Consider the following 107,363-nt stretch of genomic DNA (forward strand, 5'->3'; position numbering starts at 1 on the left):
GGAGTGGTTTATGTCCGCACGCGCGGGCTGAACCAGGGCGACGAGACCGTGATGGAATATGTCCGCTGGGTGATGGTGCGCAAACGCGACCTGGATGCGCCTGCGCCCGAAACAGTGGTGCCCGAGCTGAAGAAGGTGCTGGCGCCCGCCGATCTGGTGGTGCCCGAGGGGCTGGATTTCTCGTCCTACGACTTTGCACTGGCGGGCGAGCCGCATCGTTGGGATGATTATGCCGTTGGCGAAACCATCGACCATGTGGATGGTGTCACTGTGGAAGAGGCCGAGCATATGCTGGCCACCCGCCTGTGGCAGAACACGGCCAAGGTGCATTTTGACCTGACCTTCCGCCCCGATGGGCGGCTGATCTACGGCGGGCACGTGATCTCGATGGCGCGCGCGCTGAGTTTCAACGGGCTGGCAAATGCGCAGATGATCGTCGGGCTGAACGGCGGGGCGCATGCCAATCCCTGCTTTGCCGGCGACACGATCAAGGCCTGGACCGAGGTGCTGGACAAGGCCGATACCGGCGCGCCCGGCGTCGGTGCGTTGCGCCTGCGGCTGGTGGCCACCAAGGGCGGTGCACCCTTTGCGCTGCGGGGTGAGGATGGCAAGTATCTGCCCGACGTGCTGCTTGATCTGGATTATTGGGTGCTCATGCCGAAATAGTCTGTGAGCCGGGACAGGAGTGCGCTGTGCTGTCAGACATGACGCGCAAGTGATCGCATTTGTAATCAACTGTGATAGCCTATGGTCATGTCTTTCTGGCGAGCATTTGTTTTTAGCCTTTTCTTGACCCAGCCAGCTGGGGCTTGCGATCTCGCCCTGGCGCTGGCGGTGGATGTGTCCGGCTCTGTCGATGAAGGCGAATACCGCACCCAGATGGATGGATTGGCCCATGCGCTCCGCGATCCGGTCGTGTCCGAGGCGCTGGTGCGGGCGCAGGCGCAGTTGATGCTGGTGCAATGGACCGGCGCCGCGCGCCAGCGGGTAACCATTCCCTGGACCCAAGCGAGCAGTTTCGAGGCGTTGGACAGCTTCGCCGACCGGGTTGCAGCCGATCCGCGCGTCTGGCGCAATTATTCCACCGCAATTGGCGAGGCGCTGGAAGTTACCATGGCGGCTTTTACCCAGGTGCCAGACTGTGCCCGCCATTTGATTGACGTCTCAGGCGATGGCCCTTCGAACGAGGGGGTCGAGCCGCTGGCGGTGCATCGCGACCTGCGTGCGCTGGGGATTACGGTGAACGCGATTGCCATCGAGCAGAGTGAGCCGGACCTGACCGCCTACTTCTACGAAAACGTCATCGTGGGCGAGGGTGCTTTTGTCGAGACCGCCAATGGCTTTGCCGATTATCCTGCGCGCATCCGCAAAAAGCTGCTGCGCGAGGTCACGCAGCAGACAGCGGCATTGGACTGAGGTACCGGTGAGAGATTCGTGATCACATCCAACCTGACCTGCTAACGCTCACATGCTGAGAATATGGAAGATATTGTGATCACGCGCCAGATCACCGTGATCACAAAGGCGCAAATCTTGCCGGGCGTGCCAAAAAACCGCGCCCTTTTGCAGTTGCGGCGCGTGACAGGACGCAAAAAAGAGGTAAAACCAAGCGCAGCCAACGGAAAGGAGCCATCATGGCCGATGTCAATCGGGGTAACCGCCCGCTTTCGCCGCATCTTTCGATCTATCGACCGCAGCTGACCTCGATCACCTCGATCCTGACGCGGATTACGGGCAATGCCTTGCTGCTTGCGGCGTTGCTGATCGTCTGGTGGTTCCTGGCCGCCGCGACCTCGCCCGAGTATTTCGCTGTCGCCGATGCAGTGGTCACCTCGCTGATCGGCGATCTGGTTATGGCGCTGTCGCTTTGGGGTCTATGGTATCACACGCTGGCCGGTATCCGGCACCTGATCTGGGACAACGCGCTGGGTCTTGACCTGCCGACAGCCGAGAAACTGGGTTGGACCGTTGTGATCGGGTCTGTCGTTCTCACCATCCTGACCCTTCTGGTTATCGCGTAACGGAGGCCAAAGATGCGCTATCTCACAGACCGCAAACGCGCCGTTGGCATGGGTTCGGCCAAGACGGGCACTGCTCATTTCTGGGCGATGAAGGTCAGCTCGGTGGCCCTGCTGATCCTGATTCCGCTGTTCGTGTTCACCTTTGGCCCGATGCTGGGCGAGCCGCATCAGGCGGTGCTCGACTATTTCTCGCGCCCCTTCCCGGCCATCATTGCCGCGCTGACGCTGATCGTTGGCTTCAAACATTTCGCCGACGGCGCCCAGGTGCTGATCGAGGATTACGTGCACGGCCTGATGCAGAAAATCCTGATCATCCTGGTGATCTGCCTTTCCTATGCCGCTGCTGCGACCGGCCTTTTCGCCATCGCCCGCATCGCCCTCTAAGACCGGAGCTTTATCAATGGCTGCTTACGAATACGAAACGCATGAATACGATGTGGTCGTGGTCGGCGCCGGCGGTGCCGGTCTGCGGGCCACGCTGGGCATGGCCGAACAAGGGCTGCGCACCGCTTGTGTGACCAAGGTGTTCCCGACCCGCTCGCACACTGTCGCCGCGCAGGGCGGAATTGCCGCGTCGTTGTCGAACATGGGGCCTGATCACTGGCAGTGGCACATGTACGACACCGTCAAGGGGTCGGACTGGCTGGGCGATACCGACGCAATGGAATACCTCGCGCGCGAGGCCCCCAAGGCAGTGTACGAGCTGGAGCATTACGGCGTTCCCTTCTCGCGCACCGAAGAAGGCAAGATTTATCAGCGCCCGTTCGGTGGCCACACCACCGAGTTTGGCGAAGGCCCGCCCGTGCAGCGCACCTGTGCAGCGGCGGACCGGACCGGCCACGCGATCCTGCATACGCTCTATGGCCAGAGCCTCAAGAACAACGCGGAATTCTATATCGAGTATTTCGCCATCGATCTGATCATGTCCGAAGACGGGCAGTGTCAGGGCGTGGTCTGCTGGAAGCTGGATGACGGCACCTTCCACGTCTTCAATGCCAAGATGGTGGTGCTGGCAACCGGCGGTTATGGCCGTGCCTACTTCAGCGCAACCTCAGCCCATACCTGCACCGGCGACGGTGGCGGCATGGTTGCTCGCGCGGGTCTGGCTCTGCAGGATATGGAGTTTGTCCAGTTCCACCCGACCGGCATCTACGGCTCGGGCTGCCTGATCACCGAAGGCGCGCGCGGTGAGGGCGGGTACCTGACCAACTCCGAAGGGGAACGGTTCATGGAGCGCTATGCGCCTCAGTACAAGGACCTGGCGCCGCGCGACTATGTCAGTCGCTCGATGACCATGGAAATTCGCGAAGGCCGCGGCGTGGGCAAGGACGGCGATCATATCCACCTGAACCTGAGTCACCTGCCGGCCGAGGCGCTGGCCGAACGGCTGCCTGGCATCTCGGAAAGCGCCAAGATCTTTGCGGGCGTCGATGTGACCAAGGAACCGATCCCGGTTCTGCCCACTGTTCACTACAACATGGGCGGTATCCCGACCAACTATTGGGGCGAGGTGCTGAACCCCACCGCCGACAACCCGACCGCCATCGTGCCCGGCCTGATGGCCGTGGGTGAGGCCGGTTGCGCCTCGGTGCATGGGGCCAATCGCCTCGGCTCGAACTCGCTCATCGACCTCGTGGTGTTTGGCCGCGCCTCGGCCATTCGCGCTGGCAAGGTTGTGGACCCCGAGGCGCCGAACCCGGTGCTGAACCTCGCCTCGGTCGAAAAGGCGTTTGACCGTTTCGACGGGCTGCGCAACGCCAAGGGCAATGTCGCCACCGCCGAACTGCGGCTGGAGATGCAGAAGACCATGCAGGCCGATGCTGCCGTGTTCCGTACCGCCAAGACCATGGCCGAGGGTGTCGAGAAGATGACCGCGATCGCCGCCAAGATGGACGATCTGAGCGTCACCGACCGCAGCCTGGTCTGGAACAGCGACCTGATGGAAACGCTGGAGCTGACCAACCTGATGCCCAGCGCGCTGGCCACCATTGTCGGTGCCGAAGCGCGCAAGGAAAGCCGTGGCGCCCATGCGCACGAGGATTTCCCAACCCGCGACGATGAAAACTGGCGGGTGCACACCGTCAGCCGTGTCGAAGGCAACACGGTCGAGCTCAGCTATCGTCCGGTGATCACCGACCCGCTCACCACTGAAGAGCAGGGCGGCATCAGCCTGAAGAAAATCGCGCCCAAGGCGCGGACCTTCTAAGGAGAGGAAACCATGGTACAACTGACCCTCCCGAAGAATTCCCGCATCACCACGGGCAAGACCTGGCCCAAGCCGGAAGGCGCGACCAATCTGCGCAAGTTCCAGATCTATCGCTGGAATCCGGACGATGGGCAGAACCCGCGCGTCGATACCTATTTCGTCGATATGGACGATTGCGGGCCGATGGTTCTGGACGCACTTATCTATATCAAGAACAAGGTCGATGCGACGCTGACCTTCCGCCGCTCTTGCCGCGAGGGGATCTGTGGGTCCTGTGCGATGAATATCGACGGGATCAACACGCTGGCCTGCATTTACGGCATGGATGAGATCAAGGGCGATGTGAAAATCTATCCGTTGCCGCATATGCCGGTGGTCAAGGATCTGATCCCGGATCTCACCCATTTCTATGCTCAGCACGCCTCGATCATGCCCTGGCTGGAAACCAAGACCAACCGCCCGGCCAAGGAGTGGAAGCAATCCATCGAGGATCGCAAGAAGCTGGATGGCCTTTATGAATGTGTGATGTGCGCCAGCTGCTCGACCTCGTGCCCCAGCTATTGGTGGAACGGCGACCGCTATCTGGGGCCTGCCGCGCTGCTGCATGCTTATCGCTGGATCATCGACAGCCGGGATGAGGCCACGGGCGAACGCCTCGACAACCTGGAAGATCCGTTCAAGCTGTATCGCTGCCATACCATCATGAACTGTGCCAAGACCTGCCCAAAGGGGCTGAACCCGGCCAAGGCGATTGCCGAGATCAAGAAGATGATGGTGGAACGCACGGTTTGAACCGTTCAGCGACCACGGTTGCAGCGGGTCCGCCCCTGGCGGGCCCGTTCTCTTTCCGGGATGGGGTGCAGCCTTGTTTTTTCTGCATGTCCAGTCTGCGCAACTGTGCGATGAATTCCCTGTGTCGCGCGCTTAGGTTCTTGCGAAGGGAGGGGCCAAATCTGATGCAAAGGATGACGCCCATGAAAGCCGCAAACAAACCCGCCAGACCCCAAATCCCCGTGCAAGAGGCGCTGGACCTGCTTAACCAGGCTTGGGCTTACTACGAACCCGAACCAGTCATGGTTGCAAAGGAAGAGCAACCCGACCTCTTCCAATATGCCAATGCCGCCTGAGGGCAGATTGCCTAAGCGGTACTGACAAGATAGGACGAGGTCATGCCCGTCCTTCTTCTTTTTCTGGCGTTGGTTGTCTTCGCTTATCTCTTCTGGCGCGCCCGCAGCACAACCCTGACCCGAAACTGTCGTTGGCGGTTTGACCGAGATCGCGAAATGTGGACTTGCGTCTACTGCGGCGGTCAGGTTTCAGGCTCTGTGGATAAGCCGCCAACCTGTTGCGTTGAAACAGCAAATTTGGTCGACTAGAAAGAAATTTCCGCGCTACGAAATTTCCGCTTGAAACGACTCATCATTAGACCGATATCGCGATTCAAGACGCCAACGCACGCGCCTCTGTCGTAAGGGACGCACCCTATGGTTACGCAGCGACGGTAACGTCTCCACTTTTGCCGCACGGCTTTGCCGCGTCTGTTGGAGATGACCTTGAACGCAGTTGTAACCGGGCCCCTGGCCTGTGAAAGCGCGACTCTGTCCCGCGCCGAAACCTTTATCCTGTCCAACCGTTTCGATCGCCCGACGCTGGTGATCGACACCCAGGCCGTTGCCCGCCAGTTCGCCGCGCTGGCCCAAGGGCTTGGCCGCGCGCGTATCCACTACGCGGTCAAGGCGAACCCGCTGCCGGAAATCCTGTCGACGCTGGCCCGCCTGGGCAGCAATTTCGACGCCGCCTCCCGGGCCGAGATCGAGCTGTGCCTGGCCGCCGGGGCCTTGGCTGACCGCATTTCCTTTGGCAACACGGTCAAGAAACCGGCTGATATCGTCTGGGCGCATGCGGCGGGGATCACTCTGTTTGCCGCGGATGCCGAAGGCGAGTTGGACAAGATCGCAGCCCATGCGCCGGGCGCGCAGGTCTATGTCCGTATGATCGTCGAGGCTTGTGAGGCCGACTGGCCGCTCAGCCGCAAATTCGGCTGTGCGCCGGACAAAGCCATCGCTGTCCTCGACTACGCGCGCTCTGTCGGCCTCGACCCGGTTGGCCTGTCCTTCCACGTCGGCTCGCAAACCCGGCGCGCCGAGATGTGGGTGCCGGTGCTGGATCAGGTGGCCGGTGTCTGGCATGCCGCCCGCGCCGCAGGGCATGAACTGAGCCTGCTCAATATTGGCGGTGGTTTCCCGGCTTTCTACGGTCAGGAAGTGGATGCGCCCGAACTCTACGCTGCCGAGGTGATCCGCCTGATCAGCCAACGGTTTGGCGAGGTACCGCAGGTCATGGCAGAACCGGGCCGCGGCATGGTAGCCGAAGCCGGTGCGATTGCCGCCGAGGTGCTGCTGGTTTCGCGCAAATCCACCAATGACCTGCACCGCTGGGTTTATCTGGATATCGGCAAGTTCTCGGGCCTGGCCGAAACCATGGACGAGGCAATCCGCTATCAGTTCCTCACCGAACGCGAGCATGAGCCGACCGGTCCCTGCATTCTCGCCGGCCCCTCCTGTGACAGTGCTGATGTGCTTTATGAAAAGAAGATGGTGCATCTGCCGCTGGGCCTGCGCGATGGCGACCGGATCGTGATCCGCAACTGCGGAGCCTATACCTCGACCTATGCCAGCGTCGGTTTTAACGGTTTCCCACCGCTTGACGTTGTCGCGATCTGAGACACTGCTGTCGGAGACGGTCTTGCGCCGTCTCCGTTCCGACGGCTTTATGGGGTGGCAAACAGACAGGTGACCGCCCGATGACCGATGCCCCCGCCGATGCCGATGCTCGCCGCGCCGTAAAGCCGGTGATCTGTTATCCCAACGACAGTCTTCCTCGCCCCGACATGGATCTCTATCGCGCCGGGCGCGCTTCTGCCCGCAAGACGGGCGAGGTACTTGTCCCGCCGCGCGAGGGACGGTGCTTCGAGGTCAAGGCGGGCCAGGTCTTTCGCATCAGCTCCGTCGAGGGACCGCAGGTGGGGGACTTGAACCTGCATAACCTGCATGACCTGAGCGAGCGGTTCTTCTCGGGCAAGACACGCGCCCTGCACGGTACCCACGTCACCACGGGTGAACGGTTGTGGTCGAACCTGCCCTACCTCCGTCCAATGGCGACGATCATCGAGGATACCCTAGGCTGGTACGGGATCGACCAATATGGCGGTTCCGTCCATGATGTGATCGGCACCCGCTGCGATCCCTATACCGGCAATTTGCTGGCGGGTGGTCATTACCACCATTGTTGCCATTCGAACCTGACGCGCGCCCTGGCCGACCATACCGGGCTACCGCTGCACGATGCCGAGATGCTGGTACATGACGTTCTGAACGTGTTCATGTGTACCGGCTTCACCCGTGATACCGGGCAATACTTCATGAAGGCCTCGCCGGTGCGACCGGGGGACTATCTTGAGTTCTTTGCCGAGATCGACCTATTGGGCAATCTAAGTGCCTGCCCTGGCGGCGATTGCTCGTCCGAGCATTCCTCGGATATGGCCGCTTGTCATCCGCTGCTGGTGGAGATCTTCGAGCCGCAGGCCGACACCTTGAGCACTTGGTCCAGCCCGCCGATCAACGGCTATGATCGTAGCCACGGGCGGTGAGCGTACGAAAAACGCGGCCAAAAAGGGCCGCGTATTCCTTTTGTGATGGACTCAGGCTTCGGGAAAGGCTGCGTGCAGAGCAATCTCGACCATGTCGCCAAAGCTCGTCTCGCGCTCTGCGCTGGGTAGAGCAGCCCCGGTCAGCAAATGGTCGGAGACCGTCAGCACCGCCAGCGCCCGGCATTTGTGCCGCGCGGCCAGGATGTAAAGCTCTGCCGCCTCCATCTCGACCCCCAGCACCCCATGGCGCACCATCTGTTCGTTCAGATCGGGCCGTTCGTCGTAGAAAACGTCCGACGAATAGATGCCGCCCACATGGGTCCGCACACCCTTGGTTTCAGCGGCGCGTGCCGCGGCGTGCAACAGGGACCAATCGGCGCAGGGGGCAAAGTTCAACTCGCGAAAGATGCCGCGTGACGGCGTGCCAAGCGTCGAGGCTGTCATCGCCAGGATCACGTCTCGCACCTCGACACTGTCTTGCATCCCCCCGCAGGAGCCAATCCGGATCAGCGTTTTTGCCCCATAATCGCGGATCAACTCGTTGGCATAGATCGACAGTGACGGCATGCCCATCCCGGACCCATGAATGGTTACCCGATTACCGCGCCACATGCCGGTAAACCCCAACATGCCCCGAACCTCATTTGCCAGAACCGGATTATCCAGGAACGTTTCGGCCGCCCATTTCGCGCGATAGGGATCGCCGGGTAACAGAACAGTTTCCGCGATTTCGCCAGCCTTGGCGCCAATATGGATCGTCATTTCCCCAAAATCCGCTCAGATTTCCAGATCGGAGATATCTGCGCCGCTCTGAATGGCATCATGCACCCATTGCGGTTTGCGTCCGCGACCCGACCAGGTCTGTTCCGGATTGGCGGGATTACGGTATTTGGGCTGGGCCTTGGTCCCTTTGGTCGACTTGCGTGTTTCGCCGGACAATTCGGCCAATGAAAAACCGAATTCCGCTGCCGCCTTTTCCGCCGCTTTCAGGGCTTCCTGACGTTCGCGTTGTTCGGCGGTTTTGATGGCTGCGTCAACCTTGTCCCTTAGGTTGATCAGTTCCTTACGCGTCATGCCGCTAAGATCGTGTCCCATCCTGTGTTCCTTTTTGAGTTCTATTGAGCGCAAAAAAGTGGCGCCAATCGCGCCACGTTAAACACAGACAAAGACGCGTTTCAGCATCATTTTATTAGGGTGGCGAATTTATTCCGCAGCTATTTCGGTGTCTCTGACAAGCGTCACAATATCGCCCATTATTCCATTCAATTCGAAATCCTTGGGGGTGTAGACTTTTGCAACACCCATTGCGCGCAATTTTTGGGCGTCCTCGTCAGGGATAATGCCGCCAACGATCACCGGGATATGTGACAGACCGGCAAGGCGCATGCGATCCATCACCTCTTCGACCAGCGGCAGATGGCTGCCCGACAGGATCGACAGGCCGACTACATGGGCCTGTTGCTCGAGCGCCGAGGTGACCAGTTCCTCGGGCGTGAGGCGGATACCGTCATAGCTGATGTCCATGCCACAGTCGCGGGCGCGAAAGGCAATCTGCTCGGCGCCGTTGGAATGACCGTCCAGCCCCGGCTTGCCCACAAGGAATTTCAGGCGCCGACCCAGCTTGTCGCTGACCGCATCAACCGCCGCGCGCAGGTCTTCCAAGCCTTCGGTCTTGTTCGAGACCGACCCGGATACACCGGTGGGGCCGCGATAGGTGCCATAGGCCTTGCGCATCTCTTCGGCCCATTCGCCGGTGGTGACCCCGGCCCGGGCTGCCGCAATCGACGGTTCCATTACATTCGCTCCGGTCCGGGCCGCGGCGCGCAACGCCTCCAGCGCCGCCGCCACCGCCGCATCGTCGCGTTCTGCGCGCCAGCTATCCAGCCGCGCGATCTGTTCCTGCTCGACTTGGGGATCGACGACCATGATGCCGCCATCCTCGGTTTGCAGGGGCGAGGGTTCGCCCTCGGTCCAGCGGTTGACGCCGACCACTACGGTCTCGTTACGCTCGATCCGGTTCAGCCGTTCGGCATTGGAATCCACCAACCGCGATTTCATGTATTCGATCGAGGCAACGGCGCCGCCCATCGAGGCGAGATTGGCAAGCTCTGCGCGCGCGCCCGCCTTCAGCTCTTCGACCTTGGCATCCACCACCGGGTTGCCATCGAAGAGGTCGCCAAACTCCAGCAGGTCGGTTTCATAGGCCAGGATTTGTTGCATCCGCATCGACCATTGCTGGTCCCAGGGGCGCGGCAGGCCTAGTGCTTCGTTCCAGGCGGGCAGCTGCACAGCGCGGGCGCGGGCCTTTTTCGACAGGGTCACGGCCAGCATCTCGATCAGGATGCGATAGACGTTGTTTTCGGGCTGCTGCTCGGTCAGGCCCAGCGAGTTCACCTGCACCCCATAGCGGAAGCGGCGGAATTTCGGGTCATTGACGCCATAGCGGCTTTCCAGAATCTCGTCCCACAGATCGACAAAGGCGCGCATCTTGCACATTTCGGTAACAAAGCGGATGCCGGCATTCACAAAGAAAGAGATGCGGCCGCACAACGCCGGGAAGTCTTCGGCCGGGACACGCGGTTTCAACTCGTCCAGGACGGCGATGGCAGTGGCCAGCGCATAGGCCAGTTCCTGTTCCGGTGTCGCGCCCGCCTCTTGCAGGTGATAGGAACACACGTTCATCGGGTTCCATTTCGGCACGTTGGTGTAGCAGTATTCGGCCACATCCGCGATCATCTTCAGGGACGGTTTCGGCGGGCAGACATAGGTGCCGCGCGACAGATACTCTTTGATCAGGTCGTTCTGAACCGTGCCTTGCAGCCTCGAGACATCCGCGCCCTGTTCCTCGGCCACCGCGATATAAAGCGCCAGCAGCCAGGGGGCGGTGGCGTTGATCGTCATCGAGGTGTTCATCTGCTCCAGCGGGATCTGGTCGAACAGCACCCGCATGTCGCCCAGATGGCAGATCGGCACACCGACCTTGCCCACCTCGCCCCGCGCCAGCACGTGGTCGCTGTCATAGCCGGTCTGCGTCGGTAGGTCGAAGGCCACCGAAAGGCCGGTCTGCCCTTTGGACAGGTTGTTGCGATAGAGCGTGTTCGAGGCCTTGGCGGTCGAATGGCCGGCATAGGTGCGGATCAGCCAGGGACGGTCCGCCTTGCGGTCGGAGTTTGCAGTCTGACGGTCTTTTTGCATCTGCGACATGGACGGCCTCTCGATTCTGCTTCGGTAACAAAGTTTCACTAAGGGGTTCTAAATCGCAATTTTCGGGACATGTCAATTCGCTGCATTGCGGCGAAGCCATCTCGCATCATTCGATTGTGAGGGGCCGCGATTGGTGGCAGTGTGCCGGAATGACGCAGACCGTGGAACTCCCGCTTTGGCTATTCGTGCTGATCGTGCTGTTTGCCGCGGTCACCTTCGCCTCGCACTTTCTTTTCCCATCAGTCCGCTGGTTTTTCCGCCGCAGGCTGGAACGCGCGGTTGCCCGGTTGAACACGCGGTTGGCCCGACCGATCCAACCCTTCAAGCTGGCCCGCCGTCACGACATGATCCAGCGGCTGATCTACGATCCAGAGGTGGCGCGGGCCGTGCGCGACCAAGCCCAGGCCGAGGGTATCCCCGAGGCGGTCGCCTTCGAGCAGGCGCGACGTTATGCGCGCGAGATCGTTCCGGGCTTTTCGGCCTTTACCTATTTCAGTTTTGCAATCCGGTTGGCACGCTTTCTCTCGAACGCGCTCTACCGTGTCCGGCTGGGCCATGTTGACGCCGAGGCGCTGCGGGGCATCGACCCCGAGGCGACGGTGGTCTTTGTCATGAATCACCGAAGCAACATGGATTACGTTCTGGTCACCTATCTGGCTGCCGAGCAATCCGCGCTCAGTTATGCGGTGGGCGAATGGGCGCGGGTCTGGCCTCTCAGCCGGCTGATCCGGGCGATGGGCGCTTATTTCATCCGCCGTAGATCGCGCAGCGATCTCTACCGCAAGGTGCTGGCCGCCTATGTCCGCCACGCGACCGAAGCTGGCGTGACACAGGCAATGTTTCCCGAAGGTGGGTTGAGCCTGTCGGGCGGGTTGGGGCGACCCAAGCTGGGTCTGCTGAAATATATCGTCGATGGCGCCGACCCGGCCGGGCGCGATGTGGTCTTTGTTCCCGTGTCGATCAACTATGACCGGGTGCTCGAGGACACGATCCTGACAGCGGCCGCCAGCCGCGGAGAGCGCCGTTTTCGCGCGCGGATTGGCGTGATCACGATCTGGTTTCTCAAGCAGTTCTGGTGGCGGATCACCGGACGGTTTCACCGCTTTGGCTATGCGGCCGTCAGTTTCGGCAGGCCTCTGTCTTTGTCCGGATTTCGAACCAAGGCCAAGGGAGACCCGACAGTACCGCTGGCACGCGAACTGATGGCGCGGATCGGGGCGGTGGTGCCGGTGCTGCCGGTGCCGCTGGTGGCCTGGCTGATCCAGCAAAACGGGCCGATGACCCGCAGTGCTTTGGCCGCAGGGTTCGATCATGCCCTTGCTGCGTTGCCGCATGCACATATCCACATGCCGCGCGAAGACCGCCACTATGCGATCGAAGTCGGGTTGCGGCAGTTGATCGAGCGGCGCATCCTGGTTGAAAGCGATGGCCGCTTTGGTCCGGGTACCGAGCGGCAGGACCTGTTGGCCTATTACGCGGCCTCGATTGCACATCTTATGGATGGTGGCGCTGCATATGCAGCAGAACTTTCTGCAATTGCAGGGTCATAAAATTTCAAAACATTGGTCAATTGCTATTGCAATGTTGCGCGACCGTTTGTAGGTCATGCTGAGGGTCGCGATTCTGCGTTGCGGCAAAAAGATCGAAAAAGGAGGCCACCATGGCTTTGGACACCGACAGCGGTATCGCGTCCTACGCGGCGCCCGAGAAAGACCTCTATGAGATGGGTGAAATCCCCCCGATGGGATTCGTGCCGAAGAAGATGTACGCATGGGCGATCCGCAAAGAGCGCCACGGTGATCCCGATACCGCAATGCAGGTCGAAGTGGTTGACGTGCCGACGCTCGACAGTCACGAGGTGCTGGTTCTGGTGATGGCCGCCGGCGTCAACTATAATGGAGTCTGGGCCTCCAAAGGTGTTCCGATATCGCCCTTCGATGGCCATGGACAGCCCTATCACATCGCCGGTTCCGATGCTTCGGGTATCGTCTGGGCCGTTGGGGATAAGGTCAAGCGCTGGAAGGTCGGCGACGAGGTCGTGATCCACTGCAATCAGGATGATGGTGACGACGAGCATTGCAATGGCGGTGACCCGATGTATTCGCCAAGCCAGCGGATTTGGGGTTATGAGACGCCGGACGGCTCCTTTGCCCAGTTCACCAATGTACAGGCGCAACAGCTTATGCCGCGGCCCAAGCACCTGACTTGGGAAGAAGCTGCATGTTACACGCTGACGCTGGCGACCGCTTACCGGATGCTGTTCGGCCATGAGCCGCATGATCTCAAGCCCGGTCAGAACGTTCTGGTCTGGGGGGCGTCCGGTGGTCTAGGGTCCTATGCGATCCAGCTTATCAATACAGCGGGTGCGAACGCGATTGGCGTCATCTCGGATGAAAGCAAGCGCCAGTTTGTCATGGACCTTGGCGCAAAGGGTGTCATCAACCGCAAGGATTTTAACTGCTGGGGTCAACTGCCCACGGTGAACACCCCCGAATATGCCGAGTGGTTCAAGGAAGCCCGCAAGTTCGGCAAGGCGATCTGGGATATTACCGGCAAGGGCGTGAACGTGGACATGGTCTTCGAGCACCCCGGCGAGAGCACGTTCCCGGTCTCGACCTTCGTGGTAAAGAAGGGCGGTATGGTTGTGATCTGCGCGGGCACCAGCGGCTACAACCTGACCTTTGACGTGCGCTATATGTGGATGCACCAGAAGCGCCTTCAGGGCAGCCACTTTGCCCATCTCAAGCAGGCAATGGCCGCGAACCAGCTGATGGTCGAGCGTCGTCTCGACCCGTGCATGTCCGAGGTGTTCACCTGGGCCGATCTGCCTGAGGCGCATATGAAGATGATGCGCAACGAGCACAAGCCGGGCAACATGTCGGTGCTCGTGCAATCGCCCCGCACCGGTCTGCGCACCCTCGAAGAGGTTCTGGACGCCCGCGGTTAACCCAACCGCCAGACCTGACCGACATGATGGCCTGCGAATCACGACCATGGTTCGCGGGCCATTTTTATTTTTTGGGCACGTTCTCGGGGTTTCAGGAGGTTAGAAATTTCGACCTCGCTACTTTTGGGGAGTGGAAAGCAGTGAATTTTCGCCCGCAAGCCGCACATGCTATAGTTGTGTTAACCTTTCGTTAACCGTTTCGGAGAGACTCTGATGCCGCAAACTGAGTGGATACTGGACGTCCTGTCGGACCTCAAAACCTTCGCCAGCGCGAACGGGCTGAGTGCTCTGGCCGAGCAGCTCGACGACACCAAGATCGTTGCCGCGGCAGAAATCGCGTCCAAGAGAGAAGAGGCGCTGTTACCGACCCATGGGCAGAAAGGTCAACCTGAACCCGATTTTGGAGGACTTGGACGCCACCAGCGCGCTTGAAGATCTCGAAAGGGTTACCGTCAAACTGCGCGATACGCTCGAAATTGACCATATCGTCTATCATTGGGTTGACAGCGCAGGCGATCAATATGGATGTGCAACCTATCCTCAGGCCTGGCAGGAACGGTATCTGGAAAAGAACTATCATCGGATAGATCCGGTGATTCTGGGATGTTTTCAAAGGTTTCACCCGGTCGATTGGAAGCGACTCGACTGGTCCGGCAAGGTCGCCAAGGCGTTCTTGCAGGATGCGCTGGAACACGGGGTCGGCAATCAGGGATATTCGATTCCGATCCGAGGCCCGAACGGACAGTTCGCGCTCTTCACGCTGAACCATGTCTGCGATGACGCGGAATGGTCCGAATTCACCGAAACCTATGGGCGCGATCTGATTCTGATCGCACATTTTTTTAACCGCAAGGCGCTGGAATTCGAACGCTCGCGCCAACCGGAGCAACCTCGCAATCTGTCGCCGCGCGAGGTTGACGCGATGACGTTGCTGGCTCTTGGTTACAGTCGGGCACAGGTGGCGCATTCGCTGTCGATCTCGGAACACACCCTGCGGGTCTATATCGAAAGTGCCCGTTTCAAACTGGGCGCGCTCAACACAACTCATGCGATAGCGACTGCCATGAGTCGTGGGCTTATCGTGGTTTAAGCAGCGTCCGCACTGCTGACCAGATGTTAACCATTCGTATGTACCCCTTTTGTTCCATAACGGACGGCAAGGGAACGAACGAATGCTGCGCTATTTGTATGCAGATGAACTGCATCGGTATCCGAAACTCGCGAAATCCATGTTTGTGGATCGTGCGGACCAGTTCAAGACACGCCTGGGATGGAATGTATACGTCAATGAGCACGGGGAAGAGCGCGATCAATACGACGATCTGAACCCGCTTTATGTCATCTGGGAAGAACCCGATGGCAGACATGGCGGCTCGATGCGATTTCTGCCCACGACCGGGCCGGTCATGATCAACGATGTGTTTGGGCACCTGACCGGCGGCAGCCCGATTTGCAGCCCGCTGATCTGGGAGGTGACGCGGTTCTGCCTCTCGCGGCGGGCCAGCTCGCGAGTGGCGGGGGCGATCATGCTCAGCGGTGGCGAAGTCATGGAGGGTTTCGGCCTGACCCATATCGCCGGGGTCTTTGACGAGCGGATGATCCGGATCTATCGGCTTATCGGTTCCTCTCCCGAAGTCTTGGGGAGCGAGGGGGAAGGCCGCGACAAGATTTATGTCGGGCTCTGGCCTTTCTCACCCGCCGATTGCACCCGGGTCGCCGAACGGGCGGGCATCCCGCGCGAGTTGTCACGGCTCTGGTTCAACCGCGCCTTTGGCAGGGCGGGCCGCCATCGGATCGTGCGTACGGGATAATTTCCGAACCGGTCCGGTCCTCTCTGGCACGGCGCGACCACCGACTGTAGGGTCGCGCCATGACCACAAATGCTGTTACCTATTCCGATGATCAGGCCAATGCCTTTGACGCCATTGCCGAGCTTCTGCGTGCGGCCGGGGTCGATCTGGACGATGATGCGCTGCTGCGCCCGCCCGGCGGGGGCAAGACCGGGGTGATGGCAGTGATTGGTAAGGCGGGGTCGGGCAAGACCCTGTTGCTGGCCGAACTCTGCAAGGCTTTGACTGAGGCCGGGGTGCAGGTTGTTTCGGGTGACTACGAAGGCCGCAAGAGCAAGGACCGGCGCACGTTGGCGGTACTTGCCCCCACCAACAAGGCCGCCAGCGTACTGCGTCTGCGCGGGGTCCCCGCAACCACGATCCATCGTATCCTCTATACTCCGGTCTATGATCCCGATTACGAGCGTATCGCCGAATGGCTGGCCGGCAATGGCGAAAGGCCCGAGATCGAGGGGCTGAGCGATGCGGCGCTCGACCGTGCGGCGGCGTTTTATGCGCGCAACACATCAATTCCCGGCGCGTTAGCGGCGGCGGGGCTCCGCGGGTCGGATTTCATCACCGGCTGGAAACGCCGCGAGGAACCTCTGGATATCGGTTTCATCGACGAGGCCTCGATGCTGGATGACCGTCAGTTCGAGGATCTGAAAGAGATCTTTCCCACCCTGATCCTGTTTGGCGATCCAGCGCAGCTGGCACCGGTCAACCAATCCGGCTCGATGGTGTTCGATGGGTTGCCTGCGCCGCATAAACTGACGCTCAGCCGTATTCATCGGCAAGAGGCCGACAGCCCGATTCTGGATTTGGCCCATGCTCTGGCTGATCCAACGCTCGATTTCGAAGCGTTCGAGCGCATGGTCGAAGACAAGGCTAGACAGGATGATCGTGTCGTCTGGGGCGGCAGGGTCGAGGTCGACCTGATGGCCCGCAGCCCGGTCCTGGTCTGGCGCAACGCCACCCGGATTCGCCTGATTAACGCCTTTCGCTCGGTCCACGGGGCGCCTGAGACCGAACTTCTGGAGGGTGAACCGCTGATTTGCGACGGGATCGAGCTGCCGCTCAAACACCGCAAGAAACGGCTCGACCTCGAAGCGCGAGGCCTGATCAAGGGCGCGCAGGTGATCTATCTGGGCCCCGGCCGCAAACCGGGATTCTCGCGCCTGCATGTGATGGGCGCCGAGGATCCGCAAGTCAGCGCTGCCTCGATCGTCAAGATCGAGAAGCCTGATGAAGAGGAGCCGTTCATCCCTTTCGCTGCTCGTATGGGCGCGACGTTCCTGCACGGGGCGGCTGTGACCATCCACAAGGCGCAGGGGTCGCAATGGGAGACGGTGCAGGTCTTTGCCCCTGACATCTATGCCGCCGCCCGCGCCGGACGCGTCGAGGCGGGGCAACCCCTCTGGAAACGACTGGCCTATGTGGCAATCACCCGCGCGCAGGAGAGGCTGATCTGGGTGGTGCGCAATCGCCTGTCGAAACCGACCTATCCGCTGCGGGTCGATGATCTGCGGCAGGCCGCCGCGCCGGTGCTGACGCTGGAAGAGGAGCAAGAGGCATGAGAACCATCCTGATCACAGGTGCCAGTTCCGGCATCGGGCGCGCCACCGCCGAACTGTTCCTTGGGGAAGGCTGGACCGTGGGTTTGCTGGCTCGGCGTGGAGAGATGCTGGAGGAAATCGCGGCAGGTCACGACCGCGCGGTCTCGCTGGTCGCGGATGTGACCGATCCACAGTCGGTCGAGCGGGCTGTTACCCGGTTTCAGGGCAGGGTTGGGCGGCTGGATGTGCTGTTCAACAATGCGGGTATCTTTGCTCCGGGCGGCACCATTGACGAAATCGCTCTCGATGACTGGTTCACAACCGTCAATGTGAACCTGAACGGTATGTTCCTTTGCGCCCGAGCCGCTTTTGCCTGGATGCGAGGGCAGGCGCCACAGGGTGGGCGGATCATCAATAACGGGTCGATTGCCGCCCATGCGCCCCGGCCGAACTCGATCCACTACACCACGACAAAGCATGCGATCACCGGTCTGACCCGCAGCTTGTCACTGGATGGCCGCGCCTTTGGCATCGCGGCGGGACAGATCGACATCGGCAATGCTCAGACCGATATGGTGCGGGGCCTGAACGAAAGGGCGCTGGCCGAAGGCCGCACGCCTGATCCGTCGATGGCGGTCATGGATGCGGCGCGCTCGGTTCTGCATATGGCGACCCTGCCGCCCGAGGCGAATGTCCTCTTCATGACGGTGATGGCGACCACGATGCCCTATGTCGGGCGCGGCTGAGCTCTAGTTTCCGCGCAGCGCCCGGAATGCGGCAGAGGCGCCCCATCCGGCTGCGATGGCAATGGCCAGAGACATCAGCCCGTACAGAACCGGTTGTTGATGCGCCAGATTGAACAGGAACCTTTCCAGCCCCACCTTTCGCACGTCGATCGTGGTTTGGAAATTCGAAACCACCTTGCCTCCGCGGGTCAGGAAGATACGCGCGACATACTCGCCCTCGGTCAGGTTGGCGGGCATGTCGATCTCGGTCCGGAACAGGGTCTGCTCATCCACAGCAACGGTGTTCTCGCGGATGGAATACAGCCCTTCGTTCTGGCGAATGCGAACAACGGCTCGGGTAAACTCTTGCGCGTCGGCTATGTTCATGTCGGCGCCTACCGAGCGGATTGCCCGCTTGATGGAAACCTTGTGGCGCAGGTCCTCGGTATCGCTCAGGGCCTGGCTGAACGGCGCACTGGTCGCGGCGGCATAGAAACTGGGGGCTGAATCCACCAGAACGCTGTCGGTGTTGACCCAGATTCCCAGCTTCTTTTCCTTGCGGCGAACCAGCACCGGGGTCGAAGGACCCGACACCGCCACGATCACCTGAAGCGGATCGCCCTGCGGGATCGGTGTTTCGCGCTTCACCGCGCCAAAGATCAGGATGTCTGAACCGTCAAAGTCGGCGGTGATCGCAACACGATCACGGCTCAGGCCAAGTACCACTTGTTCTTCGGTGGCCGTGGCCATCAGCGGCGTCACCAGCGCCAGCAGAGTGGCAAGAACGACGCGGCGCATCTCAGTGCCCCCCCGAGGCGCCAAGCGAGAAAAGCTCGCTGGGCATCAGCAGAAGGTCGAGTGCCAGTTTGGCGCAGACCGCCAAAACCAGCCCAGCCAGCAGGATACGCAGTTGCTCGGCCTTCATCCGGGCGCCGATTACCGTTCCGATTTGTGCACCGACCACTCCTCCGATCAGCAGCAGCACCGCAAGCACCACGTCAACCGTGTAGTTGGTGGTGGCATGCAGCATGGTGGTAAAAGCGGTGACAAAGATGATCTGGAACAGCGAGGTGCCCACCACGACCTTGGTCGGCATGCCCAGCAGATAGATCATCGCGGGCACCATGATAAAGCCGCCGCCAACCCCCATGATTGCTGACAGCACGCCGACCAGCAGACCAACCACCACAGGCGGGATGACCGAGATATAAAGGCCCGAGGTGCGGAATCGCATCTTGAACGGCATCGCATGGATCCAGCCACGCTGGCGCCGTTTTGGGACCGCGCCACCTGTCTTGCGCGATTTACGGATCGCATTCAGGCTTTCGATGAACATCAGACCGCCGATGATGCCCAGAAAGACGACATAACAGAGCTTTACCAGCAGATCGACCTGGCCCAGGCTCTTGAGATAGTTGAACAGGACCACCCCCAGCGCCGCGCCGGTCAGGCCGCCGATCAGCAGGATGGTTCCCATCCTGAAATCGACCGTACGCCTTCGGAAATGCGCCAGAACCCCCGAAAAGGACGAGGCGACGATCTGGTTCGCTTCGGTCGCCACCGCCACGGCGGGCGGGATGCCGATGAAGAACAGCAAGGGCGTCATCAGAAAGCCGCCACCAACCCCGAACATGCCCGACAGGATGCCGACCATGCCGCCGAGGCCCAGCAGCAGGAACGCGTTGACCGAAACCTCGGCAATGGGAAGGTATATCTGCATGTTTTTTGTTAAACCGGCATGCCCCGTCAAATCAACGGGGAATGCCGCTTTGCAGCGAACAGGACCGAAATTCCCAGGGGAACTGGCCCTATCACCGCTCTTTCACATAGGGTTCGCCACCCGCGCGCGGGGGAATCGCCTTGCCGACGAATCCCGCCAGGATCACCACGGTCAGGATGTAGGGCAGGGCGTCCATCACCTGGACGGGGATTACGACACCGCCAAGGTCGATATTCTGGAACCTGAGCGCAATGGCTTGCAGCAGCCCGAACAGCAGGCAGGCCCACATCGCATGCAACGGGCGCCATTTGGCAAAGATCAACGCCGCCAGCGCGATAAAGCCGCGTCCGGCGGTCATGTCCTTGACGAACCCGGCCTGAAGCGCAGTGGCCAGGTAGGCGCCGGCTATACCGCAGAGCACGCCGCAGATCATCACCGCCGCATAGCGCAAACCAACGACCGAGACACCGGCAGTATCGACAGCGGCCGGATTCTCGCCCACCGCGCGCAGGCGCAGGCCGAATCGGGTGCGATAAAGCAGCCACCAGGTGCCGGGCACTGCAAGAAACGCCAGATAGACCAGCACCGAATGGCCCGACAGCAACTCGGCATAGATCGGCCCCAGAACGGGGATGCCGCTCAACGTCTCGGCCAGCGGCCAGTCGATCGGTTCGAACCGGGCGCCCCCGAACAGCGACGGCGTGCGCCCGCCCTGCTTGAACCAGTCCTGCGCCACCAGAACAGTCATGCCTGCGGCAAGGAAGTTGATCGCAACCCCGGAAATCAGCTGGTTGCCGCGAAAGGTGATCGAGGCCAGCCCATGCAACCCCGCCAGCACCAGAGACGAGGCAATTCCCGCCAACAGGCCCAGAAGGACCGAGCCGCTGACCGCCGCGACGGCGGCGGAAAAGAACGCGGCCATCAGCATCTTGCCCTCAAGACCGATGTCGAAAATACCCGCCCGCTCGGAATAGAGCCCGGCCAGACAGGCCAGCAATAGCGGCGTCGACAGGCGGATCGTCGAGTCGAGCACCTGGATGATCGTCAGGAAATCCATCACGCTTTGCCTTTCCGCAGGGCCAGGAAGATCTTCTCCAGCGGCATCCGCACCATGTTGTCCAGCGCCCCGGTGAACAGGATCACCAGCGCCTGGATCACCACGATCAACTCGCGCGGGATGTTGGTCCACAGCGCCAGCTCGGCGCCCCCCTGATAGAGAAAGCCGAACAGGATCGCGGCCAGAAACACCCCGAACGGGTGGCTGCGCCCCATCAAGGCCACGGCGATCCCGATAAAGCCCGCGCCTTCGGTCGAGTTCAGGACCAGCCGCTCGGCCTCGCCCATCACGTTGTTGGTGGCCATCAGCCCGGCCAGCGCGCCCGAGATCAGCATGGCGACCATGGTGATCTTGAAGGGTGAGATCCCGGCATAAAGCGCGCCGCTCTCGGAATGGCCATAGGCGCGGATTTCATATCCCAGCCGGGTGCGCCAGATCAGCGCCCAGACCACGACACAGGCCAGCACCGCGACCAGCAACGACACGTTTGCCGGCGCCGCCTTGGAAAAGCTGATGCCGATCGGGGCCAGCAGCTCATGCAGGGTGGGCAGATGCACGGCGGCCGGAAAGCGTTCGCTGGCCGGGTCCATCGAGCCGTCGGGCCGCATCACATTGACCAGCATATAGTTCAGCAAGGCCGCAGCGATGAAGTTGAACATGATCGTGGTGATCACGATATGGCTGCCCCGGCGCGCTTGCAGATAGGCCGGGATCGCGGCCCAGACGGCCCCGAACAGCATCGAGGCCGCGCAGGCGGCCAACAGCGCCATCGTCCAGTGCGGCCAAGGGATGTAGAGGCAAATCATCGCCACGCCAAGCCCGCCCAGCATCGCCTGCCCCTCGCCGCCGATATTGAACAGGCGGGCATGAAAGGCGACGGCCACGGCCAGGCCGGTGAACATGAAATTGGTGGCGTAATAGAGCGTATAGCCCCAGCCATAGGTCGACCCCAGCGCCCCCGATACCATCATGTTGACGGCGGCCACCGGATCCTCACCGATACCAAGGATCACCAGTGCCGACAGGATCGCGGCCAGGATCAGGCTGATCAGCGGGATCAGCACCACATCGGCCCATTTGGGCATCTTGTCCATCAGGCGGCCTCCCCGTTGACACCGGCCATCAAGAGGCCAAGTTCCTTTTCATCCGTCTCGTCGGGCAGGCGTTCGCCCATGATATGGCCGTCGAACATCACCGCGATACGGTCGGCGAGGCCAAAGATCTCCTCCAGCTCGACCGAGACGAGCAACACCGCCTTGCCCTGATCGCGCAGGGCGACGATCTGTTTGTGAATGAACTCGATGGCGCCGATATCGACGCCACGCGTGGGCTGACCGACCAGCAACAGGTCGGGATTGCGCTCGATCTCGCGCGCCACGACGATCTTTTGCTGGTTTCCGCCCGAGAAGTTCTTGGCCGCCAGCCAACCGTCGGCAGGGCGGACATCGAACTTCTCGATCTTGCGGTCGGTATCGGCGCGCAGGGCGGCGTTGTTCATGAATATGCCGGATTGATAGGCCGGATCGTGGTGATAGCCAAAGGCGACGTTTTCCCAGGCGTGGAAGTCCATGATCAGACCTTCACGCTGGCGATCCTCGGGCACATGGGCCACATGGGCGGCGCGGCGGGCGCGGGCGTCGGATCCCGGGCCGCTCAGCGGCAGCGGGGCGCCGTTCAGCCGGATCGCGCCGCTGCCTGGGCGCATGCCGCCCAGAACCTCAAGCAGTTCCGACTGGCCATTCCCGGCAACGCCGGCAATGCCCAGGATCTCGCCCGCGCGCACGGTCAGGTCGATGCCCTTGACCCGTTCGACTCCCTTTTCGTCGGTTACGCGCAGGTTTTCGATTTCCAGGATCGGTTGGCCGGGTTTTGCGGGCACCTTGTCGACGCGCAGCAGCACCTTGCGGCCCACCATCAACTCGGCCAGATGTTCGGGACTGGTTTCGGCCGTCTTGACGGTGGCCGTCATCTCGCCGCGCCGCATGACGCTGACCGTGTCAGTCGCCTCCATGATCTCTCGCAGCTTGTGGGTGATCAGGATGATCGTCTTACCTTCGTCCTTGAGCCGGTGAAGGATGCGGAACAGCTGATCGGCTTCGGCCGGGGTCAGCACACCAGTCGGCTCGTCCAGGATCAGGATTTCGGCCTGACGATACAGCGCCTTGAGGATCTCGACCCTCTGCTGCATGCCGACGCCGATCTCTTCGATCACCGCATCGGGGTCGACGTTCAGCTCGTATTCGGCGGCCAGCTCGGCCAGGGTTCGGCGGGCCTTGGCCAGCGAGGGTTTCAGCAACCCGCCATCCTCGGCGCCCAGAATGATGTTTTCCAGCACGGTAAAATTCTCGACCAGCTTGAAATGCTGGAAAACCATGCCGATTCCGGCGGCAATGGCCGCCTGGCTGTCAGGGATCTCGGTCTTCTTGCCGTTGATCCATATCTCGCCCTTGTCGGCCTTGTAGAAGCCGTAAAGGATGCTCATCAGGGTGGACTTGCCCGCACCGTTTTCGCCGATGATACCGTGAATGGTGCCGGGGGCGACGCTGATCGAGATGTCCTTGTTTGCTTGCACAGGCCCAAAGGATTTGGAAATCCCTTTAAGCTCGATGGCGGGGACGGTCATGTCTTGTCCTCGATGGCCGAAAGGGCGCTCATCCGCCTAGGCGGGCGTTTTCGCAAGGATGGCCCGCAGGGCCGAAGGAGCGCCGGGTGAATGCGGGCCGGAGGGTCCGGCCCGCGATCTGGATCAGAACTTCAGTGCGGGGCAGCTGTCGTTCTCGTAATAGCTCACCACGCTCAGCTTGCCGTCGATGATGTCCTGGCGGGCCTGATCGACCGCCGATTTCATCTCGTCCGAGATCAGAGCGGCGTTGTTGTCATCCAGCGCATAGCCCACGCCCTCTTCGGCGAGGCCCATGTTGAAGACGCCGGTTTCCAGATTTTCGCCGGCCTTCATCGCGTCATAGACGGCCACATCGACGCGTTTCAGCATCGAGGTCAGCACCTTGCCCGGATGCAGGTGGTTCTGGTTGCTGTCGACGCCGATCGACAGGATGCCCTCATCGGCGGCGGTCTGCAGCACGCCGACACCGGTGCCGCCGGCGGCGGCATAGACCACGTCAGCGCCCTGGCTGATCTGCGCCTTGGTCAGCTCCGATCCCTTGACCGGGTCGTTCCAGGCAGCCGGCGTGGTGCCGGTCATGTTGGCCACGATCTTGACATCGGGGTTCACCGCCTTGGCGCCCTGCGCATAGCCGCAGCCAAAGTGGCGGATCAGCGGAATGTCCATGCCGCCGACAAAGCCCACGGTGCCCGATTTCGAAGCCATCGCCGCCATCATGCCGACCAGATACGAGCCTTCGTGTTCGGCAAAGCCGATCTGACGGATGTTCGGCGCGTCAAGCCAGGTCACGTCGACCGCGACGAACTTGGTGTCGGGATAGTCGGCGGCCACTGCGCTCAGCGGGTCGGCCATGGCAAAGCCCATGGTGATGACCGGGTTGGCGCCTGCCTCGGCAAAGCGGCGCAGCGCTTGCTCGCGCTGGGCCTCCGATTGCAGTTCGATCTCGCGGAAGCTGCCGCCGGTCTCCTCGGCCCAGCGCTGCGCGCCGTTGAATGCGGCCTCGTTGAACGACTTGTCGAACTTGCCGCCCAGATCAAAGATCAGGGCTGGTTCGGCCAAGGCGGCGCCTGCGGTCAGCGCCATCGCGGCGGCGGCTCCCATCAGGGATTTCATCAGGGTCATTTTATACTCCCGTTGGTTATTGTTCCCGGGGCGGTGGGCGGACCAGTCACCCCGCTCAGAGCGAGCAGAACTGCTGTGATGCTGGCAATTAAGGACGGTTGCAAGCCTGCCGGTCAACCGCTTTTTGACCGGTTGGTCCGAGAATGCGGCGCTTGCCGTCAGGGCAGGGGGCGCTCCATCACGATGGCATCGGCTGTCTCTCCACTCGGACGCCGGTAGTAGCTCCGGCGCAGACCGCAGGGCGCATAGCCGCAGGAGGTATAGAGTGCAATGGCCGGTTCGTTATCGTCCGCGACGTCAAGAAGGGCGCGGGTGGCGCCTACGCCCGCCGCCTGCATCTGCCAGTCGCTCATGCAGGCGCGGGCCAGCCCCTGGCGGCGCTGGTCCGGATCGGTGGCGATGGTGAGCAATTCGGCCTCGCCCGCGATCACCTGAAACAGGGCGAAACAGCGGAGATTGCCGACAAGATGGGTATGTGGGTTGCCCAGCAGAGCGGTGAACTCCGCTTCGCTCCACGGTCGCGACTGGGTGAAGGCGCGGGCATGCAGCCGGGCCAGCTCTGCCGGTGTCATGGGTCGAGCAGCACGGGTGGCCGGTCACGCGACGGCGCCGCATCTGCCGGGCGGACATAAAGCGGGGCCGGCGGGATGGTGGCATCGCGCCAGCGCGGGGCGGCGGCATGGGCGATGGCCTCGGCCAGCCCTTGCGGGCTGTACTCGGCCTGAAGCGGGCCAAGCGCCTCGGTCTGATCCCGGGGCAAGAGCTGTGGGGTGCCGCCATCGGGGGCGAGGTAGACGTGATCGCGGGGCGCGGGGATCGCCGGGTGGACGCCCGGCGGGGTCAGCAGCGCGCGGGCCTCGAACCCGTCCACGCCGACTGCCGGGATGCCAAGCCCCAATGCCAGCCCGCGCGCGGCCGAAACGGAAATGCGGATGCCGGTGAAATTGCCGGGCCCGATACCGACGCCGATGGCGTCGAGATCGCGCCAGCCCAGGTCAGCCCCGGCCAGCATCTCTTCAAGCAGCGGCATCAGCCGCTCTGCCTGACCGCGCGTCATCTCCTCGGCGGTGGCGGCGACGATCCGGTCACCCACCAGCAAAGCGGCCGCGCAATGCGCGGCCGATGTGTCGAATGCCAGAATGACCGGGTCAGACGGCAACGGGGCGCACCTCGGTCACTTCGGGAATGTAATGGCGCAGCAGGTTCTCGATACCCATTTTCAGGGTCAGCGTCGACGAGGGGCAGCCGGCACAGGCGCCCTGCATGTGGAGATAGACTACACCTCTGTCAAACCCGTGAAAGGTGATGTCGCCGCCATCCTGAGCCACCGCCGGGCGGACCCGGCTGTCCAGCAGCGCCTTGATCTGGGTCACGACCTCGGCATCCTCGCCGCTATGTTCGGCATGGCCCGAGGCGGCCTGTGCATCGGCGCCCATCACCGGCTGGCCGGACTGGTAATGCTCCATCACCGCGCCCAGGATCGCGGGTTTGATATGATCCCACTCGATCCCTTCGGCCTTGGTCACGGTCACGAAATCATTGCCGAAGAAAACACCGGTCACCCCGGAGACAGCAAAGATGCGCGCGGCCAAGGGAGATTTCTCGGCAGCTTCGGCCGAGGGGAAATCGGCGGTGCCTGCCTCCAGAACGGTCTGTCCGGGCAGGAATTTCAGCGTTGCCGGGTTCGGGGTCGATTCGGTCTGGATGAACATGGTCGGAATTCCTTATCGCTCCCCTCAGATATGAGGCGGCACCCGCCCCTTGTCAACTTTTGAACCATTCTAAATCTCGGGTTGGCCTTGATCTGGCCAACCCTTTGACGGTCACCGGTGATCACATCGCGGCCAAGGCGGCTTGGGCTCGGTCATACCCCACCTGCGGATCGTTCGTCAGCAGCGAAGGCTGGTATCTGACGATGGTCACATCCGTGATCCCGATGGTCTCGAGCCACCACTTCAGATAGGTCGAGTGAAAATCGCTGCCATACTTTGCGTCCGCACCCTCGGACCAGACGCCGCTGGTGGTCACCACCGTTGCCTTCTTGTTCCGCAGCAGGCCCGAATAACCTTCTTCAGGGTCGAAGCCGAACAGCATTCCGGGCTGGGTAATGATGTCGATATAGTGCTTCAGCCGATAAGGTATGCCGCCGTTCCACATCGGAACGCCGAGCACGATGTGGTCGGCCTCCATGAAGCGGTCGGTGATCCGTGCAACTTCGGACCAGGCTTGTTCCTTGGCCGGGTCCATCTCGCCCACTCCGAAAAATGTCATCTTGGCGGCGGCTGGATCGCCGTCAAAGGCGGGCAGGTCCTCGTTCCAAAGGTCAATGCGATCCACCCGGAGAGTGGGGTCTTTGGCGCGTTGTGCGGTGACGAAGGCCTCGGCAAGTGCGTTTGATTTCGATGCGCCGCCACGGGGTGAGGCGACGATATGAAGAAGGGTTGGCATAGGGGGCTCCTCTGTAACCATTTAAGGTAATATGATCGGTTACATGCGGGTTGAAACTTGTAAAGAGAGATTTAGGGGGTTACGAAATGGGTCACGCCAACGTGACCTGACTCGGGGCATTCGATCCATGCGCACCACGCTTCCACCGCCTTATCTGATTGCCGACGATACGGGGGTCGAACTGCTGAACTCGATGGGGGCGCCCTATGGCGAGGAATTGGACTGGTTGCGAAACGGTACCGAGATGCTGTGTTGGATGCAGTCCGTCGGATTGCTCACCGCCGAAGAGGCTGAGGCGGTAAGTAACACGCTTGAGGCACAGGAACTTGAGGCCACCGCCTCTGACCTGCGGGAACTGCGGGCCGCGTTTCGCGACAATGTCCCCGTCGCCTCGGCCGAATTCCTTGACCGCCTGAATGCCTGTCTTACGGAAACCAGCCGGCATGGCCGCATCGTCGTGAAGGAGGGGGGCGTGCCGGAATTGCAGCAGGTGCCAAGACTTCGAAATGGCAGCGATTTGGTTGGCCTTTGCGCCGCCGCCATCGCCGAGTTGTTGTGCCAGGGGGAACCCGGCCGGACCCGGCAATGCGACGGACCCACCTGTACCTATTGGTTTCGCGATACCAGCAAGAACAATCGCCGCAGGTGGTGCAGCATGGCGGTCTGCGGCAATCGGGCCAAGGTGGCATCGCATCGCGCCCGCACCAGATCAGAGTGAACTCGACCGCTCATGCAAACGGGTGCGCGCAGGACGCCGAAGATTTGGGTCATTCAGGACCGTGCAGCCAGCGCCAGCGCCTGATCCAGCCGGTCATCGCCCCAGAACAGTTCTTCGCCCACCACGAAACTGGGGGCGCCGAACAGATCGAGCGCGGCAGCGCGTTCACCTTGCGCAAATAGCGCGGCCTTGATCTCGGGCGTTTTGGCCTGCGCCATCGCCTCGGGCGGTAGCCCTGCCTCGGCCCAGCATTCGGACATCACCTGCGGGTCCGAGATTGTCAGCCCGCGCCCGAACTGCGCGCCATAGACGGCGCGTACAAAGGCTGCGATGCCGCCCATCTCGCGGGCCACCAGTGCCAGTCGTGCCGCCGGAAGTCCATTTTGCGGGAACGGGTCGGGGCGCGTCAGCGGCAAGCCCTGCCGGGCACAAAGCCGCTCCATGTCGCGCCACATGTACCGCCCCTTGGCTGGATAGAGGTTGAAGGGTGAACTGGTCCAGCCCTGCGCTGCAAAGATCGGCCCCAGCAGGAATGGTTCCCAGTCGACCGAGACCCCCAACTCTTCGGCGGCCCGTTCGATCCGCATCGCCGAGAGATAGGAATAGGTCGAGGCAAATTCGAACCAGAATGCGATGCGTTTGCTCATGTTGGCCTCAGGTGATCGCTTCCAGCTTTTCCTTGCTCAGGTCGCCCGGCACGATGGTTATGGGAATGGGCAAGCTGCCCGACGAACGGCTCATTTGTGAAACCAGCGGGCCAGGGCCCTTCTTGTCGGTACCCGCACCCAGGACCAGAACACCGATTTCGGGGTCTTCCTGAATATGAGCAATGATCTCGGGTACGGCTTCGCCCTCGCGGATCACCAGTTCGGGCTCGACCCCCTGCTTGTCGCGCATCCATTTGGCGAACACCTCGAAATGGGCGTGGATACGCTCACGCGCCTCTTCGCGCATCACTTCGCCGACGCCGATCCAGTGATTGAACTCATCAGGTGGGATCACCGATAGGATCGCCACCCCGCCGCCGGTATGGGCGGCGCGCATGGCGGCAAACCGCATCGCGTTCAGGCATTCGCGGCTGTCATCCAGTACAACAAGGAACTTGCGCATCTCGGTCCTCCACAATCCCGGTCAATCTGCCTGAGGGGCCTAACGCTGTCCATCGCTTTTCCCTGCCGCCCTCCGCGCTACCTTCGTGGCATAGAGGGTCAGGACGACGGCCAATACGGACAGTCGGAACAGATGCGCCGCCGCGACAAAGCTGGGATCGGCGCCCATGGCGGCGCCGAGAATGATCATGGTTTCAAGACCGCCGGGCGAAAAACCCAGTAGTACATCCAGCAGCGGCAGACCGGATAGATAAGAGGCCGGGAGCGCCACCAGCGCCGCCAGGCCCGTGGTCAGGGCGACAATGGCCAGACCGGCTGTCAGGCTTTGACGCAACTCACGCCACCCCATGCCTCCAAACCGGGTTCCGATCAGCGTACCCATCAGGACCAGCGCCGCTTGCGCGGCCCAGCTTGGCAGGCCGCCTTCCGTCCAGCTCGCAAGATGCGTTGTGGCGGCCACCAGAATGCCGGCAATCAGCACATGAGCGGGCAGCCTGGCCGCTTTCAGCAGGGGGGCAAGCAACAAGGCCGCCACGAGCTGGCCAAGAATCCAGACCCATGGAGTCACGACCGACGCCTGCGGCAGGCCCGGACCGATCTCGATCCCCGCCACAGTAGCGGCCAGAGGCACCAGAAGCGTCAGCGCCATCAGACGGATCGAGGCCAGCACGACGGGGCGGGTGAGCGACAGGCGCAGGCTGTCGGCCAAGGCGATAACAAGGCTTAGGTGACCGGGGGCGGCGGCGAGAAATGCTTCATCCCGGTCGATGGGCAACAGGCGCGGGATCAGCCAACGCCCGGCCCAGGGCGTGATCAGGGTCAGCCCGGCCAGCAGGCCGAAAGCCACCGGCCAGCGCATCATCGCCTCGATGCTTTCAGGGCTCACCATAGAGCCGATGCTGAGGCCGACAATGAGAAAGCCTGTGTCGCGTAGCCGTGGCGAGATATGCAGCGATAGCCCCGACACCCCAGCCAGCGATACCAGGACGGCGGGCCCGGCCAACAGGGCCATGGGAAAGTGAAGCAGCGCCGCAACCAAGGCGCCACATGTACCCACTGCTAGCGTCAGCAGGTCCCGACGCAGCTCTGCAAAGCGCAGGATCACGCGTTGGATTTCGCCCAGTCCCAATAGAGAGCGCGCGCGCGACGGGCGATCGGGCCGATCTGGTACTGGGTGTCGTCCAACGCGGTGACCGGGGTCACCTTGCTCATGTTGCCGGACATGAACACCTCGTCGGCTGCGTGGAAATCGGCAAAGTTCAGCACCGTTTCATGCACGGCGACACCATCGGCGCGCAGGTTCTTGATGTGGCGCGCGCGGGTGATGCCAGCCAGGAAGGTGCCGTTGGCGATTGGTGTGAACACCTCGCCATCCTTGACCATAAAGATATTGGCGGTGGCGGTTTCGGCCACATTGCCCAGCGCATCGGCGACCAGCGCATTGGTGAACCCCTTCGACCGCGCCTCGCGCAGCATCCGGGCGTTGTTGGGGTAAAGGCATCCGGCCTTGGCGTTGACCACCGCGTCCTCGAGCACCGGGCGGCGGAACCGGGTGGTGGTCAGCGTCGCCGAGGCCGTGGCGGGCGCCATCGGGATTTCTTCGAGGCAGACGGCGAAACCGGTGCTGTCGGCCTGCGGGATGATCGCGGTCGGATCCCCGTCGATGCCCCAGTACATCGGCCGGATATAGACCGCCTGGTCTGGGCCATAGGCCTTGAGCCCTTCGCGCACGATCTCGATCATGTCTTCGGTCGACACCGTGGGGGTCAGCATCAGCGCCTCGGCCGAGCGGTTGACCCGGGCGCAATGCGCCTCAAGATCGGGGGCCATTCCGTCAAAATAGCGGGCACCGTCGAACACGCCCGATCCCAGCCAGGCGCCGTGATCGGCGGCGCGGATGATCGGGGCGTCGCCCTCGTGCCAGCTGCCTTGGAAATAGGTGCGGATATTGCTGCCGGTTGCCATGATCGCCTCCCTCGGGTTGATATCAGGGTAGGCCTGACTGGGTCAGAGGTCCAGACCTTTCTAACGGCGGATCGCGGGCAGGCTGTCGCGCTGGACCATGGTGCGCAGGGCAAAGTTGGACCGCAGGTTGCGGATGCCGGGGATCTGCATCAGACGGTTTTCCAGAAACGCATCGAAGGCCGCCAGATCCGCTACCAGAACCCGCAGCAGGATATCGCGCGAACCGGTCATCAGATAGCATTCCATCACCTCGTCACAGGTGCGGATCGCCCGTTCGAATGCATCGACGGCGGCGCGCTCCTGTCGCTCCAGCTCGACCGAGACAAAGACCGACACGCCCAGCCCCAGCTTTGCCGGATCAACCCGGGCGCTGTAACCGGTGATCACGCCGTCACGCTGCAACCGCTCCAGCCGCCGGGCGCAGGGGGTGGGCGACAGCCCGACCTTGTCGGCCAGATCCGAGATGGTCATGCGCCCGTCGCGTTGCAGGGCGCGCACAATGCGATGGTCGATCTGATCCATTGGTGAATATCTCCAAAGATAATGGATATCTTGGTTAATAACTCTAATCTTTGCCGACGCCGCGCGCAATCTTGGTGAAAAACAGCGCCGCAGTTGTGGCAGATAGAGGGCCATTCAGCGGAGGATTCCATGCAGATTACACCCGTCGCAGCGCCCGAACATGAACAGGTGGTCCGTATCGCGGACCCCGAGAGCGGGCTTCTGGGCTTTATCGCCATCCACTCCACCCGGCGCGGTCCCGCTGCGGGCGGCGTGCGGATGCGCCCCTATGCGCAAGAGGCGGACGCACTTAACGACGCGCTGCGCCTGTCGCGCGGCATGACTTACAAGAACGCCGCGGCGGGTCTTGATCTGGGCGGTGGCAAGGCGGTGATCATGGCCGATCCCGCAACCCAGAAGACGCCGGACCTGCTTGCTGCCTTTGGTGCGGCGGTCGAGGCACTTGCGGGCCGTTACTGGACTGCCGAGGATATGGGCATGACCCCCGCCGACATGGCTCGGATCGGCACGCGTACCGCCTGTGTCGCGGGCCTCGCCGATGGGGATTTCGCCAGTGGTGACCCCTCGCCGATCACCGCGCGCGGCATCTTCAACGCCATCCGCACGGCGGCGCGGCACCGCTTTGGTTCGGACGACCTGCGCGCGCGTACCGTTTCGGTGCAGGGGCTGGGCCATGTGGGCCACTACCTGTGTGGCTATCTGCATCAGGCAGGCGCCAAACTGATCGTCACCGATATCGACTCGCGCCAGGTTGCCCGCGTGGCCGAGGAGTTCGGCGCCACCGCCGTCGCGCCCGACGCGATCTACGGGGTCGAGGCCGATATCTTTGCCCCCTGCGCCATCGGTGCCATCCTGAATGCCGAGACCATCCCGCAGTTGAAGGTCGGGGTGGTCGCGGGCGGCGCCAACAACCAGTTGGCCACGCCCGAGGATGCCACCCGCTTGCACGATCTGGGCATTCTCTATGCGCCGGATTACGTGGCCAATGGCGGTGGCATCATCAATGTGGCGACCGAGATCCTCAAGATCTCGGGGCGCGAGGCCTGGGTCGCCGGTCGCCTTGCGGCGTTGGACGAGACCATGGACCGTATCCTGACCCGCGCCCGCACCCTGTCGGTCAGCCCCGCCGAGGTGGCGGATGCCACCGTGGACGAGATCCTGCAGGCCAAGGCTGCCTGAAAGTAGCGTGACCGAGGCCGGTCCTAACCGGCCTCGGCCAGCAGCGCGGGGATATCGAGCGGCGCGTTGGTCATCGCCAGATTACCCTCGGCATCGCGCGGCCAGTCCACGGGCGCGCGGTCACGATACAGTTCGACCCCGTTGCCGTCGGGGTCGCGCAGATAGACCGCCTCGCTGACCCCGTGATCGGCGGCGCCGTCGATGGTTATCCCGGCCTCGATCACCTGCCGCAGCACCGTTCCCAGCGCCTTGCGGTCAGGGTAGAGGAAAGCCGAATGATACAGCCCGGTCGCCCGCGCGGGCGGTTGCGGACCGCCCCGGCTGTGCCAGGTGTTCAGCCCGATATGGTGGTGATAGCCACCGGCGCCCAGAAAGGCGGCGGCGTCGCCGTATCTCTGTTGCAGTTCGAACCCCAGAACATCGCGATAGAATGCGATAGCCCGGTCCAGATCGGACACTTTCAGGTGGACATGGCCGACACAGGTGCCGGCAGGGGCGGAATAGGTCATGATGCGTCTCCTTTGCCCGAATATCGGATGGAACCGCGTTCCGGCAAAGGGGCGATCCCGCGCAGATCACCTGCGCGGGCGCACATTAATCCCGGGTGTCAGGACCCATAATCCCGGGTGTTACGACACCATGCCGACGATTTCATAGGTCCGCTTCAGGATCGGCGCGGTGATGGCGCGGGCGCGTTCGGCGCCACGTGCCAGGATGCGGTCGATCTCGGCCTGATCGTCCATCAGCCGCGCCATCTCGGCCGAGATGGGGGCCAGCCGGGCCACGGCCAGTTCCGCCAGCATCGGCTTGAACGCGCCGAACTGTTTGCCGCCGACCTCGGCCAGCACCTGATCCACGCTCTGATCCGCCAGGGCGGCATAGATATTGATCAGGTTGCGCGCCTCGGGCCGACCCTCCAGCCCCTCGACCTCCGAGGGCAGGGCGTCGGGGTCGGTCTTGGCCTTGCGGATCTTTTGCGCGATGGCATCGGCATCGTCGGTCATGTTGATCCGGCTCATGTCCGAGGGGTCGGATTTCGACATCTTCTTTAATCCGTCGCGCAGGCTCATCACCCGCGTTGCGGCGCCCTCGATCACCGGTTCGGTAACGGGGAAGAAATCGACGCCGTAGTCGTGGTTGAACTTGATCGCGATGTCGCGGGTCAGTTCCAGATGCTGTTTCTGGTCCTCGCCCACCGGCACATGGGTGGCGTGATAGATCAGGATGTCGGCGGCCATCAGCGACGGATAAGCGAACAGGCCCAGCGAGGCGTTCTGCTGGTTCTTGCCGGCCTTGTCCTTCCACTGGGTCATCCGCTGCATCCAGCCCATGCGGGCGACGCAGTTGAAAATCCACGCCAGCTGCGCATGTTCGGGCACCTGGGATTGGTTGATCAGGATCGACTGTTCCGGATCGATTCCGGCTGCGATAAAGCCCGCACACAGTTCCCGCGTGGAATGCGCAAGTTCCTTGGGATCCTGCCAGACGGTAATCGCGTGGAGATCGACCATGCAATACACGGTCTCCATCTCGGGTCCCTGCATATCCACAAATCGCTTGAGCGCACCGAGGTAGTTGCCAAGATGCAGGTTTCCCGAAGGCTGAATGCCGGAAAACACACGCGGCGTGAACTTGGTTTCGGTCATGATGGGAAACTCCCGTCTGGAAAATTCGGCCCCCGTCGCTTACCCATGGGGCAAAGGGACGTCAACAGCCGCGAAAGGCCCGCCCATGAGCAGTGATAACGATACATCGCCGGTCAATCCGCTGCCGCCCGTCGTGGTGGCGCTGGTCCTCTTCATCATGGGGATCGAACTGACCTTTTCGCTGGGCGCGCGCGGCATCGTCGGCGGGCCGCAGGCGGTGGGCTGGCGGCTGGCGGCGATGCAGTCCTATGCCTTCTCACCCGACATACTGACCTGGATGTGGGAGACGGGGCGCTGGCCTGTCGAGCATGTGATCCGGTTTGTCAGCTATCCCTTCGTGAACGCCTCGTTCACCCAGTCGCTGTTTGTCTGCGTTTTCGTTCTGGCGATGGGCAAGATGGTGGCCGAGAGCTTTGGCAGCCTGGCGATGCTGGCGGTCTTCGTGGTTTCGGGTATCGGGGGGGCGCTGGGATATGCGCTGCTGACCGGGTCGCCGGTGGCCCTGATCGGGGGCTTTCCACCTGTTTACGGGTTGATTGGCGCCTTTACCTGGCTTTTGTGGCGCAAGCTGTCGCTGGTGGGGCAGCATCAGGCGCGCGCGTTCAGCCTGATCGCCTTTCTGATGGGGGCGCAATTGCTGTTCGGCCTGCTGTTTGGCGGCGGGCTGGACTGGGTCGCTGATCTGGCGGGCTTTGCCACCGGATTCGCGCTGTCCTTCTTCCTGTCGCCGGGCGGCTGGGAGCGGATGCGCGGCCGGATCCGCCACGATTAGGGCGATCCGGCCACGCAGGTTTATTTCTTCAGCGGGCAGGTGTTCAGGCCGAGGATGGTATAGAGCGGGCAGGACCCCACCAGCCCGGTCAAAAGCGGGATCAGGCCAACCAGACCCCACATGGTCTTGGGGCCGATCACGGTCAGCGACAATAGGACGAGGCCCAGTATGATACGGGCGGCGCGGTCGAGGGTTCCTTCGTTACGGGTCATTTGCGAATCCTTTCAGGTCAGAGATCTGCGCCCATTGTGACTGATCCCGCGGCGCCTGTCGGTGACAGTGTCACCGTTCCTCTGCGGCAATCCGTTCCAGCCCGGACCGGTCGCACAGCGTCACCCGCCCACGCGCCAGCTCTACCAGACCCTGGCGCGCGAATTCGGCCAGTCGACGGCTGACAAAGGCCCGGCCCGAGGCGGTCTCGGCGGCCAGCGCCTCATGCGTCGCAGATACGGTATCGCCCTTTGCCAGCCTCAACAGAACCCGCGCCAGCCTTGTGTCGAACCCGGTCAGGGCCACGTCCTCGACCAGATGTTCGAAATCGGCAAAGCGGCGCGCGACCGCCTGCATGACCTCGGTGCGGAACGCCTCGTTTTGGGCCAGCGCGGTGCGAAAGTCGGCATGGCTCATCAGATGTCCGCGCACCCGGGTTTCGGCCACGCCCTCGGCGCTGTAGCTGCGCCCCTCGGTCAGGCAGGCAAAGGTCTGCAGGCAGACATCGCCCGGTCCGACCCGGTAGAGCACCACCTCGCGCCCGTTGGCGGCGGTCAGGGTGACGCGGATCGAGCCTTCGTCCAGGCGCAGGAAGCCGGGGCAATCCTGCCCGGCGCGGAACAGGACGGTGCCGGGGGGGCAGTCAAGCGCGCTCATGACCGCCTCAAGGCGCGGCGGAATTCCGACAGGCGAAAGGCGCCGATCAGATGGCCGACCCCGAAATAGACCACAGCAGCAAAGAGGATCAGCGCCAACAGGCCCAGATAGCGCCAGCTGGGCAGGTCGAGCACCCAGCTGAGCGGGATCAGCACCGCATAAAGCGCCGCCCCCATGATCAGCGAGGCCATCAGGATCCGCCAGGCGCGACGGTGAAAGCGGGTGTCGAACCGGGCCACGTCTCCCATGCGGCGAGCGCCCAGGGCAAGCTGCGCCACCATGGTCCAGCCCGCGACAGTGGTGGCGATGGCGGGCGCGATCCAGCCCAGCAGCGGATAAAGCGCAAAGGCCAGCACCGCATTTACCACCATGGCCATCACCGCATAGCGGAACGGGCTTTTGGTGTCTTCGCGGGCGAAGAACAGCGGTTGGAACACCTTTTGCAGCATGAAGGCGGGCAGGCCTAGCCCATAGACCGCGACAGCCAGAGCGGTGGCGACGCTATCCTCGGGCGTAAAGGCGCCGCGCTGGAACAGCACCGCGACCAACGGCAGCGGGATCGCCACCAGCGCCATGGCCGAGGGCAGGGTCAGGATCAACGAGAACTCGCCCGCGCGCGAATAGGCATCGCGCGCGCCGGTATCGTCGCCTGCGCGCAGGCGGCGCGACAGATCGGGCAAAAGAACGATCCCCACCGCGATGCCAACCACGCCCAGCGGCAGTTGATAAAGTCGGTCCGCCGCAAAGAGCCAGCTGACCGCGCTTTCGGTGCGCGAGGCGACAAGCTGTCCCACCACCAGGTTGATCTGCGTCACCCCCATCGCAAGCGCGGCGGGAAAGGCCACCCGCACCAGCCGCCGCATGTCTGGGCTGAGCCGGGGAAGGCCGGGGCGCAGTCGGATGCCCGCACGCTCGGCCGCGACCCAGACCAGCGCCAGCTGCGCCACACCCGCGACCGGGATCACCCAGATCAGCCAGTCGATCACTTCGCCACCCAGTGCCGAGCCGGCCAGCATCGCGGCGCAGGCGAACACGTTCAGCAGAACCGGCGCGGCGGCAGCGGCGGCAAACCGCCCGGTGGCGTTCAGAACGCCGGAAAACAGCGCCGCCAGCGACATGAACAGGATATAGGGAAAGGCGATCTTGCCATAACCCACCGCCAGGTCGAACCGCTCGTCCCCGGCAAAGCCGCTGGCGGTGACCCAGATCAGCGCCGGCATGAAGATCATGGCCAGAGCCACCAGTGTCAGCACCGCCGCACCCAACAGGTTGAAAGCCTGCCGCGCAAATCCCTCGGCATCCTCGCCACCTTCGAGGCGTTTCGAGAACATCGGTACGAAAGCCGCGTTGAACGCACCCTCGGCAAAGAAGCGGCGGAACAGGTTGGGCAGGCGAAAGGCCGCGACAAAGGCATCCATCACCGGGCCGGGGCCGATATAGGCAGCCAGCAGGATCTCGCGCACGAAACCCAGGATCCGGCTGGCCAGTGTCCAGAAACCGACCGTGAAAAAACCGGCCATCATGCGAACGGGCTTCATGATGCGGCAGCCCGTTCTGCACCTTCGGTTATCGCCTTGCGCAGCTTTGTTTCAAGCGTGCGCTGCTTGGCCTCGGAATGGTATTTGAGCCCGAACATGTCCTTGACATAAAAACTGTCGACCACCTGTTCGCCATAGGTCGCGATCACCGCATTGGCGATATAGACATTGGCCGCCGCCAGCGCCCGCGCCAAATCGTAGAGCAGGCCGGGCCTGTCGCGGGTATCGACCTCGATGATCGTGTAGATGTCTGATCCCTCGTTGTCGAAGGTGATATGGGTTGGCACGTTGAACGCCTTTTCCCGCTTCTTGATCTTGTCGCGGGATTTCAGCGCGTCGCGGGCCACCACCTCGCCCTTGAGGGTTTTCAGGATCATCTGGCTGAGCCGGGGCAGGCGCGCGGCCTCGTAAGGGTGACCTTCGGCATCCTGGATCCAGAACGCATCGGTGACATAGCCGTCCTTGGTGGTATAGCTGCGGGCATCAACCACGTTGGCCCCGACCAGCGCCAGAGCGCCAGCCATCCGCGAGAAAATGCCGGGATGATCGGCCATGGCGAAACAGGCGCGAGTGGCGTCGCGGTCCTCGTCAGGGTCGAGCCGGATTTCGATGCCGCCGGGATCGCCGCTTTGTTCCAACTGGCGCAGCATCTCGGCAAAGGTGACATGGGTCTCGACATTGAAGCCCTGCCAATAGGGGGGATAGTGGCGGGCGATTTCGGTCTTGATCTCGCCTGCGGGCCAGTCGGACAGGGCCGCGCGCAGCGCCTTCTTGGCCTCGTTTCCGCGCCCTTCGCGGTTGAGCGCCTCCATACCCATTTCAAGCGCCCGCTTGGTTTCCGCATGCAGGGCGCGCAACAGCGTGGCCTTCCAGTTGTTCCAGGTGTTGGGACCGACTCCGCGAATGTCGCAGACGGTCAGCACCGTCAGCAGGTCCAGCCGCTTGACCGTCTGCACCGCCTTGGCGAAATCGCGCACGGTGCGCGGGTCGGAGATATCGCGTTTCTGCGCCATGTCTGACATCAGCAGGTGATAGCGCACCAGCCATTCCACCGTTTCGCAATCGGCCTTGGACAGGCCCAGACGCGGTGCCACCCGGCGGGCGATACGCGCCCCGAGGATCGAGTGGTCTTCGGGACGGCCCTTGCCAATATCGTGCAACAGCAGCGCCACATACAGCACCTTGCGGTTGACCCCGGCCTTGAGGATGGACGAGGCCAGCGGCAGCGATTCGACCAGCTCTTCCTTTTCGATCTGGGCGAGGTTGATAATGGTCTGGATCGTGTGCTCGTCCACCGTATAGCTGTGATACATGTTGAACTGCATCATCGCCACGATGGGTTCGAATTCGGGCACGAAGGCCGACAGCACCCCCAACTCGTTCATCCGCCTAAGCGCCCGCTCGGGGTTGCCGTGTTTCAGCAGCAGGTCCAGAAAGATGCGCCGCGCCTCCTTGTCGTTGCGCATGTCGTCATCGATCAGGTCCAGATTGGCGGTCACCAACCGCATCGCATCGGGGTGGATCAACATACCGGTGCGCAACCCCTCCTCGAAGATGCGTAGCAGGTTCAGCTTGTCGTCCAGAAAGGTCTCGGGATCGAGCACGTCGATCCGGCCATGTACCACCTTGTACCCCTGCTTGACCCTGCGGCGACGGCGAAAGATGCGCTCCAGCAGCGGCGCGCCCTTCATATGCGAAGCTTCGAGTTTGGTCAGGAAAATCCGCGTCAGCTCGCCCACTCGGGTGGCCTCGCGAAAGTATTTCTGCATGAATACTTCGACCGCGCGGCGCCCGGCGCGGTCCTGATAGCCCATGCGCTCGGCCACTTCGACCTGAAGATCGAAGGTCAGCTGTTCTGTGGCCCGCCCGGTGACCAGATGCAAATGCGCGCGCACCGCCCAAAGGAACTCTTCGGCCTGTACAAAGGTGCGATATTCCGATGCGGTGAACAGTCCCAGCGGCACAAGTTCGGCGGTTTCCTTCACCTCGTAGATGTATTTGGCGATCCAATAGAGCGATTGCAGGTCGCGCAGTCCGCCCTTGCCCTCCTTCACATTCGGTTCGACCATGTACCGCTCGCCCTGCTTGCGGTGGCGGGCGTCGCGCTCTTCCAGCTTGGCCTCGATGAATTCGCGCTGGGTATCCTTGTATAGTTCGCTTTTCAGGCGCTGGTCCAGCGACCGCGCCAGGGGTGCGTGCCCGGCCAGGAACCGGTGTTCCAGCATCGCCGTTCGAATGGTGAAATCCTCGCGCCCAAGCCGCACGCAATCCTTCACCGTGCGCGAGGAATGCCCGACCTTCAGTCGCAGATCCCAAAGGATGTAGAGCATCGATTCGATGACGCTCTCGGCCCAGGCGGTAATCTTGTAGGGGGTCAGGAACAGCAGGTCGACATCGGAGAACGGCGCCATCTCGCCGCGCCCGAACCCGCCCACCGCCAGCACCGCGATCCGTTCGCCCTGGGTGGGTGTGGCCAGCGGGTGCAGGATTTCCGAGGCCACGTACATCGCCGTCTTGACCAGCCCGTCGGTCAGATAGGTATAGGCGCGGGTCAATGGTCGTGCGGCAAAAGGGTCGCCTGCAAAGCCTGCAGCGATCGCGGCCCGGCCCGACTTCTGAACATCGCGCAGAATGGCCACGACCGAGCCGCGCAGCGCTGCGTTGTCGGCGGCCGCTGCCGCCGCTTCGGTGATCCGCGCAAACACGACCGGGGCGTCGAACACTTCGGCCGGGTCGCAGATCAGATCGCCGGTCAGCCAGGGCTGGATCGGCAGGGACGTATCGGTCGGATCAGAATCCGGCGCCGGAGAAGCTTTGTGGGGCAGGGTCAATCACAACCACCTGTTTGTTCTGGATCGTGGCCACGGCCAGCCCCCGTTCATTAGTCCCGTCGGGGCGCAGACGGAAGATGCCACCGACACCCTGGAACCCCGCACTTTGGGTCAGGGCGGCGCCAGTCAGCGCATCCGACTTGCCCGCGCCGACCAGCGCGCCGATGGCGGCAATGCCGTCATAAGCCAGCCCACCGATCGGGTGCGGTGCGCCGCCATAGGTGCTTTGATACCGGGCCCTGAAGGCGGCCGCCTTGGATGGGTCTGGCAGAGCGAACCAGCCGCCCTGCACGCCGGGCAGTTCCAGCGTCTGCGCCGGAATGTCCCAGCGGGTCAGGCCGATATACTGGGTCTCGGCCGGCGATACGCCAGCCTCGGGCAAAAGCTGGGTGTAGAGCGGCAATGCCCCGGCCGTGGTCGAGGTGAAAAAGATGGAATCCGCGCCGGTCCCGTCCACCGTTGCCTTGACTTGCGGGACCGAGTTGATCACGCCCTGCTGCGACCGTTCATAGGCGACCGTTCCGGCCAGCTTGGCGCCGCTGGCAGAAATCGCGTTGGTGATCGCTGACCGACCCTGTTGTCCGGCCTCGTCGGTGCTGTGCACCACGACGATATTGCCCTTGCCTTGACGTGCGGCAAAACTCACCAGCCGTTCGGCGCTGTTGTTGAAGGTCGGCCCCAGGACAAAAACATTTCCCCCGGCGATATTGACGTTGTTGGAGAAGGACAGAACGTTGATGTTCTGGTTCAGAACCGCCAGTCCAGCGGCATTGGCGGCCTGCGCATAGACCGGACCCAGGATGATCTTGGCGCCTTCGCCGACGGCCTGTTGGGCAACGGCGGCAGCAGTCCCGGCATCCCCGGCGGTGTCATAGACACGCAGGTCGATCTGAACGTTCTGCAGGTCTGCAATTGCCAACCGGGCGGCGTTCTCAAGGCTCTGAGCCAGGACCGCATCACCCGATTGGGCCGAGCCGCGCGGAACCAGCAGCGCGACTGGAACCGGTTTGGATGCATTGATGGACGGCCCACCACCACCCGTGGCGACAGGATCGCATGCCGATAACAGCGCAGCCGCCGCCAAGGCCATCGCTGAAAGGGCAATCTTGCGGGCGGGGTTGAAAACGGCAAACATCTAATCAATAGCTCCTTGATCCGGCGGCAGCCCGCCGCAGTGGTCGAGCCGCGATAATAAACGTCACGAAACACGGGTCCAGCGTTGAATTACCAAAAGCTCAGATTGCCTGCGGGCCTGTATTTCGTCGGCACACCGATCGGGTCGGCGCGCGACATCACGCTCAGGGCGCTGGATGTACTCGCCTCGGCCGAGGTGATTGCCGCCGAGGATACACGCTCGCTGCGCCATCTGCTCGACATTCACGGGGTGCCGCTCGATGGGCGGCGGGTCCTTGCCTATCACGACCATTCCGGTGCCGCGGCGCAGGCGCGGCTGATAGAGGCATTGGCCGAGGGCAAGTCGGTGGCCTATGCCTCGGAAGCGGGCATGCCGCTGATCGCCGACCCCGGTTACGAGTTGAGCCGCGCGGCCGCCGAAGCGGGGTATATGGTGACCTGCGCGCCGGGGCCTTCGGCGGTGCTGACGGCGCTGACGCTGGCGGGTCTTCCGACGGATGCGTTTTTCTTTGCGGGGTTCCTGCCGAATGCGGCGGCGGCGCGCAAAACCCGACTCGAAACTTTGCGCGGGGTGCCCGGCACGCTGGTGTTTTACGAATCGCCCAAGCGCCTGGCGGCCAGCCTGCGCGACATGGCGGCGGTGCTTGGCGGTGACCGGCCCGCAGCGGTGTGCCGGGAACTGACCAAGAAATTCGAAGAGACTCGCCGGGATACGCTGGCTGGGTTGGCCGACGCACTTGCAGAGGCACCGGTCAAGGGCGAGGTCGTACTGCTGGTGGACCGCGCCCGTTCAGCTCCGGTTAAGGAGTCTGACCTAGAACAGGACCTACTGGCGGCGCTCGAAACGCATTCGGTCCGGGATGCCGCCGATCTGGTGGCGCGCATGCATGATGTGCCCCGGCGCCCGGTCTACCAGCTGGCGCTGAAGCTCGGGAAGGGATGACATGAAGGCGCTTGCATCGCGAGGGGCACGAAATCACCTGGCCGGAGAAGCGGCCGAGCATTCGGTGCTGCGCGATTACGAACGGCGCGGATATTGCCTGGTCCGCCGCCGCTGGCGCGGCAGGGGTGGCGAGATTGACCTGATCGCCCGGTCGGGTGACGAGATCGTCTTTGTCGAGGTCAAGAAGAGCCGGGATTTCGCCCGTGCCGCCGAAAGCCTTGGTGCGCGCCAGATTGCACGCCTGCATGCGGCCGCGGCCGAGTTTCTGGCGGAGGAACCCGACGGGCAGCTGACGCCGATGCGCTTTGACGTGGCGCTGGTTGATGGAACCGGTCAGCTTGAAATCATCGAGAATGCCTTTGGTCATGGCTGATCGCCATTGAACCCACTGCCCCTCTGCGCCATGTATCTGGACAATCGATAGAGGGACTTGCCATGAAGATCGCCTTTCAGATGGACCCGATCGGGGCCGTGAATATCAATGCCGACAGCTCTTTCCGGCTGGCCGAAGAGGCACAGATGCGCGGGCATGAGCTGTTCTTCTACGGCCCTGACCATCTTGCCTATCAGGAAGGGCGGATCACAGCGCGCGGTCATGACATGACCGTGCAGCGGGTGGTTGGCGACCCAGCCGTTCTTGGGCCGCTGCGCCAGGTCGATCTGGCTGAATTCGATGTGGTCTGGCTGCGCCAGGATCCGCCCTTTGACATGCATTACATCACCTCGACCCATCTGCTGGACCGGCTCAAGGGGCAGACTCTTGTGGTCAACGACCCGTTCTGGGTTCGCAACTATCCCGAGAAGCTTCTGGTTTTGAATTTTCCCGAGCTGACCCCGCCCACCGCCATTGCGCGCGATCTTGAGACCATCCGCGCATTCAAGGCGCGGCACGGCGACATAATTCTGAAGCCGCTCTACGGCAATGGCGGCGCCGGGGTGTTCCGCTTGGACGAGAACGATCGCAACCTGTCCTCGCTGCATGAGCTGTTCGTGGGGTTTTCGCGCGAGCCTCTGATCGTGCAGAAATACCTGCCCGATGTGCGTAAGGGTGACAAGCGGGTTATCCTGGTTGATGGGGAGGCCGTGGGTGCCATCAACCGGGTCCCAGCCGAGGGAGAGGTGCGTTCGAACATGCATGTAGGCGGGCGGCCCGAAAAGATCGGGCTGACCGAGCGTGACCGCGAGATTTGCGCGGCCATCGGCCCGCTCCTGCGGGAAAAGGGACAGGTCTTTGTCGGGATCGATGTGATCGGCGACTATCTCACCGAGATCAACGTGACCTCGCCGACCGGTATTCAGGAACTGGAACGGTTCGACGGGGTGAATATCGCCGGTCGGATCTGGGAGGCTATCGAGGCCAAGCTCTGAGCGTGCGGTAGGCGGCCGTTTTCCGGCACCCTTAGCTCAGAGCTTTCGCCGAAACCCGAAAGCTGAGCGCTTCGGCGATATGGGGGCGGCGCACATCGGGTTCTCCGGCAAGATCCGCGATGGTGCGCGCCACCCGCAGGATGCGGTGATAAGCGCGTGCGGACAGCCCGAACCTGTCGGCAGCAGTGATCAAGAGGTCGCGTCCCTCGGCGTCGGGCGTGGCGATCTTTTCCAGCGCTTTACCCTCCGCATCGGCATTTTGCCGTAAGCTCGGGTGGCTACCGAATCTCAATGTCTGGACCGCCCGCGCGGCCGCAACGCGCGCCGCCACCTCGGCTGAACCTTCGGCGCTGGGCGGCAGGTCGAGATCGGTAAAGGCCACTGGCGGCACCTCGATCCTGAGATCGAACCGATCCATCAAGGGTCCCGAGATGCGGCCCAGGTAATCTTCGCCGCAGGCGGGCACCCGGGCACAGGCGCGTGCCGGATCGCTGAGATAGCCGCAACGGCAAGGGTTGGCCGCCGCCACCAGCATGAACCGGCAGGGGTATTTCACATGGGCGTTGGCGCGCGCCACCATCACCTCGCCGGTCTCGATCGGCTGGCGAAGGGTTTCCAGCACAGTGCGCGGAAATTCTGGGAATTCGTCCATGAACAGGACCCCGTTATGGGCAAGGCTGATCTCGCCCGGTTTCGCACCCTTGCCGCCACCGACAATCGCGGCCATCGAGGCGGTGTGATGGGGTTCTCGAAATGGTCGCGTGCGGCTGATCCCACCTTGGTCGAGCAGGCCGCAAAGCGAATGGATCATCGAGGTTTCCAGCGCCTCGACCGGGGTCAGCGGTGGCAAAATGCCGGGGATGCGCGCGGCCAGCATGGATTTTCCCGATCCGGGCGTGCCGATCATGATCATGTGATGACGTCCCGCCGCCGCGATCTCCAGCGCCCGTTTGGCTCGTTCCTGTCCCTTGACCTCGCGTAGGTCGCGGTCAATGGCAGTGGCGCTGACCTCGCCCGGCCGAGCCGCGTCGATCGGAGCCTGTCCGGTAAAGTGGCGCACCACCGCCGCCAGGGATGAGGCGCCGATCACCTTGGCTGCGTCGACCCAGGCGGCCTCGGCGCTCGACGCTTCGGGGCAGAGCAGCAACCAATCCTCTGATGCCGCGGTCATAGCGGCGGGCAGCGCGCCGACCACCGGCACCAGCGACCCGTCAAGCGACAGTTCCCCCAGCGCCAGAGTTGCCTCGGCGGCATCGGCGGGCACGATCTCCAGCGCGGCCAGAAGGGCCAATGCGATAGGCAGGTCGAAATGGCTGCCTTCCTTGGGCAGGTCGGCAGGGGACAGGTTGATGGTGATCCGTTTGGACGGCAGCGCGATTGCCATGCCGCTGAGCGCGCTGCGCACCCGGTCGCGCGCCTCGGACACCGCCTTGTCCGGCAGGCCGACGATGGAGAAAGCGGGCAGGCCCGGTGTCACGGCGCATTGCACCTCGACCGGGCGGGCCTCGACCCCCTGAAACGCAACGGTATGGGCGCGGGCGACCATGTGGAACCTGCCTTGTGGTTAACACTTCGTTGCTATCCCGAGGCAGGTTTAAGAATGGTTAATCCTTGGTCACCATCTCGGTGAATTTCGGCCAGGCGCCCGGGTCGGCCACGGTCTTGTCACGGCAGAATGCGTTGCAGAATCCCCAGATGCGCCCATCGAGTTCCATGAAATCGGTCACCGGATCGCCAGAATAGGGGCAGGCTTTGTTTACCGAGGGGCCGGCCTCGACCGCGCGCGCGGCGCTGGGGGTGCCCACCGGCCAGTCGCGCACCGGCAGGTCCAGCGCATAGGGCATCGGATCGTATTGCACCGTCAGCCCCATCGCCCGCCATTGCCGGACGGCGGTATCGCCGAGAAGGAACAGGCAATAGTCCCGCGCCGCCGCACTGACCGGCAGGCCATAGCCGACGATGCGCGCGGCGACCGGCACATAGAACACATCTGCCAGCGAATAGGTACCAAAGAGCGGCCCCGTCGCAGCGTCCGACACCACCCTGGCATGCGACCAGAGCGTTTCGATCCGCGCCAGATCGGCCAGCGTCCCTTCACTGGGTTGGAATCCGTCAAAGCAATAGAGAAGCTGCATCGGGCATTCGCTTCGCAGGGCGGAGAAGCTCGACACCATTTCGGCGCACAGCCAGCGGGCGGTCGCGCGAGCAGCTGGGTCAGCGGGCCACAGTCCGGCCTCGGGATGCCGCTCGGCCAGGGTCTCGGCCATCGCGAGACTCTGACCCACCACGATACCCTCGGGCGTACGCAGCACCGGCACCTGTCGTGCCGGGGCCAGGGGCGCCAGATCCGCGGCCATGGTGCCGGAATAGAGCCCCACCAGATGCGAGCGATAGGGGATGCCGAATTTCTCGAGCATCAGCCAACCGCGCAGCGACCAGCTGGAGAAACTGCGGTCGCCGATAAGAAGATCATATGTCATGCGCAGACGTTACGCGTCAGGCAAAGCGCCGGTAAATCGACGTTTCGTGCGGCGGCGCATCACACTAGATGATTGATCCGGCCGACCTCCCACCCCTGCGGCAGGCGCGTGATCTCGGTCACGGACAGGTTGTCGATCCGGTGGCCAAACGCCTGATCTGCGTCCAGCCGAAGGGCGCGCTGTACCTGGGTCAGGATCATGCCGAAATGGCCGACCACGATCAGCTCGGCACCGGGATGGTCGGCGATCAGCGCGTCGATCTCGGCATCGACACGGGCGCAGACCTCGTTCCAGCTTTCACCGCCGGGGGGGCGAACGTCGCCGGGGGTTTCCCAATAGGCGCGGATATGTTCGGGATCCTCGGCCTCGATCTCGGCAAAGCGGCGCAGTTCCCAGGCGCCGAAGTGGATCTCGCGCAGCCCGGCCCGGTGCGGCAGGCGGGTGCGGTTTCCCTGGATGGCGCTGGCTGTATCGGCGGCGCGGCGCAGGTCGGACGAGACGACCAGCGCCTGTGGCGGCAAATGCGCCGCGAGGCGGGTCAGGAAACCGGTATCGCTCAGATCGGCGGGCAGGTCGGACCAGCCGACCATGGATTTTGCATGGGTGGGGCCATGACGAACAAGATGCAGGCGGGTCACGGCAACTGCCCCTTCAGCGCCAAGGGCAGCCCGGCCACCACCATCACGACCAGATCGGCCTCGGCCGCCAGCGCGATGTTGAGCCGTCCCTGCGCCTCGCGGAACTGGCGCGCCAGGGCGTTGTTCGGCACGATCCCGTGCCCCACCTCGTTCGAGACCATGACCAGCGGCGCCGGACAATGGCGGATGGCCGCCATCAGCCGTTCCTGCGCGGCGTCCAGATCGTTCTCGGCCAGCAGGTGATTGCTCAGCCACATGGTGGCGCAGTCAAACAGACAGATATCGCCGGCGCTCAGCGCGGAGAGGGCCGGTCCGGGCTCCAGCGGTTCCTCGATCGTGGTCCAACCCGGCCCGCGCTGGGCCAGATGGCGGTCGATCTTGGTCTGCATCTCGGCATCAAAAACTTGTGAACTGGCGAAATAAACACGGGATTTTCCAGTGGAAACAACCATCTGTTCGGCAAAGGCCGATTTGCCCGATGCTGCACCGCCCAGAACCAAGGTGAATTTGGGATACAGCATTCCTACCTTTCTAGTGATCCATCCGTGCAATCCGTGCGTAATGGGTAGGACGGCTCAGGGAAAGTCAAGCTGAGCGCCGGACATTTGGGGAGAGATGTATGGCACTGGACGACCCGCAGGACAAACGAATGTCCCGACAGGCGATGAAGGCCGAACTGCTCGATGCCGAGACAGAGCTGGCTTTGGCCTATGCTTGGCGTGACCACCGCGACGAGGCGGCGCTGCACCGACTGATTACCGCTTACATGCGTCTGGCGATATCGATGGCGGCCAAATTCAAACGCTATGGCGCGCCTATGAACGACCTGATCCAAGAGGCCGGTCTGGGCCTGATGAAGGCCGCCGACAAGTTCGACCCAGATCGGGGCGTGCGGTTTTCAACCTATGCGGTCTGGTGGATCAAGGCCAGCATACAGGACTATGTGATGCGAAACTGGTCGATGGTGCGGACCGGCTCGACCTCAAGCCAGAAATCGCTGTTTTTCAACATGCGCCGGGTGCAGGCCCGGCTGGAGCGTGAGGCCGCCACTGACGGGCTGGCGCTGGACCGGCATCAGCTGCACCAGATGATCGCCTCGGAAATCGGGGTGCCGCTGCGCGATGTCGAGATGATGGAGGGCCGGCTCTCGGGCTCCGATTTCTCGCTGAACGCGACCCAGGCCTCGGATGAGGAGGGGCGCGAATGGATCGAAGCGCTGGAGGATGAGAGCGAGCAGGCCGCCGAACTGGTGGCCCATCGTCACGATACCGAACAGCTGCGCGACTGGCTGATCGAGGCGATGCAGGCGCTGAACCAGCGCGAACGCTTTATCGTGCGCGAACGCAAGCTGCGCGAGGATCCCCGCACGTTGGAAAGTCTGGGCGATGAGCTGGGGTTGAGCAAGGAGCGGGTGCGGCAGTTGGAAGCGGCGGCGTTTGCGAAGATGCGCAAAAGCCTTGAAGCGCGTTCGCGCGAGGTGCAACACTTCTTGGTATGAAACAGTTTTTTGCCGCGGGCCTGGCGCTGGCCCTGTGTCTGATCGCCCCGTTGCGGGCGGCGTCTGCCGGTGAATTGATCCCGGAGGACATTCTTGCTGCGATGCGGCAGTCCGATGTGGTGATCTTGGGCGAGACCCATGACAATCCCCGTCATCACCTGGTTCAGGCAGAGGCGGTCGCCGCGCTTCAGCCCGGCGCCGTGGTCTGGGAGATGCTGACCGAGGAGAGCGCGCAGCGCCTTACCCGCAAGGCCGTGAACGATCCCGCCGAGCTGGAACGCATCCTGCAATGGGCGGAACTGGGTTGGCCGCCACTGGCGATGTACCTGCCGGTGTTCGCGGCGGCGGATACGCCCGTTTATGGCGCGCTGGTGACGCGGACCGCAGCGCGGGCGGCCATGGAGACTGGGGCCGCTGCGGCGATGGGTGCGGATGCCGCACGCTTTGGTCTGACGGTACCGTTGACCGAGGCCGAGCAGGCCGCACGCGAGGCGGATCAGCAGGCTGCCCATTGCAACGCGATGCCGCCCGAAATGCTGCCACAGTTGGTGGCGATCCAGCGCCTGCGCGACGCGGTGCTGGCGCGTGCGATCCTGCGCGCACAGGACGAAACCGGCGGACCGGTCGCAGTGATCACCGGAAATGGCCATGCGCGGGCCGACCGGGGCGTCCCGGTCTTTCTCTCCCGGATTTCGCCGGGCCTGCGAGTCTATGTGCTGGGCCAGTCCGAGGATGGCATGATCGAGGGCCGTTTCGATGCGGTGATCGACAGCCCCGCAGTCCCGCGCGAAGACCCCTGTGCCGCTTTCGACAAGAGCTGAGGCCGGGGTTTTGTGCTGGCACTTGACCGGCGGCGGGCCTAAGTTCAGGGCCGACCCGGGTTTTCGGAGACGCGCGCCATGCTGGCATCCAGACGCATTCTGCTGATCATCGGCGGCGGCATCGCCGCTTACAAGGCGCTGGACCTGATCCGGCGGTTGCGCGAACGCGGCGCGGCGGTGACACCGGTCCTGACCCGGGCGGCCGAGGAATTCGTAACGCCGCTCTCGGTTTCGGCACTTGCGGGCGAGAAGGTTTATCGTGACCTCTTTGACCTGACTGACGAGGCCGAGATGGGCCATATCCAGCTGTCGCGCTCGGCCGATCTGGTGGTGGTGGCGCCCGCCACCGCCGATCTGATGGGCAAGATGGCGGCGGGGCTGGCCAATGACATGGCCTCGACCCTGTTGATGGCGACGGATACCCCGGTGCTGATCGCGCCGGCGATGAATGTACGCATGTGGCAGCATCCGGCGACGCAGCGAAACCGGGCGCAACTGGCGGCGGATGGCATCCGTTTTGTCGGACCGAACGAGGGCGACATGGCCTGCGGCGAATTTGGGCCGGGGCGGATGTCTGAACCGCTGGAAATCGTGGCCGCCATCGAAGCGGCGCTGGGCGATGGGCCGCTCAAGGGTAAGCGCGTGCTGGTGACCTCGGGTCCGACGCATGAACCGATCGACCCGGTGCGCTACATCGCCAACCGGTCCTCGGGCGCGCAGGGCGCGGCGGTGGCGCGTGCCCTGGCGGCGCTGGGTGCCGAGGTGGTGTTTGTCACCGGCCCGGCTGACGTACCGCCCCCGGATGGGGTCGAGGTGGTGCGCGTTCAAAGCGCGCGAGAGATGGACGCCGCCGTTGATGCGGCCCTGCCGGTGGATGCCGGAGTGTTTGCGGCGGCGGTTGCCGATTGGCGCGTGGCCAGCGCTTCGGACCGCAAGCTGAAGAAGTCCAGGGACGGGCTGCCGGTGCTGGAATTTGCCGAGAATCCGGACATCCTGAAACGGGTAAGCCGGATGGAAGCGGGCCGTCCGGCGCTGGTGGTGGGATTTGCCGCCGAGACCAATGACGTGATCGAGAACGCCACCGCCAAGCGGTTGCGCAAGGGCTGTGACTGGATCGTGGCCAATGATGTCAGCCCGGCCACCGGCATCATGGGCGGCAGCGAGAATGCGGTGATCCTGATCACCGGCGAGGGGGCCGAGGAATGGCCGCGCATGAGCAAGGAGGCGGTTGCCGACCGTTTGGCCCGGCGCATCGCCGAGACCTTGGTGGGGTAGAGATTTTTCGCCGAAAAATCTCGCGCGCCGCACGGGAGGCGCAATGGAACAGGAAGGGTCGACATGGTTGCCATTCGGGTGATCCGGGATGCAGAGGCGGATACGCAAGTACCGCTGCCGTCTTATGAAACGGCCGGTGCGGCTGGGGCCGATATCCGGGCCAATATGCCCGATCGCGGTTCCGTCACGCTTGCCCCGGGCGGGCGGGCGCTGATCCCGACCGGGCTGCGGGTCGAGTTCCCCGCAGGCTACGAGATTCAGATCCGCCCCCGCTCGGGTCTGGCGCTGAAACACGGGATCACCCTTCTCAATACCCCCGGCACCATCGACAGCGATTATCGCGGGCCGCTTGGGGTGATCCTGCTGAACGCGGGCGCCGAGCCGTTCGAGGTGGTTCACGGCGAACGGATTGCCCAGTTGGTGGTGGCGCCGGTGGTGCAGGCCCGGTTCGAGTTGACCGAAGCCTTGGGTGAAACAGAACGCGGGGCGGGCGGATTCGGCTCGACGGGGCGCGGCTGATGCTGCTGGTGTTTGCGCTTGCGGCGGGTCTCTGGGCCATGGGCCACATGATGGGCGTGTCACGGCGGGCCAGGCTGGTGATGCTGGGCGCTCTCTTTGCCATGGTTCTGTTGCTGCAAGTTGCCTTGCCAGTGTCTCATCCCCTGCGCGTGGCGACCGGCGGGTCACCTGCGCTCTGGCTGCTGATCGGCGGCTTCGGAGTTCTCGCCTTTGGCTATGGCAGCGGGGTTGCCTGGCTCAAGGCGCGCGCGCAGGGCCAACCTGCCGAAGTCACGGCAAAACCCGGCAGTTTCACCGAGACCGAGTTGGACCGTTACGCCCGCCATATCGTCCTGCGCGAGTTGGGCGGACCGGGGCAGAAGCGGCTGAAACAGGCGCGGGTTCTGGTGATCGGGGCGGGTGGGCTGGGCGCGCCCGCGTTGCAATATCTTGCGGCGGCGGGGGTCGGCACCATTGGCGTGATCGACGATGATGTGGTCGAGAATGCCAACCTGCAACGGCAGGTGATCCACCGCGATGCCGATATCGGCAAGCCCAAGGTGTTTTCGGCTGAGGCCGCCATGCTGGCGCAGAACCCCGCCGTGACCGTGCGCCCCTATCACCGGCGCCTGACCGAAGAGATCGCGGCCGATCTGTTTGCCGATTACGATCTGATCCTGGACGGGACCGATAATTTCGCCACACGCTATCTGGCCAACCAAGTGGCGGTGGCGCAGGGCAAGCCTCTGATCTCGGGCGCGTTGTCGCAGTGGGAGGGGCAGCTGAGTGTCTTTCACCCGGCAGGTGGAACGCCCTGTTACCAGTGCATCTTTCCCGAGGCGCCCGCGCCGGGGCTGGCGCCATCCTGTGCCGAGGCCGGGGTGATCGGCCCCCTGCCCGGTGTGGTGGGTGCGATGATGGCGGTCGAGGCGATCAAGGTGATCACCGGCGCTGGAGCACCGCTCAAGGGTGAAATGCTGATCTATGACGCACTCTATGGTGAAAGTCGCAAGATCCGGCTTAGCCGCCGGGCCGATTGCCCGGTTTGCGGCAAGGGGTGACTCAACCCCGAGATGGCCAGCACGAGATGGGCACGAACCTGTTTCACGCCGAACTGGCCAATTACCTCGGGGTCGGAGACCTGCGCAGCGACGATCCAGATCGCAACTGGTCGTGGAACCGCCACAGGCTGCAACTGGGCCGCTACCAAGTAGAGTTGACGCGGAAACCAGCCCCTGCATCCGAAGGCACTCCATTTCCGTCCGCTGTTGGCCATCCGTAAAAGCGCCTCGATTGCTTACCTATTCGAAAAGGTCTGGCCGCGCTAACGGGCGCTCAAATGGAAGTGCAAACTGGGCGAGGTGATCGACATGCTGCTGTACCGCCATGCAGCGCGGCTGGGCAAGGATATCGGTTGAACGCACAACCGCGCCGGGGGCCCATCAGGCGCCCGGCGCCGGACCCAACTTCGCCAGAGGGCATCTTTGATGCCTGCGCGGAGGCCCGAGGCGCCCCCTGACTGGATCAGACCGGTTCGGATTTCGCCGATTTGGTCGCTTTGCGCGCGATGTCGCGGGCCTCGTCCAGCGTTTCCTCGACGGCTTCGGCCTCGGTCTTGGACACGTAATCGGCGCAGCGCGAGACCGTGTCGAACCATTCGCGCGCATCCTCGACCAGCCGTTCGACCGAATGGCGCTGCCAGTCCATCACCGTTTCCATCGCCTGCGCCGGATTGGCCGGATCGGCGGCGGTTGCGCTGCGCGCAGCGTCCAGCGCGGTGCGGATCGCCTCGTGCCGGCGCTCGAACCAGTGCCGGGTGAATCGCTCGGATTCGGCCAGAAGCTTTTCCTGGGCGTCCCAGAACTGTTCCAACTGCGGCTGAACCAGCGATGTCATCGACACCGGCCCCTGCATGGATTTCAACACCTCGGTGAACGAGGCGGGTGTGATCTTGGTCGTCTCTGTCTTGGCCATGGTCTCTCTCCCGGTCACGGTTACCCGCCCAAGTCTGGCAGGCCGGTGGGGGGCCTGCCTTAACCCAGATCAATATGGCGGGTTTTCGCCTGTGCCGCGTTGTTCGAGGCTATGCCAGCGCCCGATCCAGATCGGCGATAAGGTCCTCGGGGTCTTCCAGCCCCACCGACAGGCGGAAAATCCCGTCGCCCGCATATGCGCGATAAGCCTCCAGCTGGGCGCCCTCCAGCCGGAACGAGGTCTCCATCAGCCCGGCGGTCCCCATCCAGAAGATCAGGCTGCGGTGATGGCCCAGCGACACGGCATAATGAATCACCTCAAGCCGCTCGATCATCTGCCTGGCCAGGCGTTCGCCCGTGGCGGCATCGCCCACCTGGAACGAGATCATCGCCGACATGTTCGACATCTGCCGCGCGGCAAGCTCTGCCTGCGGATGCGAGGGGAGGCCGGGATAGATCACCCGACCGACGCGGGGATCGGCCTCCAGCCATTCGGCCACCGCCTGGGCGCCCGCCGCATGCGCCTTCATCCTGAGCGGCAGTGTGGCGGCCCCGCGCGCGATCAGCCAGGCGTTGAAGGGTGACAGCACCCCGCCGTGGTGGATCGCCGCCTCGACCCGCATTCGTGAGACCAGATCGGCCCGGCCACAGACCGCGCCCGCCACCGCGTCGCCATGGCCGCAGATATACTTGGTCACCGAATGCATGGTCAGATCGACGCCCAGCGCGACCGTGTCCATTCCCAGTGGCGAGGCAAAGGTGGCATCACAGCTCAGCAGCGCGCCTGCCTGCCGTGCCAGAGCCGAGATCGCAGCCAGATCGGTCAGCCGCCCGATCGGGTTCACCGGGGTTTCGGTATGGATAAGCCTGGTCTCGGGCCTGATCGCCGCCGTCACGGCGGCAAGGTCGGACATGTCCACGGTGCTGACCACGATCCCCATCCGGGGCAGCGTGTCGCGCGCCAGTTCGGCCACGCCCGCATAAGAGACATCCGACACGATCACATGATCGCCTGCCGAGAGGAAGGTGAAGAAGATCGCCGCTGCCGCCGCCATGCCCGATGCGGTACACAGGCAGGCCTCGGTTCCCTGCATCGCGGCGATCTTGGCCTCGAGCATTGCGACGGTGGGATTGGCCCAGCGTGAATAGGCATAGGGACTTTCCGGAGTCAGGTCATGGGCGGAAAAGCCCAACACATCCTCGGACACATAGGTCGAGGACATGTGGATCGGCGGCGCCGAGGCCAGCGTTGCCGGGTCCGGGGACTCTCCGGCGTGAATGGCGGTGGTCATCGGGCCTGCGGGGCGGTTGGTCTTTTTCATCGTGTCTCCTCCTTGCGCCAGACCCTGAGGGTGAGGGCGCGCAGATGCAACCCGGTTTCGGCCCGGCACCTCTGGACCATTCCGGCCCGCGCTCCTAGCTTGTCGGACAAAGGAGAGCCGCATGACCAACCCCATCCTTGCCGACTGGCAGACCCCGTTCGACATCGCCCCGTTCGACCGGATCGCGGACAGCGATTTCGCCCCGGCGCTGGAGGCGGCGCTTGCCGAACACAGGGCCGAGATCGCTGCCATCGCCGACAGCCCCGAGGCGCCGACCTTTGCCAATGTGATTGAGACGCTCGAGGCGGCGGGCGGTGCGCTGGACCGGGTGTTGGGCGTGTTCTTTACCGTGGCGGGGGCGGACAGCAATCCGGCGCGCGAAGAATTGCAGCGGGCGTTCTCACCCCAGTTGGCGGCGCATTTCTCCGAGATTTCGGCCAACAAGGCGCTGTTCGCCCGCGTCGCCGCCGTGTGGGAGGCGCGCGAGGATCTGGAACTGACGGACGAACAGCAGCGGGTACTGATGCTGACCCATCGTGGCTTTGTTCGTTCGGGCGCCGCGCTCAGCGGCGAGGCCGAGGCGCGGATGAAAGAGATCAAGGCGCGGCTGGCGGTGCTGGGTACCGAATTCACCCAGAACCTGCTGGCTGACGAGCGCGACTGGTTCATGGACCTGTCCGAGGACGATCTGGAGGGACTGCCCGATTTCGTAACCGCCGCCGCCCGCGCGGCGGGGCAGGAGAAACAGGCCGCAGGGCCGGTGGTGACCCTGTCGCGCTCGCTGATCGTGCCCTTCCTGCAATTCTCGCCGCGCCGCGATCTGCGCGAGCGGGCCTATCGCGCCTGGGCGGCGCGTGGGGCCAATGGCGGCAAGACCGACAACCGCGCCATCGCGACCGAGACCCTGACCCTGCGCCAGGAGCGCGCGGCGCTATTGGGCTATGACAGTTTCGCCGCCTACAAGCTGGAGACCGAGATGGCGCGCAGCCCCGACCGGGTGCGCGATCTCTTGATGCAGGTCTGGGCGCCGGCCCGTGCGCGGGCCGAGGCCGATGCCGAGGTGCTGACGGCGATGATGCAGGAGGACGGGATCAACGGGCCGCTGGAACCCTGGGACTGGCACTATTACGCGGCGCGGCGGCGCAAGGCCGAGCATGATCTGGACGAGGCGGCGCTGAAACCCTACCTGCAACTGGACCGCATGATCGAGGCGTCCTTTGCCTGTGCCAACCGCCTTTTCGGGCTGGAGTTCCGCCCGCTCGACATCGCGCTCTATCACCCCGATTGCCGGGCCTGGGAGGTGACGCGGGGTGGTCGGCATGTAGCCGTCTTCATCGGTGACTATTTCGCGCGCGGCTCGAAACGCTCGGGCGCCTGGTGCTCGGCGATGCGGGCGCAGGCGAAGTTCCCGCGACCCCAGACACCGGTGGTGATCAATGTCTGCAACTTCGCCAAGGGCGATCCGGCGCTGCTGAGCTATGATGATGCGCGCACGCTGTTTCATGAATTCGGTCACGCCCTGCACCAGATGCTGTCGGATGTGACCTATGAAAGCGTGTCGGGCACCTCGGTCGCGCGCGATTTCGTGGAACTGCCCAGCCAGCTTTACGAGCACTGGCTGGAGGTGCCCGAGGTGTTGGCCGAGTTCGCCACCCATGCCGAGACTGGGGAACCGATGCCGGCCGAGATGCTGGAAAAGGTGTTAGGGGCGGCCAATTTCGACCAGGGATTCCAGACGGTGGAATATGTCGCCTCGGCTCTGGTGGATCTGGCGTTTCACGACGGGGCAGCACCGTCTGATCCGATGGCGAAACAGGCCGAGGTGCTGGCGGACCTCGGCATGCCCCATGCCATCGGCATGCGGCATGCCACCCCGCATTTTGCCCATGTCTTTGCCGGCGACGGCTATAGCTCGGGCTATTACAGCTACATGTGGTCCGAAGTGATGGATGCCGACGCCTTTGCCGCGTTCGAGGAGGCGGGCGGGGCGTTTGATCCTGAGCGGGCCGAGGCGCTGGAGCGGCATATCCTGTCGACCGGCGGGTCACGCGAGGCCGAGGACCTCTATCTGGCCTTCCGGGGCCGCCTGCCGGGGGTCGAGGCCCTGCTCAAAGGCCGCGGATTGATCGCGGCCTGAGATTTTTCGACGAAAAATCTCGCCTCCGGCGGGAGTATTTTTGGCGGAATGAAGGGGCGGCGGGTCAGTAGCCGAGGCTGCGGTCGACCAGGTGCAGGAACGGTTCGCTGCTTTCGCCCCGGCGGATGTTCTCGCAGATCACCTGCGCTGCCGTTTCAGGGCGGGTTTCCGAGGCGATATGCGGGGTGACAGTGACGTTGGGATGTGCCCAATAGGGATGATCCCGGGGTAGCGGTTCGATGCGGAATACATCGAGCGTCGCATGGCCCACCCGCCTGCTGTCAAGTGCGGCAAGCAGGGCGTCGTCGTCGATCAGCGGCCCGCGCCCGGGATTGATGATGCGGGCGCCCCGGGGTAGGCGGGACAGCGTTTGGGCATTGAGCGTGTTTTCGGTTGCGGCGGTGCTGGGCAGCAGCAGCACCAGGATTTCGGCGCCCGCCAGCGCTTGGTCCAGCCCCTCCGGCCCATGCAGGCAGGTGATGCCGGGCAGGTCCTTAGGCGATCTGCTCCACCCCGTGACTTGGAAGCCCAGCGCGGTCAAGGCGCGGGCGGCGGCCTCTCCCAGCGCGCCGAGGCCCAGGATGGTCACCTGCCGCTGGCTGGCCAGTGGCGGCACGTCGTGACGCCAGTCGCCTTTCAGACCGTGGATATGGGCATCCATCCCGAGATGGTAGCGTAGCACGTGTCCCACCACCCATTCGGTCATGCCCTGGGTCAGCCCATGATCGACCATCCGCGCCAAAGGCGCCACAAGGGTGGAATTGCCGGCGATGCTCTCTACCCCGGCCCAAAGGCTCAGCACTGCCTTGAGCCGGGTGAACCGGGTGAAATCGTGCAGACCGCCATTGGGCGCGTAGACGACATAGTCTACCTCCTCCGGCGCGAATGCGTTGCGCAGGTCAAAGGTCACTCCCATGTCTGAGAGGTATCCTTCGATCAGCGGTCGATAGATCGGCCAAAGCTCGGGGCGCGCGGAAAAGAGCACATTGACGGGCATGGTAGATCCTTTCAGGGGGTCAGCGGGGGCGGTGGATATGGGCACTGTGCACAAGGCCAAAGGCCACCATCAGCACCAGCATGGCCGAGCCACCATAGCTGACCATCGGCAGCGGCACGCCAACAACCGGGGCCAAGCCCATGACCATCGACATGTTGACAGCAAAAAACAGAAAGAAGTTCACTGCGATCCCCATCGTGACCAGTGACGAGAACCGGTCGCGGGTAGCGAGCGCAGTGACCACGCAAAACGCGATGATCAGCGCATAGAGGGACAACAGAGAGATGCCGCCGATAAAACCGAACTCTTCGGCCAGGGTGGTAAAGATGAAGTCGGTATGCTTTTCGGGCAGGAAGTTCAGCCGCGACTGGGTGCCCTGCATGAAGCCGCGCCCCGACCAGCCGCCCGAACCCAGCGCGATCTTGGACTGGGTGATGTGATAGCCGGCACCCAGCGGATCCGAGGACGGGTCCAGAAAGGTGTCGATGCGGCGGAACTGATAATCCTTGAGCAACTGCCAATCGGTTCCACGGCTTTTGAACACCGCGGTGATCAGTCCTACGCCCGCCGCAATGACGGCGGCGAAATAGGCCCAATGCACCCCGGCCAAGAACATCAGCGCCCCACCCGCCGACAAAAGTAGGATGGCGGTACCGAGGTCGGGCTGTTTCAGCACCAGCGCGGTGGGGACCAGGATGATCAGCACCGGCACCAGCACCCAGAGCGGGCGCGAGGTCTTCTTGCCTGGAAGCCAGTCGTAATAGGCCGCCAGCACCATCACCAGGGTGATCTTGGTCAGCTCCGAGGGTTGCAGCCGCATGAACCCCAGGTCGATCCAGCGCTGGGCGCCCATGCCGACGGCGCCGAACAGCTCGACCATGATCAGCAACACCAGCGATCCGCCATAGGCAACGGCGGCCATGTTGCGCCAGAACCAGATCGGCACCATCGCCACAGCGGTCATCACCACCAGCCCGGCCAGGAACCGCTTGATCTGGGGTTCGGCCCAGGGGCTGAACGAGCCGCCGGCGACGGAATAGAGCATCAGGAACCCGGCCGAGGCCACCGAGATCAACAGCAGTGTCAGGGGCCAGTTCATGTAGAGGATCTTGCGCAGGCCGCTGGGCGTCGATTTGACTGTATACTCAAGATAGCTCATGCGCGGTCCTTGTCCTCGGGCCGCGTCACCGGGCGCAACTCGCGGCGCAACCGCTCTTGCTGTGCCTCAATCCGGCTGCGGTCCTTGGCCGGATAGGCCTCGAGCGGTGGAAAACCGTCATAAAGTGCCTGAAGCAGGATGTCGCGCGCGATAGGCGCCGCGGCTGTGGACCCACCGCCACCATGTTCGACCACCACCGACACCGCGAAACGCGGGTTGTCGAAGGGGGCGAAACAGACAAACAGCGCATGGTCGCGCCGTTCCCAGGGCAGGTCTTCGTTGCGGATCACTCCGGCGGCGCGTTCGGCGGCGGTGATGTTGCGGACCTGGCTGGTGCCGGTCTTGCCCGCCATCCGGTTGTCATCGGCCAGGATGCGGCTGCGATAGGCGGTGCCACGGCGGTTGTTGCTGACCGCGTACATGCCCTTGCGCAGGCGGCGCAGATTGGCCTGGTTCACCGCCATCGGCTCTCCCGCGCCCGAAGGCTGCTCGACCCCGTCGATGGATTTCACCAGCCGGGGCGCTACCTTGCGTCCGGTTGCGATCCGGGCGGTCATCACCGCCAGTTGCAAAGGTGAGGCCAGCATGAAACCCTGACCGATCGAGGCGTTGGCGGTATCGCCGACCAGCCAGTCCTGCCCATGCACCCGTGCCTTCCAATCGCGATTCGGGGCCAGCCCGCGCGCCACTGCAGACATCGGAATGTCATGCCTTACGCCTATGCCGAATTCCTCGGCCATGGCCGAGATCTTGTCGATACCGACCTTGAGTGCCACGTCGTAATAATAGACGTCGCAGCTCTGCTCCAACGACTCTTCCAGGTTCATATGACCGTGGCCACCGCGTTTCCAGCAATGGAAGCGGCGGTTGCTGACCTCAAGGAAGCCGGGGCAATAGACCGTCTCCTCGGGGCTGGTGATCCCTGCCTCGAGCGCCGCCATGGCAGTGATCATCTTGAAGGTCGAGCCGGGCGGATAGGCCCCCTGAACCGACTTGTTCGCCAGCGGGCGAAAGGGGTCTTCGGTCAGGCCGCGGTAGTCGGCCACCGAGATACCGCGCACGAACAGGTTGGGATCAAAACTGGGGGCCGAGGCGATGGCGCGCAGATCACCGGTTTCGCAGTCGATGACCACTGCTGCCGCGCTTTCCTGTCCCAGCCGGGCCTGCACATAGGATTGCAGTGCCGAGTCGACAGTCAGTTGCAGATCGGCGCCGGGTTTGCCCTCGCGCCGGTCCAGCTCGCGCATGACGCGCCCGTTGGCGTTGACCTCGACCCGTTTGGCGCCGGCCTTGCCACGCAAGAGGTCTTCCTGTTTGGCCTCCAGCCCGACCTTGCCGATCTGGAAACGCGGAATGCGCAGCACCGGTTCGGGATCCTGGATCTGGCTCAGGTCGTAATCGCTGACCGGGCCGACATAGCCCACCACATGGGCAAAATCACCGGCCTGCGGATAGACTCGGGTCAGGCCGACCTCGGGCGTGATGCCAGGCAAGGCCGGGGCGTTCACCGCCACTTTCGAGATGTGCTCCCAACTGATCTGATCGGCCAGCGTGACCGGCAGGAATGGCGGCGAGCGGCGCATCTCGGCCAGGGCGCGGTCCAGTTCCTCGGGGTCCAGCGGGATCACCCTCTTCAGGTTTTCGATCACCTCATCCACATCGCCCGCATCCTCGCGCACCATGACGATCCGGTACGAGGGGGTGTTCTGGGCGATGATGGCGCCGTTGCGGTCGAACAGTTCACCCCGTGTTGGCGGGATCAGGCGGATATTGATCCGGTTCTCCTCGGCCAGCAGGCGGAACTGGTCGGCCTGATCGACCTGCATGTAGCGCATGCGCATCGCCAGTCCGCCGACAAAGGCCGCCTGTGCACCGCCAAGCAGTAGGGCGCGGCGGGTCAGGACCCGCTGTACCTTGTCCATATCGCGCGCCGACCGTCTCATCTCAACGGGCTCCCAGTGCTTCGGCATCGGCTGGCGTCAGGCGGCGCACACCGAACACCGCCTGGCTGGACCCGGCCACCAGCGGATAGATCAGGATGGTCAGCAACAGTTGCGAGGCCATCAGGAACAGCGGCGCCTGATCGACCGAAGTGATCGCTAGAACGATCCGGTAGAACAGGGCGATTGCAATCAACACCACGGCCACCGCCAGCCATTCCGCAACAAACCCGGTTTCACCATGTCCGCCGAAGCGGCTGTGCAGAAAGGCAGCACCCGCCACCGTCAACGCTGCCAGCAGGCCAGGAGGGCGTTGCAGCAGCAAATCGGCAAGCAGGATGACGATCGCAATCAGCAGCGGTGGTACGAAATCGGGCCGACGCAGCGCCCAGGCCAGCGTCAGAGCCAGCAGCAGGTCAGGCGCCGCCCAGCCCCTTGGCAGGGTATCGAGCGGCAGCAGGTGAAAGAACAGGATCACCATCGCCAAACCGGCATAGCATAGGCGCATCACCCAGATGCGCGAGGGCGCGAGGCTATCCATCAGCGGCCTCTGCAGGTTGCGCCAGCGCCGAGGTGTCGGGCGCGGCTGGTGCCGTCGGCCCGACCACGCCGCCATGATCGTCGATCTGCTCGGTGCCGTGATGGCGCAGCACGCGCAGGAACTCGAGCCGCTCATAGTCGGCCGAAAGGCGCACGCGCAGGCGCCCGGTCCGGTCTTCGGCCACCTGGCCGATCAAGAGACCCGCGGGAAATACGCCGCCATCGCCCGAGGTGACGACCCGGTCGCCGGGTCGGACCAATTCGCGGTTCTCCAGGAAATCCACCACCGGGGCCGCCGTGTTGTCGCCAGTGATCAGCGCCGTCTGGCCCGAGGGCTGTATGGTGGCGGGTATCGAACTTGCCGCGTCGGTAAGCAGGATGACCCGAGCCGAGGATTGGCCCACGCCCGAGATCCGGCCCACCAGTCCGATCCCGTCCATCGCGGCCCAGCCGTCGACGATCCCGTCGCGGGCGCCTACGTTCAACAGGACAGACTGCCGGAAGGGTGAGCCGCTGTCGGCCATCACAACGCCGGTGATATAGGTCAGGCGCGGATCAAGCCGGACATTGTTGAGATCGAGCAACCGGGCATTCTCCTGTTCCAGCTGCAACGCGGCCTCTTTCCAGGCGCGCATCTGGCGCAGCTCGCTGCGCAGCTCGCGGTTCTGCTCGCTCAGCCGCTGATAGCTCTGGAAATCGCGGATGAGGTTGATGGTGCCGGTGACCGGCACCATGGCCCAGTCCATCGAGGGGATGACCGTGTCGACGACCTGGGCGCGGAAGCGTTCGACGCGCGGGCTGTCGATACGCCAGACCAGAAAGATGCCCAGCAGGCACAGCAGCAGAACCCCGAGCAACAGGCGGCGCAGGGGGCCGGCATAGTCCTCGCGCTGTGAGCGGTCGCGTGCCAAAGAGGTCCTTTCCGCCAATCGTCCGAGCCGCCGGATGGCAGCCGCCTAGACCGCCAGTTACCCCCGGATCCTGCGCGGCTTAGCTGTCGTAGTCAATCGCGTGGCGCAGCTGCTTTTCGTATTCCAGCGCCTTTCCGGTGCCGAGTGCGACGCAGTTCAGGCTTTCATCGGCAATCGAAACCGCTAGACCGGTCTGTTCGCGCAGGGCCAGGTCAAGATCGCCCAGCAACGCACCGCCGCCGGTCAGCATGACGCCGCGGTCGACGATGTCGGCGGCCAGATCGGGCGGCGTGGTTTCCAGCGCGGTCATCACCGCCTCGCAGATCTGCTGCACCGGTTCGGCCAGCGCCTCCGCCACCTGGGCCTGGCTGATCTCGATCTCCTTTGGCACGCCATTGAGCAGGTCGCGACCCCGGATCAGCATCGACTGGCCGCGCCCGTCATCGGGCATGCGCGCGGTGCCGATCGAGGTCTTGATGCGCTCGGCGGTGCTTTCGCCCACCAGCAGGTTCTGCTGGCGGCGCAGATAGCTGATGATCGCCTCGTCCATCCGGTCGCCGCCGACGCGGACCGAGCGGGCATAGACGATGTCACCCAGCGACAGGACAGCCACCTCGGTGGTGCCGCCGCCGATATCGACAACCATGTTGCCGGTCGGGTCGGTGATCGGCATGCCGGCCCCGATGGCGGCGGCGATGGGTTCGGCGATCAGCCCGGCGCGGCGGGCGCCGGCGCTCAGCACCGACTGACGGATCGCGCGCTTTTCCACCGGGGTGGCGCCATGGGGGACGCAGACGATGATCTTGGGTTTCGAGAAGGTCGAGCGTTTGTGCACCTTGCGGATGAAATGCTTGATCATCTCTTCGGCGGTGTCGAAATCGGCGATCACACCTTCGCGCATCGGGCGGATCGCCTCGATGCTGCCCGGGGTCCGGCCCAACATCAGCTTGGCATCCTCGCCCACGGCAAGAACCTTCTTGACCCCGTCCTTGACGTGATAGGCCACCACCGAGGGTTCGGACAGGATGATGCCCCGTCCCTTGACATAGACCAGCGTGTTGGCGGTTCCCAGGTCGATGGCCATGTCCGCTGCGAACAGACCACTCAAATTGTCAAAGAACCCCATTGCGGTTGATCCTGCTCTTCTCGATTGTTGCGATTGCCCGCGACTCGACGGCTCGGGGCCGATTGACTTATAGGGCGCGCAGGCACTGTGGAAAAGGGCCGATTCTGCGCGGGTCAGCACCAATCCGCCGCGCCGAGACATATGACGCGGGGCAGGACAGGCAAATGCTATCTTATCAGCACATTTATCATGCCGGGAACCTGGCCGATGTCCAGAAACATGCGCTGCTGGCGGTGGCGCTTGACTATCTGACGCGCAAGGACAAGCCGCTGAGCTATCTGGAAACGCATGCGGGGCGCGGACTTTATCACCTGGATGCGGCCGAGGCGGTGCGCACGGGCGAGGCGCGGGCCGGAATCGGCCGGGCCGAAGGGGCGGCATGGTTCGATCCGGCCCATCCAATGACGCGGGTGCTGGCAGCTGTGCGGAGGGATCACGGCGCTATGGCCTATCCCGGCTCGCCGCTGGTGGCGGCGCATCTGCTTCGGCCCGGTGATATGATGCACCTGGCCGAGCTGCATCCGCAGGAACATGCGGCGCTGGAACAGGCAGTGGCGGGATTCTCGGCGCGGGTTTATCAGCGAGACGGGTTCGAGATGGCGCAGTCGCTGCTGCCGCCCAATCCTCGACGAGGCATGATGCTGATCGATCCCAGCTACGAGGTGAAGGCCGATTACGACCGAATGCCTTCGGTGATCGGCCAGTTGCACCGCAAATGGAATGTCGGCGTGATCGCGCTCTGGTATCCGATCCTGACCGACGGACGGCACAAGGTGATGCTGGCGGCACTGGAACGTCTGGACCTGCCAAAAGCCCTGCGTCACGAGGTCCGCTTTGCGCCCGCCCGCGAGGGACACCGGATGGTCGGGTCGGGCATGTTCGTGATCAATGCGCCCTTCGGGCTTGCCGACGAGGCGGCGCGCCTTTCGGGCCTGTTCGCCCAGCTCTGAGAGGGGCGCCGTTTTCCGAGCCGGAAAACGGCCCGGAAAACGAAGTTTTCCGTTTCGGAATTCTTGCAGAATTCCGATCTATCAAGGCGTCAGGTCAGGTCCTTGTAGCTGATCTCGCGGGTATCGGCTCCGGGTCCTGCCTTCTCGCGCCGCACGATCAGGCGGTTAAGCGCGTTGACATAGGCCTTGGCGCTGGCCACCACCGTGTCGGTATTGGCGGACTCGCCGGTGGCAATCATCCCGTCCTCTTCCAGCCGAACGCTGACCGTGGCCTGGGCGTCGGTGCCTTCGGTCACCGCATGCACCTGGTAGAGCTGCAGATGTGCCTTGTTGGGATGCAGCTCGCGGATCGCCTTGAAACTGGCATCTACCGGCCCGTCGCCATGTGCGGTGGCGCTGACATCCTTGCCGTCAATCTCCATCTCGACCGTCGCCTCGGCCGGGCCACCGGTGCCGCAGATCACTTTCATCGACACCAACTGCAAATGGTCCTGTTCGGCATTCTCGCCCGAGCGCATCAGCGCGATCACATCGTCGTCGAACACTTCTTTCTTTCGGTCGGCCAGTTCCTTGAACCGCACGAAGATGTCTTTGAGCTGGTTATCACCGACCTCGTAGCCGAGGTGTTCGAGCTTGTCGCGCAACGCTGCGCGCCCCGAATGCTTGCCGAGCGGCAGCGAGGTCCCCGAGAGACCGATATCCTCGGGCCGCATGATCTCGAAGTTCTCGCGGTTCTTCAGCATCCCGTCCTGGTGGATGCCGCTTTCATGGGCAAAGGCGTTCTTGCCCACGATGGCCTTGTTGAACTGCACGTTGAACCCGGAGACGGTCGCCACCCGGCGCGAGATCGCCATGATCTTGGTGGTGTCGATCCCGGTGCGCCAGGGCATGATGTCGTGGCGGGTCTTCATCGCCATCACCACCTCTTCCAGCGCGGTATTGCCGGCGCGTTCGCCCAGACCGTTGATGGTGCATTCGATCTGGCGCGCGCCACCGGCGACGGCGGCGAGGCTATTGGCCGTCGCCATGCCAAGGTCGTTGTGGCAATGGGTGGCAAAGATCACATCGTCGGCACCCGGCACCGTTTCGATCAGCCGCCGGATCAGATCGGCGCTTTCGGCGGGGGCGGTATAGCCCACGGTATCGGGGATGTTGATGGTGGTGGCGCCGGCCTTGATCGCGATCTCGATCACCCGGCAGAGGTAATCCCACTCGGTCCGGGTTGCATCCATCGGCGACCATTGCACGTTGTCGCACAGGTTGCGGGCGTGGCTGACCGTTTCGTGGATCTTATCGGCCATCTCGTCCTGGGTCAGGTTCGGAATGGCGCGGTGCAGCGGCGAGGTACCGATGAAGGTGTGAATGCGATTCTTCTCGGCGTGTTTCACCGCCTCCCAGCAGCGGTCGATATCGGCGAAGTTGGCGCGTGCCAGCCCGCAGATGCGGCTGTTCTGCGCACGTTTGGCAATCTCGCTGACGGCCTTGAAATCGCCCTCGGAGGCGATGGGGAAGCCAGCCTCGATGATGTCCACCCCCATCTCGTCGAGCATCTCGGCGATCTCGAGCTTTTCGTTGTGGGTCATGGTGGCGCCCGGGCTCTGCTCGCCGTCGCGCAAGGTGGTGTCAAAGATCAAGACGCGGTCTTGGTCGGTCGCATGGGTCATGTCGGTAACTTTCGTATCTGTCCTAAGCCAAATGGCGCGCAAGACTCCTCCTCTGAGCGGGCGCGCCGAAAGGGCACGCTCAGAGGCGGATTAGGATCAGTAGGCCACGCAGAACGGCGCCAGGAATGGCGGTGCCGATCAGGGATATGTCTGCGCGGTTGATCATGGGTCAAGGTTATAACGGTGCACGCGGGAATGGGAAGGGCGAAAATGCAGGCCCCGAAGACCGGTCGATATTGAAGTCGGTGTGGTTTCCGCTAGCTGCGGAAACATGGAAAAAGCACTTGTTATCGGCGCGACCGGAGGGATCGGAGCCGCCATTGCGGCAGCACTTGATGCGCGCGGCGTTGCCGTAACCAGGGTGTCACGTTCCACAGATGGGCTGGACCTGACCGATGATCAGGGAACAGCACGGTTGTTGCGGGCGCTCGATCCTCCGTATGATCTGGTAGTAGTGGCGACAGGCGCGCTCGAGATCGACGGAGCCGCGCCTGAAAAGTCTCTGCGCGCGCTGTCGGCTCGGGCGATGGCCGACCAGTTTGCCCTGAACGCGATCGGCCCGGCCCTAGTGCTGCGCGAGGCGGCTCGTCTTTTGCCGAAAGACAAACGTGGCGTGTTCGCGATGCTTTCCGCGCGGGTCGGGTCGATCGGTGACAATCGTCTGGGCGGGTGGGTCAGCTATCGTGCCTCGAAGGCGGCGTTGAACCAGATCGTTCGAACTGCTGCCATCGAGCTGGCGCGCAGCCACAAGCAGGCGGTGTGTGTCGCCTTGCATCCCGGAACGGTGGCTACGGCATTCACCGAAAAATACCTTGTCCGCCACCCTGCGGTGTCGCCGGCCGAGGCGGCATCGAACCTGTTGCGCGTGATTGACGAATTAACCCTGGAACAGAGCGGCGGCTTTTATGATTGGGCTGGGAAAGAGGTTCCCTGGTGACCCGTCTTGTTCTGGTGCTAGGCGATCAATTGAGTAAGGGTCTATCGGCGCTTGCTGCTGCGGATCGTGAGCACGATATCGTTGTGATGTCCGAGGTCTCCTCCGAGACCGGATACGTTCCACATCACCCCAAGAAGATTGCGCTGGTACTTGCGGCAATGCGCAAGTTCGCGGTGCAGCTGCGCGCGGAAGGGTGGCACGTTGCCTATGCACGGCTTGACGACCCGGAGACGGGGGGCTCCATTCCCGCCGAACTGCTGCGCCGTGCCGATGAAACTGGCGCAACCGAGGTTTTAGCTACGACACCCGGCGAGTGGCGGTTGATCGGCCAGCTTCGCGAACTGCCGCTCAAGGTGACGCTTCTCCCCGACACGCGGTTCATCGCGTCCCGGCGCGATTTCGAGGACTGGGCAAATGGGCGCAGCCAGTTGCGCATGGAGTGGTTCTATCGCGACGTGCGCCGCAAGACCGGGTTGTTGATGGAGGGCAATCAGCCTGCTGGTGGCAGTTGGAACTATGATGCCGAAAACCGCAAGCGACCCCCGAGCGGCCACCAGTTTCCGGCCCCGATGCAATTCGCGCCTGATAGCGTCACTGCCGAGGTTCTCGACCTTGTTGCGGCCCGTTTTGATACCAGTTTCGGTACGCTGCGCCCGTTCTGGTTTGCCACCGACCGGGAACAGGCGTTGCAGGCGCTTGACCATTTCATCACCGAGGCGCTGCCTCTTTTTGGTGACTACCAGGATGCGATGCTGACGAGGGAACGGTTTCTGTATCATTCCGTCCTGTCGGTCTATCTCAATCTCGGTCTGCTGGACCCGCTGGAGGTCTGCCGTGCCGCCGAACAGGCCTGGCGCCAGGGCCATGCGCCCTTGAACGCCGTCGAGGGTTTCATTCGACAGATCATCGGTTGGCGCGAATTCGTAAGGGGCATCTATTTTCTCGAGGGAGCTGGATACACGGCATCCAATGCGCTGGGACACCAGCGAGATCTGCCAGCCTTCTACTGGGGCGGCGAGACGCGGATGACCTGTATTCGCGAGGCGGTGTCACAGACGCGGGACGAGGCCTATGCCCATCATATCCAGCGCTTGATGATCACCGGTAACTTCGCCCTTCTGGCGGGTGTTGATCCGCAGCAGGTCCACGAATGGTATCTGGCCGTTTACGCCGATGCTTTCGAGTGGGTCGAGGCCCCGAACACCATTGGCATGAGCCAGTTCGCCGATGGCGGGATCGTGGCGTCCAAACCCTATGTTTCGAGCGGTGCCTACATCAATCGGATGTCGGACCACTGCAAGACATGCGCCTATGACGTCAAGGCCAAGACCGGAGACCGAGCATGCCCTTTCAACCTGCTATACTGGAGCTTTCTGGACCGCCATCGGGACCGGTTCGCGGACAATCCTCGCATGGGTAACATGTACCGGACGTGGGAGCGGATGGATCCGGATCAGCGCCGGAAAATCCTGTCGGATGCCCACACCCTGCTGGCCCGGCTTGACGGCGGAGATATCGTCTAGCCGTCAGACGCGGCGGGGGCCGGATCGCCCTTGGTCAGCGCGCCATTGTCCCAGTTGCCCTTTTCTTCCTGGCCGCTGGCATATTTCATGGTGCCTTCGCCCTGACGCTTACCATTGCGGAAATGGCCTTCGTAGACATCGCCATTGGCATAGGTGGCGACGCCGATACCGCTGATCTTGCCCGCCTGCCACTGGCCCTTGTAGCGGAACCCGTCGGCCATTACGATCTCGCCGTCGCCCTCGCGCTGGCCGTTGACATATTGGCCGGTATAGACCGAACCGTCGGGATAAGTGGCCTTGCCCTGTCCGTGGCGGACCCCGTCCTGCCACTCGCCCTCATAGCGATAGCCGTCGGCATAGGTCATGATGCCCTGGCCGTGGTTCTTGGCATTCTTGAAGGTGCCCTTGTAGACGATGCCATTGGCATAGATCGCGGTCCCCGTGCCCTCGATCACGCCGGCGACCCACTCGCCCTCATAGCTTGACCCGTCGGGATAGGTGATCTTGCCCTGTCCATCGGCCAGATCGGCGCGGAAATTGCCCTCGTAGACAGAGCCATCGGGATAGGTGACGCGGCCCTGGCCTTCGATCTGGCCGGCAACCCAGGACCCGGCATAGCTGTAGCCGTCGGTGCCGGTGAAGATGCCCTGACCCTCGCGCCGGTCATCGGTGAAATCACCCTGATAGACATCGCCGTTTGCATAGGTGACCTTGCCCTTGCCTTCGCGCCGCCCGGCGATCAGGTCGCCCTCGTAGACATCTCCATTGGCCTGGGTCAGCGTGCCCTTGCCGTTGATCTGCCCATCGGCCCAGAAGCCCACATAGACGAGTCCGTCGGGCAGGGTCAGCGTGCCCTCGCCATGACGCTGCCCCGCGACGATGCCGCCCTCGTAGACGGCGCCGTCGGGATAGGTGATCTTGCCCAGCCCCTCTTTCTGGCCGTCGACCCAGTCGCCATCATAGACATATCCACCGGGGCTTTGCATCACGCCCTTGCCGTGATGCTTGGCATCGCGGAACCCGCCTTCGTATCGGACACCATTGGCATAGATCGCGACGCCTTGGCCGTTGATAACCCCGTCCGACCATTCGCCCTCATAGGTACCGCCGTCGGAAAAGGTGATCTTGCCCATGCCTTCGGGCTTGCCCTGGGCGAAATCGCCCTCGTAGACCGACCCGTTGGGAAAGCGCGCGACGCCGCGGCCGCGGATTTCTCCATCGACCCATTCGCCGCTGTATTCATAGCCGTTCGGCAGCCGATAGGTGCCGGTGCCATGTTGTAGGCCGCCCCGGAACGTGCCCTCGTAGACGCCGCCGATCTCGTCCTGCGTGGTCAGAACCTGGTCCTGCTGGGCATAGGCCGCTGGGGCCATGGCCAGCATGGCGGCAAATGCGATGCGTCTGCGGTTTCTGGTCATTGATGCCTCTGTCTGCCCTGTCGACCGTCTGAATGCGGCACCGCGAAATTAAGGCAGGTCCGGGCAAGGGGCAATGTCTTTTGCCGCATTTGGCTTTTCCTCGCGCGTCGATCTGATAAATCGGCAGATCAGGAGCAAGGGCAAGGGGGCATCATGGCCGACCGTTTCCGTATCACTCTGGCGCAGCTCAATCCCACCGTGGGCGACCTGGCTGGCAATGCCGCCAAGGCCCGCATGGCTTGGGAGCGGGGACGCGCGGCGGGGGCCGACCTGGTGGCGCTGCCCGAGATGTTCGTGACCGGGTACAACACGCAAGACCTGGTGTTGAAACCGGTGTTTCACGATGCCGCCATCGCCATGGTCGAGGCGCTCGCCGAGGAGTGCGCCGACGGGCCGGCGCTGGCCATTGGCGGCCCGTGGGTCGAGGACGGCAAGCTTTACAACGCCTACCTGATCCTGCGGGGTGGCAAGATCGTCAGCCGCTCGCTCAAAACCCACCTGCCCAACGAGACCGTTTTCGACGAGGTGCGCATTTTCGATGCCGGACCGCTGGGCGGACCCTATTCGGTGGGCAATACCCGCATCGGCAGCCCGATCTGCGAGGATGCCTGGCACGAAGATGTCGCCGAAACCCTGGCCGAGACCGGGGCCGAGTTTCTGCTGGTGCCTAACGGGTCGCCCTATTACCGCGACAAGTATGATACTCGGATCAACCAGATGGTGGCACGTGTGGTCGAGACCGGTCTGCCGCTTATTTATCTCAACATGGTGGGTGGTCAGGATGATCAGGTGTTCGACGGTGGCACCTTTGGCCTGAACCCGGGTGGCGCGCTGGCCTTTCGCATGCCTGTCTTTGACGAGGCGATCACCCATGTCGATCTGGAACGCGGAACCGAAGGCTGGCGCATCGCCAAGGGCGAGGTGGCGCTGCTGCCCGATGCCTGGGAGCAGGATTACCGCGTGATGGTCGAAAGCCTGCGCGATTACATGCGCAAGGCCGGCTTTGGAAAGGCGCTGCTGGGCCTGTCCGGCGGGGTGGATTCGGCGCTTGTGGCGGCAATCGCAGCCGACGCCTTGGGCGCAGAAAACGTGCGCTGTGTCATGCTGCCCTCGGAATATACAAGCGCCGAGTCGCTGGAGGACGCCGAGGCCGTGGCGCAGGCGCTGGGCGTTCGATATGACTATGTCCCGATCTCGGAAAGCCGGGCGGCGGTGACCAACACGCTGGCACCTCTCTTTGCGGGGACCGAACCGGGGCTGACCGAAGAGAACATCCAGTCCCGCCTGCGTGGCCTGTTGCTGATGGCGCTTTCCAACAAGTTTGGCGAAATGCTGCTGACCACCGGCAACAAGTCCGAGGTGGCGGTGGGATATGCCACCATCTATGGCGACATGGCGGGCGGTTATAATCCGATCAAGGATCTCTACAAGACACGGGTGTTCGAGACCTGCCGCTGGCGCAACTCCAACCACCGGTCCTGGATGATGGGACCTGCGGGCGAGGTGATCCGGCCTTCGGTCATCGACAAGCCACCCAGTGCCGAGTTGCGCGCGGATCAGAAGGACAGCGACAGCCTGCCGGATTATCCCGAACTGGACGCGATCCTGGATATTCTGGTCGATCAGGACGGCTCCATCGCCGATTGCGTCGCTGCCGGGTTCGACCGCGATGTCGCCCGCCGGGTCGAGCATCTGATCTATATCAGCGAGTACAAGCGCTATCAGGCGGCCCCCGGTGCCCGGCTGACCCCGCGCGCCTTCTGGCTGGACCGGCGATATCCCATCGTGAATCGCTGGCGCGACCCGAGTTGATGCGGCATCGGCAACAATCGTTGATGGCAGTAGAGACTGTCTCGGGGTCAAATCCGATTTGAGGCGAATTTGACCTAAATATGACATTTTGAGGGCGCGGACCCGGTGAAGATGGCAAAATCGCCATTGTCACCGCCTTTGCCCTCAAACCTGGTGCAAATCGGGGTGATGGATACTCGTATCTGGGATGTGTGCCATGTTGAATCCTCTGAACGCGCCCCCGCAAGGGGTGGAAATGCTGAAATCGCCACCGCGTGAGATCGACGAAGCCGTCATCGACAAGGTCGTCGAGGCGGTGATGCGCGAAGAGGCGCCTGCGCCGAGGCCCAAGCCGCGCAAGACCCTGCCCGAGATCGCACCCGCCGTGCCGGAAGCCCCTCAAGAGACGCAAAGCAGAGCGCGCTATCAGCCGAAATGGCGCCACTCTGCCGCCATCCTGGCGCTTGCGATCTTGATCGGCTGGCCCGGGTTGCTTCCGCTGTTGCTGGGCCTTGCCATTGTCTTGCCGATCATTGCCTATCTGACTGTGGGCCACGACCGCATGTCTGAGATGGTCGCGGCGGCTTTCGGCCGGTTCCGGCGGTTTGATCCGGTCCGGGCCGAGATCCTGCGCGATTGGGCGATGCGGCGCGTCGCTGGGATAGAACGGATGTTGTCCTGGCTGCCCGAGCGGTGGACCTCGGGGCTGTACCTGCCCGACTTCCGGGATGCACCGGTGGTGCATGACAAGATGCGGTTGGATCCGTTCTCGCGGTTCCAGGCCGAACAGGCCGAAACATCTGACGCTAGGTAATGGCAGTTCTGCCACAGCCCGCAAGGATGTGATCCGGCGCGTCGATTTAGCCCCTTTCGTCCGGGCAGGGCGGGCTACATCACTGACACTGATTGTGTCCTATGAATGAGCCCGAATGCCCGGACCCCGCCCGACCGATTTCTATTCCGACCTTGCCCTGCCGAAGCAGGTCGAGGTCGTTGTGGTTGGTGGTGGCATCATCGGTGTCTCGGCAGCGCTGGAATTGGCGGAACGAGGGGTCTCGGTCCTGTTGTGCGAAAAGGGTCAGATCGGGGCTGAACAAAGCTCACGCAACTGGGGTTGGGTGCGGCTGGGCATGCGCGACCCGCGCGAGATCCCACTTATGCAGGCGGCGCTGGAGATCTGGGACGGGTTGGATGCGCGTCTGGAACGCAACACCGGTTTTGTGCGCTCTGGCATCCTGTTTGCCTCTTCGGGGCGGCGCAGCACCGGGAATCTGGAGCGCTGGGCGCGCCATGTGGATGGGCTGGACACGCGGGCCCGGATGATTGAGGGGGCGGAGCTTGCCACCCAACTACCCGGTCACCGCAAGCCGCCGGGCGCGGCACTGTTCATGCCGCAGGACGGCCGGGCCGAGCCGCAATGGGCCGCCCCCGCGATTGCAGAGGGCGCCCGTGACCGGGGTGCACAAATCCTGACCGCCTGTGCTGTGCGCTCGGTCGACGTCGAGGCGGGCCGGGTGACCGGGGTCTATACCGAACGGGGCCGGGTGGCCTGTTCCAGAGTGATTTTGGCGGGTGGGGCCTGGTCGCGCCTCTTTGCTGGCAATGCAGGTGTATCGCTGCCGCAACTCAAGGTGCTGAACACCGTGTTACGCAGTTCGCCCATGGCCGAGGGTCCCAATGCCGCCTATTGGTCGGACGGGTTCGCCATGCGCCGCCGTGCCGATGGTGGCTTTACCATTGCTGCGGGCACGCAGAACACGGTTGATCTTGTGCCCGACAGCCTGCGGCTGGCACATCGGTTCCTGCCCGCTTTCCGGCAGGAATGGCGTTCGCTGCGCTTTCGGCTGTCGCGCCGCTGGCTGGAAGAGGCGCAGATGGCGCGCCAGTGGCAGCCGGGCGATGTGACCCCGTTCGAGCTGACCCGGATACTCGACCCGGAGCCATCGCAGAAACACCTGCGCCGTGCATGGTCCGCCGCCCGCCGCGCCTTTCCGATGCTCGACGGGGCCGAGATCATGCAAAGCTGGGCCGGGATGATCGACGTGACCCCGGATGCGATCCCGGTGATCTCGGGTGTCCCGGATCTGCCGGGACTGTTCATAGCAACGGGGTTTTCCGGGCACGGGTTCGGGATCGGGCCGGGCGCCGGGCGATTGATCGCCGATCTGGCGACAAGCGAACCCCCGGTGGTGGACCCATGGGAGTTTCGCCTGTCGCGGTTCAGCGATGGCAGCCGGGTGGCGCCCGATCCGGGGTACTGAGCCCGGAGCCTTAGCCCATCAACTGATAGCTGACGGGCACGAAGCGGAAACCGTCACCGCGCGCTTCCACGTAACCTGCCGCGGGGAAAGGCATGTGATAGCCGATCATCGGCACCCGGTCGGCGGCCAGCATGCCCAGGATCTGACGGCGCGAGGCGGTTGCCTTGGCCTTGTCCATGTCGAACCGTACTTCCCATTCAGGATGCGCGAAGGACCAGACATAATGGTTCGCCAGATCGGCGGTCAGCATCAGCTGCTGCCCGTCGCTCTCCAGCATGTAACCCATATGGCCCGGCGTGTGCCCCGAGGCATCGACCGCCGTTACTCCGGCGGCGACCGAGGCGCCCGGCTCGACAAAGGTCATTTTCTCCGCCAGCGGCGTTACATGCGACTTGACGAGGTCACCGACCCGGTTACCGGCCTCGGCCTTGGACCAGAAATCGTATTCGGCGGCGCCGGTGACATAACGGGCATTGGCAAAGGTGGGGGCGCCATCGGTCATCATGCCGCCGATATGGTCGGGATGCATATGGGTGATTACCACCACATCGATGGCTTCGGGCGCAACGCCAGCTGCTTCTAGCGCGCGGGTGATGCCGCCCTGGCCCAGACCGGTGTCGAATAGCACCAGTTCGGCCCCGGTATCGACCAGCGTAGGGGTAAAGAAGAATTGTGCCGTCTCGGCAGGGATGAAGTTCTCGGCCGAGACACGGGCGAAATCCTCGTCCGATGCGCCACCGCCAAAGATGTCCTTGGCCCCGTCTCGCGGCAGGCTGCCGTCAAGAAGGGTGGTCACCCCCAGGCTGCCCAGCTTGAACGAGCGGGCGATGGGAGCCGCCGCCTTTCCGCCATGGGCACCGGCCAGGACGGGCGCCGCGACAGCGGCAAGCGGTAGGGATGCGGCACCGGTCAAGGCGGCGCGGCGCGAAAGCTTCAGGTTCATGATCAGACCTCCCCAGTTATGTGTGAAACACCCAAAAGGATAGGGCAGGTCGAGGCACCGGCAACCTCGGTATTAATGCATAAATCTGTGCGGATTTCAGGTGGCGCCGGGTGATCAGGTCTATACCCGCAAGCGGATTGGCGATGGTGTTGGTTTGAAGAAGGTGGCAGGGCGCCGAACTGGACAATTGCCGGGCCTTGTGACAAGGGGATCGGCAACAGGAGATGTCCATGACCACCACCCGTTTCGCCCCTTCGCCCACAGGTTACATCCATGTGGGCAACCTGCGCACCGCGCTGATGAATTTTTTGATCGCCCGCAAGGCGGGTGGCACCTTCATCCTGCGCATCGATGACACCGACCCAGAGCGGTCTAAAGAGGAATATGTCGACGCGATCAAGCAGGACCTCGACTGGCTGGGCCTGCATTGGGACCGGGTAGAGCGTCAGTCCGAGCGGCTGGGCCGCTATGCCGAGGCTGCCGACAAGCTGCGCGACATGGGTCGGTTCTACGAGGCGTTCGAGACCCCGACCGAACTGGACCTGAAGCGCAAGAAGCAGCTCAACATGGGCAAGCCACCGGTCTATGACCGGGCGGCGCTGTCGCTGTCGGAGGGTGAGAAAGACGCCCTGCGGGCCGAGCGTGGCAACGGCGTGTGGCGGTTCAAGCTGGACCAGGAGCGGATCGAGTGGACTGACGGCATCCTAGGGGATATCTCGATCGACGCGGCCAGTGTCAGCGACCCGGTCCTGATCCGGGGCGACGGTCAGGTTCTCTATACGCTGGCGTCGGTGGTCGATGATACCGATATGGGCGTCACCGATGTGGTGCGCGGCTCGGACCATGTGACCAACACCGCGACCCAGATCCAGATCATGGCGGCGCTCGGGTTCGAACACCCCCGCTTTGCGCATCATTCGCTGCTGACCGGCCCGCAGGGCGAGGCGTTGTCGAAGCGCCTGGGCACGCTGGCCCTGCGCGATTTGCGCGAGCAAGGGGTGCAGCCGATGGCGCTGCTCAGCCTGATGGCGCGGCTCGGCTCGTCCGATCCGGTCGAGCTGCGCAGCGACATGGCCGAGCTGATCGAGGGGTTCGACGTGACCCGCTTTGGCGCGGCGCCGACCAAGTTCGATGTGCAGGACCTGTTCCCGCTGACAGGGCGCTATTTGCAGGCGCTGCCGCTGGAGGCGGTGGCGGAGGATGTGGCCGCAGCAGGCGTGCCCGAGGACCTGGCTGCGCCCTTCTGGCTGATGGCGCGCGAGAACATCACCACGCTGAACGATCTGGCGGAGTGGTGGGCGCTGTGCAGGGATGGGGCAGAGCCGCTGATCGCCGACGAAGATCGCGCCTTTGTGGCCGAGGCCATGGCGCTGTTGCCCGAAGGGCCGCTTGACGGTGACAGCTGGAGCACCTGGACCCAGGCAGTGAAAGAGGTCACCGGCCGCAAGGGCAAGGGGCTGTTCATGCCGCTGCGAAAGGCGGTGACCGGCATGGAGCGCGGGCCGGAAATGGCCACCCTGCTGCCGCTGATGCAGGTGATCCGCGCGCGCGGCTGAGCGGGAGCGCAAGATTTTTCGACGAAAAATCTTGACGCCTCCGGCGGGAGTATTTGCGGCGAAATGAAGGGCTGCGCGTTCAGGTCACCGCGACGATGCGCGCGCCGATTTCGATGAGGGACCGGTCCACCAGATCGGTCTCTTCTGCCTTGAGTTGCTGGTGGCGCGGGTAGCGCGGCTGGGAGCGGTCGTCGAGAATGGGTGCTTCCCAGCCGCTGGTGGTGTCAAAGAAATCACGCACGCCCTCGCGGCCGAAGGCATGCAGATAGCCCTGTACCACCACGTCGATATAGCTGAGGAGGATGGGGTGCCGGGTGCTCGGCACGCTCTGTTTTTCCGGTGCCACCGCATAGACCGCGATCTCGGCGGGCTGCTTCAGGTCGTGGCGCACCTGGTCGGTGACCGCGACGCGGTCATAGGCCCATTCGCGCGCATCGAGTGCTTGCCAGTCGTCATTGGGCACATGGGCGATCATGCCGTCGATGCTGCAATCCGCATCCGGAAGTGCCGTCAGAAAGGCCACTTGTCTGAGGTCTGTATGACGCCAGACGCGCCGCCAGCCATGCAGGCGGGCCGGGCGCGGATCGGGGAAGTCGTGGGTTGCCAGGTTCACCAGGCTGCCGTAGCCAAAGAAATAGGGGTCTGCCATAGGTGCCTCGCCGCCGATCCGGTGCAATTGATGTATGTCAAACAGGTTTTTCCCGGGTTGTGCAATAAGGCTTGCAGATGAAATCCCACGGGGGAGGACCCGATCATGCGCATTACCAAGCGCACCAATATTGCGGTTCGGCTGCTGATGTACTGCGCCGCGCATCCGGACCGGCTGGTGACCAAGTCCGAGATTGCCGAAGTCTGCAACATTTCCGAGAACCATCTGGCCCAGGTAATCAACCAGCTCAGCCAGTTGGGGTTCCTGACCACGCAGCGGGGCCGCAATGGCGGCATGTGTCTGGGCATGGCCGCGGATGCGATCCGCATCGGTGAGGTGTTCAGACATGTCGAGGGCAATCTGCCGATGGTCGAGTGTTTCGCCGATGCCGATAACAGCTGTCCCTTGACCGATGCTTGCCGCCTTCGGTTGGCACTGAGGGATGCGGCGCAGGCGTTTTATGCTTCGCTGGACGAGATCACGCTGGATGCGCTGGTTTGTGACAACACCGACCTGCTCAAGATCCTCAATCCGGTGGTCTGCGCGCGGTAGAGTGTGTCCCAGGTGGGCTGATTCATTCTCGGGCACGCAGGACGCGCGCCGGGCGGGTGGCGAGCGGGGACAGAGAGAACACAAGGCTTGCAGCAAGTACCGCTGATACGCCCCCCAGCACGATGGCCAGTGCCGAAGGCCAGATCACCGAGAATGATGTCTCGAAGACAAAGCGGCTGATCGCCCAGCCGCCCAGGATGCCTGCGGCCAGCGCGATGGTTCCGGCAGCGGCGCCGAGAAAGGCGCTGCGCAGTGCAAGGCTCAGCAGGATACGGCGGCGCGACGCGCCCAGGGTGCGCAGTACCGCCGCCTCGTAGATGCGTGCGCCCTGACCTGCGGCGGCGGCGCCGATCAGTACCAGAAACCCGGTCAGCAAAGAGACGCCTGCGCCATAGGATGTGGCGCTGGCCAACCCGGCCAGCAGGCCGGAGGCGCGGTCGATGGCGTCGCGCACCCGGATCGCGGTGATGTTGGGATAGCTGCTGGCCAGATCGCGTAGAATGGCGGCCTCGGCGGCCTCGTCGGCATAGACCGTGGCGATATGGCTATGGGGGGCGCCGGACAGGGCAGCAGGGTTCATCGCCATGATGAACCCCATGCCCGCGGTCGAGAAATCGACCTCGCGAAACGAGGAGATGCGGGCGGTGATATCGCGGCCCAGGATGTTGACGGTCAGGGTATCGCCCAGTTGCAGGCCCATCTCGGCCGCCTCTTCGGCGGCAAAGCTGATCAGGGGCGGACCTGCGTAATCCTCGGGCCACCATTCGCCCTCGGTCAGCCGGGTGGTGTCGGGCAGTTCGGCGGAATAGGTCACCCCCCGATCGCCACGCAGCACCCAATGGTTTCCGGCGACCTCGCGCGCGGGCAGATCGTTGATACGCGTGATGATTCCGCGCAGCATCGGCGCGCTTTCAATGCGGCTGACGCCAGGGTCGTTTCGCAGCCGGGCGGTAAAGCCGGGCATCTGGTCACGCTGGATATCGACAAAGAAATACGAGGGCGCCACATCGGGCAGGTTGCCGGAAATCGCATTGCGCAGGGTGCCGTCGATCTGGCCCACGGCGGCCAGCACCGACAGGCCCAGGCCCAGCGACAGCATCACAGGCGCGGCCCCCTGCCGTGGCGAAGAGATCGAGGCCAGCGCCCAGCGAAGCGCCGGGCGACCGCGCGCGAGCGGGGCAGCGGCACGGCTGAGCGCCCGCACCGCGCCGGCGGCGAGGGCGAGCAAGAGGAGCGCCCCGGCGATGCCGCCCAATGTCCAGAGTGTCAGTGCCAGCGCCCCGCTGAACCACGCGGCCAGCCCGCAGAGCAGGACCAGTCCGGCGCCCGTGGCCAGCACATAGCGAAGTCGCGGCAGCAGCGGGGCACGGGACAGGGCATCGCGGAGCAGGGTCGCGGCGCGCACCTCCTCGGTCCGGGCCAGAGGCCAAAGGGTAAAGACCAGCGCCGTCAGCAGGCCATAGATCGCGGCTTCGGCCAGCGGCTCCGGGTAGATCGCAAAGACAGCCGGCACCGGTAGTTGTGCCTCGATCAGCGGCGCCAGCAGCAGGGGCGCGAACCCGCCGAGCGCGAGCCCCAGCAGGATGCCAAGGCCCGACAGCGCGCCGATTTGCAGGAAATAGGTCTGGAACACGGTGCGCCGGTCGGCGCCCAGCGTGCGCAGCGTGGCAATGGTGGCGGTCTTGTCAGCCAGATAGGCGCGCACCGCAGCCGAGACTCCGATGCCGCCCACAGCCAGGCCAGATAGTCCGACAAGGATCAGGAACGCGCCCAGCCGCCGGGTGAAATCGGCGATACCGGGGGCGCCGTTGCGCGCATCTGTCCAGCGCAGGCCACTGTCGGCGAAGCGCGCGCGGGCCTCTTGCGAGATGCTGGCCAGATCGCTCTCGGGGGGCAGGTCGAGCCGGTATTTGGTGTCAAAGAGGGTGCCCGGCGCCAACAGGCCGGATTGCGCCAGATCCTCGGTCCGCACCAGGGTGCGGGGTCCGAGGGCAAAGCCGTCTGCGACACCGTCCGGCACCCGCATCAGCCGTGCCATCAGGACAAAATCCTGCGTGCCCAGCCGAAAGCGATCACCGGGTTGCAACCCCAGCCGGTCGGACAGAACCGGTTCCATTACCCCACCGGGCAGGCCATCGGCGCCCTCCAGCGCCCGATCAAGCGGCAGGTCTGGGTCCAGCGTGACGCTGCCGAGCAGGGGGTAGGCACTGTCCACCGCCTTGACCTGGGTCAGGGCGCGCTCATCGCCCACGACGGCCATCGAGCGGAAATCCACCAGTTCCGAAACCCGGCTGGCGCGGGCCTGCATCCAGTCTCGCTCGTCGGGGGTGGCAAAGCGATAGGTGAAACTCATCTGCGCATCACCGCCGAGAAGGGCAGCACCCTCGCGGGTCAGCCCGGCCTCGATTGCGCTGCGGACCGAGCCGACGGCGGCAATGGCGGCGACGCCCAGCGCCAGACAGGCCAGAAAGATGCGGAACCCCCGCAGCCCGCCGCGCAACTCGCGCCGGGCGAGGCGGGCGGCCAGTCGCAGGCTCATTGCGCGGCCTCGCGGCTCTCGGTGTCCTCGATACGGCCATCGCGCAGGCGGACCACCCGGTCGCAGCGGCTGGCCAAGCGGGCGCTGTGGGTGACCAATACCAGCGTTGCGCCATACTGGTCGCGCAGGCCGAACAAAAGGTCCATGATCGCGGCGCCATTGGCCTCGTCCAGATTGCCGGTCGGCTCGTCGGCCAGCAGGATTGCAGGGCGCGGGGCCGCGGCACGGGCCAGTGCGACGCGCTGTTGCTCGCCGCCCGAGAGTTGCGCCGGATAATGCCCGGCGCGGTGGGACAGACCCACCGCCGCAAGCTCGGCCGCCGCGCGGTCGAACGCGTCTCGGTGGCCAGCCAGTTCCAGCGGCGTCGCCACGTTTTCCAGCGCGGTCATGGTGGGGATCAGGTGAAAGCTTTGGAACACCACGCCCATCCGGTCGCGTCTGAAGCGGGCCAATGCGTCCTCGTCCATCGCGCCCAGATCTTGGCCCAGCACCTGTACCAGGCCACCGGTGGCGCGTTCGAGCCCGCCCATCAGCATCAACAGCGAGGATTTGCCCGACCCCGATGGCCCGACCAGCCCCAACGTCTGCCCGGCGGGCACGCTGAGCGAGATACCGCGCAGGATATCGACCCGCCCGGCATTGCCTTCGAGCGACAAACGGGCATCTTCTAGGAGAATGGCAGGGTCGGTCATGATGGGCCTTTGCTTGGGTATTCTAGGGCATATGGAGCGTCGAGGGATATGCGCAAGGCTTTGATCGGGCTTCTGTTGACGGGGTGGGGCGCGGCTGCAACGGCCGAACCGGTGGTGATCGCCGCGCTGGGCGACAGCCTGACCCAGGGCTATGGCCTCGTGCAGGATCAGGGCTTCGTACCCCAGTTGCAACGCTGGCTGGTGGCTGAGGGGGCCGAGGTCACGCTGATCAATGCAGGCGTATCGGGCGATACCACGGCGGGCGGCGCGGCGCGTGTGGCCTGGACCCTGACGCCCGAGGTGGATGCGATGATCGTGGCGCTGGGCGGCAATGACCTGCTGCGTGGCATCGCGCCCGAGGTGGCGCGCGGCAATCTGGCAACAATCCTGACCGAGGCGCAACAGGCCGGGGTCGAGGTGCTGCTGATCGGCATGCAGGCACCGGGCAATTACGGCGCCGAGTACAAGGCGGCGTTCGATGCCATCTATCCCGAGTTGGCGGCCCAGTACGGTGCGCTCTTTGCGCCGAGCTTCTTTGCCGGGCTCGCGGCTGAGGGCGACCCCTCGGCGGTGTCAGGCTTTATGCAGGGCGACGGTATCCACCCCAATGCCGAAGGTGTGGCGCGAATCGTCGCGGCGCTGGGTCCGCATGTGCTGGACCTTATCCGGTCGGCGGAGGAATGAGATGCCGGGACGCTTCTTTCTGACCCGGCAGCTGGCGTAACGCGCCGAGTCCTCACCGGATAGGAGTGCTATTGACACTCGCAGATGTGCAGATCTGGCTGATTGGCGATGAAACGCAGCTTCAAGCGCTGATGCGCCTCTGGCCCAAGGGCCGGTTGCGGATCGAGAAGGCGACGGATGTGGATTGGTCCGCCCCTTAGAAAGGGCCGGGTCCGGCAAGGCGGACCCGACGCGCAAAAGCTCAGAGCAGCTTCAGGTCGACCGCGGATTCGCGGCCGTCGCGTCCGGGCTTCAACTCGTAGCTGACTTTCTGGTTGTCGGCGAGGCCGGTCAGCCCCGAACGTTCAACGGCGGAAATGTGCACGAACACATCCTTGCCGCCTTCTTCGGGGGCGATAAAGCCGAAGCCTTTGGTGGTGTTGAACCATTTGACGGTGCCGGTGGCCATCGTCATATCTCCTGTCTGTTCTTTCAATTCCCTGCCCGCGATATGCGGCAGATCGGCTCGGTCAATGCGAAATCGAGGACTGAGCCGGAAAAGGAGCAGTATGGTCGATAGCGTAACGTTGCGCCCCCAGAAATGGGTCGCGCTTACGCGTTTGGCAAGAAGAATCTCGCATTACCGCCGGTCTGGCGCTGAAATCCGAGCGTCAGAGCACCGTCACGAGCGTGCCGAGAGGCACCCGGTTGTACAGGTCGATCACGTGCTCGTTGAGCATGCGGATACAGCCGTTCGATGCAGCCTGTCCAATGGTTTCGGGCTGAGTGGTGCCATGAATGCGGAAATAGGTGTCGACACCGTTCTGGAACAGGTAGAGCGCCCTTGCCCCCAGCGGGTTCCCCGGGCCGCCGGGCTGAACATAGGAGTTGTCCACGAATTTGGCATAGGTTCGCGGGTCGCGCTCGATCATCTCTTGCGTCGGGCGCCACGTGGGCCATTCCTTTTTGACGTCGATGGTGGCGTTGCCGGTAAACTCCAGCCCGGCCTTGCCGACGCCACATCCGTAACGGATCGCCTGACGTTCCTCGGTCACGTAGTAGAGGTAGAAAGAACGCGGGAGGATCAGCAAATGTCCGGGTTCGAACGCTTTCTTGATCCGCACGAATTGTGGTGTTGGGTCGAACTCTGCACTGGCGTTGGCCTGCACCGCCCATGGCAGCGTACCGGCCGCAACCGAAGCGGCGATGAATGTCCGGCGCGTGATCATGTCTGGCCTCGCATCTTGAAACGGTAATATCAGGTATTTTCCGGTGCCTGTTCCGCTTGGTCAATGCGTTTGGCGGCTATAGCGGAAAAGTGATGCCAGAGTTGCGGCGGCAAAGGCACAAGTGGCGATCCAACCGAAATACCAAGCCTGGCCGGCAAGTGTATCTTCGGCAAAGGAGGCGGCAAAGCGGGACTTTCCCAAATGAGCGGTCAGAAAGGCAGCGAGAGTCAGCAGGGCGAATCCGCCCTGCCTTGGCAGGCGCGGGATCCCGAGCGCCCCGGCAAGGATCGCCAGACCGATACCCAGCGGCAGACCGATCCAGATCACCTTTTGCGCCCACCATGGGTGCGCACCCAGTCTGAGCGTCAGCCCGGCGATCTGCGCAATCAGCGCGAATACAAGCAAGACCGCGCCCGGCAAGAGGACTGTGTTGAGACGTCGCATAGAGCCAACATGCCCATTTGTGTGATGGCATGAAAGGCGGTGCACCGGAACGTGATGATGATTGCGGAGTCGCCCGCGAATTGCTTTACGCTGTCTCCAGCCGCAGTGCAGCAAAGAGGATATCGCGCCATGACCGACCCGCAACCCAATGGTGAACTCACCCTGCGCACACTTGCGATGCCGCGCGATGTGAACGTGAACGGCGACATCTTTGGTGGCTGGGTGCTGAGCCAGATGGACATCGCCGCTGGCCTGACCGCTGGCGCCCGCGCAGGGGGGCGGGTGACCACGGTTGCGGTGGATGCGATGAAGTTCATCCGGCCCGTGGGCGTCGGTGACGTGTTGTGCATTTACTGCCAGGTGGTGCGTGTCGGACGCAGTTCGATGGCGATCGAGATCGAGGCCTGGGCGTTGCGCGACCGGCAGGGACTGCGCGAGAAGGTGACCGAAGCGGTGTTCACTTTCGTTGCGATCGACGAGCAGGGCAGACCCCGCCCGGTGGACGGCACCGCCGCAGGCTGATTGCCGCCGAACGGCGGAACAGGGCGGACGAAGCCCTCTTTTCAGTTTGCAAAAGCTGCATATCATATCGCTTCGGGCGCCCGACTCAGAGTGACGGGCCAGCGTGGACCCGACGGGCATCCGGCGCCCGGATCGTGGAGATCATCATGCAGATTCTGGTGGGTATTGCCGGGCTTTCGCTGGCAGTGCTGATCTATGCCTGGGCTTATGGTCGGGCGCATGACCCGGCCGCACCGGCCTGGGCACGGGGACAGTTGTTCGCCTCGGTGGCGTCGTTATTCGCGACGTCATTGGCGCCGATAGGCGCCGGCTATCTGACGGCTGGCATCTTGTGGCCCGATGGTTTGAGCCTTGTCTGGGGGCTGCCGGTCGCGATCGTTGCGGTACCGTTGGTCTGGATCGTGTCCCGCCGCCTGCTGCGGCGCGGGCGCGACATGGCTCATTCCCCGCTGGCTTTTGCGCGCGGTATGGCATGAGGACGACCCTTGCAGGGTGATCTGCTGCAACCTATGTCACTTTCTGAATGTGATGCTTTCGGAGAGCCGAGATGGGTGACAAGACACTGACATGTCTGGCTTGTGGCCAGCTCAACCGCGTACCCGAGGCCCGGCTGACCGCTGGCGCCAAATGTGGAAAATGTGGCGACGGGCTGGTCACGGGGCAGGCGCGGGATGTTGATCCCGCGATCCTCGAAAAGGCGAAGAAGAACGACGACCTGCCGCTGGTGGTCGATTTCTGGGCGCCATGGTGTGGCCCTTGCCGAATGATGGGCCCGGAATACGCCAAGGCGGCCGGGGCACTGGCGGGGCAGGCGCGGCTGGTCAAGCTCGACACTCAGAAACACCAGTCCACCGGAGGCCGATACGGCATTCGCGGCATTCCGACCATGGTCGCCTTTGAACGTGGCAAGGAAAAGAAACGCCAGTCAGGCGCGATGCAGTCCGGGCAGATCGTCGGTTGGGTGCGCGGCTAGAAACATTCTTATACTTGAATGTGATTTCTGGCGAGGTTATATGTACCTCAAGGCCGGGCGCGTCGCCCGGCGATTGACAGGAGTTGGATGAATGACCCTCGATCGTGCCGTGATGATGTTTGCTGGCTTCATGGTGTTGCTCAGCGTCTTGCTGACCGCGCTGGTCTCGCCCTTGTGGATGTGGTTCACCGTGTTCATCGGCGTGAATCTGATCCAGTCCTCGGTCACCGGTTTCTGTCCGGCGGCCATGGTTCTGAAGAAGCTGGGGTTCAAGACCGGGACCGCGTTCTGAGCAAGGCCTCGTTTAACCGTTGACGGTTCTGCCGCTGGCCATCGGTTCTGCGGCAGGACTCTGCGCTTCGCGCAACAAGAAGAACACGACTACGGAAACCGTGATGGCGGATCCGGTCACCGGATAGAGTAGCAGGGCGGCCCAGAGTGGCAGGTTCCAAAACAGAAAGCCCAGGATACTGCAGGCAAGACCGGCAAAGGTCCCCAGAAATACTCCGATCCAAGCCATGCGTTTTCTCTCCCACACATCCTTAGGCAGCGCATTTCACGCGCCTCGATGCTGAGACAGTCTAGGGAAGAATGTGTTCAAAATATGTTAACCCCGGGGTGACAGAGTTCGCACATGTCGATCTATGTCAGGCCCAGGGTGCCCGGTGCCACGATTTTCTTTACCTTGACGCTGGCCAACAAGGGGAGCGGATTGCTCACCGACCAAATCGATCTGCTGCGTTCGGCGGTTTGGAAAACGCGAAGGGAGCGCCCGTTCCACATCGACGCCTGGGTGGTGTTGCCGGATCACCTGCATGCTGTCTGGATGCTGCCGCGCGGAGATACGGATTTTTCGACCCGCTGGGGCGCGATCAAGGCACGGCGCTCCCGGGCGGTGCGGTCACAGGGGATCGGTGCGGTGGGTTGAAAACCCACCCTACACGTGCCTTCTCGCCGTGGCGGGGATCGGGGAGGTGGGCAGTATCGCCCACCCTATGTTTCTCAGCCATTCGCTGTTTAAACAGAGAAGGGCGGTGCAAGCACCGCCCAACGGTTCATAGGAAGAACCTGATCACCGTCAGTACGAGGGCAATGGTTCCGATTACGTCCCCATAGCTGACCCGTCCCTTCAATTTGGTCAAGAACCGCTTCATGGCTTTAGCCTTTTGGCGATGCTCGGCCGGCCGAGCGATTTCACTCGCTCAGTACTTCTATCCCGCCCCTTAGATGGCGGCTCGGACCCTCTTGATGATCACTCAGAGCGTCCTGTCGAAGGTGTTGCGAACTCTTACTCGGGTACGGTTGGGCAATTCAATGCCCGCAGGTAACGTTTAGAAGATCGCTAATCCTCCTTAGCCAATTCCGGCTAAGAATTGACATAGCACCGCTAAGCACTTCCTAAGAGGGCACCCTAACTGGGCGCCACTACTCGGGCTCTCAGAAGATAATGCTGTTGTTACTCAGTTCAAAGCAGAATCTGCGTGTCTGATATGTGCTTGTTGGGCTTCGGTCGTTTGACGATCTTGGTATGTCTCACCGCACGAACTTCTTGTGCTTCAGCCGCTTGGGTTCCAGGGCGTCCGGGCCCAGGCGGCGCTTCTTGTCCTCTTCGTAATCCTCGAAGTTGCCTTCGAACCATTCCACATGGGCGTCGCCTTCGAACGCCAGGATATGGGTGCAGATACGGTCGAGGAAGAAGCGGTCGTGGGAAATGACCACGGCACAGCCGGCGAAATCGACCAGCGCGTCTTCGAGCGCGCGCAGGGTTTCCACATCCAGGTCGTTAGTCGGTTCGTCGAGCAGGATGACGTTTCCGCCCTCTTTCAAGAGCCGCGCCATGTGCACGCGGTTGCGTTCGCCGCCCGACAAGAGCGAGACTTTTTTCTGCTGGTCGCCGCCCTTGAAGTTGAAGGACGAGCAATAGGCGCGGCTGTTCACCTGCGCATCGCCCAGCTGGATGATCTCGGCGCCGCCGGTGATCGCCTCCCAGACGGTATCGCCGTCCTTTAGGTCATCGCGCGACTGGTCGACATAGGAGAGCTTGACCGTGTCGCCGATCTCGATGGTGCCGGCGTCGGGGGTTTCCTGCCCGGTGATCATCTTGAACAGCGTCGACTTACCGGCGCCGTTGGGGCCGATGACGCCGACGATGCCGCCGGGGGGCAGCGAGAAGTCGAGCCCCTCGATCAGCTGCTTGTCACCCATATGCTTCGACAGGCCGTTGACCTCGATCACCTTCGATCCCAAGCGCGGGCCGTTGGGGATGACGATTTGGGCGCGACCGACCTTTTCCCGCTCGGACTGGCTGGCCATCTCGTTATAGGCCTGGATACGGGCCTTGGACTTGGCCTGACGCGCCTTTTGGCCCTGCCGCATCCATTCCAGTTCGCGTTCCAGCGTTTTTTGCTTGGCCTTGTCCTCGCGCGCTTCCTGTTCCAGGCGCTTGGCCTTCTGCTCCAGCCAGGCGGAATAGTTGCCCTCGTAGGGGATGCCGCGGCCTCGGTCCAGTTCGAGGATCCAGCCGGTGATGTCATCCAGGAAGTAGCGGTCGTGGGTGACGATCAGGATCGTGCCCTTGTAATCGATCAGGTGCTGTTGAAGCCAGGCGATGGTTTCGGCGTCCAGGTGGTTGGTCGGTTCGTCGAGCAGCAGCATGTCGGGCGCTTCGAGCAGGAGCTTGCACAGCGCCACCCTGCGGCGTTCCCCGCCCGAGAGGGTTTCGACATTGGCATCGTCAGGCGGGCAGCGCAGCGCCTCCATCGAGACGTCGATCTGGCTGTCGAGATCCCACAGGTTCTCGGCGTCGATCTGGTCTTGCAGGCTGGCCATTTCATCGGCGGTCTCGTCGCTGTAATTCATCGCCAACTCGTTGTAGCGGTCGAGGATGTCCTTCTTGGCCTTGACCCCCAGCATGACGTTCTCGCGCACGGTCAGGTTCGGGTCGAGATGCGGTTCTTGCGGGAGGTATCCGACCTTTGCGCCCTCGGCGGCCCAGGCCTCGCCGGTGAAATCCTTGTCGAGGCCGGCCATGATCTTCATCAGGGTGGATTTACCGGCGCCGTTGACGCCGACCACACCGATCTTGACCCCGGGCAGGAAGCTCAGGTGAATGTTCTCGAAGCATTTCTTGCCACCGGGGTAGGTCTTGGAAACACCCTGCATGTGGTAGACATATTGATAGGCGGCCATGTCGTGTCCTCTGGGTCGGGGAAAGTCGGGTTGGCCGGTGTGATAGCGAATGGCGCGGGTGGGGGCAATCACTGGCGTGACCGAAGATGACGCAGCTGTGCATTGTATCCGACCTGGGCCCCGTGCAGCATAAAGCGCGCGGTTTCGGGGAAAGCGATGATAGGTTTGACGAAGTTGAAAGATGGCTGGGCGCAGCCGGGGCGGGTCGGCTGGATCGGGCTCAGGCCCGAGCGGCGCGCGGCGCTGGTCGCGGTTGACGAGGGTCTGGTCGGGCTTGACGGTCTGGCGGGCGATCACGGGCGGCCCGGCAAGCGGGCGGTGACGCTGGTGCAGGGCGAACATCTGGGTGCCATCGGCGCCTATCTGGGGCGCGGGGCAGTGTCGCCCTTGGATCTGCGGCGCAACATCGTGGTCGAGGGGATCAACCTGGCGGCACTCAAGGATCGTGCGGTGCAGGTAGGCGGTGCGGTTCTGCGCCTGACGGTGATCTGTGCGCCCTGTTCGCGGATGGAAGAGACATTCGGCACCGGCGGCTATTCGGCGGTGCGCGGGCATGGCGGCTGGTGTGCCGAAGTGCTGGAGCCGGGGTTGATCAAGTTGGGCGATCCGGTGCGGCCCGCCGATTGACAAGGCGCTGCGCAGGCGCCAAGCAAGACGTTCATGAGGCAGGGTTTTCCATATGCGCGGCCCGGACAGGTGATCGGGCTGTTCGGCGGATCGTTTGATCCGCCGCATGCGGGGCATGTACATGTGACGCGCGAGGCGCTGAAGATGTTCGGGTTGGATCGGATCTGGTGGCTGGTGACCCCGGGCAACCCGCTCAAGACACAAGGGCCGGCGCCGCTGGACCGGCGTATGGAAGCGGCCCGAGTGATGATGCAGCATCCCCGCGTGGATGTCACCGATATCGAGACCCATCTGGGCACGCGGGCGACGGCAGACACGATTGCGGCGCTCAGGCGGATTTATCCGCGGGTGCGGTTTGTCTGGTTGATGGGCGCTGATAACCTGGCGCAACTGCACCGTTGGCAGGACTGGCGTCAGATCATGGAATCGGTGCCGGTCGGTGTGCTGGCGCGGCCGGGGGATCGGATCTCGGCCCGGATGTCACCGGCGGCGCGGGCCTATGCTCCCTATCGCATCGACGGGCAGGCGCGGCACCTGCTGGGTCGGTCGCAGGCTCCGGCCTGGTGTTTCGTGAATGTGCCGATGGTCGATGTCAGCTCGACCCGGATCCGGGCAGCGGGGGGCTGGTCAGCGGCGCAGCAGGGCCGAGGCGAGACCAGCGCCCAGGACCAGTGACAGCCCGGCCCATGTCCACAGATCGGGCAGATCGCCGAACACTGCCCAGCCCAAACCGGTCGCGGCAAGAAGCTGGAAATAGACCAGCGGCGCAAGCCGGGTTGCCGGTGCATGGGCATAGGCCACAAGCAAGAGCAGGTTGCCCAGCATCGAGCCCAGTGCGCTGGCCAGTGTTAACCCCGCCACCTGCGGTGTGAAGGCGGGCAGGGCGGCGAGGCCAAAGGGCATCAGCACCAGTCCGGCAATCGCCAATTGCGTGAGGCTGAGCGCGAGTGGCGAGCCCAGCGGGCTGAGCCAGCGCGACGCGGTCAGGAAACCGCCATAGAAACACCCCGCCAGCAGCGCCAGCAACAGACCGGGCGAGCCGCCAAACCCCGGGCGGACAACCAGCAGCACGCCCCCGAACCCAAGCAGCATCAGCGCGCTGCGCAGTATGGTGACAGGCTCTCGCAACAGCAGGGCCGAGAGGGCATAGCTGAGGATCGGTCCGACAAAGAAGGCGGCAAAGACATTGGCCAGAGGCTCGGTCCTCAGGGCGGATTGTATCGACAGGATGCCACCGGCAAGCAGCATCGCCCGAAACCAGATGCGCCAATTGGCGAGCAGACGCCATGCGGAGGTCGGCACGAAAGGCACCAGAAGCAACAACCCCAGCGTAAAGCGGGACCAGGCCACATAGATTGGCGCCGCCCCATAAGTCCCGGTCAGCAACTTGCCAGCCAGGTCCCCCGCGGGGATCAGCGACATGGCGATGAACATGATTCCGATGGCGCGGCCCATGCCCGCGCCGTAACATGATGAAAGCGGGGGCGAAATGCGAAACCACCGCTTGTGCGGCGCGGGTCACTGGGTTTTTATTGCGGCATGGTTGAAGTGATTTCCAGACGTGTATTCCTGGCGGGGCTTGGCGCGGCGCTGAGCCATTCCGCGGCCTATGCCGAAGCCCCCGCATTGTCGCTGCGCCCACCGCTCAGACCCAAGGACGCGCAGGCGCTTGCCGGTCCCGAAGCGGTGTTGTCGGGTTCGGGTCTGTCCGGGCGCGTCGCCTTTGCCGTTGCCGATGCGGAGACGGGGCTGGAGTTGGAAACGGTCGAGCCGGGACTGGCCCTGCCGCCGGCAAGTGTCGCCAAGGCGCTGACCGCGCTCTATGCCCTGGAGACACTCGGACCCTCTCACCGGTTCCGGACGCGGGTTCTGGCTGATGGGCCGGTCGAGAACGGGGTTCTCAAGGGCGATCTGATCCTCGCGGGCGGGGGCGATCCAACACTCGATACCGATGCGCTCGCCGCGCTGGCACGAGCACTGAAGGAGAGCGGATTGCGCGAGGTGCGCGGTGCTTTCAAGGTCTATGACGGCGCCCTGCCCGAGGTTTACAGCATCGATCCGGAACAGCCCGAGCATGTGGGTTATAGCCCCTCGGTGTCAGGCATCGCGCTGAATTTCAACCGCGTGCATTTCGAGTGGAAGCGGGCTGGCAAGGGCTGGAACGTCAGCATGGACGCCCGCAGCAGCAAGATCAGACCCGTGGTTGCGATGGCCGAGATGAAAGTGGTGAACCGGGCGCTGCCGATCTATACCTATGAGCAGCGCCAGCGGATCGACAGCTGGACGGTGGCGAGCCAGGCGCTGGGCCAGGACGGTTCGCGGTGGCTGCCGGTGCGCAAGCCGGCGCTCTATGCCGGGGACGTTTTCCAGACGCTGGCGCGGTCGAACGGTATTGTCCTGGGGCGGGTCGAGGTCGTCAGGTCATTGCCCGCGAGCGCACGAATGCTGGTTCATCACGACAGTGCGCCGCTGGAAGAAATTCTGCGAGACATGCTGAAATACTCCACCAATCTCACCGCCGAGATGGTTGGGTTGGCGGCAACCGTTGCACGGGGCAAGCGCCCGGCCACGTTGCGTGCCTCGGCTGAGGAGATGACGGTCTGGGCGGCAGAGCGCTATGGCCTGCGCGGCTCGCGTCTGGTCGATCATTCTGGGCTGGGCGATGCGTCGCGGATGACGGCACGGGATCTGGTTGCGGTTCTGGTGCAGGCGGGCAAGACTGGGCGGTTGCCGCACTTGTTGAAGGATATCCCGATGCGCGATCCAAAGGGTCGCGTGTTGAAGGGGCATCCGATCAAGGTGGCGGCCAAGACCGGGACGCTGAATTTCGTCTCGGGGCTGGGCGGGTTCATGACCGGAGCGGATGGTACGGTGCTGGCCTTTGCGATCCTGACCGCGGATACCGACCGGCGCGCTGCAATTCCGCCAGAAGACCGCGAGCGCCCGGAGGGCGCGCGCGGCTGGAATGCGCGGTCGAAGAAGCTTCAGCAAGCGCTGATCGAGCGTTGGGGCGCGATCTACGGCAGTTGAGGTGCTGGGCCGTTCGTCAAGCTCTTGCGGGCTTTCCTCGCGATTAGGTCTCAGACCACGTGACGGGCGCGGGCGCCGCGTTCGATGGCGGCGGCATGTAGCCGGTCGATATTGAGCTCGTAGCGGATTTCTTCGAGCAGCCGCAGTTCGGTTTCAGCGAGGGTGCCGTCGGCGGCAGCGACGTCGCAGGCCAGCGCATAGGCGGTTTCAAACAGACGTTCCGGCAGGTTGTCACGGACCAGACCAAAGAGAGCGTCCAGACCATCCTCTTGTTCGAACAGATCGAACACCACCTGGCTGACCTGTTTCATTCGGTCAATGTCGTAGTCGGCAAAAACCGGCAGCATGTTCACCGCCGACTGGATTTTGACCAGTTCGGCGGTGCGGATGTTTTCGTCCGAGGCGGAAATCGCCATCATGATCGCGACCAGGCAATCCTGTGGGGTCATCGGGTGAGTCGGTTGCTCGGTCATGATTTGTCCTGCCAGAGAGTTTCGCTGGCGGCAGGATAGGGGCGGCGCGCGGGGGGTTCAACACCCCGCACACCTCATGTCTTTGCGGCTATCAGGCGCTGGCGGTAAAGCGATACTCGATCGCCTCGAAGCTGGCCGAGGCAAAGCCATAGGCAAAGCGCAGACCTTCGGGGCCGGCAACTGTGCCATGCTCGGCGTCGCCGGGGATATAGAGTGCAACGCCCGCGCGGATTTCATGCGGCACGCCGTCGATGGTGACGGTGCCCGAGCCCTCGAGACCAAGGTAAAACTCTGGTGGCGTGTGGCGATGCGGGCGCAATTGGTGCCCCGGGCCGAATTCGGCAATGCCCAGTACCATGTCGCGCGGCGCGGTGGGCGTGCCATTGATCAGGGTCCGCCAGCGCACTTCGCCAAAGGTGGGGTCGGTACCGCCCGACAGCGGGACATGATCGGCATGAATGGCATGCGGCGGATGCGGCAGGTTGCCGGGCTGGTGCAGCGGAGTGGCTGCGGTCAGATCGGCGGCGAAACTGTCGAGCATGTCGGTCATGATGGGCTCCTTCCCTTTGCGCCCTGATAGTCGTGCTTGCCGGTCACGCGCAATCGCGTAAAACTGCATCATATTATACGCTGAGGTTATGATATGGATCGCTTGCCAAGCTTCTCGGGACTGACGGCTTTTTACGCGGCTGCACGACGCGGAACACTAACGGCCGCGGCGGCGGAATTGAACGTCTCACAGCCCGCCGTTTCACGCCGGATTGCCATGTTGGAGGCAGATTTGGGAAGTCCGCTGTTCGATCGTAGCCACAAACCGGTGCGAATGACCCAGGCGGGCAGGGATCTGCTGCGGGCGCTGCAAGGCGGGTTTGGCCAGATCGAGGCCACGGTGGCACAAATCAGACAGTCGGCACAGGGCAAGGTGGTGACGGTAACCGCGCCGTCAGGCTTTGTCGCGTTCTGGCTGATCCCGCAACTGGGAGATCTGGAGGCCGCCTTTGAGGACGTTACGATTAGAATTATAAGCCAGGAGTATGGCGAGGCCGCCCGGCCAGGAGACATCGCAATCCGGTTCGGGCTGGCCGAGGGCGGCGGAGAGACGCGACTCCTGGGCGAGGGCGTGTTTCCGGCCGCCAGTCCACTCTATCTGGATCGGCGCGAGATGAATGGCGACAGCTACGATTTCACCCGCATGACGCTGTTGACCATGGAATCGGCGCGCAGTCAGTGGCATGACTGGCCAAGCTGGTTTCGCGCGGTCGGGGTGCCGATGCCGCACAAGGCCCGGGTTCTGGATTTCAGTTCTTACGCGATGCTCGTCAATGCGGCGTTGGCGGGGCAGGGGGTTTGCCTGTGCTGGGACGGGGTGCTGGATCGGTTCCTAGAGGCCGGTGCGCTGGTCCGGCTGGAGGGTCCCGAGGCGGTATCCGCGCGCGGGTATTTCATCGCTGCGCGAGAGGGTTTGGCCGCCGCGCCGCATGTTCTTGGTATCCTCGATTGGATCATCGAAAAAAGTCACAAATAGCGCGGTTTGGAGCCAGCATTTATTGACTCATGCTGCACTGGCACAATAGGACAGCCGGGCCGGGCGCATGGGGCGCCCTTCCTTCCCCGATGGAGATTGACATGTCCGACTCGCGTGAACTCGCACTTGCGTCCAAGGCCTGGCCCTTTGAAGAAGCGCGGCGGGTGCTCAAACGCTATGAGAAGGCGCCGCCGGAGAAGGGGTATGTGCTGTTCGAGACCGGCTATGGTCCCTCGGGCCTGCCGCATATCGGCACGTTCGGCGAGGTGGCGCGCACCACGATGATCCGCCGCGCGTTTCAGGAGATCAGCGATATTCCGACCCGGCTGATCTGTTTCTCGGACGATCTGGACGGGATGCGCAAGGTGCCGGGCAACGTGCCGAACCAGGAGATGTTGCGCGAGCATCTGCAAAAGCCGCTGACCTCGGTGCCCGATCCGTTTGGCGAATACGAAAGCTTTGGCCATCACAACAATGCGATGCTGCGGCGGTTCTTGGATACCTTTGGCTTCGAGTACGAGTTCTATTCGGCGACCGAGTTCTACAAGTCGGGCCAGTTCGACGAGATCCTGCTGCGCGCCGCGGAACGCTATGACGACATCATGAAGATCATGCTGAAGTCGCTGCGCGAGGAACGGCAGCAGACCTATTCGATTTTCCTGCCGATCCACCCGGAGACGGGGCGGGTTCTGTACGTGCCAATGAAAGAGGTGAACGCCAAGGACGGCACCATCACCTTTGACGACGAGGACGGGCGCGAATGGACGCTGCCAGTGACAGGCGGCAACGTGAAGCTGCAATGGAAGCCCGATTTCGGCGCGCGCTGGGCGGCGCTGGGTGTCGATTTCGAGATGTACGGCAAGGATCACTCGACCAATACGCCGATTTATGACGGCATCTGCCGGGTGCTGGGCGTGCCTGCGCCCGAGCATTTCACCTATGAGCTGTTTCTGGACGAGAACGGGCAGAAGATTTCCAAATCGAGCGGCAACGGGGTAAGCATCGACGAATGGCTGACCTATGCCAGCTCGGAAAGCCTTGCCTATTTCATGTACCAGAAGCCGAAGACCGCCAAGCGGATGTATTTCGACGTGATCCCCAAGGCGGTGGACGAGTATCACCAGCAATTGCGCGCCTATCCGACTCAGGAACTGGCGGCGCAGCTGAACAACCCGGTCTGGCATATCCATGGTGGCGATGTTCCTGCCTCTACCCTGATCGTACCATTTGGAATGCTGTTGAACCTGGCCAGCGTGTCGGGGGCCGAGGACAAGGAGACGCTGTGGGGCTTTATCCGTCGCTATTCGCCCGAGGCCAGCGCCGAGAGCCATCCCGATCTGGATCAGGCGGCCGGGTTCGCGGTGCGTTACTTCAACGACTTCGTCAAGCCGACGCGGGTCTACCGGGCGCCGACCGAGGCCGAGCGCGAGGCGCTGGTGGAGCTGCGCGCGCAATTGGCAGCCTATGACGGGCCGGTCGAGGACGAGGCGCTGCAATCCATCGTCTATGCGGTGGGCCGCGATCGGTTCGACCCGCTGCGCGCCTGGTTCGGGGCGCTTTACGAGGTGCTTCTGGGCGCGTCGCAGGGGCCGCGGTTTGGCGGGTTCATCGCGCTTTATGGCATCCCCGAGACCATCGCGCTGATCGACAAGGCGCTGGCGGGCGAGCTGGCCTAAAGACCGCTCATTGCGGAGTTCTTGCCGGGTTGGCGGCGCCGCCTGCTGGCGGGCGCTGCCAACTATGCTAATCTGTGCAGGCCAGAGGCATGGAGGATGGCATGGCGATACCGGATGAAGACCAGTTTCAGGGCCGGATGCATGGAGAGCGGCCCGAGCCGAAAGAGCCGGACAGCCTGTGGTGGCGATTGCTGCACATGATCCTGATTGCGATCATGATCAACCTGGCGCAGACCATTCTGGCGGTTGTGACGGTGGTGCAATTCATCATCATGGCCGTCAGCAAAAGCCAGCCAAACGAGCGGCTGGCGGATTTTGGCACAGACCTGGGCATTTGGATCGCCAAGGCGGCGCGGTTTCAGACTGCGGCGAGCAACGTGAAGCCTTGGCCTTGGAGTGATCTGGACTGATCCGGGGGGCTTTGCGCCGCGTATAACTCCTCAGGGAACGAGGAGACACATTATGCGTCAATTTCTGTTCATGCTTGTTTGTTGTGCCGGTCTGGCGGGACCGGTTCAGGCCCAGAGCGACGAGATCGAGACCGTGATCGGCAGCCAGTTCGAGGCCTTTCTGGCAGACGATCTTGTCACTGCATTTACCTATGCCAGCCCGACGATTCGCGACATCTTCAGAACGCCCGAGAATTTTGGTGCTATGGTCCGCAACGGCTATCCTATGGTCTGGCGACCGGCCAAAATTCGTTATCTGGACTTGCAGCAGCGCGAAGGCGCGCTTTGGAAACTGGTGCAGGTGACCGATGCACAGGGGCGGGCGCACTTGCTTGCCTACCAGATGGTTAATCTGGAAAGTGGCTGGAAGATCAACGCGGTGCAGCTTCTGGAAATGCCGCGCCCCTCGGTCTGAGGCAACATCACCGTCACGATGCCATGAGCCGGGATTAATCCCTTTGTCCTACCCATTTGGCGCGTTCGGGTGCGGCCCGGACCCGTCACATCAAAGCGCCCGAGCAGCTTGCCTGCGGCGCGATTGGGAAAGGGATTTGGATGAACAAGGCAATCACCGACGGCATCAACTTTATGCCCCCCGCCTTTCAACAGGGGTTGAACGCGTGGTCGAGTGGCGACGGCACACCGGGATCGGATACCTACGACGGTGCGCCCAATGCAGCTTTTGTTCCCGCGGATGCCGATTTCGGCGGCTGCCTGGAACTGCAAAAGACAGCTTCGGTCCAGAAGTTGCGATATATGGGGCAAACACTGTTGCAGCCCGGCTGCTACCTTCAGATCAAGGTGCGGATCAAGGCGATCAGCGGCAATCTGCCCAGCGTCCGGGTGGCCGGATGGGCCGGCGGCGCGGGCGGCGCTCATGTCGGCGGGGTGACGGAGCAGGGGCCGTCGACGACGCTGACGACCTATGGCGACGTGGTCGAGGTGACGGGGATCGTCGGCTCGGGCAATCGTGGCGGCGTTGACATGGTCTGGGGCGCCTCGGCGCTGTATGGCCATTTCGGCCTTGACCTCGAAGGGTCGAACGGGGGCATCGTCCGGATCGACGATATCGAGATCACGGACATCACCGGCGCATTTCTGCGCGATATGCTGAGCCAGGTCGACGTGCGCGACTATGGTGCGGTGGGCGATGGCGTCACAGACGATTCGGCTGCGTTCGAGGCCGCCGATTCCGCGGCCGGAGGCCGCCGAGTGTTCGTGCCCGCCGGCACGTATTTCCTTGGCCAGACGGTCAGCCTGACGTCGGAGATCGAATTCGAGGGCACAGTCACCATGCCCGTCGACAAGATGCTGCTGCTGACCAAGAGCTTCGATCTTCCCACCTATATCGAAGCCTTTGGGGACGAGGAAACCGCGTTTCGAAAGGCGTTTCAGGCGCTGCTGAACGGTTCGGACCACGAATCGCTGGACATGGGCGGGCGCAACGTGTCGGTTACCGCGCCAATCGACATGCAGGCGGCGGTTCCGAACCGGACCAGTTTTTCCACCCGCCGGGTCATCCGCAATGGTCAGCTGGTCGCTGTCTCTGGTCCCGCATGGGATACGGATACTTATACGTCGCAGGCAACCTATGATCCCAATGACGCACGCAAGCTGAGCAACGTCACGAATGTCGCAAACATCCCGGTGGGGTCTCTGGTTACCGGCGCGGGTGTCGGGCGCGAAATCTATGTGCGCTCAAAGAACGTGGGCGCGGGCGAGATCACGTTGAACGCCCCACTCTACGACGCGGCGGGCACCCAAGTGTTCACCTTTCACAGCTTCAAGTACATGCTGGATTTCAGCGGCTTCAGCTCGCTGTCGAAGTTCAACATGCAGAACATCGAGTTCCAGTGTAACACCCATTGCAGCGGAATTCGGTTGGCACCGTTCGGCTCGACCTTTGCGCTGTATGACTGTTTTGTCAGCCGGCCCAAGGATCGTGGCATCACCTCGATCGGCGGCGGCTGTCAGGGCATGTTGATCGACGGATGCCAGTTCCTGTCGGCGGAGGAGGCGCTCAACGTGCCAGACCGCAGCAGTATCGGGTTCAACACCAATGCCAATGACGTGAAGCTGCGCCATTGCCGAGCAACTCGGTTCCGGCACTTTGGCGTCATGGCCGGGCAGAACCACATGATCCTGGGCAATCATTTCTTCCAGGGTGATGCTGTTGCCAATGGTCCGCGCACGGCAGGGATCGTGCTGATCGGGACCTATTCCAGCGCCACCTTCGCCGAGAATTATGTCGATAATTGCAGTCTGGAATGGACCAACGAACAGGATCCAAACCCGGATTTTACCGGGGGGTTCTCGTTCAGTGCGATGAGCATCACCGACAACATCTTTTTGTCGGGCGAGGTGGCGCCATGGTTCAGCTATATCGTGATCAAGCCACATGGGGTGGGTCATTTCATCAACGGCATGACGGTGACCGGCAACAAGTTCCGGTCGATCAACGGCTATATCGATCGGGCGGAGCGGGTCGATACCAGCTTCTCGGGGCTCAATTTCGACCGCACGCGGGACCTGATCTATCAGGGGAACACCTATCACGGTGTCAGCACGCGCAGTGCCAACCCGTTGCGGCTCGAGGTGGATCAGACCAGCGCATCGGACAACTGGCTGATCAACACCGATGCGACTTTGCCTTTCGGTGCCGAAACGCGCGGTGTCGATGCGGTAGTACCGCAGGGGCCACTGCGGGACTCGGGCGGGGCGGTGGCCTATCTGGCCCCTTATGCACAGGTGCAGCAGGGGACCAATCAGGATCAGCTTCGTCTGCGCTGGAGCGAATCCGTCTCAGGGACCGTTTTCGTAACGGTCCGGGCCGACAAGTAATCCAATCGGGCGGGGAGCATTGGGGCCGCGGTTGCGGCCCCTTTTCCAGTCAGAACTCGCGCCAGAGGCTGAACTTGATGTTGAGGCTTCCGGTCAGGTCGGATTTGCGTTCAAGGCCCAGGACCCACGTCTTTCCCTTGCCGCCCTCGATCAAAAGCGAGGGCGTCACGGTCCAGAACAGCGGATGGCCCGGCACATAGGCGGTTTCGACCTGCAACATCGGGTCGATACGCCGCGCGGTAGACAGGCCTGCGGTCAGGTCGAGCTTGTAGATGTCGGTTTCGGTGCCGCTCCGTCTTTCCCAAGCTGTGTCAAGCGCAAGCCAGCCATTGCCCCAGCGTGTCTCAAGCCCCTTGCCATAGGAGAGTGTGAGCTTGCTCATCGGCGCCCAGTCGCCTAGCCAGTGATGCGCTCCAAAGCCCAGTTCAGCGGCGAACCGGCCCTTGGAGCCCATGTCCCGGATCGGATAGCGCGCAAAGACCAGGGCATGTCCGGTCACGCCGGGCTGTTCATTGATATCGATGCCCATGGTCAGGCGCTTGGCCAAGCCCCATTCGGCATAGACCGCGGTTTTGTAGTCGGTGAGACCCTGAAACCGGAATAGCGTTGCCGAGACCGAGGTGAACCCGTGCCCCTTTTCGCGCAGCCATGCGCCCGCTGCCGCCGGGCTGGCGGCAACAATGCAGATCCAAACGGCAATCAGCAAGCGGCCCATTCCGCACCCTCCGATGCCAGCCTTGCCGGGATTGGTTAACGATTGGTTAGGGCGGATGTGCCGCAGGAGAGTCAGGCTTTTGCCGTTGTGTACACAGGGTGCGGTGTTATGCTGCGATGCAGCATAAGGAGTCGCCGCATGGGACATGTCATCACGGTCGCACAGCAAAAAGGTGGGTCGGGCAAGACCACGCTGGCGGTGAACCTGGCCGTTGCCTTTGCCCGCGCGGGCAGGCGGGTTGCGTTGATGGATACCGATCCGCAAGGGTCAGCCGGGCGCTGGTTCATGGCGCGGCTCGAAGCGGGAGGCGATCCAGGGCTGGAATTCTCGACCGCTTCGGCCTGGGGCGTCAGCTATGAGGTGCGCAAGCTGGCCAAAGACCATGACATCGTCATCATCGACACGCCACCCAAGGCCGATAGCGACCTGCGTCCGGCGTTGCGCCAGGCGGATCTGGTGCTGATCCCGGTCGCGACCTCGCATCTTGACCTTTGGGCGGTGGAAATGGTGCTCTACCTGGCCGAGCGCGAGGACAAGCCGGCGCTGATGGTGATGACCCGCAATCGCCCCGGTACGCGACTGGCGCAGGATGTGGCGACCAAGGCGCAAGAGCTGAAGGCCGAACTGGCGAAATCGGCACTGGCAAACCGTGTAACCTATGCCGAAACACTGGGGCATGGTCGCGCCGCGCTGGAGGCGCCCAAGGGTCCGGCTCATGGCGAAGTAACTGGTTTAATGCGGGAAATCGAGGCCGCTCTGGGGTTATGAGAACCCAAGACCTGTGCTAGGCTGGCCCTGCATTCGCAGGAGAAACCCCATGCCCAAGATCGTCAAAGCTGCCCCTGTTCAGACCGTTATCACCACCTTTGAGATGACGCCCGGTACCTGTCAGGACCTGCTAGAGGCGCTGACCGAGGCCTATGCCGATTTCATCTCGAAACAGCCCGGGTTCGTCGCGGCCGGCCTGCATGTGAACGATGCGCAGACCCGTATCGCCAACTATTCGCAATGGCAGCGGCGCGAGGATTTTCTGGCCATGCTGCGCACGCCCGAAATGCGCGAGCGCAATCGTCGCATCAACGAGATGTGCAAAAGCTTCGAGCCGGTGATGTACGAGGTGGCCGAGACCTTCGACAGCGACTGAAAGCTGTCCTGATCTGGATCAAGGTTCGTTCGGGCTAGCCGGGGCATTCTGTCGCTATTCCCAAACGGAGGCGCGACACATGTATCACAACATCCTTGTTCCGATCTCGTTCGATGCCGAACGCGACGTATCCGGTCCGCTGAAACTGGCCAAACTTCTGGCCACACCTGAAGCGCGGGTCACCCTGCTGCATGTGGTCGAACATATTCCGGCCTATGCGATCTCGTACATGCCGACCGATTACCTGGCCGAGGCGCGCAAGGCGCTGAAAAAGGAGCTCGATGCGCTGGCCGCCCAGCTTCCCAACGCCACCGGTGTTCTGGTCGAGGGGCATTCGGGGCGCTCGATCCTGGATTGGGCCGAGGCGAACAATCCCGACCTGATCATCATCTCTTCGCACCGCCCCGGCATGCAGGATCTGCTGTTGGGGTCCACCGCGACCCAGGTTGTGCGCCACGCGCAATGCGCGGTACATGTTGTGCGTTGATCAGGCGGTCGATGCGTCGAATTACTCTTGTTTAGCGAGAATCATTGGGTGATACATTCACCCAATGATTGTCTCTCTCGCAGTTCTCGCCGGTTCGCTGCTTTTGCTGGGCTGGTCCTTGCTGACCTTTGGTCCGATCCTGACGCCGCTCATGCTGGCGGCGGCGCTGGGCGTTGTCATCGGCTTGGTTCTGGTGCTGCGTCAGAGGCTGCGCAGAGCGCCGGTCTGGATCGTCATCGACGGGTCGAACGTGCTTTATTGGCGGGACGAAACCCCCAGCCTGCACACGGTGCGCCAATGTGTCGAAGGGTTGGTACGCAATGGCTGGACCCCGCTTTTGTGGTTTGATGCCAATGTGGGGTACCTCGTCGGATCGCAATATATGGGGCCGCACGAATTGTCGCGGGCGCTGCGCTATCCGGCGTCTTATATCAATGTGGCGCCCAAGGGTACGCCTGCGGACCCGCTGCTGATCGAACAGGCCGAAGAACTGGGTGCACGGATCGTGACCAACGATCGGTTTCGCGATTGGGTCGAGACCTATCCGCAGGTCGCCGACCCTGACCTGTTTCTGCGTGGCAGCGCCACGGGACAGGGCGTGTCGCTGCGTTTCGCCGAGGAGCCTGCGCGCAAGCGGGCCTAGGCCGCGAGATCCTTGGCGCTCAGCTGCACCGCTCTGCCGAAACCCGCGTTCAGCAGGCCATCGGTGACGATGAAGCGGACAAAGCGGAAATCACCGAAATCGGCATAAAGCCCCGCTTTGGGTCTCAGGGCCAGATAGCGGGCCCGCAAGGTATCGTGCTCGGATGTGCCGCGTAAGACCTGTCGCGCGGTGCAATGCAGGGTCAGACGCGGATGGGTCAGCGGTTCACCCTTGAGGCCCGGCTCTCCGATCAGCAGGGCACAGGCCGGGGTCGCCTCCAAAGCGGCGGTATGGGCGGCAAGGGATGAGATCAGCGAGACGGGCATGCCTTGCGGATCGGTGGCCAGCGCAATGCGGCTGACCGAGGGGGTCAGGTCGCCCGATTGCAGCACCGCCAGCGCGGCGTGCCGCGCGGCGTCGATCAGGGCGCGGGCCTGGGCGCGGGCCGCAGTATCGGCGGACAGATAGGGGTCGGTCATGATGGGCTCTGGCGCAGATAGGCAAAGCGATAGGCCAGCGCTACGCCGCCCGCCCCGCCCAGGATATTGCCCAGTGTGACCCAGAGCAGGTTCGACAGCGCCGCGCCGGACGTCACCTCGGCCCCTGCCAGCATGCCTTGCGGGATCAGGTACATATTGGCCACCGAGTGTTCCAATCCCAGCAGCACGAACCCCGAGATAGGCCAGAGAATGGCTAAGATCTTGCCCGCCGCCGTGCGCGCGGCAAAGGTCAGCCAGACCGCGAGGCAGACCAGCGCATTGCACAGAACCCCGCGCATGAAGGCCGCGCCGGGGTCCAGCGCCGCTTTGCCGCGCGCGATGGCCTGCGCGGTCTCGCCCATCGGCCCGTCCAGCAGGCCCGTCAGGCCAAAAGCCAGCGCCAGCCCGACCGCGCCCAGTAGATTGCCCAGATAGACCAGGCCCCAGTTACGCAACAATGCGGCCAGCGTGATCCGCCGGTCCACCGCAGCCATGACCATCAGCGCGTTACCGGTGAACAGCTCGGCGCCGCCAACGATGACCAGGATCAGCCCCAGAGAGAACACCACCCCGCCCAGAAACCGCGCCGGGCCAAAGCCCGAATCCGCTCCGGTCATCACCATCGTATAGGCCGCGCCGCCAAAGCCGATGAAGGCCCCCGCCAGCACCGCCAGCGTCAGCGTCTGCGCGGCGCTTAGCCCGGCCTTGGCCACACCTGCGGTTTCCACCAGTCGGGCAATTTCGGCGGGCTTATAGGCATCTAGCCCGGTGGGGTTCGTATCGCTCATATGCGTAGCCTAGCCATGGTTCCTCTGTCTGTACATTGATGCCGATCAAGGCGCGGTTCAGTCCGCGCCCAAGGTCAATGTCACCCTGTCGCCGGCAAACCAGGTGCGACCGTACTCCACAGGCTGCCCGTCGGGATCGACATTGATCCCGGTAGAAAACATCAGCGGCGCCCCCTCGTTCAAACGCAGGTGCAGCGCCTGGGTGGCGGTGGCGGGCCGGGCGGTGAGCCGGGTCCGGGCCCGGGTGAAATCCGCCACCCCCATGCGTTGCAGGGCGGCGGTAACGGATCGGGTCTCGGTCAGCGCCTCGGGCAGGCCGGGAAAGCGGGCGGCGGGAAACACGCTCTGGAACACGGCGATGGGCTGGCCGTCGGCCAGCGACAGCCCGTCATAGACATGCACCTGCGCGCCGGGCGACAGGCCCAGCGCCTCGGCCTCGGCCGCGTCTGCGGCGCGGGTCAGCAGGGTCAGGATGCGCTTGCCCGGAATGCGGCCCCCGGCGGCGATGTTCTTGTGAAACCGCACCCGCTTGCCGATGGCGTAATCGGTGGGCCGGGCGGCGACAAAGACACCGGCGCCGCGCCGCGCATGCACCAGCCCCTGATCGGCCAGATCCGCCAGCGCCCGGCGCACCGTATGGCGGTTGACACCATGGGTCGCGGCCAGCTGCGCCTCGGTCGGCAGCTGGTCGCCTTCGCCATATCGCCCCTCGGCGATGTCTTCGGTCAGGCTCAACGCGATGGTCTTCCAGACGGGGCTGCGGCTCATGTCATCAAAACTTCATCGTTGGGTGGATTGCGAGTCGCGGACTGGTCCGCTAATATTTGTCTAGTTGTATAGTGAATGTAGACAACCGGGCCAAGAGGCTTTTATGGCAGATCAAGAGAAAGAGACGGCGGCGCGACAGGGTTGGATGGGCCTCTTGGCCCGTGCGCCCGAGGCGGCGCTGATGGCGCTCTGGGACCGGGTCGAGGAGCGCCCCGCCTATGACTGGCTGCGCGCGCCCGAGACCGGAGGCGTGATGGTGCGGGGCCGCGCCGGTGGCACCGGCGCCCCCTTCAACCTCGGTGAAATGACGGTCACCCGCTGCGCGCTGGCTCTGGGCGATGGTACGGTGGGGCACGCCTATGTGCAGGGCCGCTCGCGGGCCAAGGCCGAGGCGGCGGCGCTGATCGACGCGCTGATGCAGACCGAGGCCGCCGAACGTATCCGCGCACACGTGCTGGAGCCGCTGGCCGCCCAGATGGCCGAACGCGCCGAAACCCGCGCCGCCCGCGCCGCCGCCACCAAGGTCGAGTTCTTCACGCTGGTCAGGGGAGAGGATTGATGGACGGATCGAGCCTTTATGCCGGTGGCTTCCGCGATGCGCCTGTCGATGCGGCGCATGCCTTTCGTGCCGCGATGACCGCCATGGCGCGGCCCGGTGACATCCGCAGGATCGCGGGTGCCGCGCCGCCCGCGCCGCTTTCGGTTGCGGCGGGCACATTGTTGCTGACGCTCTGCGACCCGGAAACGCGGGTGCACCTGGGTGGGGCGGCGGACAATGACGCGGTGCGCCAGTGGCTGAGCTTTCACACCGGCGCGCCACTGGTCGATGCGGCAGAGGCCGATTTTGCGCTGGGCAGCTGGGCCGACCTGATGCCGCTGTCGCAATACCGGATCGGCTCGCCGGAATATCCCGACCGCTCGACCACGTTGATCGTCGAATGCGACCGGCTGGAGAACACCGGAGCCGTGCTCAGCGGGCCGGGTATCCGCGACACGGCGCGCCTGTCGCTGCCGGATGCGGGCGCGTTGCAGGGCAACGCGATGCTTTACCCGCTGGGCTGCGATTTCTTCTTCACCTGCGGCGACCGGGTTGCGGCCCTGCCGCGCAGTACCACCATCGGCGCGGAGGGCTAGGCCATGTATGTTGCCGTCAAAGGGGGTGAGCGCGCCATCGAGAACGCCCATGCCTGGCTGGCCGAGGAGCGGCGGGGCGATCCTGCGGTCGCCGAACTCTCCCTCGCCCAGATCCGCGAACAATTGAGCCTTGCGGTCAACCGGGTGATGGCCGAGGGCTCGCTTTACGATCCCGATCTGGCCGCGCTGGCGATCAAGCAGGCGCGTGGCGATCTGATCGAGGCGATCTTTCTGATCCGCGCCTATCGCACCACCCTGCCGCGCTTTGGTGCAAGCCGGGCGGTGGATACCGGCGCGATGGCCTGCGACCGGCGGATCTCGGCCACGTTCAAGGACGCGCCGGGCGGGCAGGTTCTGGGGCCGACCTTCGACTATACCCATCGCCTCTTGGATTTCAAACTGGCCGCCGAGGGCGCGGTGCCGCCCGCGCCAAGCGCGCCCCCGCGCCGCGAACCCACGCCGCATATCACCGAGTTTCTGGGGCAGGAGGGGCTGATCCAGCCCGAACCCGAGAGCGAGGCCGCGCCGCGCGACCTGACCCGCGAACCGCTGGAATTTCCCGCCGATCGCGCCCTGCGCCTGCAATCGCTGGCGCGCGGCGACGAGGGGTTTGTGCTCGGCATGGCCTATTCCACCCAGCGCGGTTACGCGCGCAACCACGCCTTTGTTGGCGAGCTGCGCATCGGGCGGGTGGCGGTCGAGATGGAGATCCCCGAACTGGGCTTTGCCATCGAGATCGGCGAGATCGAGCTGACCGAATGCGAGACGGTGAACCAGTTCAAGGGATCCAAGACCGAGCCGCCGCAGTTTACCCGGGGCTATGGGCTGGTGTTCGGTCAGTCCGAGCGCAAGGCGATCTCCATGGCGCTGGTCGACCGCGCCCTGCGCTGGCAGGAACTGGGCGAGGACAATCTTGGCGCCCCTGCGCAGGACGAGGAATTTGTGCTGAGCCATTGCGACAACATCCAGGCGACCGGGTTCCTGGAGCATATCAAGCTGCCCCATTACGTCGATTTCCAGTCAGAACTGGAACTGGTCCGCAAACTGCGCCGCGAGGCGGAAGAGCGCATCGTGCATAGGGAGGCGGCGGAATGATCTCAATCGCCTCCACTGTCTCCGCCGCCAAAGGAATCCCCGCCGAAATCGGACGAATGCCAACCTCCGCCCGGGGCGTCGGGATGGGTATGCGAGCGGTGTTCGCGGCCGTCAGGCCCGGTCCAGATCCAAACGCCGCTGTCGTCTTGGCGAAGGGTGTCGCGCCGCCGTCTCCTCCATGCCGCATCTATCCAGCAGATCAGAATCGTAACAAGCAACAATATCGCTGCGAAAACAATGACCTCCAAAGCGTCTCCTTTCAGAAGGCGGGTTCCTGAATGTCTGACTACAACTTCGCCTATCTCGACGAACAGACCAAGCGGATGATTCGCCGCGCCATCCTCAAGGGGCTGGCTGTACCGGGATATCAGGTGCCCTTTGCTAGCCGTGAGATGCCGATGCCCTATGGGTGGGGCACCGGGGGCGTGCAGGTCTCGGCCGCGACACTGACGCCCGAGGACCGGTTGAAGGTGATCGACCAGGGCGCTGACGACACCACCAACGCGGTGTCGATCCGCAAGTTCTTTGAACGCACGGCTGGAGTGGCCACGACTGAAGCGACGCAGGAAGCGACGGTAATCCAGACCCGCCACCGCATCCCCGAGGCTGAGCTGACCGAGGACCAGATCCTTGTCTATCAGGTGCCGATCCCCGAACCGCTGCGCTTTCTGGAGCCGCGCGAGACCGAGACCCGCAAGATGCACAGCCTTCAGGAATACGGGCTGATGCACGTGAAGCTTTACGAAGATATCAGCCAGCATGGCGCGATCTCGACCGCCTATGCCTATCCGGTGCGGGTGGCCGAGCGCTATGTGATGGACCCCTCGCCAATCCCGAAATTCGACAATCCCAAGATGGAGATGGCGGCGATCCAGCTCTTTGGCGCCGGGCGCGAGCAGCGCATCTATGCGGTGCCGCCCTATACCCGCGTGGTCAGCCTCGATTTCGAGGACTACCCGTTCGAGGCGACAAAGGCCGAGCACGCTTGCGACTTGTGCGGTTCAGAAGACAGCTATCTGGACGAGGTGATCATGGACGATGCGGGCGGGCGGATGTTCGTGTGTTCGGACACCGATTACTGCCGCACGCGCTGCGAGGAGGTGGCATGAGCGGTGCGGTCGGAGCAGGGGAAAAAATTTCGACGAAATTTTTTGGACAGGATTTCGGAGAAATCCTGGGCGCGGGAGGTGAGCGATGAGCCCTTTGTTGCAGGTCGCGGGGATCGAGAAGCGCTATGGCGCGCGGATCGGTTGCGCGGATGTGAGTTTCGATCTCTATCCCGGCGAGGTGATGGGGATCGTGGGTGAGAGCGGGTCCGGAAAGTCGACCTTGCTGAACTGTCTTGCGGGGCATCTGGCGCCCGACGCGGGGCAGGTGATCTTTGATACCCGGCACATGGGGCCGGTGGATACGGTCACCATGTCGGAACCCGAGCGGCGGATGTTGTCGCGCACCGACTGGGCCTTTGTTCATCAGCATGCCCGCGACGGGCTGCGCATGTCTGTCTCGGCGGGCGGCAATATCGGTGAACGGCTGATGGCGGTGGGCGACCGGCACTATGGCCGTATCCGCGCGGCCGCGCTCGACTGGCTGGACCGCGTCGAGATCGACGGCGCACGGATCGACGACCGGCCTTCGGCCTTTTCCGGCGGCATGCAGCAGCGTTTGCAGATCGCGCGCAACCTGGTGACCGGGCCGCGGCTGGTGTTCATGGACGAACCTACGGGGGGGCTCGACGTGAGCGTGCAGGCGCGGCTTCTCGACCTCTTGCGCGGGCTGGTGCGGCGGATGGGGCTGAGCGCCATCATCGTCACCCATGACCTGGCGGTGGTGCGGCTGTTGGCCGACCGGCTGATGGTGATGAAGGACGGGCGCGTGGTCGAGAGCGGTCTGACCGATCAGGTGCTGGACGATCCGCAGCATGGCTATACGCAACTGCTGGTGTCGAGCGTGTTGCAGGTCTGAGGGGGCGCTGCCCCC

At 63.4% G+C, this 107,363-nt stretch carries 117 protein-coding genes (1 of these 117 running past the window's edge); 62 read left to right on the plus strand and 55 right to left on the minus strand.

Annotated features, from left to right (window positions below):
* The 10 genes from AC2FNA_RS07365 to AC2FNA_RS07410 form a co-directional block, all read left to right on the plus strand.
* A protein-coding gene (locus tag AC2FNA_RS07365; RefSeq protein ID WP_496825556.1) for a MaoC family dehydratase crosses the window boundary here: on the plus strand, positions 1–666 show its 3' portion. The gene continues 363 nt to the left of window position 1, outside the view; the window shows 666 of its 1,029 coding nt (coding positions 364–1,029); the start codon falls outside the window, past its left edge; its stop codon occupies positions 664–666.
* A gap of 87 nt (positions 667–753) precedes the next feature.
* Positions 754–1,416, plus strand: a complete 663-nt coding sequence (locus tag AC2FNA_RS07370) for a DUF1194 domain-containing protein (protein WP_496825375.1) — start codon at positions 754–756, stop codon at positions 1,414–1,416.
* Between the two features lie 63 nt (positions 1,417–1,479).
* Positions 1,480–1,701 (plus strand): hypothetical protein, encoded by a 222-nt coding sequence (locus tag AC2FNA_RS07375; protein WP_496825376.1) that lies wholly within the window; start codon positions 1,480–1,482, stop codon positions 1,699–1,701.
* Positions 1,635–2,021: a succinate dehydrogenase, cytochrome b556 subunit gene (gene sdhC, locus AC2FNA_RS07380; RefSeq protein ID WP_496825377.1), complete on the plus strand. Its 387-nt coding sequence runs from the start codon at positions 1,635–1,637 to the stop codon at positions 2,019–2,021. Before AC2FNA_RS07375 ends, sdhC begins: the two co-directional genes overlap by 67 nt.
* A gap of 12 nt (positions 2,022–2,033) precedes the next feature.
* On the plus strand, positions 2,034–2,405 hold the full coding sequence (gene sdhD / locus AC2FNA_RS07385; protein ID WP_496825378.1) for a succinate dehydrogenase, hydrophobic membrane anchor protein: 372 nt from the start codon (positions 2,034–2,036) through the stop codon (positions 2,403–2,405).
* Positions 2,406–2,421: 16 nt separating this feature from the next.
* Positions 2,422–4,227, plus strand: a complete 1,806-nt coding sequence (gene sdhA, locus AC2FNA_RS07390; RefSeq protein WP_496825379.1) for a succinate dehydrogenase flavoprotein subunit — start codon at positions 2,422–2,424, stop codon at positions 4,225–4,227.
* 12 nt (positions 4,228–4,239) lie between these two features.
* Positions 4,240–5,019, plus strand: coding sequence for a succinate dehydrogenase iron-sulfur subunit (locus AC2FNA_RS07395; RefSeq protein ID WP_234142571.1), 780 nt, complete (start codon positions 4,240–4,242; stop codon positions 5,017–5,019).
* Between the two features lie 182 nt (positions 5,020–5,201).
* Positions 5,202–5,354: a hypothetical protein gene (locus AC2FNA_RS07400; protein ID WP_496825380.1), complete on the plus strand. Its 153-nt coding sequence runs from the start codon at positions 5,202–5,204 to the stop codon at positions 5,352–5,354.
* 420 nt (positions 5,355–5,774) lie between these two features.
* Positions 5,775–6,950: a type III PLP-dependent enzyme gene (locus AC2FNA_RS07405; RefSeq protein WP_496825381.1), complete on the plus strand. Its 1,176-nt coding sequence runs from the start codon at positions 5,775–5,777 to the stop codon at positions 6,948–6,950.
* Between the two features lie 80 nt (positions 6,951–7,030).
* Positions 7,031–7,876 carry an urea carboxylase-associated family protein gene (locus tag AC2FNA_RS07410; protein WP_496825382.1) on the plus strand — a complete coding sequence of 282 codons (846 nt, stop codon included), beginning with the start codon at positions 7,031–7,033 and terminating at the stop codon, positions 7,874–7,876.
* A 51-nt stretch (positions 7,877–7,927) separates the two neighbouring features.
* Here the strand turns inward: AC2FNA_RS07410 and deoD are convergent, their stop codons facing one another.
* The 3 genes from deoD to AC2FNA_RS07425 all read right to left on the minus strand — a co-directional run bounded on the left by deoD (position 7,928) and on the right by AC2FNA_RS07425 (position 11,080).
* Complete coding sequence (gene deoD / locus AC2FNA_RS07415) at positions 7,928–8,638, minus strand: purine-nucleoside phosphorylase (protein ID WP_496825383.1); 711 nt, start codon at positions 8,636–8,638, stop codon at positions 7,928–7,930.
* A 15-nt stretch (positions 8,639–8,653) separates the two neighbouring features.
* On the minus strand, positions 8,654–8,971 hold the full coding sequence (locus tag AC2FNA_RS07420) for an H-NS histone family protein (protein WP_234137261.1): 318 nt from the start codon (positions 8,969–8,971) through the stop codon (positions 8,654–8,656).
* A 108-nt stretch (positions 8,972–9,079) separates the two neighbouring features.
* The gene (locus AC2FNA_RS07425; protein WP_496825384.1) at positions 9,080–11,080 is read right to left on the minus strand and encodes a protein meaA; all 2,001 of its coding nucleotides are present in this window, start codon (positions 11,078–11,080) and stop codon (positions 9,080–9,082) included.
* A gap of 149 nt (positions 11,081–11,229) precedes the next feature.
* Between AC2FNA_RS07425 and AC2FNA_RS07430 the strand changes: the two genes are divergently transcribed.
* The 7 genes from AC2FNA_RS07430 to AC2FNA_RS07460 all read left to right on the plus strand — a co-directional run bounded on the left by AC2FNA_RS07430 (position 11,230) and on the right by AC2FNA_RS07460 (position 18,158).
* Positions 11,230–12,630, plus strand: a complete 1,401-nt coding sequence (locus tag AC2FNA_RS07430; RefSeq protein ID WP_496825385.1) for a 1-acyl-sn-glycerol-3-phosphate acyltransferase — start codon at positions 11,230–11,232, stop codon at positions 12,628–12,630.
* Between the two features lie 110 nt (positions 12,631–12,740).
* A complete protein-coding gene (gene ccrA / locus AC2FNA_RS07435; protein WP_011046131.1) occupies positions 12,741–14,027 on the plus strand; it encodes a crotonyl-CoA carboxylase/reductase in 1,287 nt (428 codons plus the stop codon).
* Between the two features lie 213 nt (positions 14,028–14,240).
* On the plus strand, positions 14,241–14,459 hold the full coding sequence (locus tag AC2FNA_RS07440; RefSeq protein WP_496825386.1) for a hypothetical protein: 219 nt from the start codon (positions 14,241–14,243) through the stop codon (positions 14,457–14,459).
* Positions 14,398–15,117 (plus strand): helix-turn-helix transcriptional regulator, encoded by a 720-nt coding sequence (locus AC2FNA_RS07445; RefSeq protein ID WP_496825387.1) that lies wholly within the window; start codon positions 14,398–14,400, stop codon positions 15,115–15,117. The genes AC2FNA_RS07440 and AC2FNA_RS07445 overlap by 62 nt, the downstream gene beginning before the upstream one ends.
* An 82-nt stretch (positions 15,118–15,199) precedes the next feature.
* Positions 15,200–15,838: an acyl-homoserine-lactone synthase gene (locus AC2FNA_RS07450; RefSeq protein ID WP_496825388.1), complete on the plus strand. Its 639-nt coding sequence runs from the start codon at positions 15,200–15,202 to the stop codon at positions 15,836–15,838.
* A 59-nt stretch (positions 15,839–15,897) separates the two neighbouring features.
* Positions 15,898–17,433: an ATP-dependent DNA helicase gene (locus AC2FNA_RS07455; RefSeq protein WP_496825389.1), complete on the plus strand. Its 1,536-nt coding sequence runs from the start codon at positions 15,898–15,900 to the stop codon at positions 17,431–17,433.
* Positions 17,430–18,158: an SDR family oxidoreductase gene (locus AC2FNA_RS07460; RefSeq protein WP_496825390.1), complete on the plus strand. Its 729-nt coding sequence runs from the start codon at positions 17,430–17,432 to the stop codon at positions 18,156–18,158. The genes AC2FNA_RS07455 and AC2FNA_RS07460 overlap by 4 nt, the downstream gene beginning before the upstream one ends.
* A 3-nt stretch (positions 18,159–18,161) precedes the next feature.
* Here AC2FNA_RS07460 and AC2FNA_RS07465 read toward each other — a convergent pair whose 3' ends face one another.
* From AC2FNA_RS07465 to AC2FNA_RS07510, 10 genes are all read right to left on the minus strand, one after another.
* Complete coding sequence (locus tag AC2FNA_RS07465) at positions 18,162–18,935, minus strand: TIGR02186 family protein (RefSeq protein ID WP_496825391.1); 774 nt, start codon at positions 18,933–18,935, stop codon at positions 18,162–18,164.
* Position 18,936: 1 nt separating this feature from the next.
* Positions 18,937–19,857, minus strand: a complete 921-nt coding sequence (locus AC2FNA_RS07470) for a sulfite exporter TauE/SafE family protein (protein WP_496825392.1) — start codon at positions 19,855–19,857, stop codon at positions 18,937–18,939.
* Between the two features lie 91 nt (positions 19,858–19,948).
* Complete coding sequence (locus AC2FNA_RS07475; RefSeq protein ID WP_234137271.1) at positions 19,949–20,914, minus strand: ABC transporter permease; 966 nt, start codon at positions 20,912–20,914, stop codon at positions 19,949–19,951.
* Entirely contained in the window at positions 20,914–22,008 is a 1,095-nt protein-coding gene (locus tag AC2FNA_RS07480; RefSeq protein WP_234137272.1) for an ABC transporter permease, read from the minus strand. Before AC2FNA_RS07480 ends, AC2FNA_RS07475 begins: the two co-directional genes overlap by 1 nt.
* Positions 22,008–23,537 carry an ABC transporter ATP-binding protein gene (locus AC2FNA_RS07485; protein WP_496825393.1) on the minus strand — a complete coding sequence of 510 codons (1,530 nt, stop codon included), beginning with the start codon at positions 23,535–23,537 and terminating at the stop codon, positions 22,008–22,010. Before AC2FNA_RS07485 ends, AC2FNA_RS07480 begins: the two co-directional genes overlap by 1 nt.
* 123 nt (positions 23,538–23,660) lie before the next feature.
* Entirely contained in the window at positions 23,661–24,659 is a 999-nt protein-coding gene (locus AC2FNA_RS07490) for a BMP family lipoprotein (protein ID WP_496825394.1), read from the minus strand.
* 158 nt (positions 24,660–24,817) lie between these two features.
* Positions 24,818–25,231 (minus strand): GNAT family N-acetyltransferase, encoded by a 414-nt coding sequence (locus AC2FNA_RS07495; protein WP_496825395.1) that lies wholly within the window; start codon positions 25,229–25,231, stop codon positions 24,818–24,820.
* Positions 25,228–25,818 (minus strand): tRNA (adenosine(37)-N6)-threonylcarbamoyltransferase complex dimerization subunit type 1 TsaB, encoded by a 591-nt coding sequence (gene tsaB / locus AC2FNA_RS07500; protein WP_496825396.1) that lies wholly within the window; start codon positions 25,816–25,818, stop codon positions 25,228–25,230. Before tsaB ends, AC2FNA_RS07495 begins: the two co-directional genes overlap by 4 nt.
* Positions 25,808–26,371 (minus strand): NifU family protein, encoded by a 564-nt coding sequence (locus tag AC2FNA_RS07505; protein WP_496825397.1) that lies wholly within the window; start codon positions 26,369–26,371, stop codon positions 25,808–25,810. The genes tsaB and AC2FNA_RS07505 overlap by 11 nt, the downstream gene beginning before the upstream one ends.
* A 121-nt stretch (positions 26,372–26,492) precedes the next feature.
* Positions 26,493–27,107 (minus strand): FMN-dependent NADH-azoreductase, encoded by a 615-nt coding sequence (locus AC2FNA_RS07510; RefSeq protein ID WP_496825398.1) that lies wholly within the window; start codon positions 27,105–27,107, stop codon positions 26,493–26,495.
* Between the two features lie 127 nt (positions 27,108–27,234).
* Here AC2FNA_RS07510 and AC2FNA_RS07515 point away from each other — a divergent pair, with 127 nt between their 5' ends.
* A complete protein-coding gene (locus AC2FNA_RS07515; RefSeq protein WP_496825399.1) occupies positions 27,235–27,825 on the plus strand; it encodes a CGNR zinc finger domain-containing protein in 591 nt (196 codons plus the stop codon).
* Between the two features lie 53 nt (positions 27,826–27,878).
* Here AC2FNA_RS07515 and AC2FNA_RS07520 read toward each other — a convergent pair whose 3' ends face one another.
* Genes AC2FNA_RS07520 through AC2FNA_RS07540 form a run of 5 tightly spaced genes read right to left on the minus strand, consistent with a single transcriptional unit; the run spans position 27,879 to position 31,421 of the window.
* A complete protein-coding gene (locus AC2FNA_RS07520) occupies positions 27,879–28,472 on the minus strand; it encodes a 2-hydroxychromene-2-carboxylate isomerase (RefSeq protein WP_496825400.1) in 594 nt (197 codons plus the stop codon).
* Between the two features lie 7 nt (positions 28,473–28,479).
* Positions 28,480–28,935, minus strand: a complete 456-nt coding sequence (locus AC2FNA_RS07525) for a universal stress protein (protein ID WP_496825401.1) — start codon at positions 28,933–28,935, stop codon at positions 28,480–28,482.
* A gap of 39 nt (positions 28,936–28,974) precedes the next feature.
* On the minus strand, positions 28,975–30,039 hold the full coding sequence (locus AC2FNA_RS07530) for an AbrB family transcriptional regulator (RefSeq protein ID WP_496825402.1): 1,065 nt from the start codon (positions 30,037–30,039) through the stop codon (positions 28,975–28,977).
* Positions 30,036–30,899, minus strand: a complete 864-nt coding sequence (locus tag AC2FNA_RS07535) for a branched-chain amino acid aminotransferase (RefSeq protein ID WP_496825403.1) — start codon at positions 30,897–30,899, stop codon at positions 30,036–30,038. Before AC2FNA_RS07535 ends, AC2FNA_RS07530 begins: the two co-directional genes overlap by 4 nt.
* A 60-nt stretch (positions 30,900–30,959) precedes the next feature.
* Entirely contained in the window at positions 30,960–31,421 is a 462-nt protein-coding gene (locus AC2FNA_RS07540; protein ID WP_011046150.1) for an Lrp/AsnC family transcriptional regulator, read from the minus strand.
* Positions 31,422–31,550: 129 nt separating this feature from the next.
* Here AC2FNA_RS07540 and AC2FNA_RS07545 point away from each other — a divergent pair, with 129 nt between their 5' ends.
* The gene (locus AC2FNA_RS07545) at positions 31,551–32,600 is read left to right on the plus strand and encodes a Leu/Phe/Val dehydrogenase (RefSeq protein ID WP_496825404.1); all 1,050 of its coding nucleotides are present in this window, start codon (positions 31,551–31,553) and stop codon (positions 32,598–32,600) included.
* Positions 32,601–32,623: 23 nt separating this feature from the next.
* Here AC2FNA_RS07545 and AC2FNA_RS07550 read toward each other — a convergent pair whose 3' ends face one another.
* The gene (locus tag AC2FNA_RS07550) at positions 32,624–33,109 is read right to left on the minus strand and encodes a VOC family protein (protein ID WP_496825405.1); all 486 of its coding nucleotides are present in this window, start codon (positions 33,107–33,109) and stop codon (positions 32,624–32,626) included.
* A gap of 120 nt (positions 33,110–33,229) precedes the next feature.
* Positions 33,230–34,246 (minus strand): tryptophan--tRNA ligase, encoded by a 1,017-nt coding sequence (gene trpS / locus AC2FNA_RS07555; RefSeq protein WP_496825406.1) that lies wholly within the window; start codon positions 34,244–34,246, stop codon positions 33,230–33,232.
* An 85-nt stretch (positions 34,247–34,331) separates the two neighbouring features.
* Between trpS and AC2FNA_RS07560 the strand changes: the two genes are divergently transcribed.
* Positions 34,332–35,018, plus strand: a complete 687-nt coding sequence (locus AC2FNA_RS07560) for a rhomboid family intramembrane serine protease (protein WP_496825407.1) — start codon at positions 34,332–34,334, stop codon at positions 35,016–35,018.
* 20 nt (positions 35,019–35,038) lie between these two features.
* Here the strand turns inward: AC2FNA_RS07560 and AC2FNA_RS07565 are convergent, their stop codons facing one another.
* The 5 genes from AC2FNA_RS07565 to AC2FNA_RS07585 form a co-directional block, all read right to left on the minus strand.
* Positions 35,039–35,230 carry a YgaP family membrane protein gene (locus AC2FNA_RS07565; RefSeq protein WP_011046155.1) on the minus strand — a complete coding sequence of 64 codons (192 nt, stop codon included), beginning with the start codon at positions 35,228–35,230 and terminating at the stop codon, positions 35,039–35,041.
* Between the two features lie 70 nt (positions 35,231–35,300).
* Positions 35,301–35,885 (minus strand): Crp/Fnr family transcriptional regulator, encoded by a 585-nt coding sequence (locus AC2FNA_RS07570; protein ID WP_496825408.1) that lies wholly within the window; start codon positions 35,883–35,885, stop codon positions 35,301–35,303.
* Positions 35,882–37,423: a murein biosynthesis integral membrane protein MurJ gene (murJ, locus tag AC2FNA_RS07575; RefSeq protein ID WP_496825409.1), complete on the minus strand. Its 1,542-nt coding sequence runs from the start codon at positions 37,421–37,423 to the stop codon at positions 35,882–35,884. Before murJ ends, AC2FNA_RS07570 begins: the two co-directional genes overlap by 4 nt.
* A complete protein-coding gene (locus AC2FNA_RS07580) occupies positions 37,420–40,254 on the minus strand; it encodes a [protein-PII] uridylyltransferase (RefSeq protein WP_496825410.1) in 2,835 nt (944 codons plus the stop codon). The genes murJ and AC2FNA_RS07580 overlap by 4 nt, the downstream gene beginning before the upstream one ends.
* Entirely contained in the window at positions 40,214–41,389 is a 1,176-nt protein-coding gene (locus AC2FNA_RS07585) for a penicillin-binding protein activator (protein WP_496825411.1), read from the minus strand. Before AC2FNA_RS07585 ends, AC2FNA_RS07580 begins: the two co-directional genes overlap by 41 nt.
* Positions 41,390–41,473: 84 nt before the next feature.
* Between AC2FNA_RS07585 and rsmI the strand changes: the two genes are divergently transcribed.
* The 3 genes from rsmI (at position 41,474) to gshB (ending at position 43,699) form a co-directional block, all read left to right on the plus strand.
* Positions 41,474–42,331, plus strand: a complete 858-nt coding sequence (gene rsmI, locus AC2FNA_RS07590) for a 16S rRNA (cytidine(1402)-2'-O)-methyltransferase (RefSeq protein WP_496825412.1) — start codon at positions 41,474–41,476, stop codon at positions 42,329–42,331.
* Position 42,332: 1 nt separating this feature from the next.
* Positions 42,333–42,704 carry a YraN family protein gene (locus AC2FNA_RS07595; protein WP_496825413.1) on the plus strand — a complete coding sequence of 124 codons (372 nt, stop codon included), beginning with the start codon at positions 42,333–42,335 and terminating at the stop codon, positions 42,702–42,704.
* Positions 42,705–42,766: 62 nt separating this feature from the next.
* Entirely contained in the window at positions 42,767–43,699 is a 933-nt protein-coding gene (gene gshB, locus AC2FNA_RS07600; RefSeq protein WP_496825414.1) for a glutathione synthase, read from the plus strand.
* Between the two features lie 31 nt (positions 43,700–43,730).
* Here gshB and AC2FNA_RS07605 read toward each other — a convergent pair whose 3' ends face one another.
* From AC2FNA_RS07605 to cobU, 4 genes are read right to left on the minus strand one after another with little or no spacing between them, the layout of a single operon-like run.
* Positions 43,731–45,245 carry a YifB family Mg chelatase-like AAA ATPase gene (locus AC2FNA_RS07605; protein ID WP_496825415.1) on the minus strand — a complete coding sequence of 505 codons (1,515 nt, stop codon included), beginning with the start codon at positions 45,243–45,245 and terminating at the stop codon, positions 43,731–43,733.
* Positions 45,246–45,303: 58 nt separating this feature from the next.
* Positions 45,304–46,179 carry a glutathione S-transferase gene (locus AC2FNA_RS07610; RefSeq protein WP_496825416.1) on the minus strand — a complete coding sequence of 292 codons (876 nt, stop codon included), beginning with the start codon at positions 46,177–46,179 and terminating at the stop codon, positions 45,304–45,306.
* 59 nt (positions 46,180–46,238) lie between these two features.
* A complete protein-coding gene (locus AC2FNA_RS07615; protein ID WP_496825417.1) occupies positions 46,239–46,817 on the minus strand; it encodes a histidine phosphatase family protein in 579 nt (192 codons plus the stop codon).
* On the minus strand, positions 46,814–47,338 hold the full coding sequence (cobU, locus tag AC2FNA_RS07620) for a bifunctional adenosylcobinamide kinase/adenosylcobinamide-phosphate guanylyltransferase (protein ID WP_496825418.1): 525 nt from the start codon (positions 47,336–47,338) through the stop codon (positions 46,814–46,816). The genes AC2FNA_RS07615 and cobU overlap by 4 nt, the downstream gene beginning before the upstream one ends.
* A 98-nt stretch (positions 47,339–47,436) precedes the next feature.
* On the opposite strand from cobU, the gene AC2FNA_RS07625 reads away from it, so the two are divergent.
* From AC2FNA_RS07625 to AC2FNA_RS07650, 6 genes are all read left to right on the plus strand, one after another.
* A complete protein-coding gene (locus tag AC2FNA_RS07625; protein ID WP_496825419.1) occupies positions 47,437–48,315 on the plus strand; it encodes an RNA polymerase factor sigma-32 in 879 nt (292 codons plus the stop codon).
* The gene (locus AC2FNA_RS07630) at positions 48,312–49,136 is read left to right on the plus strand and encodes a ChaN family lipoprotein (RefSeq protein ID WP_496825420.1); all 825 of its coding nucleotides are present in this window, start codon (positions 48,312–48,314) and stop codon (positions 49,134–49,136) included. The genes AC2FNA_RS07625 and AC2FNA_RS07630 overlap by 4 nt, the downstream gene beginning before the upstream one ends.
* Positions 49,137–49,214: 78 nt before the next feature.
* Positions 49,215–50,411, plus strand: a complete 1,197-nt coding sequence (gene coaBC / locus AC2FNA_RS07635; protein ID WP_496825421.1) for a bifunctional phosphopantothenoylcysteine decarboxylase/phosphopantothenate--cysteine ligase CoaBC — start codon at positions 49,215–49,217, stop codon at positions 50,409–50,411.
* Positions 50,412–50,474: 63 nt separating this feature from the next.
* Entirely contained in the window at positions 50,475–50,930 is a 456-nt protein-coding gene (dut, locus tag AC2FNA_RS07640) for a dUTP diphosphatase (RefSeq protein ID WP_496825422.1), read from the plus strand.
* On the plus strand, positions 50,930–51,970 hold the full coding sequence (locus AC2FNA_RS07645; RefSeq protein ID WP_496825423.1) for a HesA/MoeB/ThiF family protein: 1,041 nt from the start codon (positions 50,930–50,932) through the stop codon (positions 51,968–51,970). Before dut ends, AC2FNA_RS07645 begins: the two co-directional genes overlap by 1 nt.
* Positions 51,967–52,191 carry a hypothetical protein gene (locus AC2FNA_RS07650; protein WP_496825424.1) on the plus strand — a complete coding sequence of 75 codons (225 nt, stop codon included), beginning with the start codon at positions 51,967–51,969 and terminating at the stop codon, positions 52,189–52,191. The genes AC2FNA_RS07645 and AC2FNA_RS07650 overlap by 4 nt, the downstream gene beginning before the upstream one ends.
* Before the next feature lie 242 nt (positions 52,192–52,433).
* Here AC2FNA_RS07650 and AC2FNA_RS07655 read toward each other — a convergent pair whose 3' ends face one another.
* Entirely contained in the window at positions 52,434–52,883 is a 450-nt protein-coding gene (locus AC2FNA_RS07655; RefSeq protein ID WP_496825425.1) for a phasin family protein, read from the minus strand.
* A 109-nt stretch (positions 52,884–52,992) separates the two neighbouring features.
* Positions 52,993–54,204, minus strand: coding sequence for a trans-sulfuration enzyme family protein (locus AC2FNA_RS07660; RefSeq protein WP_496825426.1), 1,212 nt, complete (start codon positions 54,202–54,204; stop codon positions 52,993–52,995).
* A gap of 121 nt (positions 54,205–54,325) precedes the next feature.
* On the opposite strand from AC2FNA_RS07660, the gene AC2FNA_RS07665 reads away from it, so the two are divergent.
* On the plus strand, positions 54,326–56,341 hold the full coding sequence (locus tag AC2FNA_RS07665; RefSeq protein ID WP_496825427.1) for a M3 family metallopeptidase: 2,016 nt from the start codon (positions 54,326–54,328) through the stop codon (positions 56,339–56,341).
* A 64-nt stretch (positions 56,342–56,405) separates the two neighbouring features.
* Here AC2FNA_RS07665 and AC2FNA_RS07670 read toward each other — a convergent pair whose 3' ends face one another.
* The 6 genes from AC2FNA_RS07670 to AC2FNA_RS07695 form a co-directional block, all read right to left on the minus strand.
* Entirely contained in the window at positions 56,406–57,338 is a 933-nt protein-coding gene (locus AC2FNA_RS07670; RefSeq protein ID WP_496825428.1) for a 2-hydroxyacid dehydrogenase, read from the minus strand.
* Positions 57,339–57,357: 19 nt separating this feature from the next.
* On the minus strand, positions 57,358–58,497 hold the full coding sequence (rodA, locus tag AC2FNA_RS07675; RefSeq protein ID WP_496825429.1) for a rod shape-determining protein RodA: 1,140 nt from the start codon (positions 58,495–58,497) through the stop codon (positions 57,358–57,360).
* Entirely contained in the window at positions 58,494–60,440 is a 1,947-nt protein-coding gene (gene mrdA / locus AC2FNA_RS07680; protein ID WP_496825430.1) for a penicillin-binding protein 2, read from the minus strand. The genes rodA and mrdA overlap by 4 nt, the downstream gene beginning before the upstream one ends.
* A gap of 1 nt (position 60,441) precedes the next feature.
* On the minus strand, positions 60,442–60,978 hold the full coding sequence (locus tag AC2FNA_RS07685; RefSeq protein WP_496825431.1) for a rod shape-determining protein MreD: 537 nt from the start codon (positions 60,976–60,978) through the stop codon (positions 60,442–60,444).
* The gene (mreC, locus tag AC2FNA_RS07690) at positions 60,971–61,888 is read right to left on the minus strand and encodes a rod shape-determining protein MreC (RefSeq protein ID WP_496825432.1); all 918 of its coding nucleotides are present in this window, start codon (positions 61,886–61,888) and stop codon (positions 60,971–60,973) included. Before mreC ends, AC2FNA_RS07685 begins: the two co-directional genes overlap by 8 nt.
* A 79-nt stretch (positions 61,889–61,967) precedes the next feature.
* Entirely contained in the window at positions 61,968–63,014 is a 1,047-nt protein-coding gene (locus tag AC2FNA_RS07695; RefSeq protein WP_011046181.1) for a rod shape-determining protein, read from the minus strand.
* Positions 63,015–63,178: 164 nt separating this feature from the next.
* Between AC2FNA_RS07695 and AC2FNA_RS07700 the strand changes: the two genes are divergently transcribed.
* Positions 63,179–63,964 (plus strand): 23S rRNA (adenine(2030)-N(6))-methyltransferase RlmJ, encoded by a 786-nt coding sequence (locus tag AC2FNA_RS07700; protein WP_496825433.1) that lies wholly within the window; start codon positions 63,179–63,181, stop codon positions 63,962–63,964.
* A gap of 89 nt (positions 63,965–64,053) precedes the next feature.
* On the opposite strand, the gene AC2FNA_RS07705 is transcribed toward AC2FNA_RS07700, so the two are convergent.
* Positions 64,054–65,628, minus strand: a complete 1,575-nt coding sequence (locus AC2FNA_RS07705; RefSeq protein ID WP_496825434.1) for a 2-isopropylmalate synthase — start codon at positions 65,626–65,628, stop codon at positions 64,054–64,056.
* A gap of 271 nt (positions 65,629–65,899) precedes the next feature.
* Between AC2FNA_RS07705 and AC2FNA_RS07710 the strand changes: the two genes are divergently transcribed.
* Together AC2FNA_RS07710 and AC2FNA_RS07715 are read left to right on the plus strand one after the other, a co-directional pair.
* Positions 65,900–66,565, plus strand: a complete 666-nt coding sequence (locus AC2FNA_RS07710) for an SDR family NAD(P)-dependent oxidoreductase (RefSeq protein WP_496825435.1) — start codon at positions 65,900–65,902, stop codon at positions 66,563–66,565.
* On the plus strand, positions 66,562–68,088 hold the full coding sequence (locus AC2FNA_RS07715) for a cryptochrome/photolyase family protein (protein WP_496825436.1): 1,527 nt from the start codon (positions 66,562–66,564) through the stop codon (positions 68,086–68,088). The genes AC2FNA_RS07710 and AC2FNA_RS07715 overlap by 4 nt, the downstream gene beginning before the upstream one ends.
* Here AC2FNA_RS07715 and AC2FNA_RS07720 read toward each other — a convergent pair.
* Positions 68,085–69,506 carry an MORN repeat-containing protein gene (locus tag AC2FNA_RS07720; RefSeq protein WP_496825437.1) on the minus strand — a complete coding sequence of 474 codons (1,422 nt, stop codon included), beginning with the start codon at positions 69,504–69,506 and terminating at the stop codon, positions 68,085–68,087. The two genes, AC2FNA_RS07715 and AC2FNA_RS07720, sit on opposite strands and share 4 nt — an antisense overlap.
* Positions 69,507–69,659: 153 nt before the next feature.
* On the opposite strand from AC2FNA_RS07720, the gene AC2FNA_RS07725 reads away from it, so the two are divergent.
* The 3 genes from AC2FNA_RS07725 (at position 69,660) to AC2FNA_RS07735 (ending at position 73,558) form a co-directional block, all read left to right on the plus strand.
* Positions 69,660–71,318, plus strand: a complete 1,659-nt coding sequence (locus AC2FNA_RS07725) for an NAD+ synthase (protein WP_496825438.1) — start codon at positions 69,660–69,662, stop codon at positions 71,316–71,318.
* 196 nt (positions 71,319–71,514) lie between these two features.
* Positions 71,515–72,111 (plus strand): hypothetical protein, encoded by a 597-nt coding sequence (locus tag AC2FNA_RS07730; RefSeq protein WP_496825439.1) that lies wholly within the window; start codon positions 71,515–71,517, stop codon positions 72,109–72,111.
* 115 nt (positions 72,112–72,226) lie between these two features.
* The gene (locus AC2FNA_RS07735; protein ID WP_496825440.1) at positions 72,227–73,558 is read left to right on the plus strand and encodes an NAD(P)/FAD-dependent oxidoreductase; all 1,332 of its coding nucleotides are present in this window, start codon (positions 72,227–72,229) and stop codon (positions 73,556–73,558) included.
* A gap of 10 nt (positions 73,559–73,568) precedes the next feature.
* Here the strand turns inward: AC2FNA_RS07735 and AC2FNA_RS07740 are convergent, their stop codons facing one another.
* The gene (locus AC2FNA_RS07740) at positions 73,569–74,501 is read right to left on the minus strand and encodes an MBL fold metallo-hydrolase (protein WP_496825441.1); all 933 of its coding nucleotides are present in this window, start codon (positions 74,499–74,501) and stop codon (positions 73,569–73,571) included.
* 230 nt (positions 74,502–74,731) lie between these two features.
* On the opposite strand from AC2FNA_RS07740, the gene gltX reads away from it, so the two are divergent.
* Positions 74,732–76,057, plus strand: a complete 1,326-nt coding sequence (gltX, locus tag AC2FNA_RS07745) for a glutamate--tRNA ligase (RefSeq protein ID WP_496825442.1) — start codon at positions 74,732–74,734, stop codon at positions 76,055–76,057.
* A 79-nt stretch (positions 76,058–76,136) separates the two neighbouring features.
* On the opposite strand, the gene AC2FNA_RS07750 is transcribed toward gltX, so the two are convergent.
* On the minus strand, positions 76,137–76,706 hold the full coding sequence (locus AC2FNA_RS07750) for a gamma-glutamylcyclotransferase family protein (protein WP_496825443.1): 570 nt from the start codon (positions 76,704–76,706) through the stop codon (positions 76,137–76,139).
* 105 nt (positions 76,707–76,811) lie between these two features.
* On the opposite strand from AC2FNA_RS07750, the gene AC2FNA_RS07755 reads away from it, so the two are divergent.
* Positions 76,812–77,258 carry an RrF2 family transcriptional regulator gene (locus AC2FNA_RS07755; protein WP_496825444.1) on the plus strand — a complete coding sequence of 149 codons (447 nt, stop codon included), beginning with the start codon at positions 76,812–76,814 and terminating at the stop codon, positions 77,256–77,258.
* Positions 77,259–77,280: 22 nt separating this feature from the next.
* Here AC2FNA_RS07755 and AC2FNA_RS07760 read toward each other — a convergent pair whose 3' ends face one another.
* Both AC2FNA_RS07760 and AC2FNA_RS07765 read right to left on the minus strand, forming a co-directional pair.
* Positions 77,281–79,797, minus strand: a complete 2,517-nt coding sequence (locus AC2FNA_RS07760) for an ABC transporter permease (RefSeq protein WP_496825445.1) — start codon at positions 79,795–79,797, stop codon at positions 77,281–77,283.
* The gene (locus AC2FNA_RS07765; protein ID WP_496825446.1) at positions 79,794–80,489 is read right to left on the minus strand and encodes an ABC transporter ATP-binding protein; all 696 of its coding nucleotides are present in this window, start codon (positions 80,487–80,489) and stop codon (positions 79,794–79,796) included. The genes AC2FNA_RS07760 and AC2FNA_RS07765 overlap by 4 nt, the downstream gene beginning before the upstream one ends.
* Before the next feature lie 48 nt (positions 80,490–80,537).
* Between AC2FNA_RS07765 and AC2FNA_RS07770 the strand changes: the two genes are divergently transcribed.
* Entirely contained in the window at positions 80,538–81,173 is a 636-nt protein-coding gene (locus AC2FNA_RS07770) for an arylesterase (RefSeq protein ID WP_234165664.1), read from the plus strand.
* Positions 81,174–81,244: 71 nt separating this feature from the next.
* Positions 81,245–81,373, plus strand: coding sequence for a hypothetical protein (locus AC2FNA_RS07775; RefSeq protein ID WP_496825447.1), 129 nt, complete (start codon positions 81,245–81,247; stop codon positions 81,371–81,373).
* A 41-nt stretch (positions 81,374–81,414) separates the two neighbouring features.
* On the opposite strand, the gene AC2FNA_RS07780 is transcribed toward AC2FNA_RS07775, so the two are convergent.
* The 3 genes from AC2FNA_RS07780 to AC2FNA_RS07790 all read right to left on the minus strand — a co-directional run bounded on the left by AC2FNA_RS07780 (position 81,415) and on the right by AC2FNA_RS07790 (position 82,825).
* Complete coding sequence (locus tag AC2FNA_RS07780; protein ID WP_011046198.1) at positions 81,415–81,621, minus strand: cold-shock protein; 207 nt, start codon at positions 81,619–81,621, stop codon at positions 81,415–81,417.
* Positions 81,622–81,823: 202 nt separating this feature from the next.
* Positions 81,824–82,381: a L,D-transpeptidase gene (locus AC2FNA_RS07785; RefSeq protein ID WP_234137330.1), complete on the minus strand. Its 558-nt coding sequence runs from the start codon at positions 82,379–82,381 to the stop codon at positions 81,824–81,826.
* Between the two features lie 60 nt (positions 82,382–82,441).
* On the minus strand, positions 82,442–82,825 hold the full coding sequence (locus tag AC2FNA_RS07790) for a hypothetical protein (RefSeq protein ID WP_496825448.1): 384 nt from the start codon (positions 82,823–82,825) through the stop codon (positions 82,442–82,444).
* A gap of 129 nt (positions 82,826–82,954) precedes the next feature.
* On the opposite strand from AC2FNA_RS07790, the gene AC2FNA_RS07795 reads away from it, so the two are divergent.
* The 4 genes from AC2FNA_RS07795 (at position 82,955) to AC2FNA_RS07810 (ending at position 84,612) form a co-directional block, all read left to right on the plus strand.
* Entirely contained in the window at positions 82,955–83,347 is a 393-nt protein-coding gene (locus tag AC2FNA_RS07795; RefSeq protein ID WP_234137332.1) for an acyl-CoA thioesterase, read from the plus strand.
* 146 nt (positions 83,348–83,493) lie between these two features.
* A complete protein-coding gene (locus tag AC2FNA_RS07800) occupies positions 83,494–83,823 on the plus strand; it encodes a hypothetical protein (protein WP_496825449.1) in 330 nt (109 codons plus the stop codon).
* Between the two features lie 71 nt (positions 83,824–83,894).
* Positions 83,895–84,320, plus strand: a complete 426-nt coding sequence (locus tag AC2FNA_RS07805; RefSeq protein ID WP_496825450.1) for a thioredoxin domain-containing protein — start codon at positions 83,895–83,897, stop codon at positions 84,318–84,320.
* 91 nt (positions 84,321–84,411) lie between these two features.
* Positions 84,412–84,612 carry a YgaP family membrane protein gene (locus AC2FNA_RS07810; protein ID WP_044027833.1) on the plus strand — a complete coding sequence of 67 codons (201 nt, stop codon included), beginning with the start codon at positions 84,412–84,414 and terminating at the stop codon, positions 84,610–84,612.
* 12 nt (positions 84,613–84,624) lie between these two features.
* Here the strand turns inward: AC2FNA_RS07810 and AC2FNA_RS07815 are convergent, their stop codons facing one another.
* Positions 84,625–84,840, minus strand: a complete 216-nt coding sequence (locus AC2FNA_RS07815) for a hypothetical protein (protein ID WP_496825451.1) — start codon at positions 84,838–84,840, stop codon at positions 84,625–84,627.
* 114 nt (positions 84,841–84,954) lie between these two features.
* Between AC2FNA_RS07815 and AC2FNA_RS07820 the strand changes: the two genes are divergently transcribed.
* Positions 84,955–85,248, plus strand: a complete 294-nt coding sequence (locus AC2FNA_RS07820) for an REP-associated tyrosine transposase (protein ID WP_496825452.1) — start codon at positions 84,955–84,957, stop codon at positions 85,246–85,248.
* A 605-nt stretch (positions 85,249–85,853) separates the two neighbouring features.
* On the opposite strand, the gene ettA is transcribed toward AC2FNA_RS07820, so the two are convergent.
* Positions 85,854–87,509, minus strand: a complete 1,656-nt coding sequence (gene ettA / locus AC2FNA_RS07825; RefSeq protein ID WP_496825453.1) for an energy-dependent translational throttle protein EttA — start codon at positions 87,507–87,509, stop codon at positions 85,854–85,856.
* Positions 87,510–87,665: 156 nt separating this feature from the next.
* Between ettA and AC2FNA_RS07830 the strand changes: the two genes are divergently transcribed.
* Positions 87,666–88,136 carry an MOSC domain-containing protein gene (locus AC2FNA_RS07830; protein ID WP_496825454.1) on the plus strand — a complete coding sequence of 157 codons (471 nt, stop codon included), beginning with the start codon at positions 87,666–87,668 and terminating at the stop codon, positions 88,134–88,136.
* 33 nt (positions 88,137–88,169) lie between these two features.
* Entirely contained in the window at positions 88,170–88,811 is a 642-nt protein-coding gene (locus AC2FNA_RS07835; RefSeq protein WP_496825455.1) for a nicotinate-nucleotide adenylyltransferase, read from the plus strand.
* On the opposite strand, the gene AC2FNA_RS07840 is transcribed toward AC2FNA_RS07835, so the two are convergent.
* Positions 88,764–89,591, minus strand: coding sequence for a DMT family transporter (locus AC2FNA_RS07840; protein ID WP_496825456.1), 828 nt, complete (start codon positions 89,589–89,591; stop codon positions 88,764–88,766). The two genes, AC2FNA_RS07835 and AC2FNA_RS07840, sit on opposite strands and share 48 nt — an antisense overlap.
* 84 nt (positions 89,592–89,675) lie before the next feature.
* Here AC2FNA_RS07840 and dacB point away from each other — a divergent pair, with 84 nt between their 5' ends.
* A complete protein-coding gene (dacB, locus tag AC2FNA_RS07845; RefSeq protein WP_496825457.1) occupies positions 89,676–91,166 on the plus strand; it encodes a D-alanyl-D-alanine carboxypeptidase/D-alanyl-D-alanine endopeptidase in 1,491 nt (496 codons plus the stop codon).
* A gap of 50 nt (positions 91,167–91,216) precedes the next feature.
* Here dacB and AC2FNA_RS07850 read toward each other — a convergent pair whose 3' ends face one another.
* Positions 91,217–91,639: a tellurite resistance TerB family protein gene (locus AC2FNA_RS07850; RefSeq protein WP_234137342.1), complete on the minus strand. Its 423-nt coding sequence runs from the start codon at positions 91,637–91,639 to the stop codon at positions 91,217–91,219.
* A 91-nt stretch (positions 91,640–91,730) separates the two neighbouring features.
* Positions 91,731–92,189: a cupin domain-containing protein gene (locus AC2FNA_RS07855; protein WP_496825458.1), complete on the minus strand. Its 459-nt coding sequence runs from the start codon at positions 92,187–92,189 to the stop codon at positions 91,731–91,733.
* Positions 92,190–92,282: 93 nt separating this feature from the next.
* Between AC2FNA_RS07855 and AC2FNA_RS07860 the strand changes: the two genes are divergently transcribed.
* The 5 genes from AC2FNA_RS07860 to AC2FNA_RS07880 all read left to right on the plus strand — a co-directional run bounded on the left by AC2FNA_RS07860 (position 92,283) and on the right by AC2FNA_RS07880 (position 98,130).
* The gene (locus AC2FNA_RS07860; protein ID WP_496825459.1) at positions 92,283–93,164 is read left to right on the plus strand and encodes a LysR family transcriptional regulator; all 882 of its coding nucleotides are present in this window, start codon (positions 92,283–92,285) and stop codon (positions 93,162–93,164) included.
* 101 nt (positions 93,165–93,265) lie between these two features.
* A complete protein-coding gene (locus AC2FNA_RS07865) occupies positions 93,266–94,840 on the plus strand; it encodes a lysine--tRNA ligase (RefSeq protein ID WP_496825460.1) in 1,575 nt (524 codons plus the stop codon).
* A gap of 101 nt (positions 94,841–94,941) precedes the next feature.
* Positions 94,942–95,250, plus strand: a complete 309-nt coding sequence (locus AC2FNA_RS07870; protein ID WP_234142675.1) for a DUF4389 domain-containing protein — start codon at positions 94,942–94,944, stop codon at positions 95,248–95,250.
* Between the two features lie 52 nt (positions 95,251–95,302).
* A complete protein-coding gene (locus AC2FNA_RS07875; RefSeq protein WP_496825461.1) occupies positions 95,303–95,704 on the plus strand; it encodes a DUF4864 domain-containing protein in 402 nt (133 codons plus the stop codon).
* Between the two features lie 140 nt (positions 95,705–95,844).
* Positions 95,845–98,130: a glycosyl hydrolase family 28-related protein gene (locus tag AC2FNA_RS07880; protein WP_496825462.1), complete on the plus strand. Its 2,286-nt coding sequence runs from the start codon at positions 95,845–95,847 to the stop codon at positions 98,128–98,130.
* Positions 98,131–98,179: 49 nt separating this feature from the next.
* Here the strand turns inward: AC2FNA_RS07880 and AC2FNA_RS07885 are convergent, their stop codons facing one another.
* Complete coding sequence (locus AC2FNA_RS07885) at positions 98,180–98,845, minus strand: hypothetical protein (RefSeq protein WP_496825463.1); 666 nt, start codon at positions 98,843–98,845, stop codon at positions 98,180–98,182.
* Positions 98,846–98,983: 138 nt separating this feature from the next.
* On the opposite strand from AC2FNA_RS07885, the gene parA reads away from it, so the two are divergent.
* The 4 genes from parA (at position 98,984) to AC2FNA_RS07905 (ending at position 101,119) form a co-directional block, all read left to right on the plus strand.
* Positions 98,984–99,613, plus strand: a complete 630-nt coding sequence (parA, locus tag AC2FNA_RS07890) for a ParA family partition ATPase (protein ID WP_496825464.1) — start codon at positions 98,984–98,986, stop codon at positions 99,611–99,613.
* 49 nt (positions 99,614–99,662) lie between these two features.
* A complete protein-coding gene (locus tag AC2FNA_RS07895) occupies positions 99,663–99,989 on the plus strand; it encodes an antibiotic biosynthesis monooxygenase family protein (protein WP_234137351.1) in 327 nt (108 codons plus the stop codon).
* A gap of 79 nt (positions 99,990–100,068) precedes the next feature.
* Positions 100,069–100,476: a universal stress protein gene (locus tag AC2FNA_RS07900; protein WP_234142685.1), complete on the plus strand. Its 408-nt coding sequence runs from the start codon at positions 100,069–100,071 to the stop codon at positions 100,474–100,476.
* Between the two features lie 64 nt (positions 100,477–100,540).
* Complete coding sequence (locus AC2FNA_RS07905) at positions 100,541–101,119, plus strand: NYN domain-containing protein (RefSeq protein ID WP_496825465.1); 579 nt, start codon at positions 100,541–100,543, stop codon at positions 101,117–101,119.
* Here AC2FNA_RS07905 and AC2FNA_RS07910 read toward each other — a convergent pair.
* From AC2FNA_RS07910 to phnF, 3 genes are read right to left on the minus strand one after another with little or no spacing between them, the layout of a single operon-like run.
* Positions 101,116–101,598: a HugZ family pyridoxamine 5'-phosphate oxidase gene (locus AC2FNA_RS07910; protein WP_496825466.1), complete on the minus strand. Its 483-nt coding sequence runs from the start codon at positions 101,596–101,598 to the stop codon at positions 101,116–101,118. The two genes, AC2FNA_RS07905 and AC2FNA_RS07910, sit on opposite strands and share 4 nt — an antisense overlap.
* Complete coding sequence (locus AC2FNA_RS07915) at positions 101,595–102,386, minus strand: formate/nitrite transporter family protein (RefSeq protein WP_496825467.1); 792 nt, start codon at positions 102,384–102,386, stop codon at positions 101,595–101,597. Before AC2FNA_RS07915 ends, AC2FNA_RS07910 begins: the two co-directional genes overlap by 4 nt.
* A 57-nt stretch (positions 102,387–102,443) precedes the next feature.
* Complete coding sequence (gene phnF, locus AC2FNA_RS07920) at positions 102,444–103,154, minus strand: phosphonate metabolism transcriptional regulator PhnF (RefSeq protein WP_496825468.1); 711 nt, start codon at positions 103,152–103,154, stop codon at positions 102,444–102,446.
* A 103-nt stretch (positions 103,155–103,257) separates the two neighbouring features.
* Between phnF and phnG the strand changes: the two genes are divergently transcribed.
* The 5 genes from phnG (at position 103,258) to phnK (ending at position 107,348) form a co-directional block, all read left to right on the plus strand.
* On the plus strand, positions 103,258–103,713 hold the full coding sequence (gene phnG, locus AC2FNA_RS07925; protein ID WP_496825469.1) for a phosphonate C-P lyase system protein PhnG: 456 nt from the start codon (positions 103,258–103,260) through the stop codon (positions 103,711–103,713).
* Positions 103,713–104,288, plus strand: a complete 576-nt coding sequence (gene phnH / locus AC2FNA_RS07930) for a phosphonate C-P lyase system protein PhnH (RefSeq protein ID WP_496825470.1) — start codon at positions 103,713–103,715, stop codon at positions 104,286–104,288. The genes phnG and phnH overlap by 1 nt, the downstream gene beginning before the upstream one ends.
* A 3-nt stretch (positions 104,289–104,291) precedes the next feature.
* Positions 104,292–105,383: a carbon-phosphorus lyase complex subunit gene (locus AC2FNA_RS07935; protein WP_496825471.1), complete on the plus strand. Its 1,092-nt coding sequence runs from the start codon at positions 104,292–104,294 to the stop codon at positions 105,381–105,383.
* A 278-nt stretch (positions 105,384–105,661) separates the two neighbouring features.
* Positions 105,662–106,492, plus strand: coding sequence for an alpha-D-ribose 1-methylphosphonate 5-phosphate C-P-lyase PhnJ (locus AC2FNA_RS07940; protein WP_496825472.1), 831 nt, complete (start codon positions 105,662–105,664; stop codon positions 106,490–106,492).
* An 85-nt stretch (positions 106,493–106,577) separates the two neighbouring features.
* Positions 106,578–107,348: a phosphonate C-P lyase system protein PhnK gene (gene phnK, locus AC2FNA_RS07945; RefSeq protein ID WP_496825473.1), complete on the plus strand. Its 771-nt coding sequence runs from the start codon at positions 106,578–106,580 to the stop codon at positions 107,346–107,348.
* The last annotated feature ends 15 nt before the right edge of the window (positions 107,349–107,363 follow it).

The sequence above is a fragment of the Ruegeria sp. YKSD163 genome (assembly GCF_059612905.1).

What these genes read in the sequence shown, in the direction of transcription:
- AC2FNA_RS07535 (WP_496825403.1), bottom strand. Translation starts at nt 30,899, where the DNA reads ATGGCAACCGGCAGCAATATCCGCACCTATTTCCAAGGCAGCTGGCAC.
- AC2FNA_RS07425 (WP_496825384.1), bottom strand. Translation starts at nt 11,080, where the DNA reads ATGTCGCAGATGCAAAAAGACCGTCAGACTGCAAACTCCGACCGCAAG.
- phnG (WP_496825469.1), top strand. Translation starts at nt 103,258, where the DNA reads ATGGCAGATCAAGAGAAAGAGACGGCGGCGCGACAGGGTTGGATGGGC.
- AC2FNA_RS07670 (WP_496825428.1), bottom strand. Translation starts at nt 57,338, where the DNA reads ATGCCCGTCAATGTGCTCTTTTCCGCGCGCCCCGAGCTTTGGCCGATC.
- AC2FNA_RS07710 (WP_496825435.1), top strand. Translation starts at nt 65,900, where the DNA reads ATGGAAAAAGCACTTGTTATCGGCGCGACCGGAGGGATCGGAGCCGCC.
- AC2FNA_RS07895 (WP_234137351.1), top strand. Translation starts at nt 99,663, where the DNA reads ATGCCCAAGATCGTCAAAGCTGCCCCTGTTCAGACCGTTATCACCACC.
- AC2FNA_RS07865 (WP_496825460.1), top strand. Translation starts at nt 93,266, where the DNA reads ATGTCCGACTCGCGTGAACTCGCACTTGCGTCCAAGGCCTGGCCCTTT.
- parA (WP_496825464.1), top strand. Translation starts at nt 98,984, where the DNA reads ATGGGACATGTCATCACGGTCGCACAGCAAAAAGGTGGGTCGGGCAAG.
- AC2FNA_RS07830 (WP_496825454.1), top strand. Translation starts at nt 87,666, where the DNA reads ATGATAGGTTTGACGAAGTTGAAAGATGGCTGGGCGCAGCCGGGGCGG.
- AC2FNA_RS07665 (WP_496825427.1), top strand. Translation starts at nt 54,326, where the DNA reads ATGACCAACCCCATCCTTGCCGACTGGCAGACCCCGTTCGACATCGCC.
- AC2FNA_RS07570 (WP_496825408.1), bottom strand. Translation starts at nt 35,885, where the DNA reads ATGAGCGCGCTTGACTGCCCCCCCGGCACCGTCCTGTTCCGCGCCGGG.
- AC2FNA_RS07700 (WP_496825433.1), top strand. Translation starts at nt 63,179, where the DNA reads ATGCTATCTTATCAGCACATTTATCATGCCGGGAACCTGGCCGATGTC.
- AC2FNA_RS07585 (WP_496825411.1), bottom strand. Translation starts at nt 41,389, where the DNA reads ATGTTTGCCGTTTTCAACCCCGCCCGCAAGATTGCCCTTTCAGCGATG.
- AC2FNA_RS07395 (WP_234142571.1), top strand. Translation starts at nt 4,240, where the DNA reads ATGGTACAACTGACCCTCCCGAAGAATTCCCGCATCACCACGGGCAAG.
- AC2FNA_RS07630 (WP_496825420.1), top strand. Translation starts at nt 48,312, where the DNA reads ATGAAACAGTTTTTTGCCGCGGGCCTGGCGCTGGCCCTGTGTCTGATC.
- AC2FNA_RS07790 (WP_496825448.1), bottom strand. Translation starts at nt 82,825, where the DNA reads ATGCGACGTCTCAACACAGTCCTCTTGCCGGGCGCGGTCTTGCTTGTA.
- AC2FNA_RS07785 (WP_234137330.1), bottom strand. Translation starts at nt 82,381, where the DNA reads ATGATCACGCGCCGGACATTCATCGCCGCTTCGGTTGCGGCCGGTACG.
- AC2FNA_RS07855 (WP_496825458.1), bottom strand. Translation starts at nt 92,189, where the DNA reads ATGACCGACATGCTCGACAGTTTCGCCGCCGATCTGACCGCAGCCACT.
- AC2FNA_RS07935 (WP_496825471.1), top strand. Translation starts at nt 104,292, where the DNA reads ATGTATGTTGCCGTCAAAGGGGGTGAGCGCGCCATCGAGAACGCCCAT.
- sdhC (WP_496825377.1), top strand. Translation starts at nt 1,635, where the DNA reads ATGGCCGATGTCAATCGGGGTAACCGCCCGCTTTCGCCGCATCTTTCG.
- AC2FNA_RS07740 (WP_496825441.1), bottom strand. Translation starts at nt 74,501, where the DNA reads ATGAACCTGAAGCTTTCGCGCCGCGCCGCCTTGACCGGTGCCGCATCC.
- AC2FNA_RS07465 (WP_496825391.1), bottom strand. Translation starts at nt 18,935, where the DNA reads ATGCGCCGCGTCGTTCTTGCCACTCTGCTGGCGCTGGTGACGCCGCTG.
- AC2FNA_RS07540 (WP_011046150.1), bottom strand. Translation starts at nt 31,421, where the DNA reads ATGGATCAGATCGACCATCGCATTGTGCGCGCCCTGCAACGCGACGGG.
- AC2FNA_RS07760 (WP_496825445.1), bottom strand. Translation starts at nt 79,797, where the DNA reads ATGAGCCTGCGACTGGCCGCCCGCCTCGCCCGGCGCGAGTTGCGCGGC.
- AC2FNA_RS07410 (WP_496825382.1), top strand. Translation starts at nt 7,031, where the DNA reads ATGACCGATGCCCCCGCCGATGCCGATGCTCGCCGCGCCGTAAAGCCG.
- AC2FNA_RS07510 (WP_496825398.1), bottom strand. Translation starts at nt 27,107, where the DNA reads ATGCCAACCCTTCTTCATATCGTCGCCTCACCCCGTGGCGGCGCATCG.
- AC2FNA_RS07720 (WP_496825437.1), bottom strand. Translation starts at nt 69,506, where the DNA reads ATGACCAGAAACCGCAGACGCATCGCATTTGCCGCCATGCTGGCCATG.
- AC2FNA_RS07625 (WP_496825419.1), top strand. Translation starts at nt 47,437, where the DNA reads ATGGCACTGGACGACCCGCAGGACAAACGAATGTCCCGACAGGCGATG.
- AC2FNA_RS07610 (WP_496825416.1), bottom strand. Translation starts at nt 46,179, where the DNA reads ATGACATATGATCTTCTTATCGGCGACCGCAGTTTCTCCAGCTGGTCG.
- AC2FNA_RS07805 (WP_496825450.1), top strand. Translation starts at nt 83,895, where the DNA reads ATGGGTGACAAGACACTGACATGTCTGGCTTGTGGCCAGCTCAACCGC.
- sdhA (WP_496825379.1), top strand. Translation starts at nt 2,422, where the DNA reads ATGGCTGCTTACGAATACGAAACGCATGAATACGATGTGGTCGTGGTC.
- AC2FNA_RS07505 (WP_496825397.1), bottom strand. Translation starts at nt 26,371, where the DNA reads ATGTTCATCCAGACCGAATCGACCCCGAACCCGGCAACGCTGAAATTC.
- AC2FNA_RS07750 (WP_496825443.1), bottom strand. Translation starts at nt 76,706, where the DNA reads ATGGCAGACCCCTATTTCTTTGGCTACGGCAGCCTGGTGAACCTGGCA.
- AC2FNA_RS07595 (WP_496825413.1), top strand. Translation starts at nt 42,333, where the DNA reads ATGAAGGCGCTTGCATCGCGAGGGGCACGAAATCACCTGGCCGGAGAA.
- AC2FNA_RS07730 (WP_496825439.1), top strand. Translation starts at nt 71,515, where the DNA reads ATGTTGAATCCTCTGAACGCGCCCCCGCAAGGGGTGGAAATGCTGAAA.
- AC2FNA_RS07605 (WP_496825415.1), bottom strand. Translation starts at nt 45,245, where the DNA reads ATGGTCGCCCGCGCCCATACCGTTGCGTTTCAGGGGGTCGAGGCCCGC.
- AC2FNA_RS07545 (WP_496825404.1), top strand. Translation starts at nt 31,551, where the DNA reads ATGCAGATTACACCCGTCGCAGCGCCCGAACATGAACAGGTGGTCCGT.
- AC2FNA_RS07840 (WP_496825456.1), bottom strand. Translation starts at nt 89,591, where the DNA reads ATGGGCCGCGCCATCGGAATCATGTTCATCGCCATGTCGCTGATCCCC.
- gltX (WP_496825442.1), top strand. Translation starts at nt 74,732, where the DNA reads ATGACCACCACCCGTTTCGCCCCTTCGCCCACAGGTTACATCCATGTG.
- AC2FNA_RS07550 (WP_496825405.1), bottom strand. Translation starts at nt 33,109, where the DNA reads ATGACCTATTCCGCCCCTGCCGGCACCTGTGTCGGCCATGTCCACCTG.
- cobU (WP_496825418.1), bottom strand. Translation starts at nt 47,338, where the DNA reads ATGCTGTATCCCAAATTCACCTTGGTTCTGGGCGGTGCAGCATCGGGC.
- AC2FNA_RS07725 (WP_496825438.1), top strand. Translation starts at nt 69,660, where the DNA reads ATGGCCGACCGTTTCCGTATCACTCTGGCGCAGCTCAATCCCACCGTG.
- AC2FNA_RS07940 (WP_496825472.1), top strand. Translation starts at nt 105,662, where the DNA reads ATGTCTGACTACAACTTCGCCTATCTCGACGAACAGACCAAGCGGATG.
- AC2FNA_RS07770 (WP_234165664.1), top strand. Translation starts at nt 80,538, where the DNA reads ATGCGCAAGGCTTTGATCGGGCTTCTGTTGACGGGGTGGGGCGCGGCT.
- rodA (WP_496825429.1), bottom strand. Translation starts at nt 58,497, where the DNA reads ATGAGCTATCTTGAGTATACAGTCAAATCGACGCCCAGCGGCCTGCGC.
- phnF (WP_496825468.1), bottom strand. Translation starts at nt 103,154, where the DNA reads ATGAGCCGCAGCCCCGTCTGGAAGACCATCGCGTTGAGCCTGACCGAA.
- AC2FNA_RS07495 (WP_496825395.1), bottom strand. Translation starts at nt 25,231, where the DNA reads ATGACACCGGCAGAGCTGGCCCGGCTGCATGCCCGCGCCTTCACCCAG.
- phnK (WP_496825473.1), top strand. Translation starts at nt 106,578, where the DNA reads ATGAGCCCTTTGTTGCAGGTCGCGGGGATCGAGAAGCGCTATGGCGCG.
- AC2FNA_RS07870 (WP_234142675.1), top strand. Translation starts at nt 94,942, where the DNA reads ATGGCGATACCGGATGAAGACCAGTTTCAGGGCCGGATGCATGGAGAG.
- deoD (WP_496825383.1), bottom strand. Translation starts at nt 8,638, where the DNA reads ATGACGATCCATATTGGCGCCAAGGCTGGCGAAATCGCGGAAACTGTT.
- AC2FNA_RS07445 (WP_496825387.1), top strand. Translation starts at nt 14,398, where the DNA reads ATGGGCAGAAAGGTCAACCTGAACCCGATTTTGGAGGACTTGGACGCC.
- ettA (WP_496825453.1), bottom strand. Translation starts at nt 87,509, where the DNA reads ATGGCCGCCTATCAATATGTCTACCACATGCAGGGTGTTTCCAAGACC.
- AC2FNA_RS07820 (WP_496825452.1), top strand. Translation starts at nt 84,955, where the DNA reads ATGTCGATCTATGTCAGGCCCAGGGTGCCCGGTGCCACGATTTTCTTT.
- AC2FNA_RS07515 (WP_496825399.1), top strand. Translation starts at nt 27,235, where the DNA reads ATGCGCACCACGCTTCCACCGCCTTATCTGATTGCCGACGATACGGGG.
- AC2FNA_RS07560 (WP_496825407.1), top strand. Translation starts at nt 34,332, where the DNA reads ATGAGCAGTGATAACGATACATCGCCGGTCAATCCGCTGCCGCCCGTC.
- AC2FNA_RS07695 (WP_011046181.1), bottom strand. Translation starts at nt 63,014, where the DNA reads ATGGGGTTCTTTGACAATTTGAGTGGTCTGTTCGCAGCGGACATGGCC.
- AC2FNA_RS07800 (WP_496825449.1), top strand. Translation starts at nt 83,494, where the DNA reads ATGCAGATTCTGGTGGGTATTGCCGGGCTTTCGCTGGCAGTGCTGATC.
- AC2FNA_RS07885 (WP_496825463.1), bottom strand. Translation starts at nt 98,845, where the DNA reads ATGGGCCGCTTGCTGATTGCCGTTTGGATCTGCATTGTTGCCGCCAGC.
- ccrA (WP_011046131.1), top strand. Translation starts at nt 12,741, where the DNA reads ATGGCTTTGGACACCGACAGCGGTATCGCGTCCTACGCGGCGCCCGAG.
- AC2FNA_RS07485 (WP_496825393.1), bottom strand. Translation starts at nt 23,537, where the DNA reads ATGACCGTCCCCGCCATCGAGCTTAAAGGGATTTCCAAATCCTTTGGG.
- AC2FNA_RS07755 (WP_496825444.1), top strand. Translation starts at nt 76,812, where the DNA reads ATGCGCATTACCAAGCGCACCAATATTGCGGTTCGGCTGCTGATGTAC.
- AC2FNA_RS07705 (WP_496825434.1), bottom strand. Translation starts at nt 65,628, where the DNA reads ATGACCCATGCGACCGACCAAGACCGCGTCTTGATCTTTGACACCACC.
- AC2FNA_RS07910 (WP_496825466.1), bottom strand. Translation starts at nt 101,598, where the DNA reads ATGACCGACCCCTATCTGTCCGCCGATACTGCGGCCCGCGCCCAGGCC.
- trpS (WP_496825406.1), bottom strand. Translation starts at nt 34,246, where the DNA reads ATGACCGAAACCAAGTTCACGCCGCGTGTGTTTTCCGGCATTCAGCCT.
- AC2FNA_RS07660 (WP_496825426.1), bottom strand. Translation starts at nt 54,204, where the DNA reads ATGAAAAAGACCAACCGCCCCGCAGGCCCGATGACCACCGCCATTCAC.
- AC2FNA_RS07780 (WP_011046198.1), bottom strand. Translation starts at nt 81,621, where the DNA reads ATGGCCACCGGCACCGTCAAATGGTTCAACACCACCAAAGGCTTCGGC.
- AC2FNA_RS07475 (WP_234137271.1), bottom strand. Translation starts at nt 20,914, where the DNA reads ATGGATTTCCTGACGATCATCCAGGTGCTCGACTCGACGATCCGCCTG.
- AC2FNA_RS07905 (WP_496825465.1), top strand. Translation starts at nt 100,541, where the DNA reads ATGATTGTCTCTCTCGCAGTTCTCGCCGGTTCGCTGCTTTTGCTGGGC.
- sdhD (WP_496825378.1), top strand. Translation starts at nt 2,034, where the DNA reads ATGCGCTATCTCACAGACCGCAAACGCGCCGTTGGCATGGGTTCGGCC.
- AC2FNA_RS07450 (WP_496825388.1), top strand. Translation starts at nt 15,200, where the DNA reads ATGCTGCGCTATTTGTATGCAGATGAACTGCATCGGTATCCGAAACTC.
- AC2FNA_RS07655 (WP_496825425.1), bottom strand. Translation starts at nt 52,883, where the DNA reads ATGGCCAAGACAGAGACGACCAAGATCACACCCGCCTCGTTCACCGAG.
- AC2FNA_RS07430 (WP_496825385.1), top strand. Translation starts at nt 11,230, where the DNA reads ATGACGCAGACCGTGGAACTCCCGCTTTGGCTATTCGTGCTGATCGTG.
- AC2FNA_RS07405 (WP_496825381.1), top strand. Translation starts at nt 5,775, where the DNA reads ATGACCTTGAACGCAGTTGTAACCGGGCCCCTGGCCTGTGAAAGCGCG.
- AC2FNA_RS07420 (WP_234137261.1), bottom strand. Translation starts at nt 8,971, where the DNA reads ATGGGACACGATCTTAGCGGCATGACGCGTAAGGAACTGATCAACCTA.
- AC2FNA_RS07850 (WP_234137342.1), bottom strand. Translation starts at nt 91,639, where the DNA reads ATGACCGAGCAACCGACTCACCCGATGACCCCACAGGATTGCCTGGTC.
- AC2FNA_RS07900 (WP_234142685.1), top strand. Translation starts at nt 100,069, where the DNA reads ATGTATCACAACATCCTTGTTCCGATCTCGTTCGATGCCGAACGCGAC.
- AC2FNA_RS07470 (WP_496825392.1), bottom strand. Translation starts at nt 19,857, where the DNA reads ATGCAGATATACCTTCCCATTGCCGAGGTTTCGGTCAACGCGTTCCTG.
- AC2FNA_RS07835 (WP_496825455.1), top strand. Translation starts at nt 88,170, where the DNA reads ATGAGGCAGGGTTTTCCATATGCGCGGCCCGGACAGGTGATCGGGCTG.
- AC2FNA_RS07455 (WP_496825389.1), top strand. Translation starts at nt 15,898, where the DNA reads ATGACCACAAATGCTGTTACCTATTCCGATGATCAGGCCAATGCCTTT.
- AC2FNA_RS07685 (WP_496825431.1), bottom strand. Translation starts at nt 60,978, where the DNA reads ATGGATAGCCTCGCGCCCTCGCGCATCTGGGTGATGCGCCTATGCTAT.
- AC2FNA_RS07860 (WP_496825459.1), top strand. Translation starts at nt 92,283, where the DNA reads ATGGATCGCTTGCCAAGCTTCTCGGGACTGACGGCTTTTTACGCGGCT.
- AC2FNA_RS07645 (WP_496825423.1), top strand. Translation starts at nt 50,930, where the DNA reads ATGCTGCTGGTGTTTGCGCTTGCGGCGGGTCTCTGGGCCATGGGCCAC.
- AC2FNA_RS07490 (WP_496825394.1), bottom strand. Translation starts at nt 24,659, where the DNA reads ATGACCCTGATGAAATCCCTGATGGGAGCCGCCGCCGCGATGGCGCTG.
- dut (WP_496825422.1), top strand. Translation starts at nt 50,475, where the DNA reads ATGGTTGCCATTCGGGTGATCCGGGATGCAGAGGCGGATACGCAAGTA.
- AC2FNA_RS07915 (WP_496825467.1), bottom strand. Translation starts at nt 102,386, where the DNA reads ATGAGCGATACGAACCCCACCGGGCTAGATGCCTATAAGCCCGCCGAA.
- AC2FNA_RS07480 (WP_234137272.1), bottom strand. Translation starts at nt 22,008, where the DNA reads ATGGACAAGATGCCCAAATGGGCCGATGTGGTGCTGATCCCGCTGATC.
- AC2FNA_RS07460 (WP_496825390.1), top strand. Translation starts at nt 17,430, where the DNA reads ATGAGAACCATCCTGATCACAGGTGCCAGTTCCGGCATCGGGCGCGCC.
- AC2FNA_RS07525 (WP_496825401.1), bottom strand. Translation starts at nt 28,935, where the DNA reads ATGCGCAAGTTCCTTGTTGTACTGGATGACAGCCGCGAATGCCTGAAC.
- AC2FNA_RS07795 (WP_234137332.1), top strand. Translation starts at nt 82,955, where the DNA reads ATGACCGACCCGCAACCCAATGGTGAACTCACCCTGCGCACACTTGCG.
- gshB (WP_496825414.1), top strand. Translation starts at nt 42,767, where the DNA reads ATGAAGATCGCCTTTCAGATGGACCCGATCGGGGCCGTGAATATCAAT.
- AC2FNA_RS07815 (WP_496825451.1), bottom strand. Translation starts at nt 84,840, where the DNA reads ATGGCTTGGATCGGAGTATTTCTGGGGACCTTTGCCGGTCTTGCCTGC.
- murJ (WP_496825409.1), bottom strand. Translation starts at nt 37,423, where the DNA reads ATGAAGCCCGTTCGCATGATGGCCGGTTTTTTCACGGTCGGTTTCTGG.
- AC2FNA_RS07880 (WP_496825462.1), top strand. Translation starts at nt 95,845, where the DNA reads ATGAACAAGGCAATCACCGACGGCATCAACTTTATGCCCCCCGCCTTT.
- AC2FNA_RS07520 (WP_496825400.1), bottom strand. Translation starts at nt 28,472, where the DNA reads ATGAGCAAACGCATCGCATTCTGGTTCGAATTTGCCTCGACCTATTCC.
- AC2FNA_RS07440 (WP_496825386.1), top strand. Translation starts at nt 14,241, where the DNA reads ATGCCGCAAACTGAGTGGATACTGGACGTCCTGTCGGACCTCAAAACC.
- mrdA (WP_496825430.1), bottom strand. Translation starts at nt 60,440, where the DNA reads ATGAGACGGTCGGCGCGCGATATGGACAAGGTACAGCGGGTCCTGACC.
- dacB (WP_496825457.1), top strand. Translation starts at nt 89,676, where the DNA reads ATGGTTGAAGTGATTTCCAGACGTGTATTCCTGGCGGGGCTTGGCGCG.
- AC2FNA_RS07375 (WP_496825376.1), top strand. Translation starts at nt 1,480, where the DNA reads ATGGAAGATATTGTGATCACGCGCCAGATCACCGTGATCACAAAGGCG.
- phnH (WP_496825470.1), top strand. Translation starts at nt 103,713, where the DNA reads ATGGACGGATCGAGCCTTTATGCCGGTGGCTTCCGCGATGCGCCTGTC.
- AC2FNA_RS07400 (WP_496825380.1), top strand. Translation starts at nt 5,202, where the DNA reads ATGAAAGCCGCAAACAAACCCGCCAGACCCCAAATCCCCGTGCAAGAG.
- AC2FNA_RS07370 (WP_496825375.1), top strand. Translation starts at nt 754, where the DNA reads ATGTCTTTCTGGCGAGCATTTGTTTTTAGCCTTTTCTTGACCCAGCCA.
- AC2FNA_RS07735 (WP_496825440.1), top strand. Translation starts at nt 72,227, where the DNA reads ATGCCCGGACCCCGCCCGACCGATTTCTATTCCGACCTTGCCCTGCCG.
- AC2FNA_RS07765 (WP_496825446.1), bottom strand. Translation starts at nt 80,489, where the DNA reads ATGACCGACCCTGCCATTCTCCTAGAAGATGCCCGTTTGTCGCTCGAA.
- AC2FNA_RS07875 (WP_496825461.1), top strand. Translation starts at nt 95,303, where the DNA reads ATGCGTCAATTTCTGTTCATGCTTGTTTGTTGTGCCGGTCTGGCGGGA.
- AC2FNA_RS07810 (WP_044027833.1), top strand. Translation starts at nt 84,412, where the DNA reads ATGACCCTCGATCGTGCCGTGATGATGTTTGCTGGCTTCATGGTGTTG.
- AC2FNA_RS07565 (WP_011046155.1), bottom strand. Translation starts at nt 35,230, where the DNA reads ATGACCCGTAACGAAGGAACCCTCGACCGCGCCGCCCGTATCATACTG.
- coaBC (WP_496825421.1), top strand. Translation starts at nt 49,215, where the DNA reads ATGCTGGCATCCAGACGCATTCTGCTGATCATCGGCGGCGGCATCGCC.